The organism is Prosthecodimorpha hirschii, assembly GCF_001305515.1.
GTDB classification, from domain to species: domain Bacteria; phylum Pseudomonadota; class Alphaproteobacteria; order Rhizobiales; family Ancalomicrobiaceae; genus Prosthecodimorpha; species Prosthecodimorpha hirschii.
This window is the reverse complement of sequence record NZ_LJYW01000001.1, coordinates 2,153,514-2,244,910: the sequence shown is the minus strand read 5'-3', so window position 1 is coordinate 2,244,910 and position 91,397 is coordinate 2,153,514. Positions and strand designations below refer to the sequence as shown.

Annotated in this window: 82 protein-coding genes, 1 pseudogene and 1 riboswitch (1 of these 84 only partly in view); of the genes and pseudogenes, 47 read left to right on the top strand and 36 right to left on the bottom strand. The window is 69.6% G+C overall.

Translation table 11 applies throughout. The annotated features are described in order from the left end of the window. Both ABB55_RS30305 and ABB55_RS09860 read right to left on the bottom strand, forming a co-directional pair. On the bottom strand, positions 1 to 456 hold a 456-nt coding region (locus ABB55_RS30305), incomplete at its 3' end, for a protein-tyrosine phosphatase family protein (protein WP_200912015.1). 53 nt (positions 457 to 509) lie between these two features. Further along, positions 510 to 1,127 (bottom strand): hypothetical protein, encoded by a 618-nt coding sequence (locus tag ABB55_RS09860; protein ID WP_054358654.1) that lies wholly within the window; start codon positions 1,125 to 1,127, stop codon positions 510 to 512. 303 nt (positions 1,128 to 1,430) lie between these two features. Here ABB55_RS09860 and ABB55_RS09855 point away from each other — a divergent pair, with 303 nt between their 5' ends. Beyond that, positions 1,431 to 1,721 (top strand): hypothetical protein, encoded by a 291-nt coding sequence (locus ABB55_RS09855; RefSeq protein WP_054358653.1) that lies wholly within the window; start codon positions 1,431 to 1,433, stop codon positions 1,719 to 1,721. A gap of 172 nt (positions 1,722 to 1,893) precedes the next feature. On the opposite strand, the gene ABB55_RS09850 is transcribed toward ABB55_RS09855, so the two are convergent. The 3 genes from ABB55_RS09850 to ABB55_RS09840 form a co-directional block, all read right to left on the bottom strand. Then, entirely contained in the window at positions 1,894 to 2,361 is a 468-nt protein-coding gene (locus ABB55_RS09850; RefSeq protein WP_054358652.1) for a hypothetical protein, read from the bottom strand. Positions 2,362 to 2,459: 98 nt separating this feature from the next. Further along, positions 2,460 to 3,827: a sensor histidine kinase gene (locus tag ABB55_RS09845; protein WP_054358651.1), complete on the bottom strand. Its 1,368-nt coding sequence runs from the start codon at positions 3,825 to 3,827 to the stop codon at positions 2,460 to 2,462. Between the two features lies 1 nt (position 3,828). Next, positions 3,829 to 4,533 carry a response regulator gene (locus tag ABB55_RS09840; protein WP_054358650.1) on the bottom strand — a complete coding sequence of 235 codons (705 nt, stop codon included), beginning with the start codon at positions 4,531 to 4,533 and terminating at the stop codon, positions 3,829 to 3,831. A gap of 159 nt (positions 4,534 to 4,692) precedes the next feature. Here ABB55_RS09840 and ABB55_RS09835 point away from each other — a divergent pair, with 159 nt between their 5' ends. Then, a complete protein-coding gene (locus tag ABB55_RS09835) occupies positions 4,693 to 5,007 on the top strand; it encodes a hypothetical protein (protein ID WP_244472012.1) in 315 nt (104 codons plus the stop codon). A gap of 157 nt (positions 5,008 to 5,164) precedes the next feature. Then, complete coding sequence (locus ABB55_RS09830) at positions 5,165 to 5,548, top strand: cysteine rich repeat-containing protein (protein ID WP_152981992.1); 384 nt, start codon at positions 5,165 to 5,167, stop codon at positions 5,546 to 5,548. 184 nt (positions 5,549 to 5,732) lie between these two features. On the opposite strand, the gene ABB55_RS09825 is transcribed toward ABB55_RS09830, so the two are convergent. The 3 genes from ABB55_RS09825 to ABB55_RS09815 all read right to left on the bottom strand — a co-directional run bounded on the left by ABB55_RS09825 (position 5,733) and on the right by ABB55_RS09815 (position 9,224). Continuing rightward, complete coding sequence (locus ABB55_RS09825; protein WP_244472011.1) at positions 5,733 to 6,902, bottom strand: carboxylate-amine ligase; 1,170 nt, start codon at positions 6,900 to 6,902, stop codon at positions 5,733 to 5,735. Positions 6,903 to 7,226: 324 nt separating this feature from the next. Further along, positions 7,227 to 8,039 (bottom strand): DUF2076 domain-containing protein, encoded by an 813-nt coding sequence (locus ABB55_RS09820; RefSeq protein ID WP_054358647.1) that lies wholly within the window; start codon positions 8,037 to 8,039, stop codon positions 7,227 to 7,229. Between the two features lie 96 nt (positions 8,040 to 8,135). Beyond that, complete coding sequence (locus tag ABB55_RS09815) at positions 8,136 to 9,224, bottom strand: 2'-deoxycytidine 5'-triphosphate deaminase (RefSeq protein ID WP_054361954.1); 1,089 nt, start codon at positions 9,222 to 9,224, stop codon at positions 8,136 to 8,138. Between the two features lie 146 nt (positions 9,225 to 9,370). Next, positions 9,371 to 9,449, top strand: a riboswitch (SAM riboswitch). A gap of 67 nt (positions 9,450 to 9,516) precedes the next feature. Here ABB55_RS09815 and ABB55_RS09810 point away from each other — a divergent pair. Next, a complete protein-coding gene (locus tag ABB55_RS09810; RefSeq protein WP_054358646.1) occupies positions 9,517 to 10,728 on the top strand; it encodes an O-succinylhomoserine sulfhydrylase in 1,212 nt (403 codons plus the stop codon). Between the two features lie 10 nt (positions 10,729 to 10,738). On the opposite strand, the gene ABB55_RS09805 is transcribed toward ABB55_RS09810, so the two are convergent. Then, a complete protein-coding gene (locus ABB55_RS09805; protein ID WP_054358645.1) occupies positions 10,739 to 11,350 on the bottom strand; it encodes a CDP-alcohol phosphatidyltransferase family protein in 612 nt (203 codons plus the stop codon). Positions 11,351 to 11,534: 184 nt separating this feature from the next. Between ABB55_RS09805 and apaG the strand changes: the two genes are divergently transcribed. Next, entirely contained in the window at positions 11,535 to 11,930 is a 396-nt protein-coding gene (gene apaG, locus ABB55_RS09800) for a Co2+/Mg2+ efflux protein ApaG (protein ID WP_054358644.1), read from the top strand. Between the two features lie 55 nt (positions 11,931 to 11,985). Beyond that, positions 11,986 to 12,867, top strand: coding sequence for a ligase-associated DNA damage response endonuclease PdeM (gene pdeM / locus ABB55_RS09795; protein ID WP_200912014.1), 882 nt, complete (start codon positions 11,986 to 11,988; stop codon positions 12,865 to 12,867). Positions 12,868 to 13,025: 158 nt separating this feature from the next. Here the strand turns inward: pdeM and ABB55_RS09790 are convergent, their stop codons facing one another. From ABB55_RS09790 to ABB55_RS30865, 4 genes are all read right to left on the bottom strand, one after another. Continuing rightward, a complete protein-coding gene (locus ABB55_RS09790) occupies positions 13,026 to 13,808 on the bottom strand; it encodes a TIGR02186 family protein (RefSeq protein WP_054358643.1) in 783 nt (260 codons plus the stop codon). After that, positions 13,805 to 14,737 carry a sulfite exporter TauE/SafE family protein gene (locus ABB55_RS09785; protein WP_054358642.1) on the bottom strand — a complete coding sequence of 311 codons (933 nt, stop codon included), beginning with the start codon at positions 14,735 to 14,737 and terminating at the stop codon, positions 13,805 to 13,807. The genes ABB55_RS09790 and ABB55_RS09785 overlap by 4 nt, the downstream gene beginning before the upstream one ends. 245 nt (positions 14,738 to 14,982) lie before the next feature. After that, the gene (locus ABB55_RS09780; RefSeq protein ID WP_054358641.1) at positions 14,983 to 16,062 is read right to left on the bottom strand and encodes a quinone-dependent dihydroorotate dehydrogenase; all 1,080 of its coding nucleotides are present in this window, start codon (positions 16,060 to 16,062) and stop codon (positions 14,983 to 14,985) included. Continuing rightward, on the bottom strand, positions 16,059 to 16,406 hold the full coding sequence (locus tag ABB55_RS30865; RefSeq protein ID WP_054358640.1) for a DUF952 domain-containing protein: 348 nt from the start codon (positions 16,404 to 16,406) through the stop codon (positions 16,059 to 16,061). The genes ABB55_RS09780 and ABB55_RS30865 overlap by 4 nt, the downstream gene beginning before the upstream one ends. Positions 16,407 to 16,652: 246 nt before the next feature. Between ABB55_RS30865 and ABB55_RS09770 the strand changes: the two genes are divergently transcribed. Together ABB55_RS09770 and ABB55_RS09765 are read left to right on the top strand one after the other, a co-directional pair. Further along, positions 16,653 to 17,312 carry a S24 family peptidase gene (locus ABB55_RS09770; RefSeq protein ID WP_054358639.1) on the top strand — a complete coding sequence of 220 codons (660 nt, stop codon included), beginning with the start codon at positions 16,653 to 16,655 and terminating at the stop codon, positions 17,310 to 17,312. After that, positions 17,309 to 18,226, top strand: coding sequence for a thermonuclease family protein (locus ABB55_RS09765; protein ID WP_054358638.1), 918 nt, complete (start codon positions 17,309 to 17,311; stop codon positions 18,224 to 18,226). Before ABB55_RS09770 ends, ABB55_RS09765 begins: the two co-directional genes overlap by 4 nt. Positions 18,227 to 18,272: 46 nt before the next feature. Here the strand turns inward: ABB55_RS09765 and ABB55_RS09760 are convergent, their stop codons facing one another. Genes ABB55_RS09760 through ABB55_RS09755 form a run of 3 tightly spaced genes read right to left on the bottom strand, consistent with a single transcriptional unit; the run spans position 18,273 to position 21,877 of the window. Then, a complete protein-coding gene (locus tag ABB55_RS09760) occupies positions 18,273 to 19,943 on the bottom strand; it encodes a cisplatin damage response ATP-dependent DNA ligase (RefSeq protein ID WP_054358637.1) in 1,671 nt (556 codons plus the stop codon). Further along, entirely contained in the window at positions 19,940 to 20,815 is an 876-nt protein-coding gene (locus tag ABB55_RS28855; protein WP_083463503.1) for a DUF4238 domain-containing protein, read from the bottom strand. Before ABB55_RS28855 ends, ABB55_RS09760 begins: the two co-directional genes overlap by 4 nt. A gap of 18 nt (positions 20,816 to 20,833) precedes the next feature. After that, complete coding sequence (locus ABB55_RS09755; protein ID WP_054358636.1) at positions 20,834 to 21,877, bottom strand: ligase-associated DNA damage response exonuclease; 1,044 nt, start codon at positions 21,875 to 21,877, stop codon at positions 20,834 to 20,836. A gap of 101 nt (positions 21,878 to 21,978) precedes the next feature. Here ABB55_RS09755 and ABB55_RS09750 point away from each other — a divergent pair, with 101 nt between their 5' ends. Beyond that, positions 21,979 to 22,899, top strand: a complete 921-nt coding sequence (locus tag ABB55_RS09750; protein WP_054358635.1) for a class I SAM-dependent DNA methyltransferase — start codon at positions 21,979 to 21,981, stop codon at positions 22,897 to 22,899. Between the two features lie 9 nt (positions 22,900 to 22,908). On the opposite strand, the gene ABB55_RS09745 is transcribed toward ABB55_RS09750, so the two are convergent. Beyond that, a complete protein-coding gene (locus ABB55_RS09745) occupies positions 22,909 to 23,685 on the bottom strand; it encodes a GGDEF domain-containing protein (RefSeq protein WP_160321202.1) in 777 nt (258 codons plus the stop codon). Between the two features lie 210 nt (positions 23,686 to 23,895). On the opposite strand from ABB55_RS09745, the gene ABB55_RS09740 reads away from it, so the two are divergent. Together ABB55_RS09740 and ABB55_RS09735 are read left to right on the top strand one after the other, a co-directional pair. Continuing rightward, complete coding sequence (locus ABB55_RS09740) at positions 23,896 to 24,207, top strand: hypothetical protein (RefSeq protein WP_054358633.1); 312 nt, start codon at positions 23,896 to 23,898, stop codon at positions 24,205 to 24,207. 1,964 nt (positions 24,208 to 26,171) lie between these two features. Next, entirely contained in the window at positions 26,172 to 28,709 is a 2,538-nt protein-coding gene (locus ABB55_RS09735; protein ID WP_054358632.1) for a ligase-associated DNA damage response DEXH box helicase, read from the top strand. Between the two features lie 12 nt (positions 28,710 to 28,721). Here ABB55_RS09735 and ABB55_RS09730 read toward each other — a convergent pair whose 3' ends face one another. The 3 genes from ABB55_RS09730 to ABB55_RS09720 all read right to left on the bottom strand — a co-directional run bounded on the left by ABB55_RS09730 (position 28,722) and on the right by ABB55_RS09720 (position 31,165). After that, positions 28,722 to 29,021 carry an antibiotic biosynthesis monooxygenase family protein gene (locus tag ABB55_RS09730; protein ID WP_054358631.1) on the bottom strand — a complete coding sequence of 100 codons (300 nt, stop codon included), beginning with the start codon at positions 29,019 to 29,021 and terminating at the stop codon, positions 28,722 to 28,724. Between the two features lie 272 nt (positions 29,022 to 29,293). Further along, positions 29,294 to 29,584, bottom strand: a complete 291-nt coding sequence (locus tag ABB55_RS09725) for a hypothetical protein (RefSeq protein ID WP_054358630.1) — start codon at positions 29,582 to 29,584, stop codon at positions 29,294 to 29,296. 1,164 nt (positions 29,585 to 30,748) lie between these two features. Then, positions 30,749 to 31,165: a tellurite resistance TerB family protein gene (locus ABB55_RS09720; protein WP_420848226.1), complete on the bottom strand. Its 417-nt coding sequence runs from the start codon at positions 31,163 to 31,165 to the stop codon at positions 30,749 to 30,751. Positions 31,166 to 31,465: 300 nt separating this feature from the next. On the opposite strand from ABB55_RS09720, the gene ABB55_RS09715 reads away from it, so the two are divergent. The 4 genes from ABB55_RS09715 (at position 31,466) to ABB55_RS09700 (ending at position 34,752) form a co-directional block, all read left to right on the top strand. Continuing rightward, positions 31,466 to 33,157, top strand: coding sequence for a lysine--tRNA ligase (locus tag ABB55_RS09715; RefSeq protein WP_054358629.1), 1,692 nt, complete (start codon positions 31,466 to 31,468; stop codon positions 33,155 to 33,157). Between the two features lie 145 nt (positions 33,158 to 33,302). Then, a complete protein-coding gene (locus ABB55_RS09710; RefSeq protein WP_054358628.1) occupies positions 33,303 to 33,992 on the top strand; it encodes an MIP family channel protein in 690 nt (229 codons plus the stop codon). 163 nt (positions 33,993 to 34,155) lie between these two features. Further along, positions 34,156 to 34,443 carry a DUF6460 domain-containing protein gene (locus ABB55_RS09705; protein WP_054358627.1) on the top strand — a complete coding sequence of 96 codons (288 nt, stop codon included), beginning with the start codon at positions 34,156 to 34,158 and terminating at the stop codon, positions 34,441 to 34,443. A gap of 9 nt (positions 34,444 to 34,452) precedes the next feature. After that, positions 34,453 to 34,752 (top strand): hypothetical protein, encoded by a 300-nt coding sequence (locus ABB55_RS09700; RefSeq protein WP_054358626.1) that lies wholly within the window; start codon positions 34,453 to 34,455, stop codon positions 34,750 to 34,752. Between the two features lie 23 nt (positions 34,753 to 34,775). Here ABB55_RS09700 and ABB55_RS09695 read toward each other — a convergent pair whose 3' ends face one another. Further along, positions 34,776 to 35,675 (bottom strand): histone deacetylase family protein, encoded by a 900-nt coding sequence (locus ABB55_RS09695; RefSeq protein WP_054358625.1) that lies wholly within the window; start codon positions 35,673 to 35,675, stop codon positions 34,776 to 34,778. 154 nt (positions 35,676 to 35,829) lie between these two features. On the opposite strand from ABB55_RS09695, the gene ABB55_RS09690 reads away from it, so the two are divergent. Beyond that, a complete protein-coding gene (locus ABB55_RS09690) occupies positions 35,830 to 37,206 on the top strand; it encodes an MATE family efflux transporter (protein WP_083463501.1) in 1,377 nt (458 codons plus the stop codon). Between the two features lie 19 nt (positions 37,207 to 37,225). Here ABB55_RS09690 and ABB55_RS09685 read toward each other — a convergent pair whose 3' ends face one another. Continuing rightward, positions 37,226 to 41,752, bottom strand: coding sequence for a peptidoglycan-binding protein (locus tag ABB55_RS09685; RefSeq protein WP_152981991.1), 4,527 nt, complete (start codon positions 41,750 to 41,752; stop codon positions 37,226 to 37,228). A gap of 419 nt (positions 41,753 to 42,171) precedes the next feature. On the opposite strand from ABB55_RS09685, the gene ABB55_RS09680 reads away from it, so the two are divergent. Further along, on the top strand, positions 42,172 to 42,639 hold the full coding sequence (locus ABB55_RS09680; RefSeq protein WP_054358623.1) for a MerR family transcriptional regulator: 468 nt from the start codon (positions 42,172 to 42,174) through the stop codon (positions 42,637 to 42,639). A 690-nt stretch (positions 42,640 to 43,329) separates the two neighbouring features. Here ABB55_RS09680 and ABB55_RS09675 read toward each other — a convergent pair. Both ABB55_RS09675 and ABB55_RS09670 read right to left on the bottom strand, forming a co-directional pair. Next, positions 43,330 to 43,977 (bottom strand): invasion associated locus B family protein, encoded by a 648-nt coding sequence (locus ABB55_RS09675; RefSeq protein WP_160321201.1) that lies wholly within the window; start codon positions 43,975 to 43,977, stop codon positions 43,330 to 43,332. A gap of 178 nt (positions 43,978 to 44,155) precedes the next feature. Continuing rightward, complete coding sequence (locus ABB55_RS09670) at positions 44,156 to 45,118, bottom strand: alpha/beta hydrolase (protein WP_083463499.1); 963 nt, start codon at positions 45,116 to 45,118, stop codon at positions 44,156 to 44,158. Between the two features lie 129 nt (positions 45,119 to 45,247). Here ABB55_RS09670 and ABB55_RS09665 point away from each other — a divergent pair, with 129 nt between their 5' ends. Continuing rightward, positions 45,248 to 46,525: a cation:proton antiporter gene (locus ABB55_RS09665; RefSeq protein WP_054358621.1), complete on the top strand. Its 1,278-nt coding sequence runs from the start codon at positions 45,248 to 45,250 to the stop codon at positions 46,523 to 46,525. On the opposite strand, the gene ABB55_RS09660 is transcribed toward ABB55_RS09665, so the two are convergent. Together ABB55_RS09660 and ABB55_RS09655 are read right to left on the bottom strand one after the other, a co-directional pair. After that, positions 46,506 to 46,949 carry an FHA domain-containing protein gene (locus ABB55_RS09660; RefSeq protein ID WP_054358620.1) on the bottom strand — a complete coding sequence of 148 codons (444 nt, stop codon included), beginning with the start codon at positions 46,947 to 46,949 and terminating at the stop codon, positions 46,506 to 46,508. The genes ABB55_RS09665 and ABB55_RS09660 overlap by 20 nt on opposite strands. Positions 46,950 to 47,016: 67 nt before the next feature. Continuing rightward, the gene (locus ABB55_RS09655; protein ID WP_054358619.1) at positions 47,017 to 47,520 is read right to left on the bottom strand and encodes an FHA domain-containing protein; all 504 of its coding nucleotides are present in this window, start codon (positions 47,518 to 47,520) and stop codon (positions 47,017 to 47,019) included. Positions 47,521 to 47,670: 150 nt separating this feature from the next. Between ABB55_RS09655 and ABB55_RS09650 the strand changes: the two genes are divergently transcribed. Further along, a complete protein-coding gene (locus ABB55_RS09650) occupies positions 47,671 to 48,150 on the top strand; it encodes a secondary thiamine-phosphate synthase enzyme YjbQ (RefSeq protein ID WP_083463496.1) in 480 nt (159 codons plus the stop codon). A 202-nt stretch (positions 48,151 to 48,352) separates the two neighbouring features. After that, entirely contained in the window at positions 48,353 to 48,691 is a 339-nt protein-coding gene (locus tag ABB55_RS09645) for a hypothetical protein (RefSeq protein WP_054358618.1), read from the top strand. Between the two features lie 67 nt (positions 48,692 to 48,758). Here ABB55_RS09645 and pip read toward each other — a convergent pair whose 3' ends face one another. Next, complete coding sequence (pip, locus tag ABB55_RS09640) at positions 48,759 to 49,724, bottom strand: prolyl aminopeptidase (protein WP_054358617.1); 966 nt, start codon at positions 49,722 to 49,724, stop codon at positions 48,759 to 48,761. Between the two features lie 346 nt (positions 49,725 to 50,070). On the opposite strand from pip, the gene ABB55_RS09635 reads away from it, so the two are divergent. Beyond that, positions 50,071 to 50,739, top strand: a complete 669-nt coding sequence (locus tag ABB55_RS09635; protein WP_054358616.1) for a response regulator transcription factor — start codon at positions 50,071 to 50,073, stop codon at positions 50,737 to 50,739. 82 nt (positions 50,740 to 50,821) lie between these two features. On the opposite strand, the gene ABB55_RS09630 is transcribed toward ABB55_RS09635, so the two are convergent. From ABB55_RS09630 to ABB55_RS09620, 3 genes are read right to left on the bottom strand one after another with little or no spacing between them, the layout of a single operon-like run. Next, on the bottom strand, positions 50,822 to 51,490 hold the full coding sequence (locus ABB55_RS09630; RefSeq protein WP_054358615.1) for a DapH/DapD/GlmU-related protein: 669 nt from the start codon (positions 51,488 to 51,490) through the stop codon (positions 50,822 to 50,824). Continuing rightward, positions 51,481 to 53,601 carry a DegT/DnrJ/EryC1/StrS family aminotransferase gene (locus ABB55_RS09625; RefSeq protein WP_054358614.1) on the bottom strand — a complete coding sequence of 707 codons (2,121 nt, stop codon included), beginning with the start codon at positions 53,599 to 53,601 and terminating at the stop codon, positions 51,481 to 51,483. The genes ABB55_RS09630 and ABB55_RS09625 overlap by 10 nt, the downstream gene beginning before the upstream one ends. Beyond that, complete coding sequence (locus tag ABB55_RS09620; protein ID WP_054358613.1) at positions 53,598 to 57,116, bottom strand: hybrid sensor histidine kinase/response regulator; 3,519 nt, start codon at positions 57,114 to 57,116, stop codon at positions 53,598 to 53,600. The genes ABB55_RS09625 and ABB55_RS09620 overlap by 4 nt, the downstream gene beginning before the upstream one ends. 180 nt (positions 57,117 to 57,296) lie before the next feature. On the opposite strand from ABB55_RS09620, the gene mscL reads away from it, so the two are divergent. The 8 genes from mscL (at position 57,297) to ABB55_RS09580 (ending at position 65,274) form a co-directional block, all read left to right on the top strand. Next, a complete protein-coding gene (gene mscL / locus ABB55_RS09615) occupies positions 57,297 to 57,731 on the top strand; it encodes a large conductance mechanosensitive channel protein MscL (RefSeq protein WP_054358612.1) in 435 nt (144 codons plus the stop codon). 207 nt (positions 57,732 to 57,938) lie between these two features. Further along, a complete protein-coding gene (locus tag ABB55_RS09610) occupies positions 57,939 to 59,117 on the top strand; it encodes a pyridoxal phosphate-dependent aminotransferase (RefSeq protein ID WP_054358611.1) in 1,179 nt (392 codons plus the stop codon). 278 nt (positions 59,118 to 59,395) lie between these two features. After that, positions 59,396 to 60,565 carry a two-component system sensor histidine kinase NtrB gene (locus ABB55_RS09605; RefSeq protein WP_054358610.1) on the top strand — a complete coding sequence of 390 codons (1,170 nt, stop codon included), beginning with the start codon at positions 59,396 to 59,398 and terminating at the stop codon, positions 60,563 to 60,565. A 61-nt stretch (positions 60,566 to 60,626) separates the two neighbouring features. Further along, complete coding sequence (locus tag ABB55_RS09600; RefSeq protein ID WP_054358609.1) at positions 60,627 to 61,253, top strand: response regulator transcription factor; 627 nt, start codon at positions 60,627 to 60,629, stop codon at positions 61,251 to 61,253. Positions 61,254 to 61,829: 576 nt separating this feature from the next. After that, positions 61,830 to 62,168 carry a response regulator gene (locus ABB55_RS09595; protein WP_054358608.1) on the top strand — a complete coding sequence of 113 codons (339 nt, stop codon included), beginning with the start codon at positions 61,830 to 61,832 and terminating at the stop codon, positions 62,166 to 62,168. A gap of 410 nt (positions 62,169 to 62,578) precedes the next feature. Next, the gene (locus ABB55_RS09590; RefSeq protein WP_083463494.1) at positions 62,579 to 63,292 is read left to right on the top strand and encodes a Crp/Fnr family transcriptional regulator; all 714 of its coding nucleotides are present in this window, start codon (positions 62,579 to 62,581) and stop codon (positions 63,290 to 63,292) included. Between the two features lie 320 nt (positions 63,293 to 63,612). Continuing rightward, positions 63,613 to 64,086 (top strand): Cys-tRNA(Pro) deacylase, encoded by a 474-nt coding sequence (ybaK, locus tag ABB55_RS09585; protein WP_054358607.1) that lies wholly within the window; start codon positions 63,613 to 63,615, stop codon positions 64,084 to 64,086. Between the two features lie 288 nt (positions 64,087 to 64,374). Further along, a complete protein-coding gene (locus tag ABB55_RS09580; RefSeq protein WP_054358606.1) occupies positions 64,375 to 65,274 on the top strand; it encodes a phosphotransferase family protein in 900 nt (299 codons plus the stop codon). Positions 65,275 to 65,362: 88 nt separating this feature from the next. On the opposite strand, the gene hemN is transcribed toward ABB55_RS09580, so the two are convergent. Continuing rightward, the gene (hemN, locus tag ABB55_RS09575; protein WP_054361948.1) at positions 65,363 to 66,715 is read right to left on the bottom strand and encodes an oxygen-independent coproporphyrinogen III oxidase; all 1,353 of its coding nucleotides are present in this window, start codon (positions 66,713 to 66,715) and stop codon (positions 65,363 to 65,365) included. A gap of 178 nt (positions 66,716 to 66,893) precedes the next feature. On the opposite strand from hemN, the gene ABB55_RS09570 reads away from it, so the two are divergent. The 5 genes from ABB55_RS09570 to ccoP all read left to right on the top strand — a co-directional run bounded on the left by ABB55_RS09570 (position 66,894) and on the right by ccoP (position 71,785). After that, complete coding sequence (locus tag ABB55_RS09570; protein WP_054358605.1) at positions 66,894 to 68,003, top strand: AbrB family transcriptional regulator; 1,110 nt, start codon at positions 66,894 to 66,896, stop codon at positions 68,001 to 68,003. 349 nt (positions 68,004 to 68,352) lie between these two features. Then, complete coding sequence (ccoN, locus tag ABB55_RS09565) at positions 68,353 to 70,002, top strand: cytochrome-c oxidase, cbb3-type subunit I (protein ID WP_083463492.1); 1,650 nt, start codon at positions 68,353 to 68,355, stop codon at positions 70,000 to 70,002. A gap of 14 nt (positions 70,003 to 70,016) precedes the next feature. Further along, positions 70,017 to 70,751 carry a cytochrome-c oxidase, cbb3-type subunit II gene (ccoO, locus tag ABB55_RS09560; RefSeq protein WP_054358604.1) on the top strand — a complete coding sequence of 245 codons (735 nt, stop codon included), beginning with the start codon at positions 70,017 to 70,019 and terminating at the stop codon, positions 70,749 to 70,751. An 11-nt stretch (positions 70,752 to 70,762) separates the two neighbouring features. Next, a complete protein-coding gene (locus ABB55_RS09555) occupies positions 70,763 to 70,918 on the top strand; it encodes a cbb3-type cytochrome c oxidase subunit 3 (RefSeq protein ID WP_054358603.1) in 156 nt (51 codons plus the stop codon). A 3-nt stretch (positions 70,919 to 70,921) separates the two neighbouring features. After that, complete coding sequence (gene ccoP, locus ABB55_RS09550) at positions 70,922 to 71,785, top strand: cytochrome-c oxidase, cbb3-type subunit III (RefSeq protein WP_054358602.1); 864 nt, start codon at positions 70,922 to 70,924, stop codon at positions 71,783 to 71,785. A gap of 118 nt (positions 71,786 to 71,903) precedes the next feature. Here ccoP and ABB55_RS09545 read toward each other — a convergent pair whose 3' ends face one another. The 3 genes from ABB55_RS09545 to ABB55_RS09535 form a co-directional block, all read right to left on the bottom strand. After that, a complete protein-coding gene (locus tag ABB55_RS09545; protein ID WP_054358601.1) occupies positions 71,904 to 72,623 on the bottom strand; it encodes a cytochrome c biogenesis CcdA family protein in 720 nt (239 codons plus the stop codon). A gap of 3 nt (positions 72,624 to 72,626) precedes the next feature. Further along, the gene (locus tag ABB55_RS09540; protein WP_054358600.1) at positions 72,627 to 73,034 is read right to left on the bottom strand and encodes a thioredoxin family protein; all 408 of its coding nucleotides are present in this window, start codon (positions 73,032 to 73,034) and stop codon (positions 72,627 to 72,629) included. 115 nt (positions 73,035 to 73,149) lie between these two features. Further along, the gene (locus ABB55_RS09535) at positions 73,150 to 73,998 is read right to left on the bottom strand and encodes a DMT family transporter (RefSeq protein ID WP_054358599.1); all 849 of its coding nucleotides are present in this window, start codon (positions 73,996 to 73,998) and stop codon (positions 73,150 to 73,152) included. Between the two features lie 413 nt (positions 73,999 to 74,411). On the opposite strand from ABB55_RS09535, the gene ccoG reads away from it, so the two are divergent. From ccoG to ABB55_RS09510, 5 genes are all read left to right on the top strand, one after another. Beyond that, positions 74,412 to 75,869: a cytochrome c oxidase accessory protein CcoG gene (ccoG, locus tag ABB55_RS09530; RefSeq protein WP_054358598.1), complete on the top strand. Its 1,458-nt coding sequence runs from the start codon at positions 74,412 to 74,414 to the stop codon at positions 75,867 to 75,869. A gap of 153 nt (positions 75,870 to 76,022) precedes the next feature. Then, positions 76,023 to 76,532 (top strand): FixH family protein, encoded by a 510-nt coding sequence (locus ABB55_RS09525; RefSeq protein ID WP_054358597.1) that lies wholly within the window; start codon positions 76,023 to 76,025, stop codon positions 76,530 to 76,532. Positions 76,533 to 76,546: 14 nt separating this feature from the next. Further along, the gene (locus ABB55_RS09520; protein ID WP_083463491.1) at positions 76,547 to 78,877 is read left to right on the top strand and encodes a heavy metal translocating P-type ATPase; all 2,331 of its coding nucleotides are present in this window, start codon (positions 76,547 to 76,549) and stop codon (positions 78,875 to 78,877) included. After that, positions 78,877 to 79,035 carry a cbb3-type cytochrome oxidase assembly protein CcoS gene (gene ccoS / locus ABB55_RS09515; RefSeq protein WP_054358596.1) on the top strand — a complete coding sequence of 53 codons (159 nt, stop codon included), beginning with the start codon at positions 78,877 to 78,879 and terminating at the stop codon, positions 79,033 to 79,035. The genes ABB55_RS09520 and ccoS overlap by 1 nt, the downstream gene beginning before the upstream one ends. A 53-nt stretch (positions 79,036 to 79,088) precedes the next feature. Beyond that, positions 79,089 to 79,604, top strand: coding sequence for a DUF3828 domain-containing protein (locus tag ABB55_RS09510; RefSeq protein ID WP_054358595.1), 516 nt, complete (start codon positions 79,089 to 79,091; stop codon positions 79,602 to 79,604). A 145-nt stretch (positions 79,605 to 79,749) separates the two neighbouring features. Here ABB55_RS09510 and ABB55_RS09505 read toward each other — a convergent pair whose 3' ends face one another. Together ABB55_RS09505 and hemA are read right to left on the bottom strand one after the other, a co-directional pair. Beyond that, complete coding sequence (locus ABB55_RS09505) at positions 79,750 to 80,301, bottom strand: GNAT family N-acetyltransferase (protein WP_244472010.1); 552 nt, start codon at positions 80,299 to 80,301, stop codon at positions 79,750 to 79,752. A 16-nt stretch (positions 80,302 to 80,317) separates the two neighbouring features. Next, positions 80,318 to 81,607 (bottom strand): 5-aminolevulinate synthase, encoded by a 1,290-nt coding sequence (gene hemA, locus ABB55_RS09500; protein ID WP_054361945.1) that lies wholly within the window; start codon positions 81,605 to 81,607, stop codon positions 80,318 to 80,320. Positions 81,608 to 82,006: 399 nt separating this feature from the next. Between hemA and ABB55_RS09495 the strand changes: the two genes are divergently transcribed. The 8 genes and pseudogenes from ABB55_RS09495 to ABB55_RS09465 form a co-directional block, all read left to right on the top strand. Next, positions 82,007 to 82,516: a response regulator gene (locus tag ABB55_RS09495; RefSeq protein ID WP_083463489.1), complete on the top strand. Its 510-nt coding sequence runs from the start codon at positions 82,007 to 82,009 to the stop codon at positions 82,514 to 82,516. A gap of 110 nt (positions 82,517 to 82,626) precedes the next feature. After that, on the top strand, positions 82,627 to 83,544 hold the full coding sequence (locus ABB55_RS09490; RefSeq protein WP_054358594.1) for a LysR family transcriptional regulator: 918 nt from the start codon (positions 82,627 to 82,629) through the stop codon (positions 83,542 to 83,544). Between the two features lie 322 nt (positions 83,545 to 83,866). Further along, a complete protein-coding gene (uraH, locus tag ABB55_RS09485; protein ID WP_054358593.1) occupies positions 83,867 to 84,217 on the top strand; it encodes a hydroxyisourate hydrolase in 351 nt (116 codons plus the stop codon). Positions 84,218 to 84,221: 4 nt separating this feature from the next. Further along, positions 84,222 to 85,721, top strand: a complete 1,500-nt coding sequence (gene xdhA, locus ABB55_RS09480) for a xanthine dehydrogenase small subunit (protein ID WP_054358592.1) — start codon at positions 84,222 to 84,224, stop codon at positions 85,719 to 85,721. Next, positions 85,705 to 88,053, top strand: coding sequence for a xanthine dehydrogenase molybdopterin binding subunit (xdhB, locus tag ABB55_RS09475; RefSeq protein WP_420848225.1), 2,349 nt, complete (start codon positions 85,705 to 85,707; stop codon positions 88,051 to 88,053). The genes xdhA and xdhB overlap by 17 nt, the downstream gene beginning before the upstream one ends. Then, positions 88,053 to 88,769 (top strand): annotated as a pseudogene (locus tag ABB55_RS31215) (DUF559 domain-containing protein); the annotation flags it as partial. The gene xdhB and the pseudogene ABB55_RS31215, both read left to right, overlap by 1 nt. A gap of 179 nt (positions 88,770 to 88,948) precedes the next feature. Then, positions 88,949 to 89,857: a xanthine dehydrogenase accessory protein XdhC gene (gene xdhC / locus ABB55_RS09470; RefSeq protein WP_083463488.1), complete on the top strand. Its 909-nt coding sequence runs from the start codon at positions 88,949 to 88,951 to the stop codon at positions 89,855 to 89,857. 2 nt (positions 89,858 to 89,859) lie between these two features. After that, positions 89,860 to 91,397, top strand: the 5' portion of a protein-coding gene (locus tag ABB55_RS09465; RefSeq protein ID WP_054358590.1) for an ABC transporter ATP-binding protein. The gene runs 67 nt beyond the window's last position; only the first 1,538 of its 1,605 coding nucleotides appear in the window; its start codon is at positions 89,860 to 89,862; the stop codon falls past the right edge of the window.

Below are 91,397 nucleotides of genomic sequence, written 5' to 3'. Positions count from 1 at the left end.
CGCCGCGATCGCCTGCCCCGGCGCCGTGCCCAGCTCGACCATCAGCCGCGCCGCAAGGGTCGCCGGGCGGTCGGCGGTGACGAGGCCATGCACGAGGATGTCCGCACCGTCCCGCAGCCGCGCCCGCAGACCCTCGCCGGCCGTCGCCCAGGCGGTCTCGAAAGGGGCATCCGGGAGACCGGAATCGGCAACCGGCAGAGCCAGCCAGTCCATGTTTCGGGCCTCGACACCGGCGCCGAGCGCCGCCACGCCGGGCGCCGCCAATTCGGCCGGCAACATGAGACTGACCACCGCGGTCGCCCCCCAGGCCGCGAGAGCATCGAGATCGGCATCGAGACCAGCTTCGAGGCTGCGGCCCCGGTCGTCCGGCGCGCGGCGTCCTGGGCAATCCGAAACGCCGATCCGGCCGCTGCCGGCCGAGGGACGCACGAAAGGCGGGGCGGAGGCTGGGTTCATGGGGGCAATTTCTCTCTTGGGGACTTGGGGTCCTGGGGCCGGTCGGCGGAGGTTCAGCGCCGGCGCCGCGTCAGCCAGTCCTGCGCCTGTTCGAGGCGATCCGCGGTCCGATCGACCTTCTTGACGAAGGCGATCACGGCCGAAACCATGCCGATGATGGACGAAAGGGTCAGCCACAGCGAGACGGCCGCCCCGAAGGCCGCCAAGGTCGCGATGGCGATCCATTTCGCCGCCAGGGCCATCAGGCTGGCCAGCACGGGCGCCGCCATGGCGATCAGCGCGGCATCGACGACGGTCAGGTCGCCCTGCCGGTCGAACAGTCGCTTGCCGCCGGCATAGGCGAGCGGGATCGCGGTCAGGAGGAGAACGAGAAGCACGATCGCGCCCGGCCCGCTCGCTCTCGACCACAAGACCCCGACGGTCTTCGGCACGGCGACGATATAGGTGACCGGATTCCAGGGATTCTCATACGTGCAGCCGAACCCGGCCGGCGCGCCGCCGATGGTGGTGGTCGGCCCGCAGTGCATGATCTCAGCCGCATAGGCGTCCAGCACCGAGAGCGGGTCGAAGGCGTCGAGCGAGTCGATGGCCTGCCGGGAGGCCCGGATGACGGTCTGCGCATCGATCGACTGCACCCAGAGGCCGACGGCACAAACGGCCAGCGCGACCACGAGAGTGGGCCATCGCCGCCGCGGCCGGTCGGGTGCCGGCCCGTCTTCGTTTGCGGATGTGTCGGCTTCCATCGCTGAACCCTCCCGTCGGTCACGGATGCAGTTCGGGCTCGCGAAGAGGGTGCCATGCCGGGCCAGTTCTGGCCAGCGTGCCGCGGGTTCCGGGCGGCCGGCGCCCCTTCCCATCCGATTGGAGGAGAGGCCCCTTTTCGGCCGGCCGAACTGCATGCATTGTGATTTCAACGGACGGCGCCAAGGACGGTGCCGGACCCCGGAAGCCAGCCAAGCCCCAAGGAGTTCGCCATGATCCGCAAGTTCGCCACCATCGCCGCCTTCGCCCTGGTCGCCGCGACCGCGACCCTCAACACCGCCCGGGCCGACGACAATGATTTCGTCGCCTCCAAGACCTTCGAGAGCACCGTGTCGGGCGACGACCTGTCCGCCGAGGACCGGCTCCTGATCGTCAACGGCAATTCCGGCCGCGTCGTCTACAATGACGGCCGCAACGACCTCTTCTGCGTGACCCGCGTGGTCTTCTCGCACTACGACTACTACGGCCGCCCGCACTACAAGCGCACCATGCGCTGCCGCTGATCCGGCGCCGGCGATCGGTCTCCCAGCCGCTCGCCGGTCCGCTGCCAAGGCCCGGAATTCTCCTCCCAAAAGCCCGACTTGCCCGCGCCCCGGACCCCATCCGGGCGCGGGCTTTTTCCATGGCGAGGAGGGACGGCTTCCGGTCGGCGAGCCGCGCCGCCACGGCGGGCCGTCACCCCGCCGTGCAGACGGCCTTGCCCGAGAAGGTCTTGGACTTCGCCTCGCCCTTGTCGACCCAGGAGGCCTTGAGCGTGTAGCGGCCGCGATAGGGGGATTCCTCGTCGCTCCCGGCCTGGCGGACCTCGATGACCAGATCGAGCGCGGTGACGCCGTCGCCGTCGAGCTCGCGGTAGAACTGGAGTTTCACGTCCCGGCCGAGCACCCAGGAATGGGCCAGATGCTCGCCCTCGAAGGCCGTCTTCGGCGGCAGGGCCGGCAGGCCCTTGGCGGATTTCAGCGTGATCTCGCCGGCGACGTTGGAGAGCGGTGCCGGCAGGCCATGGGCGAGGACGGCGCTCGCGCTCGCCTCGACGGCCGCGTCCGCGATGGTGCAGTCGAGCGAGGCCGACGCAAAGGCGCCGCCGGCCGGCAGCAGGGCGAGGAAGGCGAGGAGGGCGCAACGGGGGGCGGGCGACGGCATGGCGGGCTCCGGGGAGGATCGTGTCGGTGCCGGTCCGTCTAGGACAGGATCGTTTCCGCGCGATGTCGCGCCCTGTTGCGTCGGCATTGCGGGGCGCGTCACGCGGCCGGCAGACGGACGACGAACCGGGCGCCGCCGAGCGCCGGACTGCGGTCGAGCGCGATCGTGCCGCGATGGGCTTCGACGATCTGACGCGCGATGGCGAGGCCGAGGCCGGTGCCGCCGGTTGACCGGTTGCGCGAGCGTTCCAGCCGGTAGAAGGGCTCGAACACCGCCTCGCGCTCCGCCTCCGGAATGCCTGGGCCGTCGTCCTCGACCGTTACGGAAACCGTCCGCCCCTCGCGCGCCAGCGCCACGCGGCAGCGGGCGGCGTAGCGGCCGGCATTGTCGAGCAGGTTGCCGATCACCCGGGCGAGCGCCACCGGATCGCCGGAGACCCGGACCGGCCCATCGGCCGGCGAACGGGCCTGGGACGGCGCAAACTCGATCGCGGCCAGCGGCCGTCCGGCGACGGCCTCGTCGAGAAGGGCGGCGAGGTCGATCGGCTCGCGGTGGTCCGGGGCGCCGGTTCCGCGGGCCAGCGCCAGCGCCTCGTCGATCATGGTCGTCATGTCGTCGAGATCGCGCGCGGCGCGCTCGCGCTGCTCGTCGGCCTCGATCGCCTCGACGCGCAGGCGGAGCCGGGTGATGTAGGTCTTCAGGTCGTGGCCGATCGCGCCGATCAGCATGCTGCGGCCCTTGATCAGCGCGGCGATGCGGGTCTGCATGGCGTTGGAGGCGTCGATCAGCCGGCGGATGTCGGGCGCGCCGCGTGGCGAGACCCGCGACGGCTCGCCCTTGGCGGCGAAATCCTCGACCGACCGGGCCAGTTCCGACAGCGGCCGGGCCTCGCGCACCACCGCCCACAGGGCGATCGCCGCAAACAGGAAGCCGACGACGCCGATCCAGAAGCCGGCGGGCACGCCGAAGATGCGCCGGACCGCATTGCCGCGCAGTTCGAACAGGGCCCAGCGGCCATCGACCAGTTCGACCGCGATCGCGATCGGGGTCCGGCCGGCGAGATCGAGCCGCTCGGCGAGCCGCGCCAGCGGACCGTCCGCGGGCGGCGCCGGCCGGTAGGCGACGACGGCCCGGTCGGGCAGGGTTTCGAGATACTGTCCGATCAGCCATTCGATCGCCGGCATGCGCTGTTCGGGCGGGACCGAGACCGGGGCGTCGGGCACGATCGCGACCGAGAAGCTGTCGGAACTGGTCGCGCGGGTCAGCAGGCTCGGCTCCCCGGACGGCTGGCTCTCGATCAGGGCCACGATGGCGGCGACCTGGGCCGGGATCGGGAAGCGTTCCGCGCTGGCGGCCCGGCGTTCGCGCGCCGTGAAGGAGACCGCCACCGCCAGGGCCGCGAAGGCGAGCAGAAGCATCAGCAGGATCAGCACCAGCCGGCCGACGAAGCCGAGGCGGCCCGGCATGTCAGGCCTCCGTCACGGCGACCGCCAGCACGTAGCCGACGCCGCGGGCGGTCTTGATCAGCGGTTCGCCGCCGACCTCGATCTTCTTGCGCAGCCGGCTCATCTGCACGTCGATGGTCCGGTCGAGCGCCTCGGCGCGGCGGCCGCGGGTCCAGTCCATCAGCTGGTCGCGCGACAGGACCCGCCCCGGCCGGGTGACGAAGCAGGCGAGCAGGTCGAATTCGGCCCCGGTCAGGTCGATCGGTCGGCCTTCGGCGGTCGCGACGCTGCGTGCATCGAGATCGACCGTGATCGGCCCGGCGGCGAAGCGGCGCCGGTCCGCGATCGGCTGCGGCTCGGTCCGCCGCAGCACCGCGCGCATGCGGGCGACCAGCTCGCGCGGGTTGAACGGCTTGGCGAGATAGTCGTCGGCGCCCATCTCCAGGCCGAGAATGCGGTCGATATCGTCGCCGCGCGCGGTCAGCATGATGATCGGCACGCGCGAGGCGACGCGCAGCCGGCGGCAGATGGCGAAGCCGTCCTCGCCGGGCAGCATCACGTCGAGCACGATCAGGTCCGGCGGGCCGTATTGGGCGAGCAGGCGGTCGAGCCCGGCACCGCCATCGGCGATGTCGACGCGGAAGCCCTGCCGGCGCAGATAGTCGCGGACCAGGGTGCGGATTTCGGGGTCGTCTTCGACGACGACGACGCGCGGCATGTCGGTCATGGCGCGATCCTACGGATGGGAGCCGGAAGCGCGAGCCTGGCCGATCGGGATGCAACACTTCGTTACGATCCGGGGCCGGATCGGCAAAAGCCGTGCAAAGGAGCGGCGGCATTCTCCTCGTCATCGCCGGACGACGGCGCCCCAACGAAGGAGACCACCATGCAGATGATCGCCAAGCTCTTCGCGCTCGCCCCCGCCGCCTTCGCGCTGTCGCTCGCCGTCTCGACCGGCGCGGAAGCCTTCCAGCGCTCCGGCACCTGGACCGGCCCGGCCGGCGGCGTCTATACCAGCCAGGGTTCGCGCAGCTGCGCCAACGGCAGCTGCTCGTCGACCGGCAGCGTCACCGGCCCGGCCGGCAACACGGTCAGCCGGACCGGGTCCTCCAGCTGCGCGGGCGGCGTCTGCACCGGCCAGGCGACCTATACCGGCCCGGCCGGCCGGACCACGACCCACACCTACCGCGTGACCCGCTGACACGCATCGCATGCCGCCGACCGCGTCCTGGAGCTTCGCGCTTCGGCCGCGGCCGGCCGGGCGAACCGGAGGAAAGGCCATGACCCGCGTTCAATCCGTCGCCGCCCGGACCCCGGCCCGCAGGCCGGCTCCTGCGCGCCACATTGCGGCTCTGGCGGTGGTGCTCGCCGCCCTGGCGGCGCCTGCGACGGCCTGGAGTTTCGAACCGGGCCCGTGGCGCCTCGGCGGCGGCGAGGCCATGCGCCTGTGCGGTGCGGATGTCGCCCGCCATTGCGCCGGCATCACGCCCGGCGGCGGCCGGCTGGCACAATGCCTGATCGATCGCCGCGCTGCGCTCGAACCGGGCTGCCGCGCCTTCATCGACCGCGCGAAATCCGCCGAACTGACCGTGATGGCCTGCGCGGCCGATGCGCGCCGGCTCTGTCCCGGCATTGCACCCGGCGGCGGGCGGATGATCGCCTGTCTGGATGGGCAGCGGCCTGCCGTCTCCCAGGCCTGTATCCGAACGTTGGATGCAGCGTCAGAGCAACTGCGGCCATGAGTTGAGGCCGCAGGCGGCGCCGTCCGGATCGAGCCCCCGATCCGGGCGGCGTCGGCACGTCATGCCGACGGCCCAGGATGCTGACGCATCGGGCCGTTGAGGCAACGCGAATTTCTCATGGGCGACAAGGGCATGAGAAATTCGCGTCCTGAATGCCGACGATCATTTTCAATGACCGTCGGCATCAATGCATGACGGCGGCGTGCGGCATCGGTGCGGTGGCGATGCCGCCGACGCCGATCGTGGCGCGGGCCAGCCAGGTGGCGACTCGGTAGAGCGCTTCCTCGCGGGTCTGGTCGGCCTCGCGGGCATTGCCGAACACCTCCAGCTGACGGTGCGCGCTGGTGCCGAAATCCAGGATCGCCTTGACGCCGTCGAGATCCTCGGCCCGGCCGATGCGGCGGGCGTCCGGCATCAGGTCCTTGACCAGGCGGCGGATCGCCAGCCGGACCAGGAGCGGCGTGCGGCTGGCCGGATCGACGATGCGCGCATCCAGCCCGCCGCGCTGGATGCGCCAGCGGTTCTCCTCGGTGATCGCGCGCACCACCGCATCGACCGGCACGCCGTAATCCGGGTCGCGGTCGAGACGGGCGACCAGGGCGCGGAACAGCATCGCGATGGCGACCGCATCCTCCGGCACCGTGCAGGCGTCGGCAATGCGCAGTTCGAGCGTCGGATGGGCCATGGACGGCCGGATCGACCACCAGATGTAGCTGGCATCCGGGATGACCCCGCCGGCGGTCATCGAGTCCAGATAGGCGCGGTAGTCCTCGTCGCCCAGGAAGACAGGCGGCAGGCCGGTGCGCGGCAACTCGTCATAGGCAGCCGGACGGTAGGATAAGAGCCCGGTCGACTTGCCGCACCAGAAGGGCGAGGAGGTCGACAGCGCCAGGAACAGCGGCAGGTACGGCATCGTCCGCGTCATCAGCGTGACCCGCCGCTCCGGGTCCGGCAGCGCGACATGGACATGGGTGCCGCACAGGAGGTTGCGGTAGCCGAGCATCTGCAGGTCGTTCATGACCATGCGGTAGCGCGCCCGCTCGGTATGGCGCTGTGCCTGCCATTCGGCGAAGGGATGCGTGCCGGCGGCGATCAGGCGGAAGCCGAAACCGTCGGCGACATCGCCGACGCCGTCGCGCAGTTCCTTCAGTTCGGCCAGCGCGTCGGCGGCATGCCGATGCGGCACCGTCTGCGTCTCGATCTGCGACTGGAGCAGCTCCAGCGAGACGCGATCGCCCAGCCGGTCGCGGCAGCGGGTCAGGAATTGGGGGGGCAAGGTCCTGACGGAATTCATCGTCGCGGCATCCACGACGAAAAATTCCTCTTCGATTCCGAACGTGTAGTCGGAAGCCATCCATCCCTCCATTGCGTTCTTTTTCCCCGTGCGACCCTGCTATACAGCAGGGCCGCCCGACGATGAGGGTTAATGGCGGATTGGGGCGCTCAAAAGGCTTTCGAATACGCAATTACGGCAAAAATTATTCTATGGAATTCAAGAAGATCGGAGACGAACGCGGGCGCCAAGCGTTGCTGCAACGCAGCGCCAGAGTCTAACTGCAGTGTCACGATTTGAAAGACTTCGTGATCGGAGCCGCGCGGCGGCCGCTTCGGCGCGCCGGTCGGCTCGGGGGGTCCGGCCGGCCGGCGGGGAAATTCGCATTCGGAAAAAGCGATGGGCTCAGTTGTCGAGATCGTCGTCGAAGAAGCTGAAATCGTCGCCGCCGCCGCCGATGCCGCCGCCGGTGACGAAATCATCGGTGCCCGACTTGCCGCCGCCGCTTTCGGAGGCATGGGCGTCGCCGCCGAACAGGCTGCCGCCGCCGGCATGATTCGAACCGCCGAACAGGCCCTTCAGCGCCTCGTAGGCGAAGACGCCGCCGGCGATGCCGGTCGCGGCCCCGATGACCGTGCCGAGCACGCTGCCGCCCGACCCTTGCGGCGGCGTCGGCGTCGGCAATCCGCCCGGGCCGGGGTCGGTGCGCGTCCCCCAGGGGCCAGGAGCCGGCACGGGTCCCGGTGCGGACATGGGGCCCGGCTGCGGCCCGGGCCGACCCCATCCGTCCGAGGAACCCGGATTGGATCCGGTCCACGGGCCCGGCGGGGGCGGGGGCACGGATCGGTCCGTCCGCGCGGTGCCCCAGGGGGCGCTGCCCCAGGGCTCGCGCCGTTCGGGCGGGCGCGAGGAGCCGTCCGGGGCACCCGGATGGCCGAACGGGCCGGCGCTGTCGCCGAACAGGCCACCCTGGCCGCTCCCCTGCGGCTGGGCGTCGACGGCGGCCAGTTCGGCGCGCAGGCGCTCGGCTTCGTCGATCAGCGCCTGACGCTCGCGGTCGAGCGCGACGATCGCCCGCACCAGTCCGAGCAGCGCCTCCGGATCGCGCGCCACCGCCGCCTCGACCGCCGCCCGGGCGGCCGGATCGTAGGGGGCCGGTCCCATCTGACGGACACGCGCGAAGATGTCGTGGATGATGTCGGATTCCTGCGGCGTCATGTCGGTCTCCCCGGCGGTCGCCTCGCGACCCTCCTGTCCTTAAGACGTGGGAACGGTCGGGTGCGGCATCAAGATACCGGCGGGGCAGCCCCGCCCTCAGAAACGGAAATGCTTGGAGAGCTTCAGGCCCTGCGCCTGATAGTTGGAGCCGACCTCGCCGTAGACCCGCTCGGGGCGCTCGGCCATGCGCTCGTAGACCAGCCGGCCGATGGTCTGGCCATGATCCAGGATGAAGGGCACCTCGTGGCTGCGCACCTCGAGCACCGCGCGCGAGCCGGCGCCGCCGGCCCCGGCATGACCGAAGCCCGGATCGAAGAAGCCGGCATAGTGGACGCGGAACTCGCCGACCAGCGGATCGAACGGCACCATCTCGGCCGCATGGCTCGGCGGCACATGCACCGCCTCGCGGCTGACCAGGATGTAGAATTCGTCCGGGTCGAGGATCAGGCTGGCCGGCCCCCGCCGCCGGATCGGATCCCAGAAGTCGAGCACGTCGAGCGCCGCCTTGCGGTCGACATCGACCACCGCGCTGTGCCGGCGGGCGCGGTAGCCGACCAGCCGGTCCGGCCCGGCGCCCTCCAGGTCGATCGACAGCGAGACCCCGTCGACCAGCACCGGGTCGGCCTGGTCGACCAGCCGGTCGCTGGCATGCAGGGCCACCAGCTCGGCGTCGGTCAGGCGCGCATCGCCGCGGCGGAAGCGGATCTGCGACAGGCGCGAGCCGGCCCGGACCAGGACCGGGAAGGTGCGCGGCGAGACTTCGAGAAAGAGCGGGCCGCGATAGCCGGCCGGGATGGTGTCGAAGGCGCGGCCCTCGTCGACGATGACGCGCGTGAACACGTCGAGCCGGCCGGTCGAGCTCTTCGGATTGGCCGAGGCGGCGATGTCGGCCGGCAGGGCGAGATTTTCCATCAAGGGCACGATGTAGACGCAGCCGGTCTCCAGCACCGCCCCGGTCGAGAGGTCGATCTCGTGCAGCCGCAGCTGGTCGATCTTGTCGGCGACGCGCTGGCCGGGGCCGGGCAGGAAGCTGGCGCGGACCCGGTAGGCGACGGTGCCGAGCCGGAGATCGAGACTGGCCGGCTGGATCTGGTCGGTGTCGAAGACGCGCTCGGTGACGATGGCGCCGGCCGCGGCGAGCGCGCGAACCTGCTGTGCGGCCAGTATCCCGGCTCCAGCCCCGATTTCGCCACCGCCCATCGAACGCAATGCCCCACATCCCGAAGTCATGCCGACAGTTAGCCGATGCGCGACACAGAATCGAGTCGCGCCTGCCCATTTCGTGGCAGGCGGAAACGTGTTGACACGCCCGCCCGCCGGGCGTATCGCAGCCTCCTCTTCGTGGTCATTTGAGCCGGCCGGCTTGCAGCCACGTTAAATAAGTCGCTAAAGGGCCGGGGTGTGATGGAACCCGGTCCGCGTATGCTGGCCGGGATTTTTTGTGTCCATCGCACGGCCAGCGTTCCGGAGTCCGGACATGAGCACTACTCCCTCCCGCCGCCGGCGGCCCGCGACCGATCTCGTCCATGGCGGCACGCTCCGCTCCCAGTTCAACGAGACGTCCGAGGCGCTGTTCCTGACCCAGGGCTTCGTCTACGGCTCCGCCGAAGAGGCCGAGGCGCGGTTTCTGAACCTGTCGCCGGGCTACCAGTATTCGCGCTTCGGCAACCCGACCGTGACCATGTTCGAGGACCGCATGGCGCTGATCGAGGGCGCGGAAGTCGCGCGCGCCACCGCGACCGGCATGGCGGCGGTCAATGCCGCGCTGCTGTCGCGGCTGTCGGCCGGCGACCATGTCGTCGCCGCCAAGGCCTTGTTCGGCTCCTGCCGCTATATCGTCGAGGATCTCTGTCCGCGCTTCGGCATCGCCTGCACGCTGGTCGACGGCGCCGATCTCGACCAGTGGCGCGCCGCCATCCGGCCCGAGACCCGGGTCCTGTTCCTGGAAAGCCCGACAAACCCGACGCTCGAAGTCTACGACATCGCGGCGATCGCCGAGATCGCCCATGCGGCCGGCGCCATCCTGGTGGTCGACAATGTCTTCGCCACGCCGCTGTTCCAGTCGCCCCTGAAACTCGGCGCCGACGTGGTGGTCTATTCGGCGACCAAGCATATCGACGGCCAGGGCCGCTGCCTCGGCGGCGTCGTGCTGTGCTCGAAGGCATTCCTGGAGAAGTACCTGCAGGTCTTCATCCGCCAGACCGGCCCGTCGATGAGCCCGTTCAACGCCTGGGTCCTGCTTAAGGGACTGGAGACGCTGGCGGTCCGGGTCGAGCGCCAGACCCGCAACGCGGCCCTGGTCGCCGATGCGCTCGCCGCCCATCCGGCGGTCACCAAGGTGATCTATCCCGGCCGCGCCGACCATCCGCAGGCGGCGACGATCGCCCGCCAGATGACCGGCGGCTCGAGCCTCGTCTGCTTCGAGGTTGCGGGCGGCAAGGCGGGCGCCTTCGCGGTCGCCAACGGCCTCGAGATCATCCGCATCTCGAACAATCTCGGCGACGCCAAGAGCCTGATCACCCATCCGTCGACGACCACGCACCAGCGGCTGACCCCGGAGGCGCGCGCCGAGCTCGGCATCACCGACGGCATGCTGCGGCTCTCGGTCGGCCTGGAGGATCCCGACGATCTGGTCGAGGATCTGATCGGCGCGCTCGATGCGGGCCGGCTCGTCGCCGCGGCGGAGTGAGGCGTCGCCGTCACGGGTTCCGGAACGTCGCGATGGCGAGCCGGACCCGGGCGGCGGCGGTGACCAGGCAGAGGATGCCGAAGCCCCAGGCGAGCGCCGGGAAGGCGGCCGGCCACAGGCAGGCCGCCAGGAACACCGCGATGGTCTCGGTGCCCTCGGCGAGGCCGGTCGTGAAGTAGAGCGATTTCGAGCCGCGCTGGGCCGTCTCAAGGCCGCGCCGCGCCGCCAGGATGGCGAAGCCGAGAAAGCTCGCGCCGTTGACGTAGAAGGTCGCGATCAGGAAGGCGGCCGGCAGGGCGTTCGCGGCCGGATCGGCGATCGCGAAGGCGAGCGGCAAGCCGCCGTAGAAGACGAAATCGCAGACGATGTCGAGAAAGCCGCCGAGATCGGTCTTCGCCGTCGCCCGGGCGACCGCGCCGTCGAGACCGTCGGCGATCCGGCCGGCCAGCACGAAGGCGACCGCGGCGGCCGGCGACCCGATGGCGACCAGCCCGATGGCGATCAGGCTGGCGATGAAGCCGGCCGCCGTCACCTGGTCGGCGGTGACGCCGCGGCGGGCCAGATCGCGGCCGATCCGGTCGAGCCGACCGTCGATCAGGCGCCGCGCGATTCCGTCCAGCATGCGATATCGTCCCCAGCCTCGACAGGCGTGCTGCCGCCATGGCAGATTTCGCGACGCAGGGCGTTCCGGGTCGATCGACCGGGGCCACGCCGGCACCGAGACTATGGGGCATGCGACGGTCGCGCAACGCGGCCGTCCGCGGATGCCCGAGTGGCGCCGCGACCAGACCGGCAGGAGAGAGCGAATGCGATACGAGGCGGTGACCGGCGGCATCCGGGTGACCGTCGAGCCGCACTTCCTGGAAGAGAAGTCGGAACCGGCGCAGGGACGATACTTCTGGGCCTATACGGTCGAGATCACCAACCTCTCTCAGGTCGCGGTCCAGCTCCGGACCCGCTATTGGCGGATCATGGACGCCCATGGCCGCACGCAGGAGGTGCGCGGGCCGGGTGTGGTCGGCGAGGAGCCGGTCATCCCGCCCGGCGGCAGCTTCGAATATACCTCCGGCTGCCCGCTGACGACCTCGTCCGGGTTCATGGTCGGCAACTACGTGATGGACATGGCCGACGGCGGCAGCCTGACCGTCGACATCCCGGCCTTCTCGCTCGACACGCCGGCCGAAAAGCGGGTCGTCAACTGAGCCGGTTTCTCCGCCGGCCCGGCATGCGTCCGCTGACGATCATCAGGAACAGACCATGAATTCGAGCGTCGCGGCGGCGCATCGGATCTGGCAGGATCATACCATGCGATTCGCCGCCGCCCTCGACCGTGATGACCCTGCCGGCGATGCCGCCGCGGTTCCGGGTGACCGCAATCCGGCTGCCGCCGTTCTCCACGCCAAGGTCCCCGGCGCCAAGACCCCCGGCACTCCCGGGCCGGCCCGCGATCCGGCCGCCGGAGCCGCGGTGCTGGCCTTCTGCGGGACCGAGCTGAGACTGCTGGCCGACGGTGCCCTGTGGTGGCCGGAGGCCGCGACGCTGGTGGTCGCCGATCTGCATTTCGAGAAGGCCTCGTCGCTGGCCCGGCGCGGGTCCCTGCTGCCGCCCTACGATACCGCCGTCACGCTCGACCGTCTGGACCGTCTGGTCGCCGCCCTCAGGCCCGCCCGCGTGATTTCGCTCGGCGACGCCTTCCACGATCCCTTCGCGCTGGAGCGGATCGCCGGGGAGGCTCGCCAGCGGATCGCGGCGCTGCAGGCGGGCCGCGACTGGGTCTGGGTTGCCGGCAATCATGACCGTGCCCTGCGCGGCGCGATCGGCGGGACGGTCGTCGAGGAACTCGCGATCGGGCCGCTCCTGTTCCGCCACGAGCCCGCCGCGGAGGCGGAGCCCGGCGAGATCGCCGGACATCTGCATCCGGCCGCGCGCGTCCTGCTGCGGCCGAAATCGGTGCGCCGGCGCTGCTTCGCGACCGACGGCCGGCGGCTGATCCTGCCGGCCTTCGGGGCGCTGACGGGCGGGCTCAACCTGCTCGACCGCGCCTATCGCGGCCTGTTCGACCCCGCCGGCCTCGTCGCCCATCTGGTCGGCGACGGCCGGGTCTACAGCTTCCCGCGCCGGCACCTTACGCCGGACTGATACCAACGGCCCAGGATGCTGACGCATCGGGCCGTTGAAGTAACGCGAATTTCTCATATGTGTCAGAGGCATAAGAAATTCGCGTATCGAATACCGACGATCATTCCATGACCGTCGGTATGAGCCGCCGCGCTCAGGCCGCCGGCCAGTCCGGCATTTCAATCCCGGCGGAAAATGATGCCGGCGAACCAGCCGGTCAGCAGCGCCAGGACGACGGTGCCGAGGCCGTAGAGCAGGGGGCGTGTGAAGGCGAGGTCGAACATGAACTGTTCGAAGCCCGTCTTGGAGACCACCACCGCCGACGTGTGCTGGGCGAGCGAGACGCCTTCCTGGAACAGGCCGACCTGGATGCGGAACTGGCCGACCGGCACGTTGGCCGGCAGCGGGATGGTGGCGCGAAACAGCGTCGGGCTCAGGAAGGTGACGGCGCCGGGCAGCTCCCGATAGAGCCCGGCATGCAGCTTGAGGCGCAGGAAGCCGGCGCGGAAGTCCGGATCGCCCGGCGCCGGATCGTCCGGGGAGCCGGTCGACCGTTCCGGCAGGATCAGGTGTTCCAGGCCGACCTGGAAGCGCCTCAGGGTCTCGGGCGGGCCGATCTGGTCGATCGTCCCGGTGGTCAGCGCCGCATAGAAGCTCGGCACGTCGACATAGGTGCGGCTGTCGCGGTTCACCCAGACGCCGAAGCCGCGCTGCTTGCGCCGCGTCACCACGGTTTCGCCCGGGCCGAAGACCTGCACGGCGATCTGGTATTCGGAGGCCCGCGAGACCGTCGCCCGGTCGCGTTCGATCGACCCGAAGACGGTGATGTCGGTACCCGAGAAGTTCGAGGCGATGTTGACCGTGCCGGTCGAGGTCGCCACCACCAGCGTCTCCGCGCGCGCCGCGGGGATGCAGGCCAGGATGGCGCCGGCGAGAACGATGGCGGCCTGCAGGGCTCTCACGGCGCCGCTCCGGAGACGAGGGGGGCCAGGGAGAACGGTTCCTGCGGGGTGATCACCAGATCGACGGCGAAGCGCACGCCGACCGCCAGGATGAGGAGCCCGAGCAAGGCGCGCAGCTGTTCGCCGCGCAGGCGCGATCCGACCTGGGCGCCGAACTGCGCGCCGATGACGCCGCCGACCATCAGGATCAGGGCCAGCACCGCGTCGACCGACTGGTTCGAATAGGCCTGCAGGACGGTGGCGACCGCCATGGTGCCGAGGATCTGGACCAGCGAGGTGCCGATCACGACCGTGGTCGGCACCTTCAAGAGATAGATCAGTGCCGGCACCATGATGAAGCCGCCGCCGATGCCGAGCAGCGTGCCGAGAAAGCCGATGAACACGCCGAGCGCCAGGATCGGGATGGCCGAGATGTAGAGGCGCGACCGCTGGAAGCGCACCTTGAAGGGCAGCCCGTGGATCCAGCTGTGCTGACGCAGCTTGCGCGGTTCCGGCGGCGTGGCGCCACGCTGGGCTAGCATGAAGCGGACGCTCTCGACCACCATCAGCATGCCGATGCCGCCCAGAAAGACGACGTAGCAGAGGCCGATGACGACATCGAGCTGGCCGATCGTGCGCAGCAGCCGGAACACCAGCACGCCGAAGACCGTGCCGACGACACCGCCGGCGAGCAGGAACAGGGCGAGCTTCCAGTCGATCGATTTGCGCCGCCAGTAGGCGAGCGCGCCGGAGGCCGAGGAGGCGACGATCTGGCTGGTCACGGTCGCAACCGCCACGGCCGGCTGGATGCCGGAGAAGACCAGGAGCGGGGTCAGCAGGAAGCCGCCCCCGACGCCGAACAGGCCGGACAGGAACCCGACCGCCGCGCCCATGCCGAAGATCATGAACATGTTCACGGGCAGTTCGGCGATCGGCAGGTAGAGCTGCACCCTCTCCTCCTCATTTCCGCCCGCACGTCCCGGGCAAGACGGCTTCGCCGGCGGGTTATGCCGGTCCGGCGCTGGCCGGCGCGGCCGCCGGCGCCGTCGCATTGGAGCATCACGCCATGAAAGTCTTGATATTCGATCACGTGCCCGGGCGGCGCGGCGAATTTTCGGCAAATCTGCGCGGAAAGAATGCGGTCCTGCCGAAACGGTGCGCAGAGGTCTCCGGCCTTCGCCGGATCGGCCGCGCCCTAGCCGGCCGCCTCGGCCCAGCGGCGCGCCTCGCTGCCAACGGCCTCGGCGATCGAGCCGAGCCGGTCGCGGCGGACCTGGCGGGCGAGACCGTCCAGGATCGAGCGCACGAGGTTCGGCCCCTCATAGACGAGGCCGGTATAGATCTGAACCAGATCGGCTCCGGCCGTGATCTTGGCGAAGGCGGTCTCGACGCTGTCGACCCCGCCGACGCCGACCAGCACCATGTCGGGACCGACCATGAGCCGCATGCGCGCCAGCATCGCGGTCGACCTGAGGAACAGCGGGCGGCCGGACAGGCCGCCGGTCTCGCGCGCGGCGGGCTCGACCAGATGCTCGCGCGACAGGGTCGTGTTGGAGACGATGATCCCGTCGACCTTCTTGTCGAGCGCCTCGGCGGCCACGTCCTCCAGGCCGTGGGCGTCGAGATCCGGGGCGATCTTGACCAGCACCGGCACCCGGCGGCCATGGCGCTCTGCGGCGGCGTCGCGCGCCGCCACGGTGCGGGCGAGCAGGTCGGCGAGCGCGGCACGGGCCTGCAGGTCGCGCAGGCCGACGGTGTTGGGCGACGAGATGTTGACGGTGAAATAGGACGCCAGGTCGGCGAAGGCCTCGATGCCGGCGACATAGTCGGCGGCGCGGTCGACCGTGTCCTTGTTGGCGCCGATATTGACGCCGACGATGCCGCCGCGCCCGCGCCGGTCGATGAGCCGGGCCCGGAGCGCCGCATGGCCCTGGTTGTTGAAGCCCAGCCGGTTGATCACGGCCCGGTCGCGCGGCAGGCGGAAGATGCGTGGCTTGGGATTGCCGGCCTGCGGCTGCGGCGTCACCGTGCCGACTTCGGCAAAGCCGAAGCCGATCTTCAGGATCGCGTCCGGCACCTCGCCGTTCTTGTCGAAGCCGGCGGCGATCCCGATCGGATTCGGGAAGGCGAGGCCGAGCCGGTTGACCGCAAGGCGCGGGTCGGCCGGCGCGCAGGCCGGCATCAGGCCGGTGGCCAGCGCCTTGATGGTCAGCCCGTGGGCGGTTTCGGCGTCGATCCGGAACAACGCCGGGCGCGCAAGGCCGTAGAGGGTCACCGGTCGAACTCCGGAAAGAGGTGGCGGCCGTCGGATCCGAGCGGCAGCGGCGCGGTCCAGGCGACGGCGGACAGCGGAAGGGGGCCGTAGAGATGGGGAAACAACTGGCCTCCGCGCGACGGTTCGTAGCGCAGGGCGGTGCCGAGAGAGGCCGGATCGACGGCGACCAGGATCAGATCGGCCTGTCCTGCAAAATGCCGGGCGGCGGTCTCCGCAACCTGAGCGCGCGTCGAGAAATGGATGTAGCCGTCGGCCAGATCGACCGGCGCGCCGTCGAACCGGCCGAGCGCTTCGGCGGCGGCCCACGCGCCCGCATTCGCAATCTTGAAGATTTTGTCGGACATACCGGAATCGTCCCATCCACGCGGGTATACGGATCCGACGGCGGGGACCGCCGTGCCGGTGTGCGGCCGCGGACTTTCCGTGTAGCGATGGGACTTCCGCGCCGCAAGGCTGGGGCGTCGGACGTAGTGCCACTCTCCCTTATCCACAGACGATATACAACCTATGCGTTTAAATCTGGACAAGACAATAATCCAGAAGTATTCGTTGGACGCAGACGAATTTTTCTCGTCGCAGGGCCAGATTCGATGACGCGCGAGCCGGTCCCCCCGATCACGCACGAACGTGTCTGGAACGCGATCGATGCTTTCGCGGCGCGCCAAGGTCTGACGCCGTCGGGTCTGGCGCGGCTGGCGGGGCTCGATCCGACCACCTTCAACCGTTCGAAGCGTCACGGCGGCGATGGCCGGCCGCGCTGGCCCTCCACCGAGTCGATCGCCAAGGTGCTGCAGGCCGTCGGCGCGCGCTTCGACGAATTCGTCGGGCTGGTCGAAGGCCGCGACGGGCCGGACTACCCCGTGCCGGCCCGCACGGTACCGTTCATCGACGCCCGCGAGGCCAGTGCGCCCGGCTTCTTCGATCCCGGGGGGCGGCCGACCGGGACGGGCTGGGATGCGGTCGCCTTTCCGGCGGCACCGGAAGACCCGCTCTTCGCGATCGAGGTCGCCGGCTCGGGCATGCAGCCGCTCTATCGCGACGGCGATGTCATCATCGTCCGCCCCGATATCGAAATCCGGCGCGGCGATCGCGTGCTGATCCAGACCCCGGACGGGACCCTGACCGCCCGCATCTTCCTGCGCCGCACCAAGCGATCGGTGGAGGTCGCGGCGCCGAATTCGCCGGGGTCCGAGCGGCTGGCCCTGACCGAGATCGCCTGGCTCGCCCGGATCGTGTGGGCCAGCCAATGAACCGGGTCGCCCGTCTCGCCCTGATCGGCGCGATCGCCGGCCTGATCCCGATCGGCGGGGCGACGCTCTATTTCGGCTTCGATCGCGGCGCCGTGCCGCCGCAGCCCGCGCTATCGCATTCCGGGACGGCCCCGGCGCCGGTCCGGGGCGATCCGCCGGCCACGCCCGTCACGCACGGCGCCGGGACCGGCACGGTCGCGGCCGGTCTCCCCGGCGGTCCGACCGGGCCGTCCGGACCGGCTGGGCCGTCCGGACCGGCTGGGCCGTCCGGACCGGCCGCCCCTTCCGTCACCGTCGCGCCGGAGGTCGCCGGCACGGCGGACCCGGCCGCGGTCGGGGCGCTTCGGCCATCCCCGCCGGCTCCCCTGGCGGCCAGTGTGCGGGGACCGGCGCCGGCCGCGCCGTCAGGGCCGGTCGACGTGCGCAACGTCACCCCGCCGGGCGTCACGCCGCCGCCGGCCGTGACCGGACCGCTGCAGCGCCTGCCGGCACGCGAACCGGTCAGAAAGCCGCTCGGCCCCCCGAAGCTGCGCGTCCTGCGGCCGATCCTGGTCGAATCCGCCGGCGTGATCCGGGCGGGCGACGTGCGCGTGCGCCTCGCCGGCATCGCGGCGCCGGGCGTGGAGGAGACCTGCCGGGATGCCGCCGGTCAGGACTGGCCCTGCGGCGCGCGCGCCGCGGTCGCGTTGCGCGCCTTCGTGCGCGGGCGCGGGCTGCAATGCACGGTGCCGGAGGGCGCGCGCGAGGGCGACTTCGTCTCCGCCTGCCGGCTCGGCGCGGACGATGTCGGCCGCTGGCTGGTGCGCCAGGGCTGGGCCAAGGCGGCCGGCGGCGATCTCGGCGCCGACGAGACGGAAGCCCGCCGCGCCGGCCTCGGGCTATGGGCCGTCGCCGCGCCGACGCCGGCCAATTGACCGGGTGCGGCGGGCCGGGGCCGTGGCGTCTTTGCGGCTCCGACCGTCAATCCTCGTCGGCCGGTGCAGCGTCGGCGGGGGCGGCCGAGCGCAGCATGGCTTCCAGCACCTCGATGCGGTCGGCCTCGGCGGGCGGTTTGTCCCAGCGGATGCGGCTGATGCGGGGAAAGCGCATGGCGACGCCGGACTTGTGCCGGGTCGACCGGCCGAGCCCCTCGAAGGCGACCTCCAGCACCAGCCCGACGGCGGCGTCGTGCTGCACCTCGCGCACGGGGCCGAAGCGGTTGATCGTGTGGCGGCGGACGAAACGGTCGAGTTCGGTCAGTTCCTGGTCGGTGAACCCGAAATAGGCCTTGCCGACCGGCACCAGTTCGGCGTCGGCGCCGCTGCCGCGCCAGACCCCGAAGGTGAAATCCGAATAGAAGGACGAGCGCTTGCCGTGGCCGCGCTGGGCATACATCAGCACCGCGTCGACCACGCGCGGGTCGCGCTTCCACTTGTACCAGAGGCCCTTCGGCCGGCCCGGCAGATAGGGGCTGTCGTGCCGCTTCAGCATGACGCCCTCGACCGCCTCGGCATCCGGCCCGGCGCCGGCGGCGGCCGGATCGGCCCGCGCCTCGGCCAGGGCCTCCCAGCTTGCGAAGGGGATCAGCGGCGAGAGGTCGAGCCGCGGATGGGCGGTGCGGGCGATGAAGCGTTCCAGCCGTTCGCGTCGGGCCGCGAAGGGCAGGGCGCGCAGGTCCTCGCCGGCCTCGACCAGCAGGTCGTAGGCGCGGATATGGGCCGGTTGCTCGGTCAGCATGCGCGCCGTCACGGTCTTCCGGTTCAGCCGCTGCTGCAGCACGTTGAAGCTCTGCACCCGGCCATCGACCAGCACCAGGAGTTCGCCGTCGATCGTCGCGTCGAAATCGAGCGCTTCGAGCAGGTCCGGGAAGGCGGCGCCGATATCCTCGCCGGTGCGGCTGTAGAGCCGGCGCCGGTGCCGGCGGGTCTCCAGCGACAGCCCGGCTGCGGCCTGGACGCGGATGCCGTCCCACTTCCATTCGGCCACGAAGGCGGCCGGGTCGAGCCGGTCGAAATCGCCGTCCTCGACCGCATGCGCCAGCATGGGCGGCCGGAACGGCGCCGGATCGTCGCTTTCCGGCCGCGGCCCGCGGCCCTCGACCCAGGCGAAGAGATCGAGATAGGGCACCGCCAGCCCGTGCCAGACATGCTCGACCTCGTCCGGCTCGATCGCGCCGAGCTGGGCGACCGCCGTCTTGGCGAGCCGTGCCGAGACGCCGACGCGCAGGCCCCCGGTGATCAGCTTCAGGCAGGCCCAGCGGCCGGCCTCGTCGAGCGCGTCGAGCCAGCGCGCCAGGATCGCCGGCAGGTCGCGCTTTGCGGTCTCCGCCAGCGTCTCGACCACCTCGGCGAGGCTCGGCACCGCGTTCGGCCGGATTTCGGGCGCCGGCCACATCAGCGCGACGGTCTCGGAGAGATCGCCGACGAAATCGTAGGAGAGGCCGAACAGGACCGGGTCGGTACGCTCCGCGATCAGGGCCCTGACGAGCCCGGGCTTGGCCTCGGCAAAGCCGAGCGATCCGGTCAGCGCGGCCAGCGCATAACCGCGCTCGGGATCCGGCACATGGCGGAAATAATCCGCCATCAGGGCGATCTTGGCATTGCGCCGCGGCTCGTAGGCGAGCCGGTCGAGCAGCTGGGCAAAGCGGTTCATGCGTACCTAAAATGGCGAGTAAGGGGTAATCTCCATTTTATCCAATCAGCATTTCTTTCTTCACTAATCAGGAATCTATCAATCTGAGTTATACTAATCTCATTTATCATTCTAATTAAATTAATATCGCTAATCATTTGTGCTCTCCGAATACCTCTTGACGAGTGCGATGCAATAAATAGAATTCTTGGTGAAATTGGCAGAAGCCATGAGGATTTTTTGCTTTCATATCCATTGAATGCAATTAGTGGATTGTCTGAAATTGCAAGACTCTCTTCAATGTCCTTGAATTCACGAAAACACCATGATGAATTTGACAAACTCATTATAACTTCAATTGGTGTTGATATGCGTTGAATCATGGCAATTGATCTATCTTCCAGATTTACTCCCTTCCGTCTAATCAATTCCGAAGGTTTATCTTGAATGTTCATTTCCTCTAAAGTATCGATTAATTCCATATTGGAATCAAGTTCTTCAAGAATGAGTTCTGGCACGGCGTTTCGCAGGGTGGCGGCAATATTTGGCCGTCGACCTTTCAAGGAGAGCACGAAGGAAGCAAACATAATCTTTTCATCTTTATCTAATGTTTGCCCGTGCTTTACTTTATCGATGATACTTCCCGCTTTGCTATCAATTTTTTGGAAGAATTCACTTTCAATGGCATTGACTCCAAGTTCATGTTTTGAAAGTGGATACAATCCTCGTTCACAACAGAACCCTTTTGCTCCTTTTTTCTTGCAATAGACACCGTTTGTACGGCTATTCCACCAATAACCGCTGATGTGACCCGTCGATTCATCCTCAATCCAATTCTCTAAAAGAAACTTTGGAACATAATGATGGACTTGTGAAGTACTTGACTGATTCATTGTTTTCTCGCAATTATATTAGTGATCTTCAGAAATTTTGACACTTTCATCTAAATTGTCGCCCTCGTCGCCATAGCCGAGCAGGTTGAGCGGCCGGGCGTCGAGGCCGCGCAGGCGGCACCAGTGGACCAGGGCTTCCTCGGCACCGTGGGTGACCCAGACCTCGCCGGCGCCGGTCTCCTCGATGGTCGCGGTCAGGTCGTCCCAGTCGGCATGGTCGGAGACGATCAGCGGCAGTTCGACGCCGCGCTGGCGGGCGCGTGCCCTGACCCGCATCCAGCCGGACGCGAAGGCCGTGACCGGATCGCCGAGCCGGCGCGACCAGAGGTCGGCCATCGAGCCGGGCGGGCAGAGCACGATCCGGCCGGCCAGATCCTTCGGCTTCAGCCCGCGCACCGGATCGAGCGGACCGAGTTCGATGCCGCGGCTCTCGTAGAACTGGCACAGCCGCTCCAGCGCGCCGTGCAGGAAGATGGTGTCGTCGTAGCCGGCCTCGCGCAGCAGCGCGATCATGCGCTGCGCCTTGCCGAGCGCATAGGCGCCGACCAGATGCGGCCGGTCGGGGAAGAGGGCGAGCGAGCCGATCAGCTTGGCCGCCTCGCCGCGTGCGTCCGGGTGGCGGAAGACCGGCAGCCCGAAGGTCGCCTCGGTCACGAAGACATCGCAGGCGACGGTCTCGAAGGGGCTGCAGGTCGGGTCGAGCTGGCGCTTGTAGTCGCCGGAGACGACGATCCGGCAGCCGCCGGCTTCGAGCGCGATCTGGGCGGAGCCGAGCACATGGCCGGCCGGGTGGAAGGTGACGCGGATGTCGCCGATCCGGCTCGGCCGGCCGAGCCCGGCGGCCTCGGTCGCCCCCGCGAAATCCTCGCCGTAGCGCACCGACATGATGGCCAGCGTCTCCGGCGTCGCCAGCACGGCGCCGTGGCCGGACCGGGCATGGTCGGAATGGCCATGGGTGATCAGCGCCCGGTCGACGGGGCGGACCGGGTCGATGTGAAAGCCACCGCGCGGACAGTAGAGCCCGGCGGGGGTGAGGGTCAGGAGATCGGCGGCGACGGGCATCGGTCACGAATGTAGGGTGGCGCTTCGGCCGCGTCAGCATCGCGCTGCGGCTTTCCTCGGTGCCGAGGCCGGTCTATCAGGAAGCCCCACCGGAACGCGCCATGCAGACCACCTTCCTCTCCTCCGGCGACCTGATCGCCGACCGCCGCTACGACTATGCCGAGGCGCTGGCCGAGGCCGGCGATGCCGCGGCCGCCGCCGATCTCTACGCGCAGGCGCTGGAGATCGCACCGCACTGGGTCGCAGCCTGGTTCGCGCTCGGCCGCGCCCGCGCCGATGCCGGCGACCGCGACGGCGCTGCGGCGGCCTTCGCCCGGGCGGCCGAACTCGATCCCGAGGACCGGCTCGGCGCCGCGCTCCATGCCGCCCGGCTGGCCGGTACCAGCCCCGCCGCGCCGCCGGCCGGCTATGTCCGCGCCCTGTTCGACGGCTATGCCGAGGATTTCGACGCGGCGCTCGTCGGCCGCCTCGGCTATCGCGCCCCGGTGGCCATCGCGGCGGCGCTGGAGGCCGTCGCGCCGGGCCGCCGCCACGCCGCCGCGCTCGATCTCGGCTGCGGCACCGGTCTGATGGCCGAGGCCGTCCGCGACCGGGTCGACCGGATCGACGGGGTCGATCTCTCCGAGCGCATGGTCGCGCGCGCCCGGGCGAAGGGGCTCTATGCCGATCTGGCGGTCGGCGACGTGGTCGAGGCCCTGGCGGCGCGCGCGCCGGGCGCGCTCGATCTCGTGCTGGCGGCCGATGTCTTCTGCTATCTCGGCGACCTGAACCCGGTGCTGGCCGCGGCCGCCCGCGCGATGGCGCCGGGCGGATTGCTCGCCTTCACGGTCGAATGGGACGAAGCCGCGGGCGGCGATCCGGGCTACCGGCTGCGCGACAGCCTGCGCTACGGCCACGGCCGCGACCATGTCGTCGCCGGCGCCGCCGCGGCCGGTCTCGTGCCGGTCACGCTGGAGGCCGTCGACCTGCGCCGCGACCGCGGCGAGACGATCCGCGGGTTGCTGGCCGTCCTGGCGCGCTGATCGCGTGGGTCACGCCGGCGCGAAATTCGAGCGGATGCGCAGGGCCGGCATGGTTTCGGTGGCGGCGGCGATGTGGATCCGGTCCCGGCCGGCGCGCTTGGCGTGGTAGAGCGCGATGTCGGCACGCCGCATGGTCGCCTCCAGCGTGTCGCCCGCCTGGTGTTCGGCGCCGCCGAGGCTGATCGTGATGGCGAGGTCGTGGCCCGCCACCGCGCGGCCCTGGTCGCGCATCGCCCGGCACAAGGCATCGGCGGTCGCGGCCGCCTCGGCCTCGCGTCGCCCCGGCAGGAAGATGCCGAACTCCTCGCCGCCGAGACGCCCGATCAGCGCATCGACCGGCGCGGTCCGGCGCAGCACCTCGGCGATCCGCTTCAGCGCCTCGTCGCCGACCGTATGGCCGTGGGTGTCGTTGATCGTCTTGAAATGGTCGGCGTCGATCATCAGGAAACAGCCGCCGCGCGGCAGCGCCTCGCGCACCTGGTCGAGCAGGACGGCGCGCGTCAGGACGCCGGTCAGCGTGTCGAGCCGCACATAGGCATCGACGCGCTCGATCGTCTGGGTCAGCAGGCGCACGATCGACATGGCGAACCAGCTGACCGGGGGCGCGATGGCAAGCGGGATCAGCACGGCCGCCGGCATGAACACCAGCGCCATGCGCAGGGAGCCGGTCACCATCCAGACCGACAGCACCACCGCGGAGGTTGCGGCGACGACACAGACCAGCGTGATGCCGACGACGCCGCGCCAAACCTCGCGCTGGGTCCTGACCAGGAAGATCGTGTTCATGCCGCGCATGAGACTTGATGCCCATAAAGGTCCTGCCGCTCCGTAAAGCGGGCTGTCAGCCGATGCAAATGTTCGAACTCATGATTGTCAAATGATGAGTCACGGCCTTGTGAATGAACCATTGACGCCCTTCGCGACTTGTCCTGGCAGCGATGCGGCCGACCAACCGTCTTCCGGGTGCGACGGCCGCGCCAAACTGGAGAAGCGAACATGAAGAAGATCGCAGCAGCGGCCGTTCTGGCAGCCCTGGCTTCGACCCTCGCGGTGTCCTCGGCCGACGCCCGTCCGTGGTACCGGCATGGCGGCGTCTGGGCCGGGGCGGCGGCCGGCGTGGTGGTCGGCGGCGCGCTGGCGGCGGGGGCCTACGGACCCTACGGCTACTATCAGCCGGGCTACTACTATGCGCCGCCGGGCCCCGGCTACGTGCAGGCGCCCCGTCAGCGCAATCATTCCGGCAACTGCACCCGCAGCGTGCGCCAGGACATGTATGGCCAGCCCTTCGAGTGGTGGGACTGCAACTGATCGAAAGCCTCGGCCTGCGGCCGGATCATTTCGTCCCGGGCAGGGTTTTCCCTGCCCGGGCAAACCTCGTTGAGCACCGCCGATCGTCTCCGACCGTCGCGGCGTCAGCCGCGTGCTCCCCGGTCTCTGAGCTCCGCCGTCCCTGAGCCTCGGTCCCCAAATCCCCGTCCTTGAGCCCCCGGTCAGCGTGAGCGGTCGCATCCCCGGACAAGGCCCGTGAGGGCCGCCGATCCGGGGCCCACTCTGATCTCTGCGGCGTCAAGACCATCCATTAAAACAGGTCCGAGCGGACTGTTGCCAGCAGAGTAGGTCCGGCTCTCCGCTGTCGCTCCGGCCGGGAATGCGCTGAGGGATCATGCCGCCCCCGGGCGGGGTTTTCCCTGTCCGGGCAGAGCCTGTTGCGCACGGTCGGTCGGCTCCGACCGTCGCGGCGTCGGCCCCGCGTGCTCCCCGGTCTCTGAGTCCCCCGTCCCTGAGCCTCCGTCCCCGAATCCCCGTCCCTGAGCCCCCGGTCAGCGTGAGCGGTCGCATCCCCGGACAAGGCCCGTGAGGGCCGCCGATCCGGGGCCCACTCGCATCGAAGCGGGCCTCAGGATCACCAGTCAATTCAAAGCCTTGCGGCACATCGCCAGCAGAGTAGGTCCCGGCTCTCCGCTGGCGCTCCGGCCGGGAATGCGCCCCAACGAGGCACCGTTCCAGCGGGCGCGGGGCAGTGCCGATTCGGGAGTGGGCAGTGGAAGGTCCGATGTTGGAGCCCCTGCCGCAATCTCCCAGCGCATCCCCGGACAAGGCCCGTGAGGGCCGCCGATCCGGGGCCCACTCGCATCGCAGCGGGCGTCGGGATCGCCATTTATATCAAAGTCTTGCGACAGGTTGCCAGCAGAGTGGGTCCCGGCCCTCCGCTGCGCTCCGGCCGGGAATGCGGTGCGGGATGGTGCAAAAAGCCGGCTCTCCGCTGGCGCTACGGCCGGGAATGCGCCCCTACGGGGCACCGTTCCAGCGGGCGCGGGGCAGTGCGGATTCGGGAGTGGGCAGTGGTAGTGGGCAGTGGAAGGTCCGATGTTGGAGCCCCTGCCGCAATCTCCCAGCGCATCCCCGGACAAGGCCCGTGAGGGCCGCCGATCCGGGGCCCACTCTCATCGCAGTGGGCGTCGGGATCGCCATTTATATCAAAGTCTTGCGACAGGTTGCCATCAGAGTAGGTCCCGGCTCTCCGCTGCGCTCCGGCCGGGAATGCGGTGCGGGATGGTGCAAAAAAGCCGGCTCTGCGCTGGCGCTCCGGCCGGGAATGCGCCCCTACGGGACACCGTTCCAGCGGGTGCGGGGCAGTGCGGATTCGGGAGTGGGCAGTGGAAGGTCCGATGTTGGAGCCCCTGCCGCAATCTCCCCGCGCATCCCCGGACAAGGCCCGTGAGGGCCGCCGATCCGGGGCCCACTCTCATCGCAGCGGGCGTCGAGATCGCCATTTATATCAAAGTCTTGCGATAGGTTGCCAGCAGAGTAGGTCCGGCTCTCCGCTGCGCTGCGGCCGGGAATGCGTTGAGGGATCATGCCGTCCCGGGCGGGGTATTCCCTGCCCGGACAAAGCCTGTTACGCACGGTCGGTCGCCCCAGACCGTCGCGGCGTCAGCCCGGTGTCCCCCGTCCCCGAATCCCCGTCCCTGAGCCCCCCGTCGGCGTGAGCGGTCGCCTCCCCGGACAAGGCCCGTGAGGGCCGCCGATCCGGGGCCCACTCGCATCGAAGCGGGCCTCAGGATCACCAGTCAATTCAAAACCTTGCGGCACATCGCCAGCAGAGTGGGTCCCGGATCTCCGCTGCGCTTCGGCCGGGAATGCGGTGCGGGATGGTGCAAAAAGCCGCAACGCTCCGGGACCCGCCCGCGAGGCGGGAGCGTCCCGAGAGGTGGTGGAGGAATGACGGCTCGCCCTTCCGCTCGGGCGGGGCGGGCGCTACCTCTCATGTCGTGAGCGACCCGTCCGATCTAGACGATCCCGACCCCCTGCTGCCGCCCCGCTTCGCCGCCTGGTTCGCGGCGCGCGGCTGGACGGCGCGGCCGCACCAGCTCGACCTGATCGCCCGCGCGCGGGCCGACCGGCCCGTTTTGCTGGTCGCCCCGACCGGCGCCGGCAAGACGCTGGCCGGCTTCCTGCCGAGCCTGATCGATCTCGCCGGCACGCCGCGCGCTGCCCGGTTGACCGCCCGCGGCCGCACCGTCGGCCGGCGCGGCATCCACACGCTCTATGTCTCGCCCCTGAAGGCGCTCGCCGTCGACGTGGCGCGCAATGTCGAGCACCCGATCGCCGAGATGGGCCTGGACGTGACGGTCGAGACCCGCACGGGCGACACCCCCGCCCACAAGCGCCAGCGCCAGAAATCCGATCCGCCCGACATCCTGATGACCACACCCGAGCAGATCGCCCTGCTGGTCGCCGCGCGCGAGGCGGAGGACCTGTTCGGCGGCCTGACGACGGTGATCTTCGACGAACTGCATGCCCTGGTCACGTCGAAGCGCGGCGACCTCTTGGCGCTCGGCCTCGCCCGGTTGCGCCAGCTGGCGCCGGGCCTGCGCACGGTCGGCCTGTCGGCGACGGTCGCCAATCCGGACGAACTGGCCGCCTGGCTGGTCGCCCAGGACGGCGCCACCCCGCCGGCCGACATCGTGCGGCTCGAGGGCGGCGCCAAGCCCGACATCCGCATCCTGGAATCCGCCGAACGCATCCCCTGGGCCGGCCATTCGGCGCGCTACGCCATGGGCGAGATCTATGCGGCGATCAAATCGGCCAAGACCACGCTGATCTTCGTCAACACGCGCAGCCAGGCCGAGATGGTGTTTCAGGAGCTCTGGACTATCAACGAGGACACGCTCCGGATCGCGCTGCATCACGGCTCGCTCGATGTCGCGCAGCGGCGCCGGGTCGAGGCCGCGATGGCGGCCGGCACGCTCGACGCCGTGGTGGCGACCTCGACGCTCGATCTCGGCATCGACTGGGGCGATGTCGATCTGGTCATCCATGTCGGCGCCCCGAAGGGCGCGAGCCGGCTTGCCCAGCGCATCGGCCGCGCCAACCACCGGCTCGACGAGCCGAGCCGCGCGCTGCTGGTGCCCGCCAACCGCTTCGAGGTGCTGGAGTGTCGCGCCGCGCTCGACGCCAACTATCTCGGCGACCAGGACACCCCGCCGATCCGCCCCGGCGCGCTCGACGTGCTCGCCCAGCATGTCCTCGGCATGGCGGTCGCCGCCCCCTTTGCCGACGACGATCTGCATGCGGAGATCACATCCGCCTATCCGTACCGCGCGCTCGATCGCGCCACCTTCGACCGGGTCGTCGACTATGTCGCGACCGGCGGCTACGCGCTCAAGGTCTACGAGCGCTATGCCAAGATCCGGCGGCGCAAGGACGGGCTCTGGCGGGTCGCCTCGCCCGACATCGCGCAGGGCTGGCGGCTCAATGTCGGCACCATCGTCGAGATGCCGATGCTGAAGGTGCGGCTGGTCTCGAAGGTCTCGGGCGGCACGCCGGCGCGCGGCGGGCGGGTGCTCGGCGAGATGGAGGAGTTCTTCTTCGAGACCCTCGCCAAGGGTGACACTTTCCTGTTCGGCGGCGAGGTGCTGCGCTTCGAGACGATCCGCGAGAACGAGGCGCTGGTCACGCGCACCCGCGACGAGAGTCCGCGCATCCCGGCCTATGCGGGCGGCAAGTTTCCGCTCTCCACCTATCTGGCCGACCAGGTGCGCCGCATGCTCGCCGATCCGGACGCCTGGGGCCGCCTGCCCGGACAGGTCGCCGACTGGCTGGCGATCCAGAGGCTCCGTTCCGTGCTGCCGAAGCGCGACGAACTGCTGGTCGAGACCTTTCCGCGCGGCGGCCGGCACTACATGGTCGCCTATCCGTTCGAGGGCCGGCTCGCCCACCAGACCCTCGGCATGCTGCTGACGCGGCGCCTGGAGCGCTTCCGCGCCCGTCCGATCGGCTTCGTGGCGACCGACTACGCGCTCGGCATCTGGGCGGTCGAGGATCTCGGCCGGCTGTTCGCGGACGGGCAGCCGTCGCTCGGCACGCTGTTCGACGAGGACATGCTCGGCGACGATCTCGAAGCCTGGATGGCCGACAGCTATCTCCTGAAGCGCACCTTCCGTACCAATGCGGTCATTGCCGGCCTGGTCGAGCGGCGCCATCCCGGCAAGGAGAAGAGCGGCCGCCAGGTCACCGTCTCGACCGACCTGGTTTACGACGTGCTGCGCAGCCACGAGCCGGACCACATCCTGCTGCGCGCCACCTGGGCCGACGCCTCCGCCGGCCTGATCGACCTCGGCCGCGTCGGCGCGATGCTGGCCCGCATCAAGGGGCATACGGTCCTGAAGCGGCTCGACCGCATCTCCCCGCTGGCCGTGCCGATCATGCTGGAGATCGGCAAGGAGCGCGTCCCCGGCGAGGCCGACGAGACCCTGCTGCGCGAGGCCGCCGACGCCATCGTGGCCGAGGCGATGGAGACGGCGTGAACCCGGCGGTCGCTACGGCCTCAATTCGAGGAGGGCCGGCCCGGACACCGGATCGGTGACGCCGAGACCGTCGCCGAGATCCTCGAGCGTATGCCGGAAGCTGTTCAGAAGGCCGATCATGGTGGGACGCGCCGCGGCCAAGCTGTCCAGATCGTCCCATTCCCCGATCACGCAGAACGTGGCCGGGCCGGTCGAGATCAGTGAAAATCGCCGGAAGCCTTTGACATCCATCGACGCATTCGTATGGGCATCAATAAATTCGCGTTCCATTCCGGGCTTTGTCTTGAAGCGTACGACGTTGAAGGCCGTCATGCCATCCTCCCGTCATGCAGACAATTGCATATCATAGAGTGAATATTCGGTCGATGAAAGGCCGGATACGGACCTCAACGCTGGTGGCCTTGCCGTGAGGCACGCCCGGCCGGTGAAGCGGCAGCGGCCGTCCGCTTGGCGGCCGATTGCGCAGCCGGGCGCCAAAAAGAAAAGGCCCGGCGCGGGGCCGGGCCTGAAGGTGGACTTGGGGAGGAAGGGGAGGGGAGCAAGTACAGGGGAAGCGGGGTCGTCGGTGCGTGACCGCAGGTCGCTCAGTTGCAGACCTTGGTCTTGTAGGGGTTGCCCCAGGAGTCGTAGGCCCAGACCTTGTAGCAGTTCGGGGCATAGACCGGGGCCGCATAGACCGGGGCCGGGGCGTAGTAGCCGGGGGCGTAGTAGCCCGGCGCATAGGCCTGCGAGGCCAGCGCACCGCCGATGATGGCGCCGCCGACGAGGCCGGCCACGAAGGCGCCTCCCTTGGCTTCGGCCTGCGAGGCGGTGGAAACGGAGGCGCCGGCAACGAGGGCGACGGCGAGGGTGGCGGCAGCGATCTTGGCGAACATGGCGGGCTCCGTGAAGTCGAAATTCAGTCTGGGCTCTCAGGGGGTGGGGCGGGTCAGGCCCCGTCGTTCGATGATTTGAGACTAGACCCCCGCCCATGCACCCGACCCGAACGCCCGGTTCAGAAACCGTTCAGGTGTCAGGCCGCCGATCACGAGACCGTGAGCGGAGCGCCCGAGCGATCCGAAGGACGCCATCCCTCAGCGGATTTCCCCCCGCCATCCCCCTCGAAACCGCAATCCCGGACAAGGCCCGAAGGGCCGCCGATCCGGGACCTACTCGCCCTGCAGCGGCGTCAAGATCGCGAGGAAAATCGGAGCATTGCGGCAGGTCGGGAGGCGAGTAGGCCCCGGCTCTCCGCTGGCGCTGCGGCCGGGGATGCGATGAGAGATGTGTTTCCATTCCGCGTAATCTGGGTGCTGGGTGGATGCGCGGCGAGATGTGCACCCATCCTGCACGTTCTCACGGATGCGCCGAGAGATTTCTCACCGCTCCGCGACATCCGGGTGATGCATCGCGGCACCCCGCGGCCGCCTCGTGGCATTTCACCCCGGCCATCCCCCCGAAACCGCAATCCCGGACAAGGCCCGAAGGGCCGCCGATCCGGGACCTACTCGCCCCGCAGCGGCGTCAAGATTGCGGGCGAAGTCAGAGCATTGCGGCAAGTGGAAACGAGAGTAGGCCCCGGCTCTCCGCTGGCGCTACGGCCGGGGATACGTTGGGAGATCTGTTTCCATCCCGCGACATCTGGGCGGATGCGTCGAGAGATGTGCCATCCTCCCGCAGTATTCCAGGGATATCTCGGAAGCGATACAACCCTCCCACGGCCTCCCGTCCCTCGCAACACTCCCCGAAACCGCAATCCCGGACAAGGCCCGAAGGGCCGCCGATCCGGGACCCAATCGGCCCACGGCGGCGTCAAAATCGCGAGCAAATTCTGAGTATTGCGGCAAGTGGAAACGAGAGTAGGCCCCGGCTCTCCGCTCGCGCTCCGGCCGGGGATCCGATGAGAGATCTGTTTCCAGCCTGCGGCATCTGAGGGGGGGCCGCGAGATGGCACCCATCCTGCACCCTCTCAGGGATGCCTCGACCGATCTGCGGCCGTTTCGCGACGGGCCGCCCAACGCCCCCCCGAAACCGCAATCCCCGACGACCCGCTCCCGCCCTCAGAGCCGGCGGTAGCGGACGCGGGCGCTGTGTTCGATCGCGGCAGCGGCGAGCGTGGGGACTTCGAGCGCATCGCGCAGCATTTCCAGGAGGTGCAGCTCTTCCTGGCGGGCGACCACGTCGGCGGCGGCGACCTCGACGGCGAGCGCATAGGCGGTCTCGTAGAGCCGGGCTGGCAGCGCCGCCTTGGCCATCTCGATGATCACGTCGAGCCCGTTCTCCTCGGCCAGGGTGCGCGCGGTGGATTCGGCGATCGGCACCAGGCGGGCGATGTCGAAGCCGGCGAAGACGGGCAGGCGATCGACCAGCATGCGGATGGCGGTCAGTTCGACATGCGCCATGTCGCGATCGGCGACGCATGTCGTCATCATCACATGGACGAGGGCTTCCTGGATGGTCGGCTGGTCTGTCATCATGTCCTCTCGGGCGCCGAGGGTCCGGCGGCGGCCGGAAGCTAGGTCCGGCGGCGCCGAGCCGCAAGGGCCGGCGTGATTGACGTGTCCGGAGGCCGACCTTAGTGTCGCGCGCGTCTCGGGGGCGGGTCTTCGCCGCCGAAACGGCCGGTCCGCAGCCGCGCTCCACAGCCGAGCGGCCCGTGTTTCAGCCAACCAGCGCTGCGCTTCGCACCGACAGGCCGCCTGCCGGAGCCGGAGCGCCGGCGCCGTCCTGCGTGGTCCGACGCCGTCGGCCCGCCCCATCCACAGGAAGCCGTTGCCATGACCGCCCCGCGCCCGCTCGCCCTCGATCTCACCCCGGCCCTGATCGAGGCGGCGGCGAAATCCAAGGCCTGGCCCTTCGAGGAGGCGCGCAAGATCGTCGCCCGCCTGGAGAAGACCGGCAAGGGCGAGGTGCTGTTCGAGACCGGCTACGGGCCGTCGGGCCTGCCGCATATCGGCACCTTCGGCGAGGTGGCGCGCACCACCATGGTGCTGCATGCCTTCCGGGTGCTGACCGGCGACCGGGTGCCGACCCGGCTCCTGTGCTTCTCCGACGACATGGACGGCATGCGCAAGGTGCCCGACAACGTGCCGAACCAGGATCTGCTGCGCGGCCATCTCGGCAAGCCGCTGACCCGCGTGCCCGACCCGTTCGGCACCCATGACAGCTTCGGCCATCACAACAATGCCCGCCTGCGCGGCTTCCTGGATGCCTTCGGCTTCACCTACGAATTTGCCAGCGCCACCGACTACTACGCGGCCGGCCGGCTCGACGAGAAGCTGCTCGTCATGCTGGAGCGCTACGACGACGTGATGGCGATCATGCTGCCGACGCTGCGCGAGGAGCGGCGGCGCACCTACGCGCCCTTCCTGCCGGTGCATCCGAAGACCGGCGTGGTCATGCAGGTGCCGATCGAGGAGCGCAACGTCGCGCGCGGCACCGTCGTGTGGACCGATCCGGATACGGGCGAGCGCTTCGAGACGCCGGTCACCGGCGGCGGCGCCAAGGCGCAGTGGAAGCCCGACTGGGCCTTGCGCTGGGCGGCGCTCGGCGTCGACTACGAGATGTCCGGCAAGGACCATATCGACAATGTCCGCATCTCCGGCCAGATCTGCCGCGTGCTCGGCGAGCGTCCGCCGGAGGGCTTCAACTACGAGCTCTTCCTCGACGACCAGGGCCAGAAAATCTCCAAGTCCAAGGGCAACGGCCTGACCATCGACGAATGGCTGTCCTATGCCTCGCCGGAAAGCCTGTCGCTGTTCATGTTCCGCGAGCCGAAGGCGGCCAAGCGGCTCTATTTCGACGTGATCCCGAAGAATGTCGACGAGTATGCCCAGTTCCTGGAGGCCTATCGCCGCCAGCCGCTCGAGCAGCAGCTCGGCAATCCGGTCTGGCACATCCATTCCGGCCTGCCGCCGGAACCGGAGCGGATCGGCGGCGCGGCCGGCAATGCCCCGTCGAGCTCGATCTCCTTCACGATGCTGCTCAATCTGGTCTCGGCCTCGAATGCCGAGGATCGCGCCGTGCTGTGGGGCTTCCTGTCGCGCTACGCGCCGGGCGCCTCGCCGGCGAGCAACCCGGAGCTCGACCGGCTGGTCGGCTACGCGATCCGCTACTTCCACGATTTCGTGAAGCCCGGCAAGGTGTTCCGCGCGCCGACCGCGACCGAGCGGGCGGCCCTGGAAGCCCTCGATGCCGCGCTCGGCGCGCTGCCGGCGGTGCCGGACGGCGATGCCATCCAGGCGGCGGTCTACGATGTCGGCCGCAGCCATTTCCCCGACACCAAGAAGCTCGGCCCGGACGGCCGGCCCGGCGTGTCGCAGGAATTCTTCGCCAGCCTCTACCAGGTGCTGATCGGCCAGGAGCGCGGTCCCCGATTCGGGTCCTTCGTGGCGCTTTACGGCGTTGCGGAGACCCGAACCCTCATCGGCAAGGCCCTGGCCGGCACCCTGGCGACCAAAGTGGCGTGAAGCGGCGGCGCATGGCTCCCATATCCGGGGAAATGCCGCCACCGGCGGCGCTTCCCCGCGATCCGGGATTGCACGCATGCAGAAACTTGGTTGAGTATCGTCGCCCCGGTTCCAGCGGAGCCGGTTCAGCTGGGGAACTTCAACCATGAAAAAGTATATCGCCGAAGTGGTCGGCACATTCATTCTGGTCTTCATCGGCGTCGGTTCGGTGGTGGCCGGCGGCCTCGGCGGCGCCCTGCCGCTCGGTCAGGTCGGCATCGGGCTGTGCTTCGGTCTCGCCGTCACGGCGGCCGCCTATGCGATCGGCCCGGTCTCCGGAGCCCATCTCAACCCGGCGGTGACGGTCGGTGCCTTCCTGGCCGGCCGCATGTCCGTCGCGGACGTGATCCCCTACATCATCGCGCAGCTGGTCGGCGCGACGCTGGCCTCGGTGGTCCTGCTGCTGGCCGTCTCCGGCAAGGCCGGCGGCTACGACGTCGCCACGCTCGGCTTCGGACAGAACGGCTGGGATCCGGTCAAGGGCTTCTCGATGACCTCCGCCTTCCTGATCGAGGTGGTGGCAACCTTCGTGTTCGTCACCGTGATCCTCGGCGTCACCCATCCGAAGCACACGACCATTCTGGCCGGGCTGGTGATCGGCCTGACGCTGGCCATCCTGCACATGGCCTTCATCCCGGTCTCGGGCAATTCGCTCAATCCGGCCCGCGCCTTCGGCCCGGCCCTGTTCGCCGGCGCCGGGGCGCTCGGCCAGCTCTGGCTCTACATCGTCGCCCCGCTGATCGGCGGCGCGCTCGCCGGCATCGTCTCGCGCACCGGCCTGCTCTCGGCCGACTGACCGGCAGTCGGGCAGCGGCGGCGGCCGAACGCCCCGCCGCCGCTGCCGCCCATCTTCTGCGAACTGTTGTGTCGCCCGACGGCCGGACGGCCCCGAACCGGGCGCCTCGACCCGCCCCGAACGCGCGTGCTATGCCTCCGTCTGAAATCTCCGGAGGCACGACATGGCAAACCCGATTGAACGCTTTCTCGGCGGCCCGCCGCTGAGGACGCTGCTATGGCTGGCCTTCCTGTCGATCGTGGTCGGCTTCGTCCTGGCCACGCTCGGCCTGCATCCGATGCGGCTGGTGCAGGGCGTGATCGACGCCGTCGAAGGCCTGATCGACGCGATCTCGCGGCTCGGTCTCGGGGCCTTCCGGTCGGTCGGCCAATATCTGATCTGGGGCGCCATCGTGGTCGTGCCGATCTGGCTCATTTCGCGGCTGCTCGCGGTCGGCCGCGGCCCGCGCTGATCCGCCGCCATGTCGGAGAAGAAGAGCTCCTTCCGAAACATCCTGTTCCTGGCGGTCTCGATCGGGCTCGCCCGGATCGTCTCGGAATCGGCCGGGCTCGATCTGAAGCAGACGATCGGCGGTGCGATCCTAGCCTTCCCGCGCAGCCTGGTCCAACTCGGCGGCGACATCCACTATGAGATCGCGACCTTCCTGGCCATGACACTGAGCGCCCCCTATGCGCTGCTCGGCCTTGTCGTGCTGGTCGCCTTCGGGACTTGGGGCGGACTGCGTCGAGCCCGCACCGACCGCCGCACCGGACCCGTCTAGCCGGAGCGCCCCCGCGCCGGCGATCAGACGAAGCCGCGTGCGACGCGGTGGATGATGGTGTGCCGGCGCGCCAGCCGGTCGATATCGTCCTGATAGCCGCCGCCGAGCACGCAGGCGAGCGGCAGTTCCCGATCGCGCACGGTCCCGATCACCCGCCGGTCGCGCTCGGCGAGGCCCGCGTCGGACAGCGCCAGCCGGCCGAGCCGATCCTCGACATGCGGGTCGACGCCGGCATTGTAGAAGACGATGTCCGGCCGGTGCCGGTCGATCGCATCCGGCAGGATCGCCGCCAGGGCCGCCAGATAGGCCTCGTCGGAGGTGTCGTCGGCGAGGGCGATATCGAGATCGGACGGAACCTTGCGGGCCGGGAAGTTGCGCTCGGCATGCATCGACAGCGTGAAGACGGCGTCGTCGCCGGCGAAGATCGCCGCGGTGCCGTCGCCCTGGTGCACGTCGAGATCGACCACCAGCGCGCGCCCGATCAGGCCGTCGGCCTGGAGCACGCGGATCGCGACCGCGACGTCGTTGAAGACGCAGAATCCGGAGCCCTGCTCGCGCCGGGCGTGGTGGCTGCCGCCGGCCGTGTTGCAGGCGAGCCCGTGTTCGAGCGCGAGCCGGCCGGTCATGACGGTGCCGGCCGAAGCCGTGCGCGCGCGCCGGGCGACACGCGGCGTCATGGCGAAGCCGATCTCGCGCGCGACCCGGTCGGGCACGGCGGCGCCGAAGACCTGGTCGACATAGGCCGGATCATGGGCGAGCCCGATCCAGCCGGCCGGCGCCTCGGCCGGAACGTGGAACGCGCCGGCCGCCGCCAGTCCGTCCTCGACCAGGATCTCGGCGATGCGCCGGAACTTGGCCATCGGGAAGCGGTGGCTCGGCGGAAAGTCCGCGTCGTAGTGGGGATTGTGCACGATCGGCAGCATGGCGCGAGTCTATCGCTCGCGGCGCGCCGGCGGAACGGTCCCGGCCGGAAAGGCCGGACAGCCTTTCCGGCCGGCCGGCGACGCATCGGTGGCATCCAGCCATGAGGCGGCCGGGGCTTGCCGGATCGACGGACCTGCCGCAAAGGTCGCCGCCATGACGTCCAGCGCCATCCCCCATCCGCCCGAGTTCAGGCCGCCCGACTTCGGGCAACCGGACTTGCGGGCGCCCGACCATCGCGCCGTTCTCGCCATCGCGGTGCCGATGACGCTCGGCTACATGACCACGCCGCTGGTCGGCCTGGTCGACATGGCGGTGGTCGGCCGCCTCGGCGAGCCCGCCCTGATCGGCGGCGTGGCGATCGGCTCGGTGATCTGCGATGTCGGCTTCACCACCTTCAACTTCCTCCGATCCGGCACGACGGGCCTGACCGCGCAGGCGGTCGGCCGCGGCGATCGGCCGGAAATGCTGGCGACGCTCATGCGCGCGCTGGTCCTCGCCGGTCTCGCCGGCCTCCTGATGATGCTGGCGGCCCCGGCGGCCGCGCTGGCCGGACGCGCCGTCTTCGGCGGCAGCCCGGCGGTCATGGAGGCGATGGCCACCTATGTGCTGATCCGCCTCCTCGGCGCCCCGCTGGTGCTGGCCAATTTCGCGCTGTTCGGCTGGCTGCTCGGTCTCGGCCGGGCCGGCGCCGGGCTCGTGCTGCAGACGGTGCTCAACGGCGTCAACGTGGCGGCGGCGGTCGGACTGGTGCTCGGGGCCGGCTGGGGCGTGGCCGGTGCGGCCTGGGCGGCGGTCGCCGCCGATGCGGTCACGCTCGCGCTCGGGCTCGCCCTGCTGGCCCGGACCCGGGACCGCTCGGCCTGGCCGGGCTGGGCGCGCGTGATCGACCGTCCCGCCGTCCTCGCCATGCTCGGCACCAACCGCGACATCATGATCCGGTCCTTCGTGCTGCTCGCCGCCTTCGCCTTCTTCACCCGGCAGAGCGCGCTGCAGGGCGACCTGGTGCTGGCCGCCAACGCCATCCTGGAGAAGTTCTTCCTGTTCGGCGGCTACTTCCTGGACGGGTTCGCGGCTGCCGCCGAGACCTTCGTCGGCCGCGCCGTCGGCGCCCGCCGGCGCGACATCTACGATCGCGCCCTGATTCTGACGGCCATCTGGGGCTTCGCCCTCGCCGGCCTGGTCAGCGCCACGCTCTGGGCGGCCGGTCCGGCGCTGCTGGCCTTGATGACCTCGGCGACCGCGGTGGCGGAAACGGCGCGGCTCTATCTCGTCTGGGCCGCGCTGACGCCGCTCGCCGGCGTGCTGGCCTTCCAGATGGACGGCGTCTTCATCGGCGCCACCTGGTCGCGCGACATGCGCAACATGATGCTCGTATCGCTGGTCGTCTATCTGGCGGCCTGGGCACTGCTGATGCCCGCCTTCGGCAATCACGGGCTCTGGCTGGCCCTCCTGATCTTCCTCGGCGTGCGCGGCCTGTCGCTCGGCTGGATCAGCCGTCGGCGCGCCGCCGAAACCTTCGGGGCGCGCTGACCGGAGGCCGCGGCCCGAATCAGGTCGCGTTGCCCTGCAGGGCTCTCAGGAAGGCTTCGTCGGGCTCGCCGGTCGGCTTCATGTTCAGCTTGCGCTGCTGGGTTCTGACCGCCTGCCGGGTCTTGTCGTCGAGCGTGCCGGTGATCGCCCCGCCATAGAGGCCGCGGGACTGCAGCAGCGCCTGGACGCGCTGGATCGTGTCGGCCGGGCCGAGGCCCGCCTGCGGGGCGCCGGGTTCGATCCAGACCGTCGCCTCCTCGTTGGCGGTCCGGTCCGCCGGGCGGGCCCGGAACACCTCGACGGCGGCCTTGGCGGCCGCGAGATTGCTCTTGTCGAGATGGCCGGCCACCTCGTCGCGCTTCTTCTCGGCGTCCTTGTCGCCCTGCAGCGCCGAGAGGCCGAACCATTTGTAGGAGACGGCGAGGTCCTGCTTCACGCCCGAGCCGAGCGCATAGATGATGCCGAGGTTGAACTGGCTGTCGCGCAGGCCGTATTCCGCCGCCTTCTGGAACCACGGCACCGCATTGGTCATGTCGCGGTCGTTGGCGAACAGCACGCCGAGATTGTGCATGGCGCGCACATTGCCCTTCTCGGCCGCCGACAGGTACCAGCGGCGCGCCTGGATCGGATCGCGCGTGCCCATGTGGCCCTTCTCGTAGGCGGAGCCGAGCCGGTACTGGGCCGGCGGGAAGCCCCGGTCGGCGGCGCGCTGATACCAGAGCGCGGCTTCCTTCGGATCGGCGGTCACGCCGCGGCCTTCGGCATAGCGCATGCCGACCTCGAACTGCGCCTTGACGTCGCCCGCCGCGGCCGCCTTGCGCAGCGCGGACGAGCCGATCGCCTCGGGCGGCTCGAGGGCGGCAGTGCCGCCCTGGTCCTCGATGGCCTTTTGGATGCCGCCGGTGATGATCGGATCGGCGGCGAGCGAGGGCGGCGGGGCCGCGATGCGGACCGGCTGCACACCCGCCTCGGGCGTCACCGTCGGAGCCGTTGCGAAGCCGCCCGGTGCGATCGACGGGCGCGGGGCGTCGATGAAGCCGCCGGGCGGGGTCGACGGCGGTGCCAGGCTGGCGCTGCCGGTTTGGGAGGGCGCAACGAGGGCTGGCGGCGAGCCGCCGGCCACCGGGGTGCCCCCGGCCACCGGGCTACCCCCGGCCACCGGGCTGCCCCCGGTCGTCGGGGTGGCGGACGGGGCGGCGGTCCCGGCGGGGTCTCGCACCGGCTTGCCGAGTTCGGCCACCTGCGGCGCCTTCGCGGCCGTCCCGGCGGTCTCGGTCTGGCGCTGGCCAGGCAGCATCTGCAAGGCGAAGACGGCGAGCAGCACGGCCGCGGCCGCCAGCATCAGCGGACGGCGCCGGCCGCGCAGGGCGGCGCCGATCCGCGCCAGCGGACCGCGCGGATTGTCCTCGGGCACCGGGCCGTCGTCCTGCGGGCCGGGCTGCGGCTCGACATACGGTTCCTCGACCGGCAGCGTCTCCGCCTGCTGGGCGGCCTGCGCGGCCCGGCGCGCCGCGGCGATGAAGTCGGTGCGCCGCGGCACCGCGACGGTCGTCTCGTCGGCGTCGCCGGTCCGCCGGTCGGGCGATGCCGCCTCCGGATCGGCCGCGCGACCGCGCAGGCCGGGCTTGCCGGATCCGACGGCCAGCGGACGGGCATCCTCCGTGGCCGCGCGGCTCTGTTCGGCGCGCAAAAGGCCGGTCTGCAGGCTCGCCAGCAGTTCGGCGGCCGGCGGCGACGCGGCCCGGCCCTCGACGGCGCCGAGCCGCTGGATCACCGCCGCCAGGGCGTCGTGGACCGAGCGGAGCGTGGTCGCCGCGGCGGCCTCATGCTCGCGCATGCCGTTCTGAAGGGCGGCCATCTCGGCCCGCAGCGCCTCGACGGCGGCCAGGGTTCCGCGATCCTCGGTCACTCCGGCGATCTCGGACAGCGCCTCGCGCGCCACCTGACGGGCTGCCTCCACGGTCAGATCCTGTTGTTCCGACAGGATCATCTGGATGCGCGTCAGGGTTTCCTCGATGGCGCCAAGCCCGGAATTGCGGCTCTCGCTCTCCTCGATCTGCCGATTGAGGCGCCCGAGCTGCTCCTCGATCAGAACCATCGCCCGCTCGTCGACGGTGATGCGTGCCCGATCGATCCGGTCGCCGAGCTCGTTGAGGCGCGCCTCGATCGCGGCGGAGGGAGGCTGCGCCACCGAACGGGCGATCTCGGTGCGCAGCGCGGCGATCTCGCGGGCGAGCGCGCTCGGATCGAGGCCCGCGAACGGGCGCAGTTCGAGCCGGTCGAGCTTGTCGACGAGGGACGTGACGCGCGCCTCGAAGGCTTCCATCATGTCGAGATGGTGCGACGGCCTGAGGCCGGCCATCTGCTCGTCGATGCGATGCAGCAGCGCCTCGATCGCCCCGAATTGGGGCGTGGCGCCGGAGCGGGGCGCCTCGGCCCGGTCGAGCCGTTCGACCAGGTCGGCGATCGCGGTCTGGATGGCCGCGACCTGGCTCGCGTCCGGGGTTCTTTCGCCCAGCCGGTCGAGCTGCTCGGCCAGAGAGGCGATGCGGGCCGTGATCACGGCATTGTCGTCGCGCCGCGCGGCGGCCTCGATGGCGGCAAGCCGGCGGGTCACCTCGAAGGTCTGATCCTCGATCGCCTGCAGGGCCTCCGCGGTGCCGCTACCCGCCCGGATCGCCCGCAACTCGTCGATCAGCGCTTCCAGCCGATCCGGGGCGATGCCCGGTCCGGGCCGGCTCTCCAGGGCCGCGATCTTCTCGGTGATCTCGGTCAGCCGCTGGTCGAACAGGCGGACCAGGCCGCCGGCATCGAAGGCGCCGAGTGCCTGCCGGATCTCCTCGAGACCGGCGGCGAGGCGGCGCGCCTCGGCGGCGTCGGCCCCGAAGGTCTCGACCTGACCGGCGACGCTGGCGACCAGCGCACGCAGCCCGGCGACCTCGCCGGCATCCGGCAGGTCTTCGAGCCGGCTGCGCAGGGCGCCGAGTTCCGTCGCGATGGCGCTCAGGATGGCGCGGTCGGCCGCGTCCCGCTCGACGCCGTGGCGGCCGAGATCGTCGACGCGCGCGACGACATGGCCGAGCCCCGCTTCCAGGCGGGCGAAGCCGGGCTGCGGATCGGCCTGCGCGATGGCGTCGCGCAGCCGCGCGATCTCCAGCACCAGGGGATCGAGCAGGCTCGGCTCGATCCGCGTGGCCGCCAACGCGTCGACGCGACCGACGATCGTCTCGACCAGGCTCAGGTCGGCGGCCGTCGGATGGCGGCCGTGGCGTTCCATGTCGGCCCGGAAGGCGCGGATCTCGTCGAGGAGGTCGGTCGGCCCGACCGGATCCTGCCGGGCGGCCAATCCGTCGATCCGTTCGGCCAGGGCGCGGAAATGCCGTTCGATCTCGGCCATGCTGGGGATGGCCGCAGACGGCATCGGCGGGATCGCCGCGCCCAGGGGGGCCTGGACCTGCGGCGCCTGCGGCAGCGGCACGTGCGGCAGCGGCGCCTGGGTCCGCGGTGCTGGCGCGCTCTGTTCGGGGAGGCGCGGCGCGGCGGAGGCGATCGGCGGGGCGGCCGAAACGGCGATCGACTGCGGTCCGGGCCGCTCCATGGCGCCGGAACCGGTTTCGGCGGCAAGGGCCTGGCGGCGCGCCGTGATCTCCGCGATCGCGCTTTGAAGGAGGTCGAGCCGGCCCGACAGGAGCGCTCCGGGCTCGGCCGGAGCGGCCATGGTGGGGCGGACGGACGTTTCCGTCCGGGCGGTCGGAACGGGTCGGGCGGCCGGCTCCAGCGTGGCGGGGGCGCCGGCCGGGATCCGGGATTCGGGGCGTCCGGCCGGGGGCGCCGCGGTCGCCGACAACGTGGCCATCGACGACGCGGTCGTCGCCTCGCCGCCGCGTTGCGTGGCCGTCTCCGGCGACGATGCGGCGGCGCGGAGATTGCGCAGGCGCGCGTCGAGGCTTTCGAGGGTCTTCAACAGCCCGGTCGTGCGGTCGCCGCCCTCCGGGCTGCCGCGTCCGCCGGACGGCGCGCTTTCGGCGCGCGCGGGCGGGTGCGCGACCGGATCGGGGGTGACATAGGGCATCTCGGCCGGGCGGCCGGCGGCCGTCCGTGCCGGTTCCTCGGGTCTCGGGGTGCCGATCAGTCTGGCGAGGGCGCGGGCGATCGCTTCGGGATCGTCCATCGCCCGTCCCGCTGCGGCGGCCGGCACCGCGGCCTGCGCGGCGGCCGGCATCGGGCTCGGGGCGGCCTGGACCGGGAGCACGGGCGCGGCGATGGCTGCGGACGGGGCCGTCGTGCGGGGTCCGGCAGGCGGCGTGGCACTCAGCCGCTGCAGCCGCTCGGTCAGTTCGGCGAGTTTCCGTTCGACTTCGAGCGCCATCGGACTGGCAGGGGCCGCCGATCCGGTCCCTCCGGCCGGCACGGCCGTCGACGGATCCTGACGCCGGTCCAGAATGACCGAATTCAGCCATTCGCCAACCGACAACCCCGCGCGCCGGGCTTCACCGAGCGCACGTTCCCTGGCCTCGTCGTCGATCCCGCGGACACTCCACGTCATGTGCGACCTCATCGAGGGCGGGGCGCCGAAATTCCGATCGGGCGATTCGGCGCCCGCCGCCGTCACCGGAAGCAGATTCAGGCTGTCATGGTAAACAACGGGTTAACCCCCGCAGGACCCATGAACAGTTGGGAAACCTCCGTTAATGATTCGCCACTTCGACTGCGACCCGGAATGGCGTGCCGCGCGGCTGCGGATGTCCTGTCGCGGAGCCGAAAACGGTCGCGGCGGGTCCGACAGGAACCGGTCAGCAATGCCCGGACGGGATGGCGGCGATGCACCAAAACCGGCGCCGATCGATCCCGCCACTCTTGACCTCACGTGAGGTACATAATATCACCTGATCTGATATAAAAAATAATGATGGTCCGGGGTGGGGGAACTTCTCTCGATTCTCTTTCGAGATAGGAGCTGTTCCCATGGGTACGAATGCACGGACGGCTGAAAAGTCGGGGTCCGATGATGTGGAGCGTCTGCCGGGCGGTTCCGTTGAAGCGCGGCAGGCTTGGTTTACGATTGGCGATCTGGCGCGTGAATTCGATGTGACCTTGCGCACCTTGCGCTTCTACGAGGACAAGGGGCTGCTGAACCCGCGGCGCGAGGGGCTCAATCGAATCTACAATCGGCGGGATCGGGCCAGGCTGAAACTTGTCCTGATGGGCAAGCGGGTCGGGTTCTCTCTGACCGAGATCAAGGAAGTGCTCGATCTCTACGACCTGAAGGACAATCAGCTCACGCAATTGCGTGTCGCCCTGAAGAAGTTCAACGAACAGATCGGCGTGCTCGAGGCCCAGAAGCGGGATTGCGAGCTGGCGCTTGACGAACTGAAGACGACGGTCGGCCAGGTCGCCGACATGATCAAGACGCGCGAGAAGACCCGGAACTGACCGATCCGATCGGGTCGGCCTGTCGGGTCGGCCCCATAATCGATCGGACGGCACCGGCAGAAGCGGATCGGCACGATCCGTATGGCTGTGGCGACGACGGAACGGCATCGAAACGGGGCGATGCGGTCCGCGCGCCGCGGCACTGCGGGTGGAATCCCCGGCGCCGCGCTTGGCGGCCTTGCCGGGCAGGCGCGAACGAAGCCGACGGCGCCCGCGGGGTCGGCGTAGCGCGCTCATGCGCGAGCAGGTCCGTTCGCCGCCGAAGGGTGAACCGGCGGCGCCAATCCAAGCCATCTTTCCGCAGGGATGCGATCCGTCCAGGCCCGGTGCGCTCCCGATGGCCGCGACAGGGGGGATCCCACGGGCGACGGAGCCCGCCACCGGCAACGCGGCCTCTCGCGGAGGCCGGCGGGCCGCCGGGTGCACGGTCTCCGATTTCGACGCGGTCTCTGCTTCCGGCACCGTCTCGGCTTCCGGACGGCGATAGCCGCCGAAGCGATGCGGCTCGGTCCTTCTGTCCCAGACGGAGGCGTGCCCGGAAACGATTCCTGGCCCGGACACCACTGCGTGCCGAACACGACGGCGTGCCCGGAAACGAAGGCGTGCTCACAAACGCAAACGGGCCCCAGGAGGGGCCCGCCGGATTGGCGCCAAGACCGGTGGTATCGCGCCCGGAACGGGCGCGCCGGCTCACTGCTGCTGCTGCGCCTTGCGCTGGGCGGCGCGCAGCTGATCCTCGATCGACTGCCGCTTGGCATTCACCTCGGCGGCGATCGCCTCCTGGCGCTTCTTGAAGGTTTCCTGGTCGATCGGCTTGCCCTCGTTGGCCGACTTGTAGGTCGCCAGCGGGAAGTTGAAGGCAACCGCATTGGCGGCCTGGCCCTGCGCGTTGACCACGATGGCATTGCCCTTCTTGAGCGCCGCCACGAACGGGTCGCTCGCCACCAGCTGCACGACGCAGCCGTCGGGGGCACACCAGCCGAACTTGCCTTCTTCGGCCTTGCCGTCGTCGACCTGGACCTTGAGGCCCGGCTGCAGCAGAAGACCGGTCGGAACGATCAGGCGGACGATCTTGCGCGCCTCGCCGGTCATTTCCATCAGCGAGAAGGAGGCCAGGAACTGGCCGCTGGTGGTGCGCAGATCGTATCCGGTCTGGCACAGCTCCTTCTTGGCCTTCTCGTCCGTCCGGCAGATCTTGATCCAGCCGTCGGTCACGATTCCGTCGCCGCTCTTGGCACCCTGTGCCACGGCCGAGCCGACGGCCATACCGAGGAGCGTCATGACCGCAGTCATCGTCGTGACGACCACCTGCTTCACGACGCTTTTCAGGACATTCATCATGGTTCTCATCGACCCCCGGGGCTGATCGGTGCCCGTCATAGCCCATCCGGACGGATTGGTTCAATGGGGTACGGCATTCGTAACCCACCGCTTCCTGACCATCCATTGCGGCGAGAAAGCGGCCGGGCCGCTCCGCCATGCGGCTTTGTCTCCCGGCGATGCGGGCGTGTCACGTTCATCGGCTGTGCTGCGCGAGGAACCGGTCCATCCGCGCCAGGCTCTGTTCGGTCTGGCCGGACGGAAAGGCCTGGAAGACGTGGCAGCCGCCCGGATAGACGGCAAGTTCCGCTGCGTTGCCGGCCGCGCTCCAGCGTGCCGCCATGAACAGGCTGTCGTCGAGCAGCGCATCGCGGGTGCCGACCGAGAACAGCGCGGGCGGCAGGCCGGCAAGGTCGGCCTGCAGCGGCGAGATGTCCGGATCGGCCGGATCGCCGCCGCGCAGCAGGAAATGGCGGACGAACATGGTGATGTCGCGGGTCGACAGGACCAGCTTCTCGAGCCCGAAGCGGCGCGCGCTCGGCGTCAGCGCCAGATCGAAGCAGCCCGCGACCAGATTGGCCGCGTGGAACGGGGTCAGACCGTGCCGGTCGCGCAGGCGCAACAGGGTCACGACGGCGAGATGCGCGCCGGCCGATTCGCCGCCGATCGCCAGCCGCCCGGTCTCGAACCGCGTCCGGCCCTCGCCGAGCAGCCAGAGCGCAGCCGCCTCGCAATCGTCCGGGCCGGCCGGATAGGGATGCTCGGGCGCGAGCCGGTAGTCGACCGATACCGCGGTCAGCCCGGTCGCATCGGCGATCCGTTCCAGCCGCGGGTCCTGCTGGTCGGCGGCACCGAGGGTCCAGCCGCCGCCGTGGATATGCAGATAGACGCCGCGGGTCGGACCCTCCGCCGGCGCGATCGCGCGCAGCGTGATCGGCCCGCGCGGGCCGTCGATGTCGAACGTCTCGGCGCGCGCCGATTTCGGCGCCGGCGGAAAGGGCCCGAGGCCGCGGGCGCGCCGGTCGCGCACCACATGGGCCGGGAAACTCCAGACATCCGGCAGGGCCTCGATCTTCGCCGTGATCTCGGCATTGAGCCGGCGGGTCTCCTCCGGGATGGCGTCGGGACGGAAGAGGGCGGGATCGGGCAGTCCGGTCATCGGCGCGTCGCGGCTCCAGGGGATCGATCGGGAGCGCCGACACTATCCGCCCGGCCGCCCGCCCGGAAGGGCGCCCTTCGTTGACCCTGCGCCGCACCCATGGAAGGTTCGCGCCGAGCGAGGGTCCCGATGCATCACACCACCGCGTCCATTCTGCTGCTCCAGGCGACCGCCGTCTTGGTCGTGCCCTTCCTGTTCTGGTGGGTTTTGGGGCTGCGCCGGTTCCTGCCGCTGGTCGTCGTCCAGATCCTGACCGGGGTTCTGCTCGGCCCCTCCGTCCTCGGCGTGGCGGCGCCGGATGTCTTCGCCTTCCTGTTCTCGAAGGACCTGCTCGGCGGCGTCAACGCCATCGCCACGCTCGCCGTCACCCTGTTCGCCTTCAAGGCCGGCACCGAGGCCGATCACGACCTGATCGCACCGGCCGCCCGGACCATCTTCGCAGTCGGGGCCGGCGGACTGCTCGCCACATGGGGCATCGGCGCCGCGGCCGGATGGGCGCTGGCCGGCCGCTTTCCCTTGATGGCGGGCGACCAGGGGCCGGCCTTGTTCGCGATCGCCTTCGGGCTGTGCAATGCGGTCCCGGCCCTGCCGGTGCTGGCCGTCCTGCTGCGCGAACTCGACATCCTGCAGGTCCGGGTCGGCGCGGTGGCGCTGGCGGCGGCCGGTATCGGCGACGCGATCCTATGGGCCGGCATGGCGGTGCTGCTGCCGTTCGCCGCCGGCGAGGGCGGCCTCCTGCGCGAGGGCGTCCTCGCGCTCGGCAGCGGCCTTCTCGCCTGTCTCGGCGTGCGCTTCGTCGCCGGGCCGCTGATCCTGGCCATGATGGCGCGTCAGGCACCCGAGCGGGTGGTGATGAGCGCGGTCGCGATCGTGATCTTCGCCGCGTCTTCGCTGACCCTGCTGTTCGGCCTGCACAATGTCGTCGGCGCCTTCGTGGCCGGGCTGTTCCTGCCCGAGCGCGTGCGCCAGTTGGCCGCCGACAAGCTCGACGCGCCGACCGCCCTGATCCTGATGCCGTTCTTCTTCCTGGCGACCGGCCTGAAGACCTCGTTCAGCCTCGCCGATCCGGCGATCTGGACGATCTTCGTGGTCGCGCTGGCGGTCTGCGTTCTGGCCAAGCTCGCCGCCACGATGCTGGCGGCGCGGCTGGCCGGCGAGAGCTGGGCCATGGGGGCCGGGCTTGGCGTGCTGCTGCAGACCAAGGGGCTGATGGAACTCGTGATCGTGACGGTCTTCTACGAGCGCGGCGTGGTCGGGCCGGCGACCTATTCGGCGCTGGTCATCGTGGCGCTGGTCTCCACCGCGCTGACCATGCCGCTGTTCGATCTTCTGGAGCGGCTCTACGGGGCGCGCCTGCTCGGCGGCCGCCGGGCCGGCGCCACCGTCGTCACACGGCCTCGAGCCTGAGCAGGGTCGAGCCGAGTTCGATCACGTCGCCGATCGACAGTTCCCGCTCGCCGGTAACCAGGACGCTGTTGACGTGGATCGGGTTCAGCTTGCCGCCGTCATAGATGCGGAAGTTGAGGCTGCGGTCGTCGCAGACGATGATGGCGTGATCGATGCGCGAGATGGTGTCGTCGCCGAAGTCGAGCGCGACCCGGTTCTTGCGGTCCCGGCCGATCGAATTGGTGCCCGGATAGATCGGCTTGGCATTGCCGAGGCCGTGGCCGTCGATCACCACCAGGCGGGCCATCGGGTTGTTGGAGCGCCGCATGACGAGCTGCGTCTCGACCGTATCGAGATCGCCCTCGAGCCGCAGGGCCTCCTCCTCGCCGGGGCGCGTGCCGACGACGCGGGTGCGGTCCTCTTCGGGGTCGTTGAACCTGGACATGGCAAAGTCCTCGAATGTGCGGTACGGCCGTTGTGGGGCCGGCCGTCAAGCCCGGCCGGAGGCTCGATCAGGCCGCGGTGCGGGTCCCCTCGCGCCGGAACCGGAAGGTGACGCCGCCGATGGTGACCAAGTCGCCGTCGGCCAGTTCGGCATGCTCGCGATAGACGCCGTTGACCAGCAGCGGGTTGGGCTCCGAGCGCCCGGCGGTCTGGTTGTGGATCTCGAACAGGCCCTGCGCGTTCATCTGCAGCACGGCGTGATGGCGCGAGACGGTCACGTCCTTGACGCGGATGTCGTCGTCGGAATGCCGCCCGATGGTCACGCGCGGCTGGTCGACGGCGACCACGCCCGGGTCGTCCTCGAATTCCAGCACGGCGAGCGCGACCTTCGGGGGCGCCTGCTTGGTGATGATCGGCTGCGGCGCCGACGGCACGGCGCCGGCCGCGGCGCGCGCCAGGGCGGCCGCCTCGCGCTCCCGCTTCACCGTGGCGGCGATGCCGATGCCGACCGCGACGACGATGAGGACGAGGACCGCCAGTTGCACGCCGGCCGTCGCGATCCAATCGAGCATGGGGCCAGAACTCCTGGGCTTCGCAGTCGTCCGTATCTTGTCGGAGCGCGCGGCACTATTCAATGGCGACGGACGCCTCATCGGTGACGGCGCACCGGCTGGGGTGGCCGGTGCGGTCGTCGAGGCCCGAATGCGGAGGAGAAGGGCAGGATGCGGGCAGCATCATGGCAGAACGGCATCGTCCGGAGCGATCTTGCCGGTCCTGAGGCGGTCGGGAGACAGGCGCTCGCCCGGCTCGCCGTGCCGACCCGCGGACGCGATGCGGTCGATCTGACGGCGGCGGTTTCGGAATGGCTGGCCGCGATCGGGGCGGCCGACGGTCTCGTCACGCTGTTCCTGCGCCACACCTCCGCGTCGCTGACCATCCAGGAGAACACCGATCCGGACGTGCTGGCCGATCTTTTCGGCCTGCTCGACCGCTTCGCGCCGGCGGATCGGGACTATCGGCACGCCATGGAGGGTGCCGACGACATGCCGGCCCATGCCAAGGCGGTGCTGACCGGGGTGTCGCTGGCCGTGCCGGTGGTCGGCGGCCGGGCCGATCTGGGCACCTGGCAGGCGATCTATCTCCTCGAGCACCGGACCCGGCCGCACCGGCGCGAGGTGACGCTGCACTATCTCGGCCGTTAGGGCCGGTCCCGGTCGGATCGAAACGATCCGCCCGAAAAGGACCGGCTCAAGCCATTGAATCCGGAGCATTTCCTTGTCGAGTGGATCCGTCCATCCGGTCGGGAAATGCTCCGGGCGGCATTACGCCCGGCCGCCGCCGGCAGGCGCCGACCTGAACCGCCGGCCGGGTCCGCGCGTAGACGGACGAAGGAGACCTTGTCCGATGCCGCAGACCGCGACCCTGATCCGTATCGCCGCCCTCGTGGCCGCCGCCGTCTTTGCCGGCGTGATCGTGTGGGCGAGCGGTCGTGCCGACCTCTTCGCCTCCTTCGCGGCGGTCGCGGCCGACCCCTGGGGGCTGGTCGCGCTGATCGACCTCTATCTCGGCTTCGCGGTGACGGCGGGGCTGGTCGCGGCCTTCGAGCGGCGTGCGCCGGTCGTGCTCGCCTTCCTGGTCGCGCTGTTCGTGCTCGGCAATCTCGCCACGCTGGCCTGGATCGCCTGGCGGGCGCCGTCGATCGGCCGGCGGCTGGCGGCGTCCGCCGCCCCGCCCACCCAGTAGAGCCCTCCGGCTGGCGGCGTCCGCCGCCCCGCCCACCCGATAGACCCCGCGGCTGGCCCGGTCGGCGTCAGGCCGGCCGGGACTTGAACCGCTCGGTGGCCGCGATCAGCTCATGCGTGATGCCCGGCTCGGTGACGGCGTGCCCGCCATCCGGCACGATGCGGAAATCGGCTTCCGGCCAGACCCGGGCGAGATCGTGGGCGATGAACACCGGCGTGCACATGTCGTAGCGCCCGTGCACGATCACGCCCGGGATGTGGCGGATCCGGTCGACATGGTCGAGCAGGTGAGAATCGCTGTCGAAGAAGCCGCGGTTGACGAAGTAGTGGCATTCGATGCGCGCGAAGGCCTCGGCATAATGGTCCTCGCCGAAGGCCGCCTCGCGGGCGGGATCGAGCAGCAGCGACAGGGCCGAACCCTCCCAGCGCGCCCAGGTCCTGGCCGCCGCGACCCGAACCGCGGGGTCCTCCGAGGTCAGCCGCCGATGGTAGGCGGCGATCATGTCGTCGCGCTCGGCCTCGGGGATATGCTCGCGGTAGGGCTCGAACGTCTCCGGAAAGATGGCATTGGCGCCCTGCTGGTAGAACCAGAGCAGTTCCTTGCGGCGCAGGGTGAAGATGCCGCGCAGGACCAGTTCGCTGACCCGGTCGGGATGGGTCTCGGCATAGGCGAGCGCCAGCGTCGAGCCCCAGGAGCCGCCGAACACCTGCCAGCGCTCGATGCCGAGCAGGATGCGCAGGCGCTCCATGTCGGCGACCAGATCCCAGGTCGTGTTCTCGCGCAATTCGGCATGCGGGGTCGACTGGCCGCAGCCGCGCTGGTCGAACAGGACGATCCGGTAGGCGGCCGGGTCGTGCAGCCGCCGCATCGCCGGGTTGATGCCGCCGCCCGGGCCGCCATGCAGCATGATCACCGGCTTGCCGGCCGGGTTGCCGCATTCCTCGAAATAGATCTCGTGCAGGTCGGAGACCTTGAGGCGCCCGGTGCGGTAGGGCTCTGTCGGCGGGAGGAGGGTATGGCGGGTGGCGGTCATGGCGGCGGCGTCCGATGTAGCGTTAGGGCACGTGGCGATGGGATCAGAGCCCGCCGCCGGCCGCAAGCCCGGTCCGCACGGCCGTCCGGCGTGGCTCCGTTGCGGGGCCGTCATGCCGGGCGAGAGGCACGGCCATGGGCGCCGCACCCGGTCCGCGCGATCCCGCCGAGGGCGGTGCGACCGTGACGTGATCGCCCTGCGACTTACGCCCTTGCATGACGACGGGCGCGAACCGATAATTCCCAACGACATGCATGTGTCTGCGAGGAGGGCGCAGGCGCGTGACTGAAGTCCGCGGCAAGACGGTGCCGGATACGGCAAAGCAAAACGCAGGGGGGAACACGCGTTGGCCAGCAGCCCGGTCTACAGGTTCGTGATAGCGGACGACCATCCGTTGTTTCGCGGCGCTTTGCGCCAGACGCTCGAAGCCATGTTCGCAGGCGTCACCATCGCCGAAGCCGGATCCCTCGATGCGGTCTCCAAGCTTCTGGACGAGACCGGCGATGTCGATCTGGTCCTGCTCGACCTGAACATGCCGGGCGTGCGCGGCTTCTCGGGATTGATGTATCTTCGCGCGCAGCATCCGGAAGTGCCGGTGGTGGTGGTCTCGGCCAACGAGGATCCGCTGGCCATCCGCCGCTGCATGGAATTCGGCGCCGCCGGCTTCGTGCCCAAGTCGCTCGGCACGGAGTCGATCCGCGAGGCGATCGCGACCGTGATGAACGGCGGCATCTGGACCCCGCCCGATGTCAACATTGCGGCGATGCCGGGCGACGAGACCGGCAAGCTGGTGCAGCGCCTGTCGACATTGACGCCGCAGCAGGTCCGCGTCCTGATGATGCTGAGCGAGGGCCTGCTCAACAAACAGATCGCCTACGAACTGTCGGTCTCCGAGGCGACCGTGAAGGCGCATGTCTCGGCGATCCTGCAGAAGCTCGGGGTCGAAAGCCGGACCCAGGCCGTGATCGCTGCCTCCAAGATCGAAGCGGGGCAGTGGCAATCGCTGGAGGTCTGACCGGCCGGCGCCGTTTCCGCGCTCCGGCCGGGGCGGCAGGGGCGGCCGGGGCAATAAGAGTCAGGGTTCGCGGGGTGCAGCGCTATGGCCGCGCAACTTCGCGGGCCGGCCGTGCCAGCCGTCGGGCCGGGACGCCGACATAGATTCCGTCCGGCGCGGTGTCGGCGAGCACCACCGCGCCGGCGCCGAGGATGCAGCCGGCCCCGATGCTCACGCCGTCGCGCACCGTGGCGTTGAGGCCGATGAAACTGCCGCGGCCGATCCGGGCGCCGCCGCCGATCACGGCGCCGGTCGCCACGAAGCAATCCGGCTCGAGCACGACATGGTGCGAGATCTGCGCCCCGTGGCGCAGCACGACATTGGCGCCGAGCGTCGCGAAGGGCTGCACCAGGACGCCGTCGAAGACGATGCGGTTGGCGTCGCACGGCTGCCCGGCCGGCAGACGGGCTCCGCCGGCGCGGTAGCCCGGCAGGCGGAAGCCGCGCGCGACGGCAGTCTCGACCAGCCGCCGGCGGACCGAGTTGGGACCGCCGCCGTCGTTGTGGGGACCGACCGCGATGACGAGGTCGGTCGAACCCGGCGCGAACCGGGCCTCCAGGTCGTCGAAATCCAGCAGCGGAAGGCCGAAATGGGTCTCGGTCCGGCGAAACGCCGCCTCGACCGTGAAGGCCGCGACCTCGATGCCGTCCGCCTCCAGGCAGGTGCGGGTCAGTTCCGCCAGGGCGCCGCAGCCGTAGACGATCACGCGCATCGCCTGTCTCCCGGCGGATGGTCCGCAGGGGGCGGGGCGTCGCCCGGCATCCCCGGACCGGTCCGGAGCGGCGGCGCCGCCCCATCCGGCATGCGCCGCAGGGCGGCCAGGAAGGCGCGCATCTCCTCGCTGGCGATCGCCGCCATGCCGGGATGGCAGGGCAGGTTCAGCATCCGGGCGTAGATCGAGGCGGCGACCGGCGCGTCCGGTGCCATCGGCCGGTAGTAGCGGCCGCAATCGAAGCGGGCCGGCGGCAGGTCGCCGCTGCGATAGGGCCTCGGCAGGAGGAGCGGCAGGTTGCCGATCGGCGCAGGGCCGGTGGTGGGAGCCAATGGCGCAAGACCGGCATCCTGCGTCAGAATCTCCAGGCGCTTCCGCTGCGACCGGTAGAGATGCCGCCAGGACGGCAGCCGCTCCAGCCGCTCCAGCACGGCCGCGGCGGCGATCTCGGACATCTTGCCGTTGGCCGCGAAGGCGCGCGCCTGCGGATCGGACCCGACCCCGAAATTCAGCATCGAGCGGACCGCGGGCGCCTGCGCCTCGCTCAGAATCGCGAAACCGCCCTCGCCGATCCCGGCCGGCTTGGTGGCATGCAGGCTGACGATCTCGCTGGCCTGTTCGGCCTCCCCCTGACGCCGGATGCCCAGGAAGGCCTGGGCGGAATCGACGATCAATCGCTTGTTGCGCTGCCGGCAGAAGGCGATGACCGGCTCCATCGAGGGGTAGAGGCCGAACGGATTGGTGGCGATCAGGCCGTCCCAGGCGTCCTCCGGCAGGGCCGCGACGGCGGAGAGATCGATCATGCCGCCGGGATCGCAATCGACGAAGGTCACGTCGGCGAGCGGGCCGATGCCGGTCGACAGGAAGCCGAAGGCGGAGGCGACCCAGCGCGGCGCGCGCCCGAGCTCGACGGCCGCCGCGCCGGCCAGCGCGAAGGTCGCCGCCGTGCCCGAGGATGCGGCGACGACGCAGCGCCCCGGCCCGATCTCGAGCAGGCGCGCGAGCTCGCGTTCCAGGGCGGCGACGACCGGGCCGTTGTTGGCCCACTGCCCGGCGCGCTCCGAGAGGGCCGCGATCTCGCCGATCCGCGTCCAGTCCGGCCGCTTCGCCTCGACGAAGCGGACATGGGGCGCATGCAGGTCCGGCAGGTCCAGGCGCGAGGCCCCGCTCCGGCGCTGGGCGATCCCGAGACGCGCGCCGAAGCCGGGCAGGCATCCTTCCGAGCAATTCTCCCAGAGGCGCGCGGCGGCCGTCGCGGTTAGTCCGGGGGCAGCACGCGGGTCGGTCGGCCAGTCCGGATTGATGGCGATCAGCGTCCGGGCCACGTCCAGGCGCCGTTGCCGCGCCCAGTTCCATTGATCGAGCTTCGGGATGCAACAGAGGTCGAGCGACGTCCCGATGTCGACGACCGTGGCGCCCGGCAGCCGTCGGGCCAGGTGCGGCACGAGCCAGGCCGAGAAATAGCCGGCCTGGATCAGGTAGACCGGGGCTTTGGCGGCGACATGGTCGGCCTCCAGTCCCGCCAGGATGCTGCCGCGCTCGTCGATGGCCGCGGTTGCCGAGATCGGAACGAAACGGCAGTCGGGCACCCGAGCGAAGGCGCCGAAATGTTCGAGCCAGGAGGGGCCGACCACGACGAGGGGCCGGTCGCGCAAGGCCTCGACGAAGCCCGCGAAGCTGCCGTCATAGACCGCGTTGCGCCAGACGAGCGGGTCGGCCGTCAAGGCGGCCGCCGGCACCATGCTGGCGATCATGGCTTCGATATCGGCCAGCGGGAGCGCGGGACTGCCGGAATCGCGATCCGAATCCGGCCACGCATAGGGACCCGCGCCGAAATCGATCGCCGGATCCGCCGCCGGCAGTCCGGCCAGGAGCGCCTTCAATTCCGCAAGGAAGCGCTGATCGTCCGCCTGCTGGTCTTCGCTCAAGGCGTCGAAGCGCACCGCCCCGCGCAGCGCCCGATGGTCGCCGAGGCGCACCAGCCGCTCCCAGAAGCCGTGATTGACCTTGGCATAGTGGAAAGGGGTTCGCTCGCGGATCAAGGCAGCGTAGTCGGCGGCCGTGCGGACGCCGGCGGGCGTCCGGGCGCCGGAATGCTGCGGTCGGTTCACTCCGCCGCCTGTCTCTGCTGGCGCCACTGTCCGATCAGGGCCCGGAGGGCGGCTGGCTTGAGCGGCTTGTTGAGCACGTGGATCGATTTCTCCCGGGCCGCTTCGCGCACCTGCGGCGTTCGGTCGGCGGTGATCAGGACGGCTGGAATATCGGCACCGAAGCGCCAGCGCAATTGGACGACCGCATCGATGCCGGTGCCGTCGTCGAGATGATAGTCGACCAGCAGGACCTCCGGGCTCCGGCCGAATTCGGCGATCCTGGCCGCGGCCTCGCGCTGGTCGCGCGCGGTGATCACGGTGGCGCCCCAGCCTTCCAGCAGGCGTCCCATCCCGTCCAGGATGGCGTCGTCATTGTCGAGACAGAGCGCGATCATGCCGTCGAGGCGGCCGGGGACGAGACGGAGCTGGCCGCCCTCCGGCTCGGCGACCGGAACGGCCGCCGCGATCGGCAGCTCGACCCAGAAGCGCGAGCCGCGCCCCGGCGTGGATTCCAGGCCGATCGGATGGGCCAGAACGCGACCGATGCGTTCGACGATCGAGAGGCCGAGGCCGAGCCCGCGGGCGACGCGCGCACCCTGTTCCAGGCGCTGGAATTCCTGGAAGATCACCTTGCGCTTCGATGTCGGGATGCCGAGACCGGTGTCGAGCACCTCGATCACCACCTTGCCGCGCCGGCGCCGGCAGCCGACCAGGATCCGGCCGGAGGGCGTGTATTTGATCGCGTTGGAGATCAGGTTCTGCACCAGCCGCCTGAGCAGGCGGCGATCGGACCGCACCGTCAGGCTGCACGGCAGGATGCGGAATTCGAGACCCTTCTCGCGCGCGATCGGCTCGAAATCGACCTTCAGCGGCTTCAGGATCTCGTCGAGCCGGAAGACGCCGAATTCGGGCTTCAGGGCGCCGGTATCGAGCCGGGAGATGTCCAGCAGGGCGCCGATGATCTCCTCGACCGCATCGAGCGAAAGCCCGACATTGGCGGCGAGGTCGTTGAAGCTCGTGCCTTCGGATTTCTCGACCAGGCTGGTGACGTAGAGACGCGCCGCGTTGAGCGGCTGCAGGATGTCGTGGCCGGCGGCGGCGAGAAACTTGGTCTTGCCGAGATTGGCCTCGTCGGCGGCGCTCTTGGCGATCTGCAGCGCCTCGTTGAGGCGGGTCAGTTCCTCGGTCCGCTCGCGCACGCGCCGCTCCAGGCTCTCGTTGGCGCGGGCCAGTTCCTCGGCGGCGGCGACCCGTTCGGTGATGTCCGTCCAGGTGGTGACGATGCCGCCGTCCGGCATCGGGCTGGTGCGGACTTCGAGCACACGGCCGGACGAGACCATCTTCTCCTGATAGGTCTCCATCCGCACGACCAGCTTGTCGATCCGGTCCTTGACGATGCGGTCCGGATTGCCGGCGCCGAACTCGCCGCGCTCGGCGCGGTCGCGCACCAGGGCGGCCAGCGAGGTGCCGACCTGGGTCAGGTCGGGCGAAATGTCGAGCACCTGCCGGAACTGCCGGTTCCAGCAGATCAGGCGCAGTTCGCGGTCGAACACCGAGATGCCCTGGCGCACCTGGTCGAGGGCGGTCTGCAAGAGGTCGCGGTTATACTGGATCGCCGCCGAGGCGTCGTCGAGCAGCTTCATCGCCGCCTTGGCGCTCGGATCGCGCCGCTTGACCAGGAGCGACAGGACGAGGCGCGACGAGGCCGCGCCGATCGCCGAGGCGAGCAGCTGTTCGGACAGGCGCAGGAGATACATGTCGGCCTGGGCGGCCGGGTTCAGCACCATGTTGCGCGAGCGGCCGTAGTCGTCGAAGGCGGCGTGCGTGCGTTCCTCGCCGAGATAGCGCGACACGGTCTTGCGCAGGTCGTCGACCGTGACGGCGGTGCGCCAGAGCCGCAGCGCCGGAGCGGGCGGCCGGTCGGAGGGGACGAAGATGTTGGCCTGCAGCCGCTCGATCGCCTCCGGCGCGCGGGTCAGCGAAACCGCCACATAGGCGGCGACATTGACCACCAGCGACCAGAAGACGCCGTGCGACAGCGGGTCGAACGAGAAGGCGAACAGGGCCTGCGGCCGCAACAGCCAGATGCCGAAGGGGCCGTCGGTCATGAGCGAATGCGGGCCGATGCCGGCGCCGACGAAGGCCGGCAGAAGCAGGGTGTAGAACCAGATGCCGAAGCCGGCGAGCATGCCGGCGATGGCGCCGCGCGCCGTCGCCCGCCGCCACAGCATGCCGCCGAAGAAGGCCGGCGCGAACTGGGCGATGGCCGCGAAGGCGAGCAGGCCGATCTCGGCCAGCGCGGCGCTGTCGGCGACGGTCCGGTAGTAGGCATAGGCGAGCAGCAGGATGCAGAAGATGGCGATGCGGCGCACGATCAGCAGTTGGAGGCCCATGTCCTCCTTCTCGTCGCCGAGGCTGCCGTGCCGGATCAGCACCGGCACCACGAGCTCGTTGCAGACCATGATGCCGAGCGCCACGGAGGCGACGATCACCATGGCGGTGGCGGCCGACAGGCCGGCGATGAAGGCCAGGATGGTGAAGACCGTCGAACCGGCGTCGAGCGGCACGCGCAGCACGAAGCTGTCGACATCGACATTCGGGCCGAGCAGCGCGTGGCCGGCCATGGCCAGCGGAATGACGAAGACGTTGATGGCGATCAGATAGACCGGGAACAGCCAGCGCGCGGTCTTCAGTTCGTCGACGGAATTGTTCTCCACCACGGTGACGTGGAACATCCGCGGCAGAAGCAGGATGGCGAAGAAGCTCAACAGCGACATCACGATCCAGCTGCCGCCGGACAGGTCGCGCTCGAACATGGCATGCACGCCCGGCAGGTCCGCGGTGCGGGCGAGGAAATCGGACGGGCCGCCGAACAGGCCCCAGACGACGTAGATGCCGACGGCCGAGAAGGCGATCAGCTTGACGATGGATTCGGCCGCGACCGCCAGCATCAGGCCTTCCTGATGCTCGGTCGCGTCGATGTGGCGGGTGCCGAACAGGCAGGCGAAGGCCGCCATGGCGAGCGCGACCAGGAGCGAGACGTCCGGCATCCGCGGGATCGCGCCGCCGGCGACCGAGCCCATGTCGAAATGCGCCACCACGGTTTCGACCGAAAGCGAAACCGCCTTCAATTGCAGCGCGATGTAGGGGACGATGCCGATGAAGGCGATCAGCGTCACGACGACCGCGACCGTCTGGTTCTTGCCGTAGCGGGCGGCGATGAAGTCGGCGATCGAGGTGATCCGCTCCGACTTGGCCAGCCGCACGACCCGCCTGAGCAGCGGATAGGCGCCGAGGAACATGATCATCGGCCCGACATAGATGGTCAGGAAGTCGAGCCCGCGCGAGGCGGCGAGGCCGACCGAGCCGAAGACGGTCCAGGAGGTGCAGTAGACGCCGAGCGACAGTGCGTAGATGTAGGGCCGGCCGCCGGCCGGGCGCGAACGCTGGCCGGCGAGATCGCCGTAATGGGCGACGCCGAACAGCAGCCCGATATAGGCGAGGGCGATGCCGAGGACGATCCAACCCTGCTGCATCTCGACCCCGAACTCATCCCGTCCGCGCCACGGCGGAGCTTCTCGTTTCGAAGGAATCGAACATATCGGCGCCGAACTGTCCACCTTGGCCTGCATGTGGCTCGTGCAGCGCCATACATGGGACTACGATCCTGCCTGTCCCGGCCGCAGCCGGCTGGGCCAATTCGGGGAGACGGGATCATGTGGAAGGAATTTCGCGCCTTCGCGATGAAGGGCAACGTCGTCGAACTGGCCGTCGCGGTGATCATCGGCACCGCCTTCGGCAAGATCGTCGACAGCATGGTCAACGACATCTTCATGCCGATCGTCGGCGCGGTGACCGGCGGGCTCGATTTCACCAACTACTTCATCCTGCTGCGCAGCCTGACCGAGGGCGTCGCGGCGCCGGCGACCTACGAGAAGGCGCGCGAACTCGGCGCGACCATCGGCTACGGCAAGTTCCTCACCGTCTCGATCAACTTCATCATCATCGCCTGGATCCTGTTCATCGTGGTCAAGGCCGTGAACCGGGTCTCGGCGCGGGATTCCGCAGAATCGGCCGCCAAGCCGCCGCCGGCGCCGAGCCGCCAGGAAGTGCTCCTGGAGGAGATCCGCGATCTCCTGAAATCGAAGTGACCCTGCCGACCGCCGGGGCGGCTGCAGGCCGCCGCCCCGGCGGTCGATGCGCGGGGCGAACCGTCCGGCCGGCGGCGAGCCGGGCCCGCGCGGGTCGCTCGGGCGGTCCGACCAGCGGCGCTGATCGGTCCGATCACCGGAATTCATCGCCGGGCGCCGGGCCGCCATGCTAAGAGGCGGCCTCGTTTCGCAGCGTCGGATCCTGCCATGCCTCTCGACTTCCGTTCTGCCATCCGCTCCGAAGCGCGTCAGGCGCCGGAAAGCGGCATCGTCGGCGTCTTCAACTACGGCCGCCATCGCGAAGGGCTGATTCCGCTCTGGGTCGGCGAGGGCGACCTGCCGACGCCGGACTTCATCTGCGCGGCCGCCGACCGGTCCCTGAAGGCGGGCGAGACCTTCTACACCTATCAGCGCGGCATTCCGGATTTGAGGGCCGCGCTCGCGCGCTACCACGCGCGCCACTACGGCATCGCCGACGATCCGGAGCGCTTCTTCGTGGTCGGCTCCGGCATGCAGGCGATCCAGATCGCCGTCGCGATGGTGGCCGGCCACGGCGACGAGGTGATCGTGCCGACGCCGGCATGGCCGAACTCGGCCGCTACCGTCGAGGTGCACGGCGCCAAGGCGGTCGATGTCGTGATGACCCTCGGCAACGACGGCTGGACGCTCGATCTCGAACGGCTCGAGGCCGCCGTGACGCCGCGGACGCGGGCGCTGTTCATCAACAGCCCGTCCAATCCGACCGGCTGGACGGCGAGCCTGGCCGATCTGACGGCCATTCTGGCGCTGGCGCGCCGCCACGGCCTGTGGATCGTGTCCGACGAGGTCTATGGCCGCTTCGTCTATGACGGCGCCGTGCGCGCGCCGTCCTTCCACGATGTCGCCGCACCGGAAGACCGCATCCTCTACGTCAACACCTTCTCCAAGAACTGGGCCATGACCGGGTGGCGCATCGGCTGGATCGAGGCCGATCCCAGCCTCGGGCAGGTGATCGAGAATCTCGTCCAGTATTCGACCTCGGGCGTGCCGACCTTCGTCCAGCGGGCCGCCGTGGTGGCCCTCGACGAGGGCGAGGATTTCGTGGCCCGACAGATCGCGCGGGCCGATCTCGGCCGGCGCACGGTGGTCGACGGGCTCGGCGGCACGGGGCGGGTCCGTTTCGCCCGCCCGACCGGCGCCTTCTATCTCTATCTGGCGGTCGACGGCGAGCCGGACGACCAGGCGCTCGCCTATCGGCTGGTCGACGAGGTCGCCGTCGGCCTCGCGCCCGGCCGGGCTTTCGGCGCCGGCGGCGAGGGCTATCTGCGCCTCTGCTTCGCGCGCAGCCCGGATGCCATAGCGGAAGCCACCGAAAGGCTCGTGCGCTGGCTGCGAAAGGCCGGCTGAACGGGCTTTCCCCCGTAAAAATCCGTAGCTATGGTGATCGCCACGCCGGGGACGTTGCCGGCGCTGGCGCGTGCCGCCGTCCGGTCGGGGACGGCTTGGGCGATCGTCGCGCGAAGGAAGGCTGGTCGCGGCCGGTCGGGCAGAAATGCTCGCCGCGGCTGAACCTGCCTACGGATTTGATCCAGGACAAGGTGCGTCGATGACCGGATGCGCCATGGTCTGGCGCCGCCGCCGCAAGATTGCGGATGTTTTCCAGGACGGTGCATTGGAAGCCGCCTATGCAAGATGTACCCGCCAATCCCCCTTGCGATGCCCGAACGGTTTCGGAGGCACGCCTGCTCAGTGTGCTCGACACGGCGGTCGACGGGATCATCGTGATCGATTCGCGCGCCCGCATCCTGGTCTTCAACAAGGCCTGCGAGGCGCTGTTCGGCTATGAGGCGCGCGAGATCATCGGGCAGAACATCAAGACGCTGATGCCGCCGGAATTCTCCGACCATCACGACCAGTATCTCAGCCACTATCACGACACCGGCGAGAAGCGGATCATCGGCATCGGCCGCGAGGTGCGCGGCATGCACCGCGACGGCACGATCTTCCCGCTCGAACTCTCGGTCGGCGAGGCACAGACCCCGGACGGCCGCCAGTTCATCGGCATCCTGCGCGATCTGCGCGCCCGCAAGGCGGTCGAGCACCGGCTCAACCAGCTGCAGGCGCAACTCGTCAATCTCGCCCGAATCAGCGCCATGGACGAGATGGGCGCGGCCATCGCCCACGAACTCAACCAGCCGCTGACCGCGGTCATGCTCTATCTGCAGGCCATCCTGCGCAAGAAGAAGGATGCGCCGGACAGCGAGCGGCCGATCCTCGACATTCTTGGCAAGGCGCTGCGCGAGGCCGAGCGGGCCGGCAGCATCATCCAGCGCATGCGGCAATTCGTCGAGAAGCGGGAGCCGGAGCGCCAGGCCATCGATCTGGAACAGCTGATCGACGAGGCGCTCGAGCTGACGCTGCTCGGCCACGATGTCCACGGCATCGAACTGCACCGGGAGAAGGCGCCGGACATGCCGCGCGTCGAGGCGGATCCGGTCCAGATTCAGCAGATCGTCTGCAATCTGGTCCGCAACGGGCTGGAAGCGATGAAGGGGCGTCCGGCGCGCGTGCTCAAGGTCGTCACGCGCACCGACGGCCAGGCGGCCAGCGTCGAAATCCAGGATTCCGGGCCGGGCATTCCGGGCGACGTGGCGCAGAACCTGTTCCGCGCCTTTTCCACCTCGAAGCGCACCGGACTAGGGCTTGGCCTTGCCATCTCGCGGACCATCGCCCAGAACCATGGCGGCGATCTGGTCGTGGATCCCGGAGGCGAGGGCCGTGGCGCCCGCTTCATACTTTCGTTGCCTCTGACCGGTCACGCGTCGGCACCTGATAGGATCCCGCCGCGCCCGTGATTCGAAAGTGCCTTCGATATTGGGACGGTTGGCGATAGTGGGAAGAACGGGGGGTTCGCAGATGGGAAAAAGCGAAAACACGATCTATATCGTCGACGACGATCCTGCGGTCCGCGACGCGCTGGCGGTTGTGTTCGAGCTGGAGGGCTTCGCGGTCGAGGCCTACGAATCCGGCGACGCCTTCCTGGAAGCGGCCCTGGCGCGCCAGCCGGCCTGCGTGATCCTGGACGTTCACATGCCGGGGCGGTCCGGCCTCGATGTGCTGAAGGCCCTCAACGCCGAGCACTATCCCGCGCCGATCTTCATCATCTCGGGCCAGGGCGACATCCCGATGGCCGTCTCGGCCGTCAAGCAGGGCGCGTTCGACTTCATCGAGAAGCCGTTCGATGCCGATACGGTCGTGGAGCGCGTGCGCGAGGCTCTCGAAGCCGTCGCCCGCCGCAACAGCGACAACGGTCGCGGCTCTGCCGACCCGGCCTTCGTCGGCCGCGAACTGCTGACGCCGCGCGAACTTGAGGTTCTCGGCCAGATCACCGCCGGCGCGTCCAACAAGGAAGCCGGCCGCCAACTCGGCATCAGCCCGCGGACCATCGAGGTTCATCGCGCCCGCATCATGGAAAAGCTCGGCGCCCGCAACGCCGCCGACCTGGTGCGGATCGTCCTGACCGGAAACGATCACGCCGGCTGATACCGACGGTTATGGAATGATCGTCGGTCTTCGATACGCGAATTTCTCATGCCTCTGACGCCAATGAGAAATTCGCGTTCCTTCAACGGCCCGATGCGTCAGCATCCTGGGCCGTAGGTATGAGCCGCCCGTCGGCCGCAAGGCAGGATTCCTCAAAGATCCGCTCGCGAAGCGGGACCGGCGGGCCGCCCGTCGCCCGCCGCGGGCTTGCGCGTGGCGCGCCGATCGTGCGTCGTCCCCGTGCCCCGTGCCCCGTGCCCCGTGCCCCGTGCCCCGTGCCCCGTGCCCCGTGCCCCGTGCCCCGTGCCCCGTGCCCCGTGCCCCGTGCCCCGTGCCCCGTGCCGCGTCCGCCGTCCGCGGGCGGCCGCGCCCGGCGGGTTTGACCCGGCCGGCGAAATCCGCGCCCGTGCGGTGGCCTGAACGACAGCACCCCCGTGCCATCAACGACTTGTGTTGCCGGCCATCGGTGCCCGTAAGAAAGAGTACGAATGGCACAGCACGCGGTTTGCCCCGATAGTCCGGCAAAACCGCTCCGCTTGCCCTCCAACTCCCGGCGCCAGACCGGGAGGGTGTGCCATGGTCATCTACATCGTCGAAGACGATCCCGGCGTATCCGACTCCCTGCGCTTCCTGCTGCAGGCGATGGGGCATGCCGTCTCGGCCTATGACGATGCCGAGACCTTCCTGGTCGAAGCCGAGCCGCAGCCGCAGGACGTGCTGATCATCGATCTCGGACTTCCGGGCATGAGCGGCGCGGAGGCGATTCGCGAAGTCACCGGACGCGGCTGGTCGCCGCGCATCATCTGCATCACCGGTCAGGCCCAGAAGACGATCGACGAGAGCCTGCGCGACATGCCCAGCACCCAGGTGCTGCGGAAGCCGCTGTCCGGGGAAACCATCGTGGCGCTATTGTAGGGCCACCGATTGGCAACGCAGCGTAAGGCCGGCGTCTGACGGTTGCCTGACATCGGATCCTCTCTGAGGATTTTCTAATATGAAGTACAATTCTTCGGACGACTTCGCTTCTATTTCGACGGGCGGAAGTATACTCGTTTGTCTGCGTATTGGTGTCCGATGAAGGCATGGATTGCCACATAGGTACAAAGTCGTAAGTACGGCAACGGGATTGTGAAGACTCGGATTGATGCCTAGCCTTTCAGCATCGGATGGCGGATCGAACGACTGGCATCGGTGGCGGGGGTAAGGGCCTGCGACCGCAACGCTTCGATCGAACCCCGCCCCGATAGGCGGAGCAGCCCGACGCGGACGGACGCAGATTTCGATTTGCGCGCGGTAGGACTGGTCCTTTTCGAGGAGGGACTACCATGGCTTATTCGGATCGCGGTCTTGCGGCCGGCGGCAGCGCACGGCTCGGCGGCAACACTCATGGCGACGAGGCCTGGGCGGAATTTGCCCGCTCGCCCCGCGTCAAGACCAACCGCTACGAAGCCCATGATGTCGTCTTCTTCGAAGGCGACCCGGCCGAGCGGATCTACGAGCTGATCGAAGGCGCGGTCATGCTCTACAAGCTGCTGCCGGACGGTCGCCGCCAGGTCGTCGAGATCCTGGGTCCGAACGACATGTTCGGTCTTCTCTCCAGCCGCCAGTACGACTGCAACGCCGAGACGCTGACCCCGGCTGTCATCCGGGTCGTCGATCGCCGCGATGCCGAGCAGACGCTGGCCGCGCAGAGCCACATCACCCGCTGCCTGCTCGCCCAGATGGAAGCGCTGCACGAGCACGCGGTCCTGCTCGGCCGCAAGTCGGCCTATGAGCGGGTGTCCTCCTTCCTGATGCGCTTCGTCGCCGGACGCGGTACCGCGGATTGCCCCGGCCCGACGGCGGCCGGTCGCGACGAGCATGTCATCGCGCTCAACATGACCCGCCAGGAAATCGCCGACTATCTCGGCCTGACCATCGAGACGGTCAGCCGGGTGATCTCCGACCTGAAGCGGCGCGGGCTGATCGCGATCGAGAAGCAGGACCGGATCCGGATCACCAATGTCTGCACCATGTGTCACCAGACTGGGACACAATGACCGATACCGGCGCCCGGGCGCTTCGGGCATCCTGGGCCCGATCGGTGCCGGAACGGACGTAGAATTTCGGCATCGGAAGCGGTCGGCTCCTCGTCAGGAGGGGGCGAGACCGGCAGCCGAAGGGGGAGCGAGAAGTCCAGCGCGTTTCGATCGGCGCATCCGATCCGCCCGACGGGCGATGTCGACGGCAGCCGATCGGTCCAGCTATTTCCTCCCGAGCGATCTCCTCCTCTTGCCACCTTGCGCCGTGCCTCGAGCACGGCGCATCTTTTTCAGACCCGCCGAATCCCCGGCGGCAGACCGACCTGCGAGTTGCTGTCTTGGCGGCCACCCCGGCGACGACCTTTCTGAAGGCGCGCGCGATCGAATTTTCGATCCTGGAATACGATCACGATCCGCGCGCGGAGGCCTATGGGGTCGAGGCGGCGGAGAAACTCGGCCTCGATCCGGCGGCGGTGTTCAAGACGCTGGTCGTCTCGGACGAGGCCAAGGCGCATGCGCTGGCGCTGGTCCCGGCGGCGATGCGCCTGAGTCTGGCGGAGGCTGCCCGCGCGCTCGGCTGGAAGCGCGCCGTCATGGCGGATCCGGCCGCGGCGCAGCGCCTGACCGGCTATGTCCTCGGCGGAATCAGCCCCTTCGGCACCAAGAAGAGCCTCGCCGTGGTGGTCGACGGGTCGATGACCCGTCTTGCCCGGGTCCATGTCAGCGGCGGGCGGCGCGGACTGGAAGTCGCCCTGGCGCCGGCGGCCCTGATCGGGGCCTTGAACGCCCGGACCGCGGCGATCGCCGTCTGAGCCGGCATCGCCGCCCGGTATGGTTCCCGGGCGCCGGCCGGACCGTCGACGAATGGCGGACGTCCCACGGATCCGCATCGCCCGTCGCCGGGCTGCGGCCGGTCGCGACCGGAATCCGGTTCGCCAAATCCGCTTCGAGCGACCGCATCCGGGCGAAACCGATCTCGTCTCAACGGGCCGGGGCGAAACCGGTCGGGCCGGCACCCCTCCGGCGTGAAGCGGCTTGCTGAATGATTAGCCCGGCATTAAGTTGTAAGCTGTCTTAGGTTCACGTGGACGGACGTGACGATGAGCAGCATAGCCTTCGACCCGGCTTCCGCCGGGCCGGACAACGGCGTCTTGCGCCATATCGCCTTTGTGTCTCGCGCCGCCTGGTCGATGCTGAAAGCCTCGCCCAAGGCCCGCCAGGCCGGGCGGGCGATCGCGTCCGCGTTCAAGATGCCATCCGGTCGGCTCTATTTCCTGCGCGAGAAGACCTGCTTCGTCTTCGTCGATGCGACCATGCACATCTACCGGGTTCCGGCGACGCGGCGCATGATCGCCCAGTTCGAATCCGAATATCGGATCATGGATCTGGTCCGGCCCCATCTCCGCGTCCCGATCCCGCAGGCCGAACTGATCGGATCGGATCCGCCGATCGCCCGCTATCGCGCCATCCCGGGGCAGCCGCTGTCGCGGATGATCGATACCCTGCGATCGCGCCGTCAGACCGGATGGATCGACGATCTGGCCCGGGCGATCCTCGCCGTGCACGACACCCCGGTGCCCGACTACGCGCGGCCGACCACGTTTGTCGGCGACCGGATGCGGCTGCGGCGGCTCCTCGTCGGCAAGGGCGCGACCGGCATGGCCGCGGAACTGGAGACATCGAGCCGGCTTGCGCGCGCCGCCCTCGAAGGGGCCGACACGACCGCGCTCTGCCATGGCGATCTGAAGGGCGGCAACGTGCTGGTCGATCCGGCGACCGGCCGACTGGCCGGCCTGATCGACTTCGGCAATGCCGGCTTCGGCGCGCGGGAAAGCGACATCGCCCATACCCGGCTGCCGGAACCGGAGCATGAGGCCCTGGTCCGGTGCTACGAGGCCCTGAGCGGGCGGCGGCTCGACAGGGACCGGCTCGCCGCCTTCGTCCGGTTCGAACAGGCCTGCCACAGCGCGACCCGCTTCTGCGGCCGCGGCGAAGGATAGCGCGCAGCGCCGCGTGCGAACGGTCGCCCCCGCGCGGCCTCCGATCGGAAGGCATCGGACGCTGTCCGGGATGGCGGTCACACCGCCATCAGACCGCCATCGAATGGCGGGCGGCTGCCTGCGCCAGATAGGCATCGAAAGCCGCCGCGGCGAGGCGGACGAACGGGCGCCCCGCCTCGGTGATGATGATGGTGTTGCCCTCGATCGCCACCAGACCGTCGCGGGTCAGTTCGGCGAGCCGCTCGACCCCGTCGGCGATCGCCGCAAGGCCGACGCCATGGGCGGCGGTGACGGCGGCGAGATCGACCCGGTAGTCGCACATCAGCCGCTCGATGATCGCGCCGCGCAGGCGGTCGTCGGCATCGAGCGCCTTGCCCTTGACCACCGGCAGGCGGCCGGCCTCGACGGCCCGGCTCCAGCGGCCGATATCGGGATCGTTCTGGACGAAGCCCTGCGGCATCCGGCCGATCGAGGACGCGCCGAAGCCGATCAGCGTGTCGGCCTGATCGGTCGTATAGCCCTGGAAATTGCGCCGGAGCGTGCCGTCCGCCTCGGCGCGCGCCATCTCGTCGTCGGGCCGGGCGAAATGATCGAGACCGATCGGCAGGAAGCCGCAGGCGGCCAGCGCCTCGCGGGCCGTCGCTTCGAGCGCCAGCCGTTCGGTCGCCCCCGGCAGGGCCATCTCGTCGATCAGGCGCTGGTGCTTCTTGAACCACGGCACATGCGCATAGCCGAAGAGCGCGATGCGCGTCGGCCCGAGCCGCATGGCGAGGTCCACGGTCGAACGGATCGTCTCCGCAGTCTGGTGCGGCAGGCCATACATCAGGTCGAAATTGATCGCCTCGATCCCGACCGCCCGCAGCGCCGCCACGGCCTGCTCGACGACCGGGAAGGGCTGAACCCGACCCATCGCCGTCTGGACCGCGGGATCGAAATCCTGCACGCCGAGGCTCGTCCGGGTGATGCCCGCTTCCGCCAGCATCACGGCCAGTTCGGGCGTCACCGTGCGCGGATCGAGCTCGATGGCGTGCTCGGCGCCGTCGAGGAACCGGAAGCGCGACGTCAGGGCGGCGACCACGGCGCGGAAGGACGGCGCCGGCAGGAGGCTCGGCGTGCCGCCGCCCCAATGCACATGGGCGACGCCCAGGCGTTGCCCGATCGTGTCGGCGACCAGGCCGATCTCGTCGACCAGCCGCTCCGCATAGTCGACCACCGGGTCGTCGCGCCGCGCCGCCTTGGTGTGGCAGCCGCAATAGTGGCAGATCGCCCGGCAATAGGGGACGTGCAGATAGAGCGAGACCGGCGCCTCCGGCGCCAGCGCGGCGAGCCAGCTTTCGTAGAGATCGGCTCCAACCGCGCCGGTGAAATGCGGCGCCGTCGGATAGCTGGTGTAGCGCGGCACGGTGCGTGCGGCGTAGCGGGCGTGGAGCGACGTGTTCATGGCCCGCATGATGCGGGCGTGCCGCGGCCTCGGCGTTGATTCTCGTCAAGCGTCGGGGGCTCCCGCGTCAAGAATGTTCGCGGTCCTTCGATCCGACGCGATCGGGCACCCGTCGGGCCGGCCTCGGCTGCATGGCGCAATCCCGCAACGGCCCCTGCCACGGCGGCGAGAATTCGCTATGACCTGTCTCGTGCCGTCCGGAGCCGCCATCCGCATGATCACCTGGAACCGTCCGCCCGATGCCCTGCGCACGACCTGGATCGTGTTGCGCGGCTTCCTGATCGCCTTCGCGGGCGGCGGGCTGTTCACGCTGCTCGACTTTCCCGCCGCCTGGGTGGCCGGCTCGACGGTGGCGGTGACGTTCGCCGTGCTGGCGCGGCTCGAAGTCGCCATGCCGGTCCGGCTGCGCAACGTGCTGTTCGTCTTTCTCGGCATCTCGATGGGCGGCGGCGTCACGCCCGACACCGTGCATCGCCTGCCGCAATGGCCGGTCAGTCTGACCATCCTGACCGTCACCATGGCGTTGGTCACGGCCGGTAGTTACTGGTGGTTCCGCAAGGTCGGCGGCTGGGATCGGATGACCGCGTTGACCGCCTCGGTGCCCGGCGCGCTCTCCTATGTGATGGTGATCGCGCTCGACCGCGGCGCCGATCTGCGCAAGGTCGCGATCGCCCAGACGCTGAGGATCATGGTGCTGGTCGTGATCGTGCCGCTGGCCGTGACCGGGTTCGGTCACGCTTCGGCGGCGGCGGCGCCGGCCGCGCCGGAGGGAAGCTGGCTCGATCTGGCCCTTCTGATCGGAGCGGGCTGCGCCGCCGGCCTGCTCGCCGAATGGATCCGGGTTCCGGCCGGCCTGCTGACCGGCGCCTTCCTGGCGAGCGCGCTGCTGCACGGCGCGGGCTTCGTCGCCGCCAGTCTGCCGCCGGTCCTGCTGGTGCCGTGCTTCCTCGGCGTGGGCGTGATGATCGGCGGCCGATTCGCCGGAACCGACCGCGCGACCTTGCGGGCGAGCTTTGCGCTCGCCGCCGGCGGCTTCGTGGTCGGCAGCGTGCTGGCCACGATCGGGGCGTTCCTGACCGTGCTGGCGATCGGCGTCGGCTGGGGGCAGTCGGTGCTCGCTTTCGCGCCGGGCGGCCTGGAGGCGATGTCGGCCCTGTCCTTCGCGCTCGCCGTCGACCCGGCCTTCGTCGCCGCCCACCAGCTGTTCCGCTTTATCGGCATCGCCATCGTCATGCCGGCCGTGATCGGCCTGATCGACCGGGCCGACGGACCGCCGCCGGCGCGGTGAGCGGACCGGATCGGGCCTCGACGCGCCGCGGCACCGGGCACCTGCGGCGTCTTCGGACGGGCCTTATGCGGCGCAAGATCGGGTGTCGCTCCGGCGACCGATGCTGCGCTGCGACACTGGCGTCTCGTCCTTAAGATCCAGGCGCTAATCGGCATCCCGTTGACCTGAATCAAAGCCCTTCGCGCCGATCTGCCTAGGGTCGTCCCGCTACCCTCGGATGGTCGCGCGGCGGTGCCTGACGCCAGTCGCTCGCCTCATCGGTCAAAGAACCGGCGCCCCTCCCGTTCTATCCATCGGACGGGGCGGTGTCGTCCGAGGTGTTTCGGGTACTCGAGATACGGGGCGAACCATGGCTCGCACAGTCGAGGCAAAAAGGATCACCGCCGAGGAGATAGGCTACGTCCTGTTCCTCGGTGCTCTTCTCGTCGCCTGTCTCCTGATCGCATCGCGCGCTTGGGATCAGGTGATGGCCATACATGCCGGCGTGGGAGCCTTGTTCTCCGCGATCGGCATCTTCCTTGTCTTCAAGGGCTTCTCCGACCGGCCGAGCCAGCCGGACCAGCTCGTCGACGGCAAGCCCAACTACAACTTCGGACCGATCAAGTTCGCGTCCGTCGCGGCGATGTTCTGGGGCATCGCCGGCTTCCTCGTCGGCTTCATCATTGCGATGCAGCTGGCCTTCCCGGCACTGAACTTCGACTTTCCGCTGTCGAATTTCGGCCGGCTCCGGCCGCTGCACACCTCCGCGGTGATCTTCGCCTTCGGCGGCAACGTCCTGCTCGCGACGTCCTTCTACGTCGTGCAGCGCACCTGCCAGGCCCGCATGCCGGGCATCGTGACGCCCTGGTTCATCGTCCTCGGCTACAATGCCTTCATCGTCATCGCCGGCACGGGCTACCTGCTCGGCGTCACGCAGGGCAAGGAATACGCCGAACCCGAATGGTACGCCGACCTGTGGCTGACCGTCGTCTGGGTCGTCTACCTGCTCGCCTTCCTCGGCACGATCTGGAAGCGCAAGGAACCCCACATCTACGTGGCCAACTGGTTCTATCTCGCCTTCATCGTGACGATCGCGATGCTGCACCTCGGCAACAACATGTCGGTGCCGGTGTCGATCTACACCTCCAAGTCGGTGCAGGTCTTCTCGGGCGTGCAGGACGCCATGGTGCAGTGGTGGTACGGCCATAACGCGGTCGGCTTCTTCCTGACCGCCGGCTTCCTGGCCATCATGTACTACTTCGTGCCGAAGCGCGCCGAGCGCCCGGTCTACAGCTATCGCCTGTCGATCGTGCACTTCTGGGCCCTGATCTTCCTCTACATCTGGGCCGGCCCGCATCACCTGCACTACACGGCGCTGCCGGAATGGGCCTCCACCCTCGGCGCGACCTTCTCGATCATGCTGTGGATGCCCTCCTGGGGCGGCATGATCAACGGCCTGATGACGCTCTCGGGCGCCTGGGACAAGCTCCGCACCGATCCGGTCCTGCGCATGCTGGTCGTGTCGGTCGCCTTCTACGGCATGTCGACCTTCGAAGGTCCGCTGATGTCGGTGAAGGCGGTGAACTCGCTGTCGCACTATACGGACTGGACCATCGGCCACGTGCATTCCGGTGCGCTCGGCTGGGTCGGCTTCGTGTCCTTCGGTGCGCTCTACTGCCTGTATCCCTGGCTGTGGAACCGCAAGCAGCTCTATTCGCTGAAGCTGGTCAGCTGGCACTTCTGGCTCGCGACGCTCGGTATCGTCCTCTACATCTGCGCGATGTGGGTGTCGGGTATCATGCAGGGCCTGATGTGGCGCGCCTACGACAAGCTCGGCTTCCTCGAATACTCGTTCATCGAGACCGTCGAGGCGATGCATCCCTTCTACGTGATCCGGGCTTTGGGCGGCCTCCTGTTCGTCCTCGGCGCGCTGATCATGGCCTACAACCTGTACATGACCGTGCAGAAAGGCGAGCGCGAAGAGCCCGCCGGACAGCCGGTCCTGGCCCCCGCAGAATGATGGAGGGCTGATCCATGTCTCTCTTCGACAAGCACGTCGTCCTCGAGAAGAACTCCATCCTTCTTCTCGTCGGGATCCTGATCATGGTCGCCATCGGCGGCATGGTGGAGATCCTGCCGCTCTTCTACCTGAAGAGCACCATCGAAGACGCGAAGGGGATCCGTCCCTATTCGCCGCTCGAACTGGCCGGCCGGAACATCTATCTGCGCGAGGGCTGCTACAACTGCCATAGCCAGATGGTCCGTCCGATGCGTGACGAGATCGAACGCTACGGCCACTTCAGCCTCGCCGCGGAATCCAAGTTCGACCATCCGTTCCAGTGGGGTTCGAAGCGCACCGGTCCGGATCTGGCCCGCGTCGGCGCCAAATATTCCGACCAGTGGCATCGCGAGCACCTGAGCAATCCGCGCTCGATCGTGCCGGGTTCGATCATGCCGGGCTATCCCTTCCTGGCCAAGAACGAGCTCGACTACAGCCACATCGCGGATGTGATGCGCACCAACCAGCTTGTCGGCGTGCCCTATACCGACGAGCAGATCTCCAACGCGGTCGCCGACCTGCGCGCCCAGGCCAATCCCGACGACAAGGCTGTCGACGCGATGCTGAAGCGCTACCCGAAGGCCGTGGCTCGCGATTTCGACGGCGATGTCACCAAGGTTTCGGAGATGGACGCGCTCGTCGCCTATCTCCAGATGCTCGGCACGCTGGTCGACTTCAAGCTCTATGACGACAAGGCCAACCTGCGCTGAAGGAGGCGACCATGAGCAGTCCGTATATCGCGGCCGCCGAGTTCGCTCAGACCTACGGCCTCGTCTACTTCTTCGTCATCTTCCTCGGCGTGCTCGTCTATGCGCTGTGGCCGTCCAACGGCAAGCGCTTCGATGACGCCGCCCGCGTCCCCCTGCGGGAGGATTGATCCATGGCAGAAAGAGATATCGACCGCCTGTCCGGGATATCGACCACCGGACACGAGTGGGACGGTCTGAAGGAACTCAACAATCCGCTCCCGAAGTGGTGGCTCTGGACCTGGTATGCTTGCATCGCCTGGGCCCTCGTCTACTACGTGCTGTATCCCTCCTGGCCGCTGGCCTCGAGCTACACCAAGGGCCTCCTGGGCTATTCCCAGCGTCAGGATGCGCTCGACAAGGTCGCGGAAGGCCAGGCGGCCCGTGCGGTCATCGGCAAGGGCCTCGCCACGGCGGAACTGTCCGCCATCGCGGCCGATCCGAAGATGCGCGAATTCGCCATGGCCAACGGCAAGGCGGCGTTCGGCGACAACTGCGCGCCGTGCCACGGTTCGGCCGGCGTCGGCGGCCCGGGTTTCCCGAGCCTGCAGGACGACGACTGGCTGTGGGGCGGCAAGCTGTCCGACATCCACCAGACCCTGAAGGTCGGCATCCGCTCGACCCATGACGAGACCCGCCAGACCCAGATGCCGGCCTTCGGCAAGGACGGCGTCCTGAAGAAGGACGAGATCTCGACCGTCGCCGACTACGTGCTCTCGCTTTCGGGCAAGGGCACCGCCACCCCGGCCGGCAAGCAGCTCTTCGCCGACAACTGCGCGAGCTGCCATGGCGAGGACGGCAAGGGCAACATCGAGATGGGTGCGCCCAATCTGACCGATGCCATCTGGCTCTACGGCGGCACCAAGGAGAAGATCGTCGAGACCGTCACCAATTCCCGCGCCGGCGTCATGCCGACCTGGGAAGGCCGTCTCGATCCGGTCACCATCAAGTCGCTGGCCGTCTACGTGCACAGCCTCGGTGGCGGCAAGCCGGACTGATCGGGTCCGACTTCGATTGGCTCGAGGAGCCCAAGGACGACGCAAGGCGGCGGGGAGAGATCCCCGCCGCCTTCTTTTTGTCCTCGGCAGGGCGCGGCGAGGCCGGCCTCCGCGACGGTCAGAACCGCGTCGTCAGCGCGGTCAGCCAGGCCGGCGAGAGCGCGACCAGTTCGGCCTCGATGCGCTTGTCCCAGCCGGTCGCGACCAGGATGGCGAGACTGACCAGGATGCCGCCGAGCAGCATCTTGCCGCCGCGCCCCGTCGCGGCGAGCCGCCGGCGCAGCGCGGACAGCCGTTCGCCCGACAGCCGGCCGAGCAGTGCCAGCGGCAGGGCGGCGCCGACGCCGAAGGCCAGCATGGTCAGCGCCACGGCACCGAGATCCTTGCCTTCCGCTGCGAGAACCGAGGCCGCCCCGAGGGTCGGGCCGACGCACGGGCTCCAGACGGCGCCGAGCAGGAGGCCGACGCAGAACTGACCGAAGGGTCCGTCGGTCGAGAAGCCCCCGAAGCGCTGTTCGACCCAGGTCCCCGCCGGCGCCCCGGCGGCTGCCAGCCGGGTCTGCATGGCTGGAACCATCAGCACCAGCCCGACCGCCCCGATGGTCAGTGCCCCGACCATCCGGAACACGCTGCCGTCGAGCCCGATCGCGAAGCCGATCGTGGCCACGAACAGCCCGATCGCGGTGAAGGACAGGGCCAGGCCCGCAGCCAGCGCGAGCGGACCGTGGCGGTGTTCGGATGCCGCGGCGCCGAGAACGATCGGGACGAGCGGCAGCACGCAGGGGGACAGGATCGACAGCAACCCGGCCAGCCCGGCGAGCAGGATCGACGCGATCATGGTTCAGAGGCTCTTGGCCAACAGCGTTTCGATGGCCCCGCGTTCGGTCACGCCGACCGACCGGCCGACCTCGCGCTCGCCTTTGTAGACGATCAGCGTGCTCTGGGTGCGGGCGTCGAGCGTGCGCAGGGCGTCCTTCTGGCTGTCGAAATCCACCGTCAGCACGGTCATGTCCTTGAATTTCGGCATGGCGCGCAATTCGGACAGGATCGGCTTCTGGGCCTGGCAGGTCGGGCACCAGGGCGCGGTCACCTCGACCAGGATCGGTCCGCCCTTGGCTTTCGCGGCGGCGAAGGACGCCGTCGTGAAGGGCACCGAGTCGGCGGCGGAAGCGGCCGGTACGGCGTTCAACACGGCGCCTGCGAGGGCGGCGAAGACGAAGCCGGCGAAGAGCGTGCGACGATGCAGCATGGGTTCCATCCTGTCCTGCGGCCGCCCTTGATCGGGCGGTCCTGCCAGGAATTTCGGCGGATGGGGCGGTCCGGTTACGCCCTCACGGGGAAGTGTTCGGTTGCGTGGCCGGCGTTCACGACAGCTTCAGGACCGCGATGCCGGCCATGATGACACCGGCCGCGGCCGTGCGCGACCAGCCCGAGCGCTCCTTCAGGACGAAGGTCGAGATTGCGACGGCGAAGATGATGCTGGTTTCGCGTAGCGCCGAGACGAGGGCGATCGGCGCCTCGGTCATCGCCCAGAGCGTGATCACATAGGCGCCGATGCTGCAGGCGCCGCCGCCGAAGGCGATCGGCAGGCGCGACCGGACCCGCAGCGCGATGCCGGGCGTGCGGCTGTAGACGACGCCGCCATAGACCATCATCGGCAGCGCCATCAGCAGGAATCCCCATAGCGTATAGGCCGCCGGGCTGCCCGAGGCGCGCGCGCCGAGGCCGTCGACGAAGGTGTAGCCGGCGATCACCAGCGCATTGGCCAGCGCCAGCAGCGTCGGCCTGAGGGCGGGCGTGCCGCCGCGCCGGCCGACGAAGGCCATGGCGAGAATGCCGCCGCAGATGAACAGGATGCCGAACCATCCGGCCGGCTTGAGGGTTTCGCCGATCAGCGGACCGCTGGCGAGCGCGACCAGGAGCGGCGGCGTGCCGCGCATCAGCGGATAGACATGGCCCATGTCGCCGGCCCGGTAGGCCGCGCCGACGAGGACGAAGTAGACAAGGTGGATCAGCGCGGACACGCCGAGGAAATGCCAGCTCGCCTGTGCCGGCGGCGTCAGGAAGGGCAGCACGGCGGCGGCGATCGCGGCCGACCCGGTCGCCACCAGGACGATGTCCAGCCCCTTCTCGCGGCCCGATTTGACCACCGCATTCCAACTGGCATGCAGCAGGGCCGAGAACAGGACGGCGATCATCACGGTGGTGGACATTTCGGGCAGCCTCGCATCGGGCGGATCGCCCGGCGTCGAGGCGACCGCCCTGCTTTGCAGTCTTCCCGCCGAATTGCAAAGCCGTCTCAGGAAATGGCAGCCGTGCGGAGGGCTCGGGCGGCCCCGCCATCGCGAGAGCAAGCATGGCGGGGTTTCTGTTTCGGCACCGTCCTCGGACTCCACGACGCCGCTGGAAGTCCGGCCCGCCTGCCGAACCGTTCGCGGCCTTCGTGACTCCGTCACCGACAGCGGTTTGCTGCAGTGCGATGGTTCGTCGCGCGCGCGTAACGGACGGGTGCCCCAAGGCTTTGACGTCGATCAAGGCAGGACGGCGGCGCCGGGCGCATGGATCGGGTTCGGTTGCCGGGTCCGGACGACAAGGGGTCCCGCGCGGCTGCAGAGGAGTGGAATCCATGAAGGCCGAAACGGTCGCCGGCGGAGGCGCGGTCCACGAGGACTCGCTCTATGCGGAACACAAGAAGATCTATCCGGCGGCGGTGCAGGGCGTCTTCCGGCGGATCAAATGGGGTCTGCTGATCGCCTGCCTCGGCGTCTACTACCTGCTGCCCTTCGTGCGCTGGAACCGCGGACCCGATGCGCCGTCGCAGGCCGTCCTGATCGACTTTCCCAATCGCCGCTTCTACTTCTTCTTCATCGAGATCTGGCCGCAGGAAGTCTACTACATCACCGGCCTTCTGATCCTGGCGGCGTTGACGCTGTTTCTCATGAATGCGGTCGCCGGCCGCGTCTGGTGCGGCTATCTCTGCCCGCAGACGGTCTGGACCGACCTCTTTCTCGCCGTGGAACGCCTCGTCGAGGGCGATCGTCGCGACCGGATCAAGCTCGATCAGGCGCCCTGGAGCGCCGTCAAGTTCGGCCGCAAGGTGCTGAAGCATGCCCTCTGGCTCGGCATCGCCTGGTGGACCGGCGGCGCCTGGGTGCTCTATTTCTCCGATGCGCCGACGCTGGTGCGCGACCTTCTGTTCTTCGACGCCCCGCTGGTCGCCTATATCTGGATCGGCATCCTGACCTTCACGACCTACATCCTCGCCGGCTTCGCCCGCGAGCAGGTCTGCATCTACATGTGCCCCTGGCCGCGCATCCAGGCGGCGCTGACCGACGAATGGGCGCTGAACGTCTCCTACCGGGTCGATCGCGGCGAGCCGCGCACCTCGGTCAAGGCCGCCGAGCGGCTGCGCGCGGCCGGCCAGGACGCCGGCGACTGCATCGACTGTCAGCAATGCGTCGTGGTCTGCCCGACCGGCACCGACATCCGGCTCGGACCGCAGCTCTCCTGCATCCAGTGCGGTCTGTGCATCGACGCCTGCAACAACATCATGGACAAGATCAACCGTCCGCACGGTCTGATCGCCTATGACACCGACATCAACATCGACCGGCGCGAGCACGGCAAGCCGGAGATCTACAAGTTCGTCCGTCCGCGCACGATCCTCTACGTGGCGGTGATCTCGATCGTCATCGGCATCATGACGTTCGTCTTCACCACCCGCGCCACGCTCGGCGTCAACGTGCTGCACGATCGCAGCCCGGTCTATGTGGTCAATTCCGACGGCTCGATCCGCAACGGCTACACGGTGCGCATCCTGAACAAGCACCGCGAGGCGCGCGATTTCGTGCTGTCGGTGACCGGTGCGCCGGAGCGGACCCGCATCGAGGCTGTCGGCGCGACCCGCAAGCAGGACGGCAACCCGATCATCGAGGTCGGACCCGACCAGAGCCAGGAAGTCCGCGTCAACCTGATCGCCCCGCGCGACGCCAAGGTCGAGACCACGGCGCCGATCCAGGTCGTGGTCACCGAGACCAAGGCCGGCGAGCGCGCCGCCGCGAAGGACTTCTTCAAGGGGCCGTGAGCCTCGAATACTGGGCCGCGCCGCGCTTCGCCGGTGCGGCCCAAATGATCTCGCTCAAAGACGCCGGTTCCGGGACGGCCTAGAAACGGGCCATACCGGGGCCGGATCCTTCGAGGGGAGGGGATGGTCCGCTCGACCGTTGCGGAGGGGCAAATGTCGACCAACGCCGAAACCCGTGAATTCCGCCTGACCGGCTGGCACGTGCTGGCCATCTGCATCGCCTTCTTCCTGTCGATCTTCGCCGCCAACGGGGCGCTGGTCTATTACGCGCTGGGCTCCTTCCCGGGCGTGGCGACCGACAGTCCCTATCGGGTCAGCCAGACCTACAATGCCGAGATCGCGGCGGCCAACGCGCAGACCGCGCGCGGCTGGCATGTCGATGCCACGGCCAAGCGGGATCCCGACGGGCACGCGCTCGTCACCGTCTCGGCGCGCGACGCCGAGGGACGGCCGGTCACCGGGGTCGCTTTCAAGGCCGAGCTGCAGCATCCGATGAACCGCGCCCAGGACCGCAAGCTCGTCCTCGGCGAGGTCGCCGGCGCCAGCGGCACCTTCTCGGGCAAGGTCGAGGACCTGCCGGCCGGCCAGTGGGAACTGGTCATCGAGGGCGACGGCAAGGGCGGCCGCCTGTTCCTGTCGCAAAGCCGGCTGATCCTGCGCTGAGCCCGGATCCGGCCATGAACGCCCCCGTCGCCAGCCCGCTCCTCGCCGAGCCGCTCTCCCCCCATGTCCGCGACTGGAGCGCCTTCGCGGAGCCGCGCGCGGACGGCACCGTCCATATGGACCTCGCCGTCGAGGGCATCACCTGCGCGGCCTGCATGTCGACCATCGAGCACGGCCTCGGCGTCGTGCCCGGCGTCGCCAAGGCGCGGCTGAACCTGACCACCCACCGGCTCGCCGTCGACTGGGATCCGGCCGCGACCGATGCCGGCACGGTGGTGCGCCGGCTGGAAAATCTCGGCTACCGCGCCCATCCGTTCGATCCGGCGCGCCGCTCGGCCGAGGAGGAGGCGGAGGCCAAGGCGCTGCTGCGCGCCATGGCGGTCGCCGGCTTCGGCGCCATGAACATCATGCTGCTGTCGGTCTCGGTCTGGGCCGGCAATGCCAGCGACATCGAACCGGTCACGCGCGACTTCTTCCACTGGCTGTCCGCGCTAATCGCCCTGCCGATCGTCGCCTATGCGGGCCGCACCTTCTACCGCTCGGCCTGGCGGGCGCTGCGCGTCGGCCGGACCAACATGGACGTGCCGATCTCGATCGGCATCACTCTGACGGTCGGCCTGTCGCTCTGGCAGACCATGCGCTCGGCCGAGCACGCCTATTTCGATTCGGCCGTGATGCTGCTGTTCTTCCTGCTGCTCGGCCGCTTCCTCGACCACAACATGCGCCGGCGCACCCGCTCGGTCGCCGAGAATCTGGCCGCGCTCCGGGCCGACACGGCCCTCCGCATGGCCCCGGACGGCACGCTCGGCGAGGTGCCGGTCTCGCGCATCGATCCCGGCGACCGCGTCCTGGTGCGCGCCGGCGAGCGCGTTCCGGTCGACGGCATCGTCGAGGCGGGGCTGTCGGAGATCGACCAGAGCCTCGTCACCGGCGAGACCGTCGCGGCACCGGCCGCCGCGGGCGAGCGGGTCTATGCCGGCACCATGAACCTGACCGGCCCGCTCACCGTGCGGGTCACGGCGGCGGAAGCCGGCACGCTGCTCGACGAGGTCAACAAGCTCCTCGAGGCCGCCGCGCAGGCCAAGTCGCGCTACATGCAACTGGCCGACCGCGTCGCCCGCCGCTATGCGCCCGTCGTCCACCTGACCGCGCTCGTCACCTTCCTCGGCTGGCTTTTCGCCGGCGCGGAGGTGTCGGAGGCGCTGGTCGTCGCCGTCTCGGTCCTGATCATCACCTGTCCCTGCGCCCTGGCGCTGGCCATCCCGGCCGTGCAGGTCGTCACCTCCGGCCTTCTGTTCCGGCGCGGCGTGCTGGTCCATGCCGGTGACGCGATCGAGCGGCTGGCCGCCGCCGACACCATCGTGTTCGACAAGACCGGCACCCTGACGCTGCCGGAACCGAGCCTGATCGATGCCGGCCGGATCGATCCCGCGCTTCTCGACCGCGCCGGCCATCTCGCCGCCGCGAGCCGGCATCCGCTCGGCATCGCGCTCGCCGCCGCCGCCCGGGCCACCCGCGCGCCGGAGACGGCCCGCGAGATCGCCGGATCGGGCGTCGAGGCGGAGATCGACGGCGTCGTCCACCGGCTCGGCTCGCCCGCCTTCTGCGGCGTCTGCGATGCCGATGTGGCGGCGGTCACGGCCCTCCATCCGGACGCCTCGCTGGTCGCCTATCGGGCCGGTGCGGCGGAGCCGGTGCTGTTCGCCTTCCGCCAGGGGCTGCGCGTCGATGCGGCCGAGGTGGTCGGGCGGCTGGTCCGGGCCGGCTACGGCATCGAGATCCTGTCCGGCGACCGGCCGGATGCGGTCGCCCGCGCGGCCGCCGCACTCGGCATCGACCGCTGGCGGGCCGGCCTGACGCCGGCCGGCAAGATCGCCCGTCTCGAAGCCCTGAAGGCCGAAGGCCACCGGGTGCTGATGGTCGGCGACGGGCTGAACGACGCGCCGGCGCTCGCCGCCGCCCATGTCTCGCTGTCGCCGGTCACCGCCGTGCATCTCTCCCAGGCGGCCGCCGACGCGGTCTTCCTCGGCGAGCGGCTGGCCCCGGTCGCCGACGCGCTGGCCATCGCGCGGGCCGCCAAGGCGGCGATGGTGCAGAACCTTTGGATCTCGATCGTCTACAATCTGATCGCGGTGCCGGTTGCGATCGCCGGCTGGGTCACGCCCCTGATCGCCGCGCTGGCGATGTCGGGCTCGTCGATCGTGGTCACCGTGAATGCCCTGCGCCTGCGCTGGTCGGCCCCGGAGCCGACCGCGCAACGCGGCGGGACCCTGGACGGCGGCAGGCCGGCCGTCGGGACGGCGGGCGCGGGCGCGGTCGCCGCCGGCGAATTCGGGAGAGCGTGATGGACGTCCTCGTCTACCTGATCCCGATCGCGCTCGGCCTCGGCTTCCTCGGGCTCGGTGCGTTCCTGTGGTCGCTGAAGAGCGGGCAGTACGACGACCTCGACGGCGCCAAATGGCGGGTCCTGTCCGACGACGACCTGCCGGACCGCGATCGATAGCGCGGCCTGCCGGCACCGGCTATGACTGGCTTCCGAATCAGGGAGCTCCGTTCATGCATCGTCGCGATTTCATCGTCAGGATCGCCGTCCTTGTCGTCGCCGGGGCGGCGCTCGTCTCCGTCCCGCCCGCCCACGCGGCCGGCAAGGCGCCGCCGCCGGCGCCGGCCACGGCCGGGCCCGACGAGGTCGTGCGCAATCTCTATGCGCGCTATGCCGCGGAAGCCTACGACTACCGGACCAACCGCAAGCTCGCGCAGCGCTATTTCACCGCCGCGACGCTGAAGCTGCTCGACAAGGTCGACGCCAAGTCGAAGAAGAACGAAGAACCCGGCATCGACTACGAGCCGCTGATCGACGGCCAGGACGGCGAGGTCAAGCGCCTCGCGGTGGCGATCGAAACCGCGACCGCGGACACCGCGACCGTCGCGGCGACCTTCGTCTCCTTCGATGCCAAGATGCGCGTGCTGTTCGACCTGCGCCTGGAGAAGGGCGCCTGGCGGCTCGAAGACATTCGCGGCCATGACGGATCGAGCCTCAAGGCCGTGGCGACCGAATATCTGAAGGACTGATAGCGACGGTCATGGAATGATCGTCGGTATTCGAGACGCGAATTTCTCATGCCTCTGGTGCCTATGAGAAATTCGTGTTACTTAAACGGCCCGATGCGTCAGCATCTTGGGCCGTTGGTATCATCTGGTGCGCTCAGCGGGGGGCTCAACCCCGACCGGGCGGCACCGGCAGCCGCCTTTCCATGAACACGCTGTTGGGATCCGGCCGATAGTCGGCGAAGGGCGGGCATTCGACGAAGCCGGCGCTGCGGTAGAGACCGAGCGCCTCGGCGCTGGCGATGCCGGTTTCGAGCCGCAGCAGCCCGATGCCCTGCGCGGCGGCCTCCGCTTCGAGCGCCGCGAGAAGCCGGCGCGACAGGCCGCGCCCGCGCGCCTCGGGCTCGACCCACATGCGCTTGACCTCCGCCCAGCCGTCGTAAAGCACGATGGCGGCGGTCGCCAGCGCCGTGCCGGATCGGGCGGCTTGGCCCGCTAGACGCGGACGGGCTTCGGGCTCAAGGCCGTGCAGGGCTTCGTCGCGCGCCACGAAGAAGCGCACGGATGCGGCCCGCAAGCCGTCGAGATCGAGGTGATGGTTGCTTTCGGCCGGATGGAGGCTGGCCGAATGCGCCTCGCCGGCGGCGAGCAGGGCGATCACATCCGCCGCGCCCGGATCCTCGCGGGCGATGCGGATGCGGTCTGCGGGCCGAGCTGCCACCGGGCCGAAGCCGGGTTCAGCCGCCGGCGCGGGCGAGCGCCATCCGGGTGACCGGCGCGGCGGCTTCGGTCTCGTCGGCGCTGGTCACCTCGGTCGGGCCGGACAGCGGCAGGCCGAGTTCGCGCCAGACCGACATCAGCGCGTCGGCGAGGCGTTCGATCAGCGCGTCGTCATGGAACGGCGTCGGCGTGATGCGCAGGCGCTCGGTGCCGCGCGGCACGGTCGGATAGTTGATCGGCTGGATGTAGATGCCGTGCTTTTCCAGGAGCAGGTCGGAGGCCTTCTTGCAGAGGTCCGGGTCGGCGACCAGGATCGGCACGATATGGGTCTCGCTCGGCATCACCGGCAGACCGGCCGCGGCCAGCACGGCCTTGCTGCGGGCCGCCTGACGCTGATGCGCCTCCCGTTCGGCCGCGGAGGCCTTCAGGTGGCGGATCGAGGCGGTCGCGGCGGCGGCGACCGCCGGGGGCAGGGCGGTGGTGAAGATGAAGCCCGGCGCGTAGGAGCGCACCGCGTCGACCAGCGCCGCCTTGCCGGTGATGTAGCCGCCGAGCGCCCCGAAGGCCTTGGCGAGCGTACCCTCGATCACGTCGATGCGGTGCATCAGGCCGTCGCGATCGCAGATGCCGCCGCCGCGCGGACCGTACATGCCGACCGCGTGCACCTCGTCGATATAGGTCAGCGCGCCGTAGCGCTCGGCCAGATCGGCGATCGCGGCGATCGGGGCGATGTCGCCGTCCATGGAATAGACCGACTCGAAGGCGATCAGCTTGGCCCGCTCGGGACCGGCCGCCTTCAGAAGCTCTTCCAGATGGTCGAGATCGTTGTGCCGGAACACCTTCTTCTCGCAGCCGGAGCGCCGGATGCCCTCGATCATCGAGGCATGGTTCAATTCGTCGGAAAGAATCAGGCAGTTCGGCAGGATGCGGGCCAGCGTCGAGATGGCCGCCTCGTTGGAGACGAAGCCGGAGGTGAAGGTCAGCGCCGCCTCCTTGCCGTGCAGGTCGGCGAGTTCGGCCTCGAGCTCGACCAGCGGATGATTGGTGCCGGAGATGTTGCGCGTGCCGCCGGCACCGGCCCCCATCGATTGGGCCGCCTTGACCATGGCGTCGACGACATCGGGATGCTGGCCCATGCCGAGATAGTCGTTCGAGCACCAGACCACGATCTCGCGCTCGGCGCCGTCGCGCCGCCAGACGGCATGCGGGAAGCGCCCGGCGATGCGTTCGAGGTCGGCGAAGACGCGGTAGCGCTTCTCGCTCTTGAGGGCAGCCACCGCCGTCTCGAAAATCGCGTCGTAGTTCATCATCCGTCCTCGCGTCGGAGGAAGCGCCGGCCCATCCTCGCCGTGCCTCCCCATTCCCAACTTCCACCCGCCCATGCGGCATCGCGACTGCGGTGTCCCGGACGAACCCGGTCGGAGCGTAGTTAGACCATTCCCCGGAGCATTGACCATGATCAAGTCACGCGATCGTGGTCTGCGCTCCACGCGCTGCGGTCGATGGTCGCCATCCTCCCTTACCACCGCATTCCTTGCGGCATCCTGAGGCCGTCCGGCGAAACCCGCGCCCGCCGTCGCCCGAAGCCGATACACGGCCGCGCCGTCCGTGGATGCACCCGGCATCCGGCACGACCAGGATGTCGCCTCTAAACCAAACCTTCACGCCTTTCGGTCACCGTCGGATCCCGTGGAGGGCGGCGTGCCTTGAACCTCGATCTCTCGTCCCTGACCTTCCTCGTCGTCGAGGACAGCGCCTATATGCGCACGATCCTGCGCACCATGCTGCAGGGGTTCGGCGCGCGCCGCATCGTCGAGGCGGAAGACGGCGCGTCCGGCCTGGAGGCGATGGACCGCGCCAATCCGGACATCATCATCCTGGACTGGGTGATGCCGATCCTGGACGGCGCCGACATGGTGCGGATGATCCGCAACCCGCAGAATCCCTTCGCCTATGTGCCGGTGATCATGGTCACGGCGCATACCGAGCGCAGCCGCATCCTGGAGGCGCGCAAGCTCGGCATCCACGAGCTGCTGTGCAAGCCGATCTCCGCCAAGGCGCTCTACCAGCGCGTCGCCAGCGTGATTCTGCAGCCGCGCGAATTCGTCAAGACGCCGACCTATTTCGGCCCGGCGCCGCGCAAGATCCGCAACCGGCAGAAGATTTGGGAATCCAAGCCCGGCGCTGCCAAGCCGGCCGATGTCGAAGCCGCCTGAGGCACAGTCGCCGAACGGATGTCGGGAAATCTTGCGCCGGTTACGGGGTGACGGCTTGCATCGGCAGCGCTTTCGGCGTGCCATCGCGCTCCTTCCGGCCGGAGACCCCGATGCAGCGCGAGACCGCGATCCTTTCCACGAGCTTCCGCTATTTCCTTGCCGTCGCCGAGGTCGGCTCGATCCGGGCCGCCGCCAAGGTGCTGAACATCGCGCCCTCCGCGGTCAACCGTCAGGTGCTGCTCCTGGAACGGGAGATCGGCATCGACCTGTTCGAACGCCTGGGCCGCGGCCTGCGGCTGTCCGAACCCGGCGCCGTGCTCTTGCGCCAGATCCGGGCGATCCTCGAAACCTTCGGCGAGACCAAGGCCGACCTCGATGCCTTTCGCGGCCTGAAGCGCGGCCGCGTCCGGATCGCGACGGTGGAGAGCATCTCGGTCAACGTGCTGCCTGACATCCTGGCGGGTTTCTGGGCGCAGTTCCCCGGCATCGAGACCGCCGTGACGGTGACCGGATCGGAGGCGGTCGCCCATCTGGTCGAGGACGGCAAGGCCGATATCGGCTTCTCGTTCAATCCCCCGACGACCAGCCGCCTCGAACCGCTCTATCACCGCGACTACCGCATCGGCGCACTCATGACGCCCGACCATCGCTGCGCCGGGCGCGCCTCGATCGAACTGGCCGAACTGGCCGACGAACCGCTCGCGCTGCCGGCGCGCGGGCTCAGCCTGCGCTCGGCGCTCGATCCCGCGCTGGTGCGGCTCGCCCGGGACGTCCGGCCGCGCCTGGAATCCGACAGCCTGCGCCACATGGCCGGCCTCGTCCGGCGGCGCCAACTGATCGCCTTCCAGACCACGGTCGGGATCGAACGGGATCTGCTCGACGGATCGCTGGTGCTGGTGCCGCTGGCCGATCCGGACGTGGAGGTGGACCGGCTGGTCGTCGTGGCCCAGGCCGGGCGCGTGCCGAGCCTGGCGCTGACCGTCTTCTGCGAGCACGTCAAGGCAGCCCTCGAGCTGCCCCGGTCCTGAGCGGGCGGCGTTGGTCCCGGTGCCGAGGCGTTGCGCGCAACGCGCGAACAGCGCACGCCATCCTGGCGCATTTCGCGGCAACCGGGCGCCACCGCGGGCAGGGCGGCCGGATCGTACGAACGCGGCGAGCGGTTCGGTCGAAAATCTCTTCTTTTTCGTTCAGTCCTTATGCGCAAAGATCGGGGCTGGAATGCAGTCCCGCCGGTGCCGGGGGAATCGTGCGACCGGTCGGCCCGCATCCTGCATGGGAGTGCGGACGGTCCGGTCGGCTCGGCCGGAGGCATCCGCCGGACAGGGCGACAGCAGGGGCGCGAGGCGCAGCATGGGGCGACTGACGACGCATGTGCTCGATACCGCGGCCGGCAAGCCGGCTGAGGGTCTGACCATCGAGCTTTGGGCGCTCGACGGCGAACCGAGCCTGATCAAGACCGTGCTGACCAATGCCGACGGCCGCGTCGACGGACCCGTGCTCGACGGCGACAGCCTGCGTCCGGGCGTCTACGAGCTGCGCTTCCATGCCGGCGCCTATCTGCGCGGGGCCGGCCACTCGCTGCCCGAGCCCGCCTTTCTGGACGTGATCCCGATCCGCTTCGGCATCGCCGATACCGGGGCGCACTACCATGTGCCGCTGCTGATCTCGCCCTATGCCTATTCGACCTATCGGGGGAGCTGAGGGCATGTCGGCACCGCGCACCGCCGTCCGCTACCTCTCCGCCGGCCGCGTCATCGAAGTCGCGGACTTTCCGCCGATGACCACGCTGCTCGACCATATCCGCCTGGAACGGCGCCGGACCGGCACCAAGGAAGGCTGCGGCGAGGGCGATTGCGGCGCCTGCACGGTGGCGGTCGGCCGGCCGGTCGACGGCCGCATGGTCTATCAGCCGGTCAATGCCTGCATCGCGCTGCTCGGCCAGATCGACGGCTGCGAACTGGTGACCGTCGAGGATCTGGCCGCCCGCGAAGGCCGCCTGCATCCGATCCAGGCCGCCATGGTCGAAAAGCACGGCTCGCAATGCGGCTTCTGTACCCCCGGCATCGTGATGAGCCTGTTCGTGCTCTATCACGGCGACGGGCCGGTCGACCGCAAGGCGGTGACCGACCAGCTCGCCGGCAATCTGTGCCGCTGTACCGGCTACCGCCCGATCGTCGACGCGGCGCTGGAAGCCTGCGCCGGCCGCGGTCCCGGCTCGGTCGACGCGATCGCGGCGGCGGAGGCCGAAACGATCGCCGGGCTCGCGGCGATCGACGACGGGCGCGACCTGATGGTCGGCACGGCCGAATCCTTCTTCGCGGCACCCGCCTCGATCGCCTCCCTAGCCGCGCTCGTCGCCGCCCACCCGGACGCGACGCTGGTCGCCGGGGCGACCGATGTCGGCCTCTGGATTACCAAGCAGCTGCGCCATCTGCCTAAAATCATCGCACTCGGCCGCGTCGCCGGACTCGATGCCATCGCCGACCATCCCGATCGCCTGGAGATCGGCGCCACCGCCACCTTCGCGGCCGCCGAGGCGGCGATCGGTGCCATCGATCCGGATCTGGCCGAGCTTTGGCGGCGGATCGGTTCCAAGCAGGTGCGCGCCTCCGGCACGGTCGGCGGCAACATCGCCAACGGCTCGCCGATCGGCGACAGCCCGCCGGCGCTGATCGCGCTCGGCGCCGAACTCGAATTGCAGTGCGGTCCGGACCTGCGCCGCCTGCCGCTCGAGGACTATTTCCTCGCCTATGGCCGCCAGGATCGCCGGCCGGGCGAGTTCGTCCGCCGGGTGATCGTGCCGAAGCTCGGCCCCGGACAGGTCTTCCGGGCCTACAAGATCTCCAAGCGCTTCGACCAGGACATCTCGGCCGTGATGGGCGCCTTCCGGCTGACGCTGGACGGCGGCCGGATCGCCGCGGCCCGCATCGCCTTCGGCGGCATGGCCGGCACGCCGAAGCGCGCGGCCGCAACCGAGGCCGCCCTCGTCGGCGCCGATCCGGCCGACCCGGCGACCTGGGCGCCGGCGCTCGCGGCGATCCGCACCGACTATGTGCCGCTCTCCGACATGCGCGCCAGCGCCGCCTACCGGTCCGAGGTCGCCGCGGCCCTGCTCGAGAAGGCCTTGATCGAGAGCGCCGGGGCGGCGACCGATCTGACCCGCATCACCGGCCAGAGGGAGGCCCGCCTTGACCGTGTCGCCTGATCCCGCCGGCCTTGCCGATGCTGCCGGCCTTGCCGACGCCGCCGCGCTGGCCGTGGTCGGCCGCCCGCTGGTGCATGATTCCGCCGTCAAGCATGTCCAGGGCGCCGCCGCCTATATCGACGACATCGCCGAGCCGGCGCGCACGCTGCAGGTCGTGCCCGGCCATGCGCCTTCGGCCGCGCGCGGGCGCATCCTGTCGATCGATCTCGACCGGGTCCGCGCCGCGCCGGGCGTCGTCGCCGTGCTGACCGCCGCCGACGTGCCGGGCATCAACGACTGCTCGCCCTCGGTCGGCGGCGATCCGGTCTTCGCCGAAGGCCGCATCCTGTTCCACGGCCAGGTGGTCTTCGCGGTCGCCGCCGAGACTCGCGACCAGGCCCGCCGCGCCGCGCGGCTGGCGGCGATCGAGGTCGAGGCCGAGACCCCGGCGGTGACGGTCGACGATGCGCTCGACCGCAACACCGAGGTGCTGCCGCCCTACGAGTTCCGCAAGGGCGAGGTCGTCGCGGCCCTGGATGCCAGTCCCGCCCGGATCGGCGGCACCTTCCGGATCGGCGGCCAGGAGCATTTCTATCTGGAGGGGCAGGCTGCGCTGGCGGTGCCCGGCGAGGACGGCGACATGCTCGTCCACACCTCGACCCAGCATCCGACCGAGGTGCAGCACATCACCGCCAAGGTGCTCGGCCTGCCCGATGCCGCGGTGGTGGCCGAGTGCCGGCGCATGGGCGGCGGCTTCGGCGGCAAGGAGAGCCAGGCGACCCAATGGGCGGTGATCGCCGCGCTGGTCGCGCGGGCGACCGGCCGGCCGGCCAAGATCCGGCTCGACCGCGACGACGACATGATCATGACCGGCAAGCGCCACGACTTCCGGGTCGACTGGGAGGCCGGCCACGATGCCGACGGCCGCCTGACGGGCGTCGACGTGGCCTTCTACGGCCGCTGCGGCTATTCGGCCGACCTGTCGCTCGGCGTCAACGACCGGACCATGTTCCATGCCGACAATGCCTACAACTACCCGGCCGCGCGCATCCATTCGCGCCGGCTCCTGACCGACACCGTCTCCAACACCGCCTTCCGCGGCTTCGGCGGCCCGCAGGGCACCGTCTTCGCCGAGCGCGTCATGGACGAGATCGCCGTCCGCCTCGGGCTCGATCCGCTCACCGTGCGCAAGCGGAACTTCTATGCGCCGGCCGGTGACACCACGCCCTACGGCATGCCGGTCGAGGACAACATCATCCACGACCTGGTCGCCGAACTGGAACGCACGTCGGACTATTGGGTCCGGCGCGAGGCCGTGAAGGCGTTCAACGCCTCGAACCGCATCCTGAAGAAGGGCCTCGCCCTGACGCCGGTGAAGTTCGGCATCTCCTTCACGCTGATCCACCTGAACCAGGCCGGCGCGCTGGTCCATGTCTATTCGGACGGCTCGATCATGGTGAACCATGGCGGCACCGAGATGGGGCAGGGGCTCTATCTCAAGGTCGCCCAGGTGGTCGCCGAGGAATTCGGCGTCGGCATCGAGCGGGTCAAGATCACCGCGACGACGACCGCCAAGGTGCCCAACACCTCACCGACCGCGGCCTCCTCGGGCTCCGACCTGAACGGCATGGCGGCTAGAATCGCCGCCGGTGCCATCCGCGCCCGCATGGCGGCGGTGGCGGCGGCCGAGTTCGGCGTGCCAGCCGAAGAGGTCCGCTTCCGCGACGGACGCGTCTTCGGCGGCAACGCCTCGATCGGCTTTGGCGACCTCGCCAAGAAGGCCTATCTGGCGCGCGTGCAGCTGTCCGAGGCCGGCTTCTACAAGACGCCCGAGATCCACTGGGACCGGCCGAGCGCGACCGGCCGGCCGTTCTTCTACTTCGCCTATGGCGCCTCCTGCACCGAGGTGACCGTCGATACGCTGACCGGCGAGATGCGCGTCGACCGCGTCGACCTGCTGCACGATGTCGGCCGGTCGCTCAACCCGGCGCTCGACATCGGACAGATCGAGGGTGCCTTCGTGCAGGGCATGGGCTGGCTGACGACCGAGGAACTGGTCTTCGACCGCGCCGGCCGGCTGCGCACCCACGCGCCCTCGACCTACAAGATCCCGACCGCCTCCGACGTGCCGGCGGATTTCCGCACCGCCCTGTTCGAATCCGGCGGCTGCCGGGCCGACACCATCTACCGCTCCAAGGCGGTCGGCGAGCCGCCACTGATGCTGGCCAATTCGGTCCTCTCGGCCGTCTTCGACGCGCTCGCCGCGCTCCGCCCGGGCCGGGTCCCGCCGCTCAACGCCCCGGCGACCCCCGAGGCGATCCTGACCGCCGCCAAGGCCATGAGGAGCGATTGATGCTCGCCTGGCGCGCCCTCGACCGAGCCATCGCCCGGAGCGGCCGTGCCGCCCTGGTCACGGTGCTGGCGTCGAAAGGCTCGACCCCGCGCGAGGCCGGCGCCCGCATGGTCGTCGAGCCCGGCGGCACCTTCACCGGCACCATCGGCGGCGGCGCCCTCGAACTCAAACTCATCGAAGCCGCCACGGCAGCCCTTCGGTCCGCTTCTCCTGCGACCGAGGGAGAAGGGGAAGCAGCCGGGGACTTTGAATTTGAAGCGGGACCGAGTAGGCGTCTCTCTCCTCCCCTTCTCCCCCCAGGGGGGGAGAAGGTGGCCGAAGGCCGGATGAGGGGGACGGTGCCCGTCAACACTTGGGATCGGCGGTTCGAGACGCCGGCCGGGCGCGTGCGGCGGGGCCAGGTTCCGGAACGCCTTCTGGCGATGGCGCGTCACCTTCGGACCGGCCCGACCGATGCGGAAGGCATGCTGTGGTCTGCCCTGCGCGACCGGCGCTTCGTCGGCCTCAAGTTCCGCCGCCAAGCCCCGATCGGCCGCTACATCGCGGATTTCCTCTGCCCGGCGGCCCGGCTCGTGATCGAGGCCGATGGCGGCGGACATGCGGAGAACCCGCGCGACCCGGTGCGCGATGCCTGGCTGACACAGCAGGGCTACCGGGTGCTGCGCTTCTGGAACGACGAAATCCTGCGCCAGCCCGACATGGTGCTGGAGGCGATCTGGCATGCCCTCGACGCGGCCGGCGTGATTCCGCTGGAGGCTTGGGAGACGGGGGCCCCATCCTCGGACCGTGGTGTCGGATCAGCCGCCGCATCGACCCCCTCATCCGCCCTTCGGGCACCTTCTCCCCCCCTGGGGGGAGAAGGGGAAGGGGCCGGGGACTTTGAGCTCGAAGAGGAATGGAGCGATCGTTCTGCGTCTTCCCTTCTCCCCCCAGGGGGGGAGAAGGGGAAGGAGCCGGTGGGTTCGATCTTGAAGGGGGACAAACCGAGGGGTCGGCGGGTGGTGCGGCGGGGCAGGGGAGCGCGCGGTTTCGGATCCTGTCCTTTGCGCTCGGGCCGCAGCTGGGGCAGTGCTGCGGGGGGCATGTGCGGGTGGCGGTGGAGCTGTTCGCGGCGGGTGATCTGGCGCGGGTCCGGGACTTCGCCGCGCGCGAGGCGGCGGGGCCGTTCGCGACGGTCGGGCGGATCGGTGCCGACGGGCTCGCGCGGATGGTGGTCGAGGGCGAGCATCCGGCGGCGGCGATCGAGGGCGACCGGGTCGTCGAGACCTTCGGCGAGGCGCGGCGGGATCTGGTTCTGTTCGGGGCCGGCCATGTCGGGCGGGCGCTGGTGCTGGCCCTGGCGCCCTTGCCGTTCCGGGTCGTCTGGGTCGACCCGCGGCCGGACGCCTTTCCGGGGGCCGTGCCCGGCAACGTGACGCTGGTGCGTCCGGCCGATCCGGTCGCGGTGCTCGATCAGGTCGCCGACGGCGCCTTCGTGCTGGTCATGACGCACGACCATGCGCTCGATCTCGCCATCGTGGATGCCGCCCTTCATGGGACTCGCTTCCCCCATGTCGGCGTGATCGGATCGGCCACCAAGCGGGCGCGATTCGAGAATCGGCTGCGCGAGGTCGGCCATGGACCGGCCGCCATCGCCCGGCTGATCTGCCCGATCGGCGCCACCGGGCCGAAATCCAAGCTGCCGGCGGTGATCGCGGCGGCGACGGCGGTTGAACTGATCGTGGCCGACGAGCGGCTGAAGGCGGTCGGAGAGCGGCGCTCGGAGCCGCTTCTGGCCAGTGTCGGGGGAGGACGGGCGTCGTGACCATGGTGGAGGAACGCCCGGAAGCGGCGACCGGCGCGCCCGGACCCTATCTCCTGGAGGCGATCGGCATCACCAAGCGCTTCTCGACGCTGGTCGCCAACGACCATGTCGACCTGGCGCTGAAGCCGCACGAGATCCATGCGCTGCTGGGCGAGAACGGCGCCGGCAAGTCGACGCTGGTCAAGATGATCTACGGCTCGCTGCAGCCCAACGAAGGCGAGTTCCGCTGGAAGGGCGAGCGCGTCGCGATCCCCAATCCGGCCGCCGCGCGCCGGCTCGGCATCGGCATGGTGTTCCAGCACTTCTCGCTGTTCGAGGCCCTGACCGTCGCCGAGAATATCGCCCTGGCGCTGCCGCCGACCGCGATGGCGGCGCTGGCGACGCGCATCGAGACGGTCTCGAAGGAATACGGCCTGCCGCTCAGGGCCGATGCGGTGGTGGCCGACCTGTCGGTCGGCGAGCGCCAGCGCATCGAGATCGTCCGCTGCCTGTTGCAGGAGCCCAAGCTCCTGATCATGGACGAGCCGACCGCGGTCCTGACCCCGCAGGAGGCCGACCAGCTGTTTCTGACGCTGGAACGGCTGGCGCGCGAGGGCTGCGCGATCCTCTACATCTCGCACCGGCTCGAGGAGGTGAAGCGGCTTTGCCATGCCGCCACCATCCTGCGCCACGGCAAGGTGGTCGACCGCGTCGACCCGCGCAACGAGACCGCCGCCAGCCTCGCCCGGCTGATGGTCGGGTCCGAGGTCCATGCGGTGCGGCCGTCGCGCCGGCGCATCGACGGGCCGACCCGGCTGAAGCTCGACCGGCTCGACCTGCCGCCGAGCGGCCCCTTCGCGGTGCCGCTGGTCGGCGTGTCGCTGGAGGTGCGCGCCGGCGAGGTGGTGTCGATCGCGGGCGTCGCCGGCAACGGCCAGTCCGAACTGTTCGATGCCATCTCGGGCGAGCGGCCGGTGGCGCGGGCGGAGGCCGTCCTGCTCGACGGCAAGCCCTGCGGCGACCAGGGCGTGACCGCCCGGCGCGGGCTCGGCGCCGGCTTCGTGCCGGAGGAGCGGCTCGGCCACGGCGCGGTGCCGGGCTTCCGGCTGTCAGAGAATGTCGTGCTGACGCGCCATTCGACCGGCCCGGGCGGCGGTCGCTCAGGTTCGGGCCTGCTCGACTATGCGGAGGCCGGCGGCACCGCCAAGCGCGTCTCGGACGCCTTCGACGTGCGCAAGGGCAAGCCGGATCCGGAGGCGCGCGCGCTGTCCGGCGGCAACCTGCAGAAATTCGTGGTCGGCCGCGAGCTCGACCGCAAGCCGGTGCTGATCGTCATCAACCAGCCGACCTGGGGGGTCGATGCCGGCGCGGCGGCGCTGATCCGGCAGGCCCTGCTCGATCTCGCCGCCGACGGGGCCGGCGTGCTGGTGATCAGCCAGGATCTCGACGAGATCTTCGAGATATCCGACCGCATCGCGGTCATCTCGCGCGGCCACCTGTCGCCGGCCTACGACGCGCATCTGGTCACCATGGAGCGGCTCGGGCTCCTGATGGGCGGCGC

What these genes read in the sequence shown, in the direction of transcription:
- ABB55_RS09710 (WP_054358628.1), top strand. Translation starts at nt 33,303, where the DNA reads ATGAAAAAGTATATCGCCGAAGTGGTCGGCACATTCATTCTGGTCTTC.
- ABB55_RS09510 (WP_054358595.1), top strand. Translation starts at nt 79,089, where the DNA reads ATGCATCGTCGCGATTTCATCGTCAGGATCGCCGTCCTTGTCGTCGCC.
- ABB55_RS09670 (WP_083463499.1), bottom strand. Translation starts at nt 45,118, where the DNA reads ATGACCGGACTGCCCGATCCCGCCCTCTTCCGTCCCGACGCCATCCCG.
- ABB55_RS09525 (WP_054358597.1), top strand. Translation starts at nt 76,023, where the DNA reads ATGTCGACCAACGCCGAAACCCGTGAATTCCGCCTGACCGGCTGGCAC.
- ABB55_RS09730 (WP_054358631.1), bottom strand. Translation starts at nt 29,021, where the DNA reads ATGACGGCCTTCAACGTCGTACGCTTCAAGACAAAGCCCGGAATGGAA.
- ABB55_RS09725 (WP_054358630.1), bottom strand. Translation starts at nt 29,584, where the DNA reads ATGTTCGCCAAGATCGCTGCCGCCACCCTCGCCGTCGCCCTCGTTGCC.
- ABB55_RS09595 (WP_054358608.1), top strand. Translation starts at nt 61,830, where the DNA reads ATGGTCATCTACATCGTCGAAGACGATCCCGGCGTATCCGACTCCCTG.
- hemN (WP_054361948.1), bottom strand. Translation starts at nt 66,715, where the DNA reads ATGAACACGTCGCTCCACGCCCGCTACGCCGCACGCACCGTGCCGCGC.
- ABB55_RS09675 (WP_160321201.1), bottom strand. Translation starts at nt 43,977, where the DNA reads ATGAATGTCCTGAAAAGCGTCGTGAAGCAGGTGGTCGTCACGACGATG.
- ABB55_RS09580 (WP_054358606.1), top strand. Translation starts at nt 64,375, where the DNA reads ATGAGCAGCATAGCCTTCGACCCGGCTTCCGCCGGGCCGGACAACGGC.
- ccoG (WP_054358598.1), top strand. Translation starts at nt 74,412, where the DNA reads ATGAAGGCCGAAACGGTCGCCGGCGGAGGCGCGGTCCACGAGGACTCG.
- ABB55_RS09770 (WP_054358639.1), top strand. Translation starts at nt 16,653, where the DNA reads ATGACGCGCGAGCCGGTCCCCCCGATCACGCACGAACGTGTCTGGAAC.
- ABB55_RS09490 (WP_054358594.1), top strand. Translation starts at nt 82,627, where the DNA reads ATGCAGCGCGAGACCGCGATCCTTTCCACGAGCTTCCGCTATTTCCTT.
- ABB55_RS09650 (WP_083463496.1), top strand. Translation starts at nt 47,671, where the DNA reads ATGCGGGCAGCATCATGGCAGAACGGCATCGTCCGGAGCGATCTTGCC.
- hemA (WP_054361945.1), bottom strand. Translation starts at nt 81,607, where the DNA reads ATGAACTACGACGCGATTTTCGAGACGGCGGTGGCTGCCCTCAAGAGC.
- ABB55_RS09760 (WP_054358637.1), bottom strand. Translation starts at nt 19,943, where the DNA reads ATGAACCGCTTTGCCCAGCTGCTCGACCGGCTCGCCTACGAGCCGCGG.
- ABB55_RS09695 (WP_054358625.1), bottom strand. Translation starts at nt 35,675, where the DNA reads ATGCTGCCGATCGTGCACAATCCCCACTACGACGCGGACTTTCCGCCG.
- ABB55_RS09845 (WP_054358651.1), bottom strand. Translation starts at nt 3,827, where the DNA reads ATGCCGGGCCGCCTCGGCTTCGTCGGCCGGCTGGTGCTGATCCTGCTG.
- ABB55_RS09720 (WP_420848226.1), bottom strand. Translation starts at nt 31,165, where the DNA reads ATGATGACAGACCAGCCGACCATCCAGGAAGCCCTCGTCCATGTGATG.
- ABB55_RS09660 (WP_054358620.1), bottom strand. Translation starts at nt 46,949, where the DNA reads ATGTCCAGGTTCAACGACCCCGAAGAGGACCGCACCCGCGTCGTCGGC.
- ABB55_RS09810 (WP_054358646.1), top strand. Translation starts at nt 9,517, where the DNA reads ATGAGCACTACTCCCTCCCGCCGCCGGCGGCCCGCGACCGATCTCGTC.
- ccoP (WP_054358602.1), top strand. Translation starts at nt 70,922, where the DNA reads ATGGCAGAAAGAGATATCGACCGCCTGTCCGGGATATCGACCACCGGA.
- ABB55_RS09805 (WP_054358645.1), bottom strand. Translation starts at nt 11,350, where the DNA reads ATGCTGGACGGAATCGCGCGGCGCCTGATCGACGGTCGGCTCGACCGG.
- ABB55_RS30865 (WP_054358640.1), bottom strand. Translation starts at nt 16,406, where the DNA reads ATGTCCGACAAAATCTTCAAGATTGCGAATGCGGGCGCGTGGGCCGCC.
- ABB55_RS09715 (WP_054358629.1), top strand. Translation starts at nt 31,466, where the DNA reads ATGACCGCCCCGCGCCCGCTCGCCCTCGATCTCACCCCGGCCCTGATC.
- xdhA (WP_054358592.1), top strand. Translation starts at nt 84,222, where the DNA reads ATGTCGGCACCGCGCACCGCCGTCCGCTACCTCTCCGCCGGCCGCGTC.
- xdhC (WP_083463488.1), top strand. Translation starts at nt 88,949, where the DNA reads ATGGAGCGATCGTTCTGCGTCTTCCCTTCTCCCCCCAGGGGGGGAGAA.
- ABB55_RS09540 (WP_054358600.1), bottom strand. Translation starts at nt 73,034, where the DNA reads ATGCTGCATCGTCGCACGCTCTTCGCCGGCTTCGTCTTCGCCGCCCTC.
- ABB55_RS09820 (WP_054358647.1), bottom strand. Translation starts at nt 8,039, where the DNA reads ATGACGCCGCAGGAATCCGACATCATCCACGACATCTTCGCGCGTGTC.
- ABB55_RS09620 (WP_054358613.1), bottom strand. Translation starts at nt 57,116, where the DNA reads ATGCAGCAGGGTTGGATCGTCCTCGGCATCGCCCTCGCCTATATCGGG.
- pdeM (WP_200912014.1), top strand. Translation starts at nt 11,986, where the DNA reads ATGAATTCGAGCGTCGCGGCGGCGCATCGGATCTGGCAGGATCATACC.
- ABB55_RS09680 (WP_054358623.1), top strand. Translation starts at nt 42,172, where the DNA reads ATGGGTACGAATGCACGGACGGCTGAAAAGTCGGGGTCCGATGATGTG.
- ABB55_RS09545 (WP_054358601.1), bottom strand. Translation starts at nt 72,623, where the DNA reads ATGATCGCGTCGATCCTGCTCGCCGGGCTGGCCGGGTTGCTGTCGATC.
- ccoO (WP_054358604.1), top strand. Translation starts at nt 70,017, where the DNA reads ATGTCTCTCTTCGACAAGCACGTCGTCCTCGAGAAGAACTCCATCCTT.
- ABB55_RS28855 (WP_083463503.1), bottom strand. Translation starts at nt 20,815, where the DNA reads ATGAATCAGTCAAGTACTTCACAAGTCCATCATTATGTTCCAAAGTTT.
- ABB55_RS09570 (WP_054358605.1), top strand. Translation starts at nt 66,894, where the DNA reads ATGACCTGTCTCGTGCCGTCCGGAGCCGCCATCCGCATGATCACCTGG.
- uraH (WP_054358593.1), top strand. Translation starts at nt 83,867, where the DNA reads ATGGGGCGACTGACGACGCATGTGCTCGATACCGCGGCCGGCAAGCCG.
- ABB55_RS09535 (WP_054358599.1), bottom strand. Translation starts at nt 73,998, where the DNA reads ATGTCCACCACCGTGATGATCGCCGTCCTGTTCTCGGCCCTGCTGCAT.
- ABB55_RS09755 (WP_054358636.1), bottom strand. Translation starts at nt 21,877, where the DNA reads ATGCCCGTCGCCGCCGATCTCCTGACCCTCACCCCCGCCGGGCTCTAC.
- ABB55_RS09520 (WP_083463491.1), top strand. Translation starts at nt 76,547, where the DNA reads ATGAACGCCCCCGTCGCCAGCCCGCTCCTCGCCGAGCCGCTCTCCCCC.
- ABB55_RS09685 (WP_152981991.1), bottom strand. Translation starts at nt 41,752, where the DNA reads ATGACGTGGAGTGTCCGCGGGATCGACGACGAGGCCAGGGAACGTGCG.
- ABB55_RS09745 (WP_160321202.1), bottom strand. Translation starts at nt 23,685, where the DNA reads ATGAACACGATCTTCCTGGTCAGGACCCAGCGCGAGGTTTGGCGCGGC.
- ccoN (WP_083463492.1), top strand. Translation starts at nt 68,353, where the DNA reads ATGGCTCGCACAGTCGAGGCAAAAAGGATCACCGCCGAGGAGATAGGC.
- ABB55_RS09705 (WP_054358627.1), top strand. Translation starts at nt 34,156, where the DNA reads ATGGCAAACCCGATTGAACGCTTTCTCGGCGGCCCGCCGCTGAGGACG.
- ABB55_RS09590 (WP_083463494.1), top strand. Translation starts at nt 62,579, where the DNA reads ATGGCTTATTCGGATCGCGGTCTTGCGGCCGGCGGCAGCGCACGGCTC.
- ABB55_RS09600 (WP_054358609.1), top strand. Translation starts at nt 60,627, where the DNA reads ATGGGAAAAAGCGAAAACACGATCTATATCGTCGACGACGATCCTGCG.
- ABB55_RS09690 (WP_083463501.1), top strand. Translation starts at nt 35,830, where the DNA reads ATGACGTCCAGCGCCATCCCCCATCCGCCCGAGTTCAGGCCGCCCGAC.
- ABB55_RS09605 (WP_054358610.1), top strand. Translation starts at nt 59,396, where the DNA reads ATGCAAGATGTACCCGCCAATCCCCCTTGCGATGCCCGAACGGTTTCG.
- ABB55_RS09750 (WP_054358635.1), top strand. Translation starts at nt 21,979, where the DNA reads ATGCAGACCACCTTCCTCTCCTCCGGCGACCTGATCGCCGACCGCCGC.
- pip (WP_054358617.1), bottom strand. Translation starts at nt 49,724, where the DNA reads ATGACCGCCACCCGCCATACCCTCCTCCCGCCGACAGAGCCCTACCGC.
- ABB55_RS09740 (WP_054358633.1), top strand. Translation starts at nt 23,896, where the DNA reads ATGAAGAAGATCGCAGCAGCGGCCGTTCTGGCAGCCCTGGCTTCGACC.
- ABB55_RS09700 (WP_054358626.1), top strand. Translation starts at nt 34,453, where the DNA reads ATGTCGGAGAAGAAGAGCTCCTTCCGAAACATCCTGTTCCTGGCGGTC.
- ABB55_RS09855 (WP_054358653.1), top strand. Translation starts at nt 1,431, where the DNA reads ATGATCCGCAAGTTCGCCACCATCGCCGCCTTCGCCCTGGTCGCCGCG.
- ABB55_RS09610 (WP_054358611.1), top strand. Translation starts at nt 57,939, where the DNA reads ATGCCTCTCGACTTCCGTTCTGCCATCCGCTCCGAAGCGCGTCAGGCG.
- mscL (WP_054358612.1), top strand. Translation starts at nt 57,297, where the DNA reads ATGTGGAAGGAATTTCGCGCCTTCGCGATGAAGGGCAACGTCGTCGAA.
- ABB55_RS09655 (WP_054358619.1), bottom strand. Translation starts at nt 47,520, where the DNA reads ATGCTCGATTGGATCGCGACGGCCGGCGTGCAACTGGCGGTCCTCGTC.
- apaG (WP_054358644.1), top strand. Translation starts at nt 11,535, where the DNA reads ATGCGATACGAGGCGGTGACCGGCGGCATCCGGGTGACCGTCGAGCCG.
- ABB55_RS09645 (WP_054358618.1), top strand. Translation starts at nt 48,353, where the DNA reads ATGCCGCAGACCGCGACCCTGATCCGTATCGCCGCCCTCGTGGCCGCC.
- ABB55_RS09850 (WP_054358652.1), bottom strand. Translation starts at nt 2,361, where the DNA reads ATGCCGTCGCCCGCCCCCCGTTGCGCCCTCCTCGCCTTCCTCGCCCTG.
- ccoS (WP_054358596.1), top strand. Translation starts at nt 78,877, where the DNA reads ATGGACGTCCTCGTCTACCTGATCCCGATCGCGCTCGGCCTCGGCTTC.
- ABB55_RS09765 (WP_054358638.1), top strand. Translation starts at nt 17,309, where the DNA reads ATGAACCGGGTCGCCCGTCTCGCCCTGATCGGCGCGATCGCCGGCCTG.
- ABB55_RS09825 (WP_244472011.1), bottom strand. Translation starts at nt 6,902, where the DNA reads ATGGCTTCCGACTACACGTTCGGAATCGAAGAGGAATTTTTCGTCGTG.
- ABB55_RS09840 (WP_054358650.1), bottom strand. Translation starts at nt 4,533, where the DNA reads ATGACCGACATGCCGCGCGTCGTCGTCGTCGAAGACGACCCCGAAATC.
- ABB55_RS09555 (WP_054358603.1), top strand. Translation starts at nt 70,763, where the DNA reads ATGAGCAGTCCGTATATCGCGGCCGCCGAGTTCGCTCAGACCTACGGC.
- ABB55_RS09835 (WP_244472012.1), top strand. Translation starts at nt 4,693, where the DNA reads ATGCAGATGATCGCCAAGCTCTTCGCGCTCGCCCCCGCCGCCTTCGCG.
- ABB55_RS09665 (WP_054358621.1), top strand. Translation starts at nt 45,248, where the DNA reads ATGCATCACACCACCGCGTCCATTCTGCTGCTCCAGGCGACCGCCGTC.
- ABB55_RS09630 (WP_054358615.1), bottom strand. Translation starts at nt 51,490, where the DNA reads ATGCGCGTGATCGTCTACGGCTGCGGCGCCCTGGCGGAACTGACCCGC.